The sequence below is a fragment of the Nonomuraea recticatena genome (assembly GCF_039533245.1).
Classification (GTDB): Bacteria; Actinomycetota; Actinomycetes; order Streptosporangiales; family Streptosporangiaceae; genus Nonomuraea; species Nonomuraea roseola.
This window is the reverse complement of the sequence record NZ_BAAATE010000033.1, coordinates 1-111326: the sequence shown is the minus strand read 5'-3', so window position 1 is coordinate 111326 and position 111326 is coordinate 1. Positions and strand designations below refer to the sequence as shown.

Genomic DNA, 111326 nt, shown 5'->3' with positions numbered 1-111326 from the left:
CGGCGGTCCGCAGGGTGAGCTTGTCCTGGTCGGTGAGGGTGACGGACATGGTGGTGTGCTCCTTCGGATCCGAGAATTCAGGTGAACGGACGGCTCGTGCAATGGGGTCCTGTTGGCGCCCGAGTGGGTCTCACCCGGCCGCCCTGAGGGCTCAAGCGCTGAACCGTTCATGGCGACAACGTTCGCCGACCGCTCTGATACCGGGCCGCCGCCGTCCTGACACGCCCGCTGACATAACCGCTGACCCGACACCGCATGGGCGATGGCGCGCGAGGACTGGTCGGCTGGGTCGAGGATGTCCGTGAGGGGGTGCAGTGGCGGGCTGGGGGGAGCGGCAGGAGCCGATCGCCGTCGACTGCACTGGCCTGCACTGGAACGCCCCACCCGGCACCGCGGCGACGCCGCGCGTCAAGAACGCATCGTTTTTTACCGGTTTGCCGTCGGCATGGCGTATGGATTCGTTTCTGCGGCGACGGCAGGCCCGATCATGACGCCATGCGGACAACGGACGAGGAGCTCCAGTGGCCACTGTGCTGCTGACGGACCCGGCGCAACCGTGGGTCTCCGCGGTCGTCGAGGCGTTGGCAGAGCGCGGGCACACGGTGGAAACCAAAAGGGCTGTGTGTGGCGAGGCCCGGCCTGCGTCGGGCCGTCGTCAGGCTGCGGTCGCCGTACTCAGTGCCGGCGAGGCGGGCCCGACGGCAGCGCAGATCGCCAAGCTGCGCGCTGCCACAGGGGCCTCGGTGATCGTGCTGATCGAGGCAGGGAGCTTTCTCGATCGCCTGGAGGCGTACGAGGCGGGGGCCGATGACTGCCTGAGCGAGCCGGTCAGGGCCGACCGGCTGGTGGACGCCATCGGCCCTCTGGCCGGCTGGTGTGACAGACCGGACGCCGAGGAACCCGACGACGTCGGGGCCGGCTGCCTTCCCGTCGAGCGACGGATCCTCGCGGCCCTGGTGGGCCAGGCCGGTCGGCCGGTCACCGTACAGCAGTTGATCGTCGAGGTGTGGGGTCCAGGGCGGTCCGACGAGGAGGCGGTGGCGCGGCTCTATCTCGGCTCTCTACGACGCAAGCTTGCAGCAGCCCGGCCGAACCGTTGGCGCCTACTGACCGACGCCACCGGATATCGTCTCCTCCCGGTCTCGCCCTGATCGGTATGCGCGTGTCCAGTGTCCCGCTGGCCATCACCGGGCCTGGCACAACCTCAGGCAGTGGTTCGCGGGGTTCGGCGTCGATGACCACGGACAGTGCGGTGGCTGAGACGGCCGAGGCTCGGTATCCGGCGCAGTGAGTGCTGGCTCCCACGACCCCTTCTGCCAGCGCGGGCCTCCTGTCTCGCCGCGGGTAACAGGCAGGGACGGCAGGCCGAGCTGCGCCAGTGCGCGGCCTGCGCACAGGCGTCCCGTGGTGAACTCCTCCGCCGCTTCTCCACCGCTCCCGCGATGACGACGTCCTCCTCGGGAAACAGCGCGGCACGTCCTGCGGATCGTCGAAGGCTCGGCCACCCGTGAGGGCAGAGCCTTCCCGATCATGGGCTCCCTTGACGATCGCTCTCCCGGATCCTTAGTGTCATCACGGAGAAAATGATTATCAATCCTACAGAGGCTGCATTGTGACTGATCAGTACGAGCGGTCCGCGGAGTTCATCGACGTGATGATGGCGCCGCACTGGCCGAGCCTCGGCCCTCCGCTGGCGGAGGCGTTGCGAGGAGTCGTCGGCCCGGTCGTGGACGTGGGAGCCGGGGGTGGGCACGGCACCAGGGTGATCGCGCAAGCGGTTCCTGAGGCGGACATCCTTGCGGTCGAACCGTCTCCCGCTCTCCGCTCGGTCCTGCTGGCGAGGGTGAACGAGGACCCGGCGCTGCGCGCGAGGGTGACCGTGCTCCCTGAGGGGTTGCTGGAGGCGGTGTTGCCGCACCGGCTCGGCGCGGTCGTCGCGATGAACGTCATCGGGCACTTCTCTCCCGCCGACCGGCACCGGATCTGGGCGCTGCTGGCCGAGCGGGCCGGTCGTGCGGTGCTGAACCTGCAGCCGCCGACCGAGCCCGTGGCGGTCCCGGAGTTCAGGGCGGCCGAGGTGCGGGTCGGGCGACGCACGTACGAGGGCTGGGGCCGCGCCGAGCCTGCCGGTCCTGACCGGCTCACCTGGCACATGACCTACCGCACCTACCAGGACGGCGAGCTCGTCGGCGAGCTGGAGACCAGCTACGCCTGGTGGGTGCTCACCGAGGAGCAACTGAAAGCCGAGCTCGGCGAGCACGGCCTCGAACCGGCCCGCACCGGGCCGGTGGAGCTCGGCATGCACATCATCGGCGGAGGAGACACCTGATGTACGAAGTGATCGTGGTCGGCGGCGGCCCCGCGGGCCTGAGCGCGGCCCTGGTGCTCGGACGGCAGCGCCGACGAGTCCTGGTGATCGACGCGGGGCGACCACGTAACGCGCCCGCCGCGGAGATGCACATGTACCTGGGGCGGGACGGCGGATCGCCTGCCCTGTTGCTGGCCGACGGCAGGGCCGAGCTGGCCGCGTACCCGACCGTCGAGGTGCGGCGTGGGCGGGTGGTCGCGGCCGGCGGCCAGACGGGTGCTTTCACGCTGGCGCTGGAGGACGGCGGCAGCGAGGAGGCGGCGCGGCTGGTGCTGGCCTGTGGGCTGACCGATCTGCCCGTCGACGTTCCAGGACTGCGGGAGAGGTGGGGCAGAAGCGTGTTCCACTGTCCCTTCTGCCACGGCTACGAGACCAACGGCAAGACGCTGGCGGTCATCGGCAACGGCGCCGACGCGATGCTGGCCGCCTACGTGGCCGACCGCTACAGCACCGATGTGGTGCTGTGCACGAACGGGCCCAGCACCATGCCGGAGCCGGTGGCCGCGATCATGAAGGCCGGGGACGTCACCGTGATCGAGACACCCCTGACCGCGCTCGAGGGCGAGCTGGACGCGCTGACCCTGCGCTTCGCCGACGGCGTGGAGCTGGAACGGCAGGCGGTCTACCACCGGGCCCCCACCCTGCCCAGCACCGAACTGGCCGTCCAGCTCGGCTGCGCGCTGCTGCCCGACGGATGCGTCGAGGTCGACGAGTACGGCAGGACCAGCGTGGCCGGCGTCTACGCGGCAGGGGACGCGGCTCATCTGAAGGCGGTGCCCGAGCCGGTGACGCTCGTGGGTCCGAGCGCCGCCGACGGGGTGCGGGCCGCTGTGTGGCTGGAGCAGGAGCTGTTCCGCGCGGGGTTGCCCGTCCCACTGTGAGACGGTGACCGTATGGCGGGCCGTCCCCGGCCCGCCGTACGCCTCAGATCTTCGCCGCGACGAACAGGTGCTGGGCGGGGGAGGCCAGCGGGGAGCCGGCCCGTGGCAGCTCGAGGATCGGGCGCAGACCAGCCTCGGCCAGTTCGGCGGGCAGCTCCCTGCCGGTGAAGAAGACCTTGCCGGTGCCGCCGCGCCGGTCGCCCGCCCCGAGATCGGGCTCGCCCTCCCTGGGGGAGAGCAGGAACTGCATCGTGGCCAGCACCAGGTAGTGCTCCCTGACGGCCTCGGTCACGACGAGCAGGCCGCCGGGGGCCAGCAGCTCGCGGATCCAACGCAACGAGCGTCCGGCGTTCCGCGCGCAGTGCAGGACGTTGGCGGCGATCACCACGTCCGCGCCGCCTCGCACCGCCCCCTGCTCCACGAGATCGGCGTTGATGTCGAGCAGGCCGTAGCGCAGCCGGTCACCGAACCGCTCCTTGCCCGCCATCGTGAAGAACCGGGAGATGTCGGTGAACAGGTAGTCGATCTCGGCCTCACGCAGCCCTTCGAGCGCGGCGGCCGTGCTCCCTCCTGCCCCCGCGCCCAGCTCGATCACGCGCAACGGCTGCGCGCGGGTGGCCGCCGCCCGGCCGAGGACGTGCCCCGCCGCCGCGTTCAGGTAGGTGTTGCTGACGTTGTTCTGGTCCTTGCTCAGCGAGGTGAGCAGGTCGCCGTCGGGGAACAGCAGTGACTGGGCCATGATCTCGTCCCGGAGCAGTTCGGGCAGGCGCGCGAGGGCTTCGCGGAAAAAGGTCGCCATCTCCTGGGGGTATCCCAGCGCCGCGCAGGACTGGTCCAGCCCGGCCATGGCCACGGGCCTGCTCTCACGGCCGAGCAGGTAACGGCCGTCGCCGTCGCGGCGGGCGAGTCCTTCGGCGTGCAGGACGGACAGCCACCGCCGGACGATCCAGGCGTGCCGGGGTGCCGCACCCAAGGCGCCGACGACCTGCTCGGCGGTTCGGGACGTGTCGGACCGCAGCGCTCCGGAATCGGCGATCAGCCCGCTCAACGCCGCGAGCGCGATCTCGTCGAACCGCTGGATCGCGGCGGGCAGGTGGTCGAGCGCGGAGTCGGGCACCACTGGATCTCCGCCGCCGGACGAGAGCGTCCCTGCCCTGCCAGTGACGCCGAGGGCCAGACGCCCGGCCGTGTCGGCGTCCTCGGCCTCTCGCGCGAGAGCGGGGGCGTCGTGGCCTGGCCCGCTGGGCAGCCGCGCGGTCACCTCCTCAGGGACGGGCAGCCCGGCACGGCGCAGCGCGCGGCGGGCGACCTCGACCAGGCGGGCCCGAGCGAAGGCGCCAAGGGGCTCGTGCGGCCTGCCCACCCCCGCCAGGTCGTCCACGGGACCGGCGGCGGCCGTGGCGGGTAGCGCGACCCCCAACATGGCCGGATCGTCCGGGTCGATCAGTACGACGGCGTCGCGGTCGGACAGAGCGGCTCGCAGCTCCGCACCGGAGAGCGCGTCTGGAGTGGACCTGAACAGGGCGTTGGGGATGCCGCGTACCTGGACAGGAGCGGAAGAGGACAACTGGGAGAGCTCGGCCACGTCCCACTCGCGGACGGCGGGGGCGGGCCCGGGGTCGGGGTCGACGTGCAGCACGGCGTCGAACCGGTAGCGGGTCAGCTCCGTGTCGGCCGTCAGGGTCTTGGCGAACAGGCTGACGGTCACCGGCCGGTCCGCGCTCGCGACGACGGCGGCGAGCGTCGCGGGGTCGAGCAGCAGTTCGGTGTCGGCCGCCGCACGGCGCTCGGCCGCGATGGTCAGCTCCGGCTCGGGGAGGTCGCCTTCCAGCCACCGGGCGTAGGCGTCGAGCAGTCCCGCATGGCGGATGTCCCCTACGATCACGGTGCCGCCAGGCGCCACCGCGTCGATCGCGTCGTGCAACACGGCCCTCAGGTACTCGACGCTGGGGAAGCACTGGGTGACGGAGTTGAGCAGCACGCAGTCGGGCCGCTCACCGAGCCCGGCCAGGGCCTGGCGTACCGCCGTGCCGTTGATCTCGTGGGCGGCGGCTCGCACGACCCGGACCCCGGGCAGGTCGAGGCCGTCCAGCCTGGACACGACATGCTCGGCGATGTCGGTGCCGACGTAGCCCTTCAGGTGCGGGTGCAGCCGGTGGAGCAACATCCCTGTGCCGCAGCCGAGCTCCAGCACCCGGGACGGCCGCAACCGCAGCACCAGTTCGACGGTTCTGTCCACCCATTCGGCCATGTGCTCGGCGGCCAGCGGCAGGCCCGTGTCGGTGGCCCGCCAGCCGGACAGGTCGAGCTCCTGCCGGTGTTCGCCCTGGCCGGAGCGGTAGGTCCAGTCGTAGACCTCGCCCCAGTGCTCCAGATGCTCCCGCACCAGGTCGCCGAGCACGGGTGGCCGGCCGGGGTCGCGTCTGACGGTCAGCGCGGCGGGGTCCGCTGTGACGACCAGCCCCCCTGTGGAGGTGTGGTCCACGCGCGCTATCCAGGGGTGGGCGAGCAGCACGCCGTCAATGGATGTCAACGGGTTGCCTCCGATCGTGAGAGGAGAGGTGAAGCACCCGGTCCGCGCGGGCGGCGAGCGCCTGGTCGTGGGTGGCGGCCAGTACGGCCAGCCCGGTCTCGCGCCGCAGCTCGTCGAGGAGATCGAGCACCTGGCCGGCGGTCACGGTGTCCAGCGCGGAGGTGATCTCGTCGGCCAGCAGGATCGCGGGCCCTCCCGCCAGAGCCCTGGCCAACGCCACTCGCTGGCGCTGCCCGCCTGACAGCGCGCCCGGATAGCGGCGCGCGAGGTCGGCGGGCAGTCCGACCTTGGCCAGCAGGTGGTTCGCCTCGGCGCGCGCCGCGGGTCGGGTGAGACCTCGCAGCGTCCGCAACGGCCGACACAGCGCCGCGCCGACCGTGCGGGATGGGTTCAGCGCGTCGAGCGGGTTCTGCCCGACCAGTGACAACGCGCGGAGTGCCGCGGGGGTGCGTTCGCCTACCGCCCAGGGCAGCGGGTCGCCCAGCACGGACGCCTCGCCCTTCTCGGCAGGGTGGAGGCCCGCGAGCGCGCGCAGCAGCGTGCTCTTCCCGCACCCCGACGGCCCGAGCACGACGAGCAGTTCGCCGGGGGAGAGGGTGAGATCCATCCCCTCGACGACGGGGGCACCGCCTGGCGGCTGGGCGAGCGTCAGATCACGCGTCACGAGCACGGGCGGCAGGCAGGGGTGCCGGGCGACCGGGCCTGCCATCCGGCGTTCGGCCGGAGGCTGGGCCTGGCCGAGCCGTACGACGTGGTCGGCCAGGCCGGTGACCAGCGCGGTGTCGTGCGACACGATCAGCGTCATCGAGCGGCCGTCGCCGCGGCGGCGGCGCACGAGCTCCAGCGCGGTCGCCAAGGCGTCGGCGTCCAGGGCGCTGGTGGGCTCGTCGAGGACGAGCAGCTCGGGGTCAACAGCCAGTGCCCGGGCCAGCGCGACGCGTTGCGCCTGTCCGCCGGAGAGCTGGTGCGGCAGGCGGGCGGCCAGCTCGGCGGGGTTCAGGCCCACCGCGGTGAGAGCGCGCTCTGCCCGGTGACCGCGTGCGGCGCGGGGGAGCGTCTCGCCCACCGCCGATCGCGCGTCCAGCAGGGGGTGCAGGGCGGAGGCCGGATCCTGTCCGAGAAATCCGACGTGCCGTCGTCGCCAGCGACGCGGTGCCCGTACGGGCGTGCCATGCCATTCGATCCGCCCAGCACTGAGAATCAGCCCTTCGGGCAGCGCGCCGAGCACGGCCCGCAGCACGGTCGTCTTGCCCACGCCCGAAGGGCCGGTCAGGGCCACCACCTGGCCGGGAACGATCCGCAGATCCAGCCCGTCGACGATCACCCTTCCCGCCCTGTCGGCGACGCTCAGCCCACGGACCGTCAGTCCCGGCCTCATCTGGTGTCCTCGCGCGTGGCGAGCAGGTGCGAGAGGGCGGCGACCGTGCCCGCCAGCGCCGCCAGGGCGACCGCAGGGGCGATCAGGGCGGCGGGGTTGAGGCGAAGTCCTGGCAGGTTCTCGCGAAGCATGGCGGCCCAGTCCGGCGTCGGGGGCGCGGGGCCGAAGCCGAGGACGTTGAGCGCGGCCGCCAGCTGGACGGCGAGCACCACCCGCTGCCCGAGGTCCGCGCCCACCAGCCCCGCGTGCGCCGGCAGAATCTCGCGCAGCAGCACCGTACGGCTCGACTCGCCCCTGGACAGCGCCGCCTCGACGTAGCCCGCGTGCCGTGCGGCGGTCGTGGCGTCGGCGATCACCCGGAGCGTCAGTGGAGTCCCGCCGAGGACCGTGCCGGCGATCACCGCGGCGGGACCGGGCAGGGCCGCCGCCGCCAACAGCGCCACCAACAGGAGCGGGAGCGCGAGCAGCAGATCCGCCGACCCCGCCGCGACCCGCGCGGCTCGGCCCGGGCTCCAACCGGCCCACAGCCCGCCCGCGACCCCCAGGACCGAGGCGGTCGCGGCCGCGGACAGCGACACCAGGCACAGCTCGCGGCCGCCGGCCAGAACTCTGGCGAGGACGTCCCGTCCCAGGCCGTCGGCGCCCAACGGCAGGCCCGGCGAGGCAGCGGCCCAGGGAGCCGCCACCGTCAGGGTGGGATCCGCCCCCGCCAGCGTCTCCCCGCAGAGGGCGACCACGAGCACGGCGCCGACCGCGACGGCGAGGGCTCCATGGCGATTCACAGGGACACCGCTTTCGACCCGGTCCGCGGATCCATCACCCGGGCCACCGCGTCGGCGGCGAGCAGCCCGGCCACCACCACGCCGGCCGCGAGCGACGCGACGGCCTGGATCACCGGGATGTCCCGGACCCCGATGGCCGTGACCAGCAACTCGCCCAGTCCGGCAAGGCCGAACAGCGTCTCCACGACCGCCGTGCCCGCGACGAGCCCGCCGGCGATCACTGCCAGCAGCCGCGCGGCGGGAGCCGCGATCATCGGCAGCACGTAGCGCAGCAGGACCGCGCCGGACGGCAGGCCGCGCAGCTCGGCATCACGTACGAACGGCCGGGCCGTGACATCGGCGATCGCGCCACGCAGCAGGGCGGCGCCGTACCCTGCGGTCGGCAGCGCGAGGGTCAGCACCGGCAGGACCAGTAGATCAGGCCGCTGCCAGGCAGGCTCGTCGGTGGGCAGCAGGGACACAGGAGGGACCAGACCCCAGGCGGCCGACAACAGGGCGACCAAGCCGGCGGCCACGACGACCTGCGGCCCCACCGCCCCCGCGACCACGCTCGCGGTCACCGCGGGCCGCAGCCTCCTGGGCCCGCGTACGGCGGCCCACGCCAGGGCCAGCATGAGGGGTACGGCCAGCGCCAGCGCGACCACGGCCAGCGTCAGTGTCACCGGTGCGCGCTGGGCCACCAGGTCGGCGACCGACCGCCCGGTGATCAGGGAACGCCCTGGATCGCCGGTCAGCACGCCGCCGAGCCAGTCGAGATAGCGGAAGGGCAGCGGCCGGTCGAGCCCCTCGGCGGCGCGCAGCCGGGCCAGCTGCTCGGCAGTGGCCCGTCCGCCGCCGCGAACGTCGGCCGCGTCCCCCGGCAGCGCCTCGGTGATCAGAAAGACGACCACGGAGGCGGCAAGGAGCAGCGCCGCCGCACGGATCAGACCACGCCTCACCTCAGCCGCCCAGCTTCACCTGGTCGATGAAGGCCGAGGAGAATCCGATGCCCTCAGGAAGGCCGGTCAGGCCGGGCTTGGCCAGGTCGAGCCGGTCGCTGAGCGCCCAGACGGCATAGCCGCCCTCGTCACGCAGCCGAGCCTGCAGATCGCCCAGCAGGGTACGGCGCCTGACCTCCTTCGGCTCGGCCAGAGCCTGGTCCAGGCCGGTGGACCAGGTGCGGTCCCGCCACGCGGTCTCGTTGGTGGGGGAGCCCGGCGTCAGCGTGACCCTGACCACGTCGAGGAACGGGATGCCGCCCAGGTAGCTGAGGTAGAAGGGCTTCTGGGCGTAGACGCTGGTGAAGTAGGTGTCAGGCGGCGCGAGTTCGACCTTCGCCCTGATCCCGATCTCGGCGAGCTGCTGGGCGATCAGGGTGGCCGCGGTGTCCATGCCGGGGTAGGCGGTCGTGCTGTGCAGGGTGAGGTCCACCCCCTCACCGAGTCCGGCCTCGGTCATCAGGGCCTTGGCGCGCGCCACGTCCCTGGTGCGTTGCGGCAGGTCGGTCGGGCTGGTGGCGTCCTTGGGGGTGATCAGGTCGTTGCCCAGCTCCCCGAAGCCGAGGAAGGCGACGTCGAGCAGCTGCTGCCGGTCCAGGGCCAGCCGTACGGCCTGGCGGACCCGCCTGTCGTCGAAGGGCTCGGTGTCCATGCGCATGACCAGCGGATAGAGCGTCGCGCCTGGTCGGCGGAGCACCTGGATCGCCGTGTCGTCCTTGTGCTGCTCGACCATGGCGGCCGGCACCCCGCCGGCGAGGTCGACCTGGCCGGACAGCAGCGCCTCTCCTCTGGCCTGCGGATCGGGGAGGGCGCGCACCTCGATGACCCGGCTGGGCGGCTTGGGCCCCCACCAGTCGTCGTTCCGCTCGAAAACCACGGCCTGGGCCCCGCCCCTGTCGCTCACGCGGAACGGTCCCGAGCCGGGCACCGGCTTGGAGAAGTCGGTGCTGCCCTCGGGGACGACGAAGGTCGCCCCTTCCAGGGCCTTGCCGACCTCGGCGTACGGCTTCCGTGTGACCAGCTCGAAGGTCGTGTCGTCGATCACCTTGGAGGCGCCCAGGTCGAACATCGCCATCCGGCCGAAGTTCTCCGCCGCCTTCTCTCCCATCCTGCGCAGGGAGAACAGCGCGTCGGCGGCCTTGACCGGGCGGCCGTCGGAGAACGTCGCGTCGTCGCGGAGGGCGATCCGCCACCTGGTCAGGGCGGCGTCGGGCGTCCACGCGGTCGCGAGGCGGGGCAGCGTCCTGCCGTCAGGGCCCGGCAGGGTCAGGACGTCGTAGGTCAGCGCCATCCTGACCACGTCGCTCTCGCCCGGCAGCAGACCGTGCGGGTCGGTGACGGCGTTCGAAGGGGAGCCGGGCGCCGCGTAGCGGACGGTGTCCGAGGCTGTGTCCGAGGCGGTGGCGGTGGGGGCGCCGGGGGCCGGAGCGGGCTGCGCCGTACTGGTGGAGCAGCCCGCCAGGAAGACGACCGCGGCGGTGACCGCGGCGAGTGGGGAACGCATGAGGGCCTTTCTCAGTGTCGCGCCAGCGCCCTGTCGAGCGCGGCGTTGATCAGTTGGGCCACGGTGGGCAGCACGGGCGGGTGCAGCAGGCCGTAGTGGTGGGCGTCGACTCCGGCGATGTGGAGCGGACCCGCCAGGTAGGGCCGCCAGCCGAGATCGTCCCTCCCTGGCGGGGTGCCGTCGACGCCCATCCCGATCCCGGAGTTGCGGGGGGAGGGGCGGTCGGCGCGCACCAGGAGGGTCTGCGTGTGGGAGTCCGGCAACGTGCGCGGCGTGTGGGCGGCCAGGGCGCGCAGGTGCCGGGCGAACACGCGCAGCCGCCCTGCGAGATCCTCGCCTCGGCCGAGGAGCCGGTGCTCGCGCAGCCGGTCGGCGGCGGCGGCGAGCCGCAGTTCCAGTGGCAGGCCGGTCAGCGCGTCATCGGTGTCGAGGTCGATGCCGAGGAAGGCCTCCAGCGCACGCAGATGCCTCAGGGCCACCTGCCACTCGATCTCGGCCGCGTCGTGGCCGGGCACGTTCCTGATGAGCGCCGGATCGTTGGAGTCGAGCATCACCAGCAGGGCGACCTTCTCACCGTCCGCGTGCAGCTGACGGGCCATCTCCTGAGCCACCGAGCCGCCCATCGACCAGCCGCCGAGCAGCCAGGGGCCGCAGCCGCCGACCTCCTTGAGCGCCGCCAGGTACTGCCCGGCGATCCCCGCGACCGTTTCGGGGCCGGGCCCTGCGGCTCCCGACAGTTCGGGGTCGGCCAGCGCCACGACGTCCACCCGCGGGTCGAGCAGCCTGGAAAGCTCGGCGTAGCACAGGACGTCACCGCCCGAGGGATGGGCCAGGTACAGCGTGGGGCGGGTGTCGGAGCCATGGTCGGACCGGAGGGGGAGGACGATGTCCCTCGCCTCGGCGCGACCTTCTGCCCGGGTCCAGGCGGCGGGGTCGGCCGCCAGCTCCCGCACCCGCGCGGCGTGCCCGGCGATCGCCGCCTCCAACTCGTCCGCGGGGAGCGCGCCGTCCAGCGCGTCCCACTGCAGCCGCAGCTCGCCGCCCTGCTCCAGCACCTGGTGGTCGAGCCAGGTCTGCGGGGTCTGCGACAGGGCGTACACCTGCTCCCCTGCCCATTCCAGCGCGACCTGGCCCTCCGCCAGGTCCGCCACACCCAGGGCGCCGGTGAACACCACGGGCACCGGCCGCATCTCGCCGGTGCGGGCGGCCTGCTCGGCGAGCACGTCCAGCGCGGAGAACTCCCTGTGGTCGAGGTCGTCGAACATCCGGGCCTGGGTGGCGGCGGCCCGCGCCGCGAAGGTCGAGGCGGGCGTGGCGGGAACCTCGTGCAGGAGCAGCGAGGTGAAGTCACCCACGACCCGGTTCACGTGCGGATGGATGGGCGGGCGATCGAACAGGGTCAGCGTCACGCTGAATCCGGCCGACCCGGCCCACCGGGCCAGCACATCGGTGTAGACGGTCAGCAGCACCGCCGTCGGGGTGACGCGGTGGTGGGCTGCGGCCGCTCGGAGCGCGTCCCATTCCGCCTGGCTCAGCCGTACGGCTCTGCGCACGAACCGTGGCTGGTCCACGTCCCGCACCGGAAGGCGAGGCGGTCCGGGAACGGTGTCCAGGCGATCACGCCAGTAGGCGGCGGCGCGGTCGCTGTTCCGCTCGCGCAACGCCACCGCGCAGTGCGCGGGGTGCAGGTCGACGGGCGGCAGAGTGGCGTCCGGATCCCGGTAGAGGGCGTGGAGTTCGGACTCGATGATCCACCAGCTCGCCGCGTCGCAGATGAGCACGTCGACCCCGATGAACAGCCGGATCCGGCCCTCCGGCAGCCGGGCCGCCTGGATCTGCACCAGAGGCCAGCGGTCGGGCGGACCTGGACGGGTGGAGATCCGCTCCCGCAGAGCGGCCAGCCGGCGCTCGTCCCCGGTGGTCAGGTCGTGCACCCGGATCCGGTAGCGCGGCAGGTCGTCCAGCACTCTGAACCGTCCCTCGGGGGTGGCCACGGCCCTGAGCATGGGGTGGCGGCTCACCACCTGGTTCCAGGCGCGCTCGTAGCGCTCCACGTCGAGGTCGGCGCAGTCGTACTCCAGGTAGAAATGACAGGGCAGGTCGCCCCAGCGGTAGCCGCCGTCCCGCCCCACCCAGTAGGCGTGCTGGACCCTGGTCATCGGGAAGGTGCCGTCGTCGAGCGACGGATCAGGAACCGTCGCCGTCTCCATCGCAGCCGGAGAGGTCGCCGCAGTCCGTGCCCCGTTGGCGCTGCTCGCTTCGATCAGCTTCGCGAGCCCCGCGATCGTGGGTGAGGCCAGCAGGTCGCGCAGCCCCAGCGGCACATCGAACCGGTCGCGCAGCGCGCCGAGCATCCTGACGCCGAGCAGGGAGTGCCCGCCGAGGGCGAAGAAGTCGGCGTCGGGGTCGGAGACGGAGGCGCCGAACAGCTCCGACCACAGCTCGGCCACGGCCGCCTCGACAGGGCCGAGCCGCTCGGCGTCGCCCACGCCCGTGCGCTGCCGGGGCCGTCCCGCAGCGACCATCCGCGGGTTCAGGTCGGTCGCCGCGATCACGACGGTCGGGGGCAGCGTGTCCGTGGCTCGGGCGGCCAGCAGCCGGTCCAGCACACGGGTGCCGGTGCCCGCGTCCAACGCGTCGGTGAGCGCCACCGCCTGTTCGGCGCCTCCAGCGGCCACGCGCCAGCCGTCCCACACCGCGCTGACCCAGCGAGTCGGGTCGTCACGGTGATCCGGTTCCAGCGGCCGAGCGGCCAGAGCTTCCATCGCGGCGTTGGCCGCCGCGTAGGGGCCCATCCCGACGCCGCCCACCAGGGTGGTCACCGAGGACATGAGCAGCACGGTCCTGGGACGTCGATCGAGCGGCAACCCGGCGATCGCGCCGCGCAGCGCCGCCGTACCCTCGACCTTGGCCCGCACGTGCTCGGCGACCTGCTCGGCCTCCAGCGCCCTGAGCGGATCGAGCCGCGCGCCCGCGACCACCCCGGCGGCGTGCACGACCAGCTCGACGGGGCCGTCCTGGGACAGCTCGGCGAGCAGGGCGGCGGTGGCGGCCTGGTCGGCCGCGTCGCACACGCGGATCTCGACCCCCGCCTCGGCGAGGACGGCATCGGCCCGCTCGGCGGTGCGTGAGGTGATCATCACCCGGTTCCCGAGAGCGGCCAGGTGCCTGGCGAACAGCTGCCCGACCGCGCCGAGCCCACCGGTGACCAACACGGTGCCCTCGCCGGGGTGCCGCCGCACGTCATGAGGGGGTCGCCACGAAGTCATCCGGCGCTGCCATCGACTGGATCCGCGCAGCGCGGTCTCGGCGCCGACGGCGTGACCGCTCACCAGTGCGCCCAGCTCCCGCAGCAGGGCACGGGCCTCGTGCCGTGGCTCGGCGGGCGTGCCCAGATCGACCGTGGCCCAGCGCAGGCCTGGCTGCTCCTGGCCGAGCACCCTGGGCAGCACCCGGACGGCCGCCTGAACGGGATCAGGCGGGGGGTCGGCGCCCACTCGCTCGCCGTGTCGTGTCACGAGGAGCAGGGCGGGCCGGTCCACCTGCGCCGCCGCCGCGACGGTCCCGAAGCCGAGGATCTCCTCGGACACCTCGCCGCTGCTGAAGGGATCGTCCGGTTCCTGGCCGGCCGCGCCCGGCGTGCCGGCCACGACGACCAGTCCCGCGAGCGGTCCTTCGGCGGGCATCGCAGGATCCGCGCAGCTGGACAGCTCGGCACGGAGCGCGTCCGCGAGGGGGCCCGTTCCGGCCACTGCCCATCGCCCCTCCAGAGCGAGGACGGGTTCGGCGGGCGGGACCTGGAGCCAGGTGGGAAGCTGCAGCGGCTCGTCAGCGTCGATCCTCGCCTCCAGCGGGGCGGCCGTCTCGGTGGGATCGATCCACAGGCGGCGGCGCTGGAAGGCGTAGCCGGGCGCGGCCACCCGCCGGCGGCCGGGCGCGGAGAGCGCGGCCAGGTTCACCGGGACGCCATGGGTCCACAGCGCGCCGACCGCCTGCCGCACGGTCTCCGATTCCGGATCACCCGAGACGAGGGTGGGCAGGACAGCGCGCGGCGCGAGGGAGGTGTGTCTGCGGGCGAGCGAGGAGAGTGTCGTGCCCGGTCCCACTTCGACGATCACCGACTCGCCCCCCTGATCGGGGGAGAGGGCCGCGTGCAGGGCGTCGGAGAACCGTACGGGATCGCGCAGCTGCCGGGTCCAGTGGGTGGGATCCGCCAGGCCGGTTTCGACCAGCGCGCCCGTGACGGTGCTGAACACGGGGACGGCCGGAGCGGCTCCGGTCAGGCCGGTCAGGGCCGCGGACAGGCCGGGGAGCTCCGGCTCCATCAGCCGCGAGTGCATCGCCGCGTCAACCCGCAGGCTGGTGACCGCGACGCCCGCATCCCTCAGCTCGGTGGCGAGCCGATCCACAGCGGACGCGGGGCCGGAGAGCACACACGCGCCCGGGGCGTTCACCGCGGCGAGGTCGAGCTCGCCATGGCGGGACAGCAGTTCCAGGACGCTCGCCTCGTCGAACGGCACGGCGAGCATCGCACCGCCACCCGCGGCGCGGGCCGCGGCCGTACAGCGGGCGGCGACCAGCCTGGCGGCCTCGGGCAGCGGCAGGGCGCCGCTCACCGCGGCGGCGGTGCACTCCCCGAGGCTGTGTCCCAGCAGCGCGTCAGGGCGCACGCCCCAGGAGGCGAGCAGCCGGGCGACGCCCAGCGAGACGGCGAAGAGCGAGGGCAGCCCGAAGGCCACGTCCCTGACCCGGTCAGCGGAGACCCGCGGGTTCAGCACGTCGCGGATATCGGCGCCGAGCAGCGGGCGCAGCAGCTCGGCGCACTCGTCGACGGCAGCGGCGAAGACCGGCTCGTCGCGGTACAGCTGACCGCCCATCCCCGGGTACGGGCTGCCCGCACCGGGAAAGGCGAACACGACCCGAGGGGCCGGGCTCGCCGCCCTGACAGGCACCGCCGAAGACAGCCGCGCGGCGCCCACTCCGGCGACGCGACAGGCCAGCTCGGCGCGGCCAGTGGCGAGGGTGTGGGCGAGATCGGCGGTGTGGCGGTCATCCGCGCCCGCCTGGACGGCCGAGCTCGCCACCGCGGCGGCCCCGGCGGCCGCGGCCTGCCGAGTGGCGGCGGAGACGACCAGGAGCTGAGGACGCGGGTCCTCGGTGGAAGGTGGACGTTCGGGCGCGGGGCCGAGGATCGCGTGGCAGTTGGTGCCGCCGATGCCGAAGGAGCTGACCCCCGCGTACGGAGGGGTGTCCCATGGCCTGGTCTCGTTGATCACGTCAAAGGGCGATCCGTCGAGCCCCAGGTGGGGGTTGAGCGGGTGGGCGCGCAGCGTCGCGGGCAGCACCCCGTGATGGACGGCCAGCACCGCCTTGATGAACGAGGCGATGCCCGCCGCGGAGTTGGCGTGCCCGATGTTGCCCTTCACCGAGCCGAGCCCGCACCAGGCGGGGCCGGTGTCGCCGAACACCCGGCGCAGCGCGGTCACCTCGATGGGGTCACCGAGCCTGGTCGCGGTGCCGTGCGCCTCGACCAGGCCGACCTCCCGCGCCGAGACCCCCGCCACGGCGAGCGCCTCGGCCACCACGCGGGCCTGGCCGCGGACCGAGGGCGCGGTGAAGCCCGCCTTGTCGGCGCCGTCGTTGTTCGTCGCCGAGCCGTGCAGGACGGCCAGCACCGGGTCGCCGTCGGCCAGCGCGTCGGCCAGGCGGCGCAGCACCACCGTGCCCACGCCCTGGGTGTAGACGATGCCGGTGCCCTGCTCACCGAACGGCCGGACGGTCCCGTCGGCGGAGAAGACGCCGTCGGGGACGTGCAGGTAGCCCTGGCCCTGCGGGACGATCAGGGACACCCCTCCTGCCAGCGCGGTGTCGCACTCGCCGCTCAGCAGCGACTGCGCGGCCAGGTGGACGGCGACCAGCGAGGTCGAGCAGCTGGTGGCCACCGCGACCGCGGGGCCTGTGAGGTTGAGCCGGTAGGCCGTCTGCAACGGCAGATAGTCGGCCTGCGTGGCGATGGCGGTCTGCATGCTGCCGAGAGGATCGAAGCCGCCCCCGGTCGGGTCCCACCGTCCGACGAGGTTGACCGCCAGGTAGGAGCTCTGCATGGCGCCCGCGAAGACGCCGACAGCGCCCGCGCCTCGCCCACCACCGTGCCCCGCCTGCTCCAGCGCGTGCCAGGCGCACTCCAGGAACAGCCGGTGCTGGGGGTCGAGCAGCGCGGCCTCGGCGTCGCTGAAACCGAACGGCTCGGGATCGAAGTCGGCCTGCCCCTCGATCAACCCGCCGACCGGGACGAAGCGGGGGTGTGTCCGCAACCGCGCGGGGACCGCGCGGCTCGCCAGTTCCTCGTCGGTGAACCTGCTCAGCCCCTCGCGGCCGTCACGCAGCAGCGCCCAGAACGCGTCGGCGTCAGAAGCGCCGGGGAACCTGCAGGCCAGCCCGACGACGGCGATCTTCTCCTGCATGGCGTTCATCCGGTCAGCTCGGCGGCGAGGGCCCTGGCCGCCAGCCGGGCGTCGGCAGCCCGGCTGGACGAGGTGGGATCGGGTTCAGGGCGCGAGACAGCGGGTGATCCGGGCCGCTCGTCGGCGGATGGCCGCCTGCGGCCGGTGATGAAGGTGGCGAGCTCTCTGACCGTGGGCCGGGCGAACATGTCCACCACGGTCAGGCCCTCGTCCAGTTCGGCACGCAGCGCGCGGTGCGCGAGCACGACCGTCAGCGACGAGGCCCCCAGCCGGAAGAAGGGGGTGGTGACGTCGACGGGGGCCTTGAGCAGCTCGCTGAACACCCGCGCCACCGCCCGCTCCACCTGGGGATCAGGCCCCGATGCTGCGGCCTGCGTCGCTTCCGGCGGTGCGGGGGCAGGCGCGGGAGGCGGCGGCGCGAGCGGCTGCGGCACGGGAGGCGCCGCTCCATCATCGGCCCCCTCCACCACGAGCTCCATCACCCCGTCGGCGGAGATGGTGAGGGTCAGCCGCATCCCTCGGCCCACTGTCGACGTCACGACGGGGACCCGGGACGTGGCCTCGAGCGGGGCGGAGGGCACGCTGACAGCGGGCCCCACCACGGAGGGCTCCACCACAGCGGGCTCGGCCACCGCGGGTTCGTCCATTCGCTGGTAGGGGTTGCTCAGCGCCTTGTAGTCGACCTTGCCGTTGTCGGTGATCGGGAGCGAGGCCATCGGGATGAAGCGGTTGGGCACCATGAACGGCGGCAGGCTCGCCCGCAGGGCGTCGATCAGCTCGTCGTCGGAGGGCGGCGCGGCGGGATCGGCTGGGACGAGGTAGCACACGAGCCGTGGCCGGTCGTCCGGGCCTGGCACGGCGCGGGCCACCGCCTGCCGGACCGCGGGCAGCCGGTCGAGTGTGGCCTCGATCTCGCCGAGTTCGATCCGGTGGCCGCGGATCTTGACCTGCCGATCCAGGCGGCCGAGGAACTCGATCGTCCCGTCGTGCCGCCAGCGGCCCAGGTCGCCGGTTCGGTAGAGCCGTCGGCGCAGCACCGGATGGGTGATGAATCGTTCGGCGGTCTGCGCGGGGTCGCCGACGTAGCCGCGCGCCAGCCCGTCGCCGCCGATGTGCAACTCGCCGGGCTCGCCGACCGGGCAGGGCCTGCCCTGCTCGTCGAGGATGTGGAAGGACTGCCCGCGCAGCGCTCTGCCGTACGGGATGCTCGGCCAGGCCGGGTCGACCTCGCCGATCGGGTGGCAGATCGACCAGATGGACGCCTCTGTCGCCCCGCCCAGGCTCACCACCTCGGCCGCCGGCGCCAGGGCGCGCAGCCGGTCGGGCAGCGTCACGGGGATCCAGTCCGCCGACAGGAACACCAGGCGCAGCGTGGACAGGGCCCGCCGCACCGCCTCCGGTTCCAGTTCGGCGTACTCGACCAGCATCTCCAGGAGGGCAGGAGCGGTGTTCCACACGGTGACCCCGTGCTGGGCCATGAGCTCCAGCCAGTGCCCTGGATCGCGCTGGCGGCGGGCCTGCGGCAGGACGACCGCGCCGCCCGAGCCGAGGACCGAGAAGATGTCGTAGACCGACAGGTCGAAGCTGAACGCCGACAGGGCGAGCACCCGGTCCCGCGCGGTGAGCGGGAAGCGCTCCGCCAGGTCGTCCAGGGTGGTGCGGGCCGCACGGTGCTCGATGGCCACGCCCTTCGGCTTGCCTGTCGAACCCGAGGTGAAGATCACGTAAGCGAGGTCGTCAGGGGCGGGGCGCCGGGGCTCGGCCTCCACGGCGAGGGAGAGGACGCCGTCGGTGTCCAGGCGGTGCACGGTCACACCCTCGGGCCACGCTGAGGCGTCGGCGTCCTGATCGAGGAGCGCGTGCCGTACGGCGGCCTGCTCGCACAGCGAGGCGATACGGCTCGCGGGCCAGGACGGCTCCACCGGCACGTATCCCGCCCCGCTGTCGAGGACCCCGAGCAGCGCGATGACCTGGGCGACGCCCTTGTCCGCGGCCACCGCGACCAGGTCTCCAGGGCCGAGGCCCAGACCGGCGAGCGCCCGGCCGGTACGGGCGGCTCGTGCGGCCAGCCCGGCCGAGGACACCTGTGTCGTGGCGTCGAGCAGCGCGGGCGCGTCCGGGGTCTGTCCTGCGGTGCGCAGCGGATCGTCCAGGAGGGGACCGGCTTGGCCAAAGGCTGCGCGGGGCGCCGCCTCATCGGGCAGGAACGACGGATGCCAGCCCAGGGCGGGGTCGGTCCACAGATCGGGCTCGCTCGCCAACCGGCGCAGCAGGCGGACGTGCGCGGCGAGCATGCCGTCGACGAAGCCGTCAGGGAGCGCGCCGTCCACGGCGTCCCAGGCGATGCGCAGCCTGCCGTCCTCGTCCCACACGATGTGGTCGAGCAGGACCTGTGGGGTCTGCGACACACCGAACACCTCGGTCCCGAGCCAGGAGGCGGGGGCGGGGCCCGCACCGGCGAGCCCGACGCCGCTGGTGAAGATCACGGGATGGGTGGGCACGGGCAGTCCGGTGGCCGGATCGGTCACCCTTGGGCGTTCCCCCGACTCGATGGCCGCGCGCAGCGCCTCCATGCCGGAGACGGATCGATGGTCCAGGTCGGTCCAGAACTGCCGGTTGACGGCGGCGGCGTATCCCGCGAAGCCGTACCAGCTCCCGGGATCCACGGCGGGGACCTCGACCAGGATGGTGCTCGTGAAGTCGCCGACGACGCCGTCCAGGCCGGGGGTGTCGTCACCGAGGGCGAGATCGTCGCGATCGAACAGCGTGGTGTTCAGGCAGAAGGCGTCGCGGGCGCCCCAGCGTTGCAGGACCAGCCCGAAGGCGGCCAGCAGCAGGCCGGTGGGGCTCAGCCCGTGCGCCGCCGCCTGCTTGCGCAGCTGCGCCCACTCCTCGGCCGACAGCTCCGCGCCGTGCCTGGTGAAGTGCGGGACGCCCAGCTCGGCGGGCCCGCGCGTCCAGGGCAGAGCGGGTCCGTCGGGAAGGCCGGGCGCGCGACGAGCCCAATAGGCGGTGTCAGCCTCCAGCCGCGGGTCGTTCTCACGGCGCAGGACCAGATCGGCGAAGCCCAGCGGCGGGTCGGGCAGTTCCAGCGTGGGGTCGGAGGTGAGCAGGCCCCATTCCCGCATCAGCCGCATCCAGCTCATGAGGTCGAGGGCGAGCACGTCGACGCCGACGAACAACCGGGTGCGGCCATCGGGCAGCAGCGCGGCCCGCAGGTCGAACAGCGGCCACCGGTCGGTGGGGCGCAGCTGGTGGGAGCATTCCGCCCGCAGCGCGTCGAGCGCCTCTTCCGGCGCGGTGGCCCGCAGGTCGACACGAGCGATCACATAGTCGGGCACGTCGTCGAGGATCCGCTGTCTGGCGTCGGAATCCACGACCATGCGCAACATCGGATGCCGCCTCACCAGGCGGTTCCACGCGTCCTCGAGCCTGGCCAGGTCGGCGAAGGGGTCACCGTCCGGCACGCGGTCGTACTCGAAGTAGTAGAAGGTCGCGACCCCGCCCAGAGGAAACACCGGGTCTCGGCCGACCAGGTAGGCGGCCTGGATCGGGGTGAGCGGGAAGGACGCTGCGCCGCCCTCGACGGCCTCCGGCACGATGCCGGCCGCCACCGTGCGCGCGGTCGCCGATCCGAGGAAGGCCGTCAGCGGCAGGTCCAGCTCCGTCTCCTCACGCAACCTCCGCCGCAGGCGGACGGCGGTGAAGGACTCCAGGCCGAGCGCGGTGAGGGTCGCGTCGGGATCCAGCTCTTGGGGGCGGCGCTCCAGCACGTCTGCCAGGCATGCGAGCACTTCTTCGACGGTGGCGGAACCCAACGGTGATCCCTTCCATCAACAATGTGGAAACGGTTTTCATTCCTACATGGATTTGCCCCCTATGTCTAGATCTTGAAAATGATTCTCATTCTTCCTAGTGTTCCGGTCCATGTCAGCGTTGAACGTCCTCGCGGACAGGGCAGGGCGGGCCGCGATCTCCGGGGCGGACACCTCCGGCGTGGCCGAGGCGATCGGCCGGCTGGACCGTCTCGCGCTTCTCGGGATCGCCACCGAGTTGCACCGCCGTACCCGGTTGAGGAACGGCGGCACGCACGCGCCGGACCAGCTGGCCCTGGACCTGGGCGCGGCCGAACGGCATCGCTGGATCGTGGCGCACTGGCTCGACGCCCTCCACGAGGAGGGTCTGGCGGGACGCGCCGCCGATGGCCGCTTCCACGACCTGTACGGCCCGCGCCGAGCGGAGCTGACCGCCGCGCGCACCGGCATGGAGTCCGCACGGATCGCTCTCGGCTACCCACCCGATCTGGCCACGATGCTGCTGCGCTCGCTGGGAATGCTGCCTGAGCTGCTCCGGGACGAGATCGGCGTGCAGGCGCTGCTCTATCCGGACGGGGAGCCGGGCGCGGCCGAGGCCGTCTATCGCGACAACCTCGTGAGCAGATACCTCAATGCCGCCGCCGCCGAGGTGCTCCGCGACCTGGCCGAGCAGGCCGGCCGGCCGCTGCGCATTCTGGAGCTGGGCGCCGGGATCGGCGCCACCACGGCGGACCTGCTCCCCGTGCTCGCCGGTCGTCCGGTCGAGTTCTACCTGTTCACCGACCTGTCGCCGTTCTTCCTCGACACCGCGCGCCGGCGGTTCGGCACGGGCTTCCTGCGCTACGCGCTGCTCGACATCTCCACCGACCTGCCGCGACAGCCAGGAGAGCTGGACCTGGTCGTCGCGGCGACCATGGCACACAACGCCCCCCACGTGGGGCGCCTGCTCGAACAGGCCGCCGCGCTGCTCGCGCCGGGCGGGCGGGTGCTGCTCATCGAGACCGTCCGCGAGCATCCCCAGTCGCTCACCACGATGCCGTTCGCCCTGTCCCCGCGAAAAGGAACCCGCCCACCAGAACGGCACGACGGGCGCGCCGGTACCCGTACCTACCTGCGCCGCGAGGAGTGGCTCGGCTGGCTGGAGCGGGCAGGGCTGCGCGTCGAGGTCGATCTTCCCCGCGACGCGGACCCGCTGGCCGCGATGTCCCAGCGCCTGTTCGTCGCCATCCGCCGATAAGGAGTTCACGTGAAGGAACTGGCCGCCATCTGGGCGGAGCTGCTCGACCTGCGACCCGACGAGATCCCCGAGGACGTGAGCTTCCTTCGCCTGGGCGGTGACTCGGTGCTCGCGGTCCGCATGTCCGCGCTGGTGCGCAAGCGGCTCGGCGTCGTGCTTGCGCTGTCGGACGTGCGGGTGGAGACCACCTTGGGCGGACTGGCCGACCTGGTACGGCGACGCTCGTCCGACGAGCCGATGGCCCGCGCACTGCCGATCACGGTGACCCCGCGCCGCGACCCGCATGCGGAGTTCGCCCTGCTTCCTCTGCAACAGGGCTACTTCGTCGGCCAGCAGGACGGCTGGGAGCTGTCCTACGACTCCGCCCACTACTACCTCGACTACGCGCTGACCGAGGTGGACGGTGACGAGGCGGCCGACGCGCTGATCGACGCCGTCGAGCGGCTCGCCGTACACCAGCCGACCCTGCGGGCCCGCGTCACCTCCGACGGACGCCAGCACGTGCTACCCGTCGGAGCGCCTGGCGCCGTGCCGTCCGTGCGCGTCTACGACCACCGAGAGGCTCCCGCCGAGAAGATCGCCGACGCGCTCGCCGAGGTGCGGCGGGACATGAGCACCACGGGACCTGACCCCACCAGCGGACCTGGACTGGACATCAGGCTCACCCTGCTGCCGGGAGGTGAGGGACGGCTCCATCTCGGACTCAGCCTGCTGATCTTCGACGGCTGGTCCTCCAGCGTGCTCAGCCGCGAGCTCCTCACCTTCGCCGCGGACTGGAACGCGGTCATCCCTCCGCTGGAGATCCATTTCGGTGACTACGTGACGTCGCTGGCCGATCTCCCTGGCACCGCTGCCTGGCAGGCCGACCGGGACTGGTGGTGGTCCAGGCTGGACACGCTGCCCGCCCCGCCTGCGCTCCCGCTGGCCGCCGACCCCCAGGATGTACGGCCGGTCACCATGGGCAACCGCGAGCACCGCTGGCCCGCCGACCGCTGGGCCGCGCTGCGGCTGCAGTGCACCAGCCATGGCGTCACGCCCTCGACCGCCATGCTCACGGCCTTCGGCGTGGTGCTGGCCCGCTGGGCGGGGCACCGGCGGATGCTGCTGAACTCTCTGCAGCTCAACCGGCTTCCGCTCCATCCCGACGTGCAGCGCGTCGTGGGCGCCTTCGCCAGCACCATGCTGCTGCCCCTCGACCTCGACCCCGACGCGACCTTCGCCCAGCTCGCCGCGGCCACCCAGACCGCGTCGGGCGAGCACGCCGCGCACAACCTGATCACCGGGGTGGAGGTCGGCCGCGAACTGGCGCGACGACGGGGCAGCTGGCGTCCGGTCGGGCCGGTGGTCTTCCAGAGCGTGCTGGGCGTGGACGCCGCCATGGGCGGACGCCCTCCTGAGGAGGCCGGACCCCTCGGGCGGGTCGTCGCCTCCGACTACTTCCACCAGCTGCGCACACCGCAGGTCTCCATCGAGGTGCGCTGCTTCGAGCTCGGCGACGAGATGGTCGCCGTCTTCTCCCTGGTCGACGAGCTGTTCGAAGCCGATCAGGTGACCGCGGCCTTCGCCGAGTTCGTCGAGCTGGTCGACGCTCTCGCCGACGGCCAGGGCTGGGACCGAGTCCCCGGTCTCCCCTCGTCCGCCGACCCCGTCGGCGCAGAGTCGTCGTCCGCATCGACCGTCCGGCACGCGGAGGGGCCGCCCGCCGACGATCTCGAGCAGGTCGTCGCCGACGTCTTCGAGGAGTTCCTCGAGGTGCCCGTGCTCGATCGCGGCGCCGACTTCTTCGCGCTCGGCGGAGACTCTCTGCTGGCGGTCCGCGCGGTGGTGAGGCTGGCCAAGGAGACCGGCGCGCCGGTGCCCGTGCGGGACTTCCTGGCGGATCCGACGGTGGCAGGCGTGGCGCTCGCCGTACGCTCCAGGGCCCAGCGATGATCGGGCTGCTCGGCGCCACCGGCGCGGTGGGCAGGACCGCGGCGGAGCGGATCGCGGCCTACGGTCTCGGGCCGCTGCGCCTCGGCGGCCGGGATGTGGCCTCCGCCGCCGCGGTGGCGCAGGCACTGCCCGGAGGGGCGCGGGCCGTGCGGGTGGACCTCAACGACCCGACCGAACTGGCGGCCTTCTGCGCCGGATGCCGGATCGTGGTCAACTGCGCCGGTCCCACCTATCGGGTGCTGGACACGGTGGCCCGCGCCGCCTTCGGGGCGGGCGCGGACTACGTCGACATCGGCGGTGAGCTCGCCGCCAAGGACGCGCTCACCAGCGGCGGCGCGGCGGCGCTCGGCGGCAGGACGGCGGTGTTCTCCGCAGGCGTCATGCCGGGACTGTCCGGACTGCTTCCCCGGCTGCTCGCCAAAGGGCGAGCGCCGCGCCGCCTCGACGTCTACGTCGGAGGTGCGGCCCTGTTCACCCCACTGTCAGCCGTGGACGCCCTGCTGACCAGGGGACCCAGATTCGGCACGCCGATGGCCGCCTGGCGCGACGGCCGGATCGCGCAGAACACGCTCTCCCCGTTGCACGGCGTCCGGCTGCCCGGCTTCCCTGTGGCGACGCACGCCTGGCCGTACCTCACCACCGAGGCGCAGACCCTGGCCGTGGACACCGGGGCGGAGGAGGTGCGCTCCTACAACGTCTTCGTCTCCAACCGGCTGCCCGACGCCCTCGCCGAGGCATGGGCCGAGCTCCCAGGCGCCGACCCCGACGCACTGGCCCCCCACGCCTCGCGTGTCGTACGGGCCTCCCAGCTGGACAACGCCGAACACGGGGCGTTCTACGTCATGCTGTTCACCGCTCGCACCCACCCCGGTTCGTCACCGGGCCCGACCCGGGTGCTGCTCACCGCCACGGACTCCTATGCCCTGAGCGGGGCGGTGATGGCCTTCGCCACACGAGCGGTGCTGACCGGCTCCGTGCCGCCCGGCGTTCACCTCGCGGCCGAGGTCCTGGACGCCGAGGCCGCGGCGGCGACGCTGCGTGACGACCCACTGGTCGGAGAGCTCACCGTCAGCTGAGCGCCCGCAGCGTCTCACGGGGGAGCGGCCTGACCGGCGGAGCCCGAGGCGCACGCCGTCGAGAACGCCGGGACCCGCGCCGGTGCGAGGGGTGGCTACGTCGTCGGGAGGCCGATCGCGTTGGACGCGTCGGCCTCGAAGTATTCCGTCGTGGCGAAGGGGCCGGCGTGATCCTCGAAGAAGCTCCTGACGCCGTCGATCGAGTCATGGACGATGACGTTCACCGCCTTGGTCGCGTCGGTGCTCGCCACCGCCAGCGTCCACTTGGCACCCTTGGGAAGCTGGCCGTACGCCTTCTTCAGGGAATCCCAGAAACCGTCGTTGTCAGTAATCGTGGAAACAGCCATGACGTGCATCGTGGCACCTTTCTCATTGACTTTCGGATTCACTCGGCAATTGAGGTGAAGATACTGTGCGGCGCCATTCTCGAAGTCGTAGATCGCGACGGTCTGAGGGTCCTCGAGCGGATCGTCCGAAGGCATCAAGAAGTGGGTCTCGCTGATCGGGAACAGCTCGTATTCGAGCTGTTCCGGTTTGTTGAGGAGTTGCGCCTCCATGGGGTTCAGGGTGAATCTGAGGTGGAGTTTTCCGCCTTCGGCCGCCACTTCGTAGCGGGTGCCCGGGCGCTCGTAGGAGCCTTCGTACCTGGACAGATCGAGGGCCAGGGTCGGGTCGGGCTCCGGCAGGTCGGGGATCGTGACCGTGCCGAGGTCGGCCAGGATCTCGTTGAACACCTTCCGGTAGAAGCTGTCGCGCGGCCCGGCGTTCGCCAGCATCGAGACGGCGATGTTCGACTCCGGCAGGATCCGCAGGCGGGCGCTCTGGCTGACCGCACTGCCGTCGTGGGCGTAGACGGTTTGGCCGTGCCAGTCGCACACGATGAGGCCGAGTGCCCATTCCGGCCCGAACATGTACGGGTCAGGTATGGGGACCCGCGACTCCGTCATCTCGCGGATGATGCCGGGGGAGACGATTCTGGTCCCGTTCGGCGCCTTTCCTTCGTCAAGGAAGACGTACGCCATCGTGAGCAAATCCCGGGCGGTCGTGTTGACGTTGCCTCCCGGGCCGAAGGAGCGCGGCAGGTGACCGAGCGGTGAGAGGATGGGCCCCTCTTCGAGGGATCGGATCAGGTATCCGGTCGCGGCCCGGTTCTGGTCCGCGTGCTCACGCCGGGTGGTCGTCGAGGTCAGTCCCAGGGGATCGAACAGGCGATCCTTCATGATGGCGTCCCACCTCTTGCCGTCGATCACCTCCATGATGCGGGCCAGGATCGCGTAGCCCAGGGCCGCGCTGTAGCCGTGAGTGTGGCCCAAGGGGTGAACCTGGCCCGCGCCGGCGATGTTGTCCACCATGCGCTTGTAGACGTCGTCGTCCTCGCCCGGATCTCCGTAGTTCTCCTCGATGCCGTTGGTGTGGTTGAGGAGATGGCGGGGGGTGACCTTGGCGCTGACGTCGGGGTCGGCGACCCGGAAGTCAGGCAGGTAGCTCCGCACCGGCTCGTCCAGGGCGACTTTCCCCTCGTCGACGAGCTGCATGAAGGCGAGGGCGGTCCATGTCTTGGATACGGAGCCGCACTGGTAGACGGTGTCGGTCGTCGCGGGCTCCCGCGTGGAGATGTTCTTGACGCCGACGGCGAAGTCGGTGATCTCTCCGTCGCTGAGGACGCCTATCGCGGCGCTCGGGATCCGGTACTCCGCGAGCAGCTCGGAGACGCGAGCTCGCATCCGTGGCACATCCAACGCTCTTGCCATAAGGGCTCCTCGTCCCGTTGATTCTTTCCAAGCGAGAAAAGGCTACGTTGCATTTCAACCATATTCAACAAGAGAACATCAACGATGTGCTCTCGCGCTGCGGTTTCACGCCAATCGTTGCAACAGCATTGACGATAAATGCAATTCACGCCGACCAGCCGTTGCAATGTACTGTTGGTGAACGCACCCGTGAACCCGACCGACAGGGGGCAGGCCGATGCCCGGAGGCAGGCTCACCCACGAGGATCGCCGGCAGATCGCGATCTGGCTGACCGAAGGGCTGGGATACGCCGAGATCGCCAGGCGGCTGGGCAGACCCACATCCACGATCAGCCGGGAAGTGGCACGCAACAGCGCGCGCGGCGGCTACCTGGCCGACCGCGCCCAGCAGGCCGCCGGGCAGCGCGCCCGCCGCCGCAGCCCGGTTCAGTCCGCGGAGCCACCGGCCGACGGGCGGCCGGCCGAGTCCGTGCGCGCTTTCGTGGAGCAGTTCGCGACGCTGCTGGTCGGGACCGGCCTTCCCCGGATGCCCGCTCGCGTGTTCGTCTGCCTGCTCACCTCTGACTCCGGGGGCCTGACGTCCGCCGAGCTCGTAGGCCGGCTCCAGGTCAGCCCGGCGTCGGTGTCCAAGGCCATCGGCTACCTCGAGGCGATCACGCTGGTCAGACGCGCGCAGGATTCCGGCCGCCGCGAACGGTATGTGATCGACGACGACGTCTGGCTCCAGGCGTTCAAAGCCGACACCGGGGCACACGCGAAGGTAGCGGCGGTCGCGCGGTACGGGATCGAGATCTTCGGCGCCGGCACGCCCGCCGGCACCCGGCTGGGCCAGATGGCTCAGTTCTTCACCTGGATCAGCGAGCAGATGAACGACAGCGGCCTCACCGACGCCGTCGTCCGCGACGCACTGACAGTGCTGGCCGCGCTGGTGTACGCCGCCCGGCCACTCACCGTGGACGAACTCGCCACGGCACTGGACTGGCCCGTCCAGCGGACGGCCGACGCCCTGGATGCGCTCAGCCGTCGTCCGATCCTCTCCGACCCGCTCATCGTGGAGCAGGCCGGGCGCGGCGCGTTCGCCGTCACCCCGAGGCCGGACCGCCTGAGCTCCGCACAACGCGACGCGCTGATCGGCAGTGCACGCTCGACCCGAGGGACTCGAAAAGGACACGGTGATCGCGTGGTGCGCCAGGCGTCCGCCTCATAAATAGGTTCGGCATCGGCGCGGGCCTGGGTTAGTCTGCGGCAATGCCGCGCGGGGACATTGACAAGATCGCCAAGGAAACCGGCTTCTCCGGTGTGGTCTGGATCGACCGGGGCGGCCAGATCGAGTTCGCGAAGGCCTACGGGCTGGCCAGCCGCACCTACCGAGTTGCCAACACCCTGGACACCAGATTCGGCATCGCCAGCGGCAGCAAAGGGTTCACCGCCCTCGCCGTGCTCTCGCTGGCCCAGGACGGCGTGCTGAAGCTGAGCACCACCGCCCGCTCCCTGCTCGGCAAGGATCTGCCGCTGATCGCGGACGACGTGACCGTCGAACATCTGCTCACCCACACCTCTGGCATCGGTGACTACCTGGACGAAGAGGTCGACACCGAGATCACCGACTACGTCGTCGGCGCGGCGCACGAGCTGACCACTACCGAGGCATTCCTGCCCCTGCTGGACGGGCACCCCACCAAGTTCCGGGCCGGTGAGCGGTTCGGCTACTGCAACAGTGGATTCGTGGTCCTCGCCCTGCTGGCGGAGCGGGCCGGCGGCGTCGGCTACCACGACCTGGTCCGGGAACGGGTGCTGCGCCCCGCCGGCATGACCAGAACCGACTTCCTCCGCTCCGACGAGCTGCCCGCTGACGCGGCCGTGGGTTACCTGCCGTTGAACGGGGCGGACCGCTCCAACATCTTCCACCTGCCGGTGCTGGCCACCGGCGATGGCGGCATCCACACCACCGCCGGCGACATCTCCACCTTCTGGCGCGCGTTTTTCGCCGGCGACATCGTCGACTCCGTCGAAGAGGTGGTACGGCCACGCCGCGACGTACCCAAGCAATCCATGCGCTACGGTCTCGGCTTCTGGCTGCACGAGAGCACCGACACGGCGATCCTGGTCGGGTACGACGCGGGCGCGTCGTTCAAGTCCACCCACGACCCGCACACCGGCACCACCTGGACCGTGCTCTCCAACACCTCCCCCGGCGCCTGGCCCATCGCCCGCGCTCTCACCCCTTGAGGACCGGCACGTCGTACTCGGGAATGGCGCCGTCCCGGGTGAAGAGCGATCAGGATCCGGTCAAACGTCAGTAACCGGCCAGGTCGCCGACGCTCAGCGCCCGCTGGTAGGCGCGCGTGCTGCCCTCCAGATCGCCGAGCTGCTCCAACTCGGCGGCGCTCTCGGCGAAGGCCTTCGAGGCGCGACCCGGCGCGTTCATCTGTTCGAGCTGTTCGCCTGCGCCGGCCCGTACCTCCGCGGCCGCATGCGTGCGCTTGAGCGCCCGCAGGGCGTCCGCGACCAGCAGATGGGCGTCGGCGACGAGGTTGAGCGCTGCCGGATGACGGGTGGCGAGCTCCCCGGCCTGACTCGCCGCCGCCGTAGCGTCGCCGGCCAGAAGGTCGGCGCGGGCCAGGGACAGCTGACAGTAGGCCAGGTCGATCGCGCTGGCCGCGCTGCCGGCCAGCTCGCCTTCGGCTTCGAGCAGCATCCGGCGAGCTCTGTCGTGTTCGGCGGGACAGTAGGTGAGCAGGTTCTCCGCGAGCCGCGCCCGCAGGCGGCCGGTCGAGCGGGGGTCGGTGAGTTGGGCGTGGGCGGCCAGCGCGCGATCGCCCAGCTCGGCGGCTCGCCGCGCGTCGCCGTCCATGGCCGCGACGGTCGCGCCGTTCCAGCAGGCCGCACGCAGCGCCCGCGGCGTTCCCAGCTGTTCGGCCGCCTCCAGCAGCTGGGTGGCCAGCGCCTGGCAGGTGGTCTGTTCGCCACGTTCGATGTAGGCGGCCAGCAGAGTGGCGCCGAGCTCGATGCCTCTGTCGGTCCAGCCTCCTGGCAGCTCCCGCGAGAAGGCGAGGTCGCCGATGCGCACGCTCGCCGTCAGATCGCCCACTTCGCGAAGGCATCGGCACAGCGCCAGGGCGATGGCGATCCGCTGCTCGGTCTCCTCTGGATCTTCGTAGGCCATCGGCGGGAGCTGCTCGTCCAGAGGCGCGAGGACGTTCAGCAGATGGGTCAGGCGTTCGATGGCATCGGGCAGGTCTCCGTCCGCCTCCGCCGCCAGGGCCAGGCCAAGTTCGGCCTGACGCCACAGGTCAGGGCGGCTGCCCAGCTCCGGATCGGCGACGAGAGCGGCGTACTGGGCGCGGGCCTTGGCGGACATGCCCTGGGCGAGAGCTTCGTCTGCCCCTGCGAGCTCCTGCTTGATCTCCGCGCCGCGGTCGGCAGCCAGTCCGTGCCTGAGGACCAGGGGCGGGCACTGGAGCTTGACGGCCAGTTCCCGCAGTTCTCCAGGCGTGGCGTCGACGCCGTCCTCGATCAGTATGAGTCTTCGGATCGAGAGCTGAGGACCGCTGAGCTCATCCAGCGTCAGCCTGCGCTGGTGTCGAAGCCCTCGCAGGATCACGCCCCCGTGCTGCATGTTGGTCAGCATTCCACCGCCCTGGCCCGTGACCTGTCTCGGCTGTCGATCAATGCGACTTGATCGTAGACACAACCCGGGCAGACCACCACCTCTGGGGCATATTGCCCAGATGTCCCGGCCCCAGCCGGCCTCTGCGGCGGCGCACGAGGCGACAATCGATCATGTTGTGGAGCGGCCAAGGGGCTGTCACAATCGGGGCCGGTCCGCAAGCTGCTCGACCGTGTGTCGACCCGTCAAGAAAGTAGGAGGTTCGCTGTGCGTTCCCGCCTGGGACATCGCGTCCTCGCCCTCAGCGCCCTCGTCGTCGCCGCAGTACTGGCGACCTCCACGACGACCGCCGCCGACACCGACCAGGGCCCCGCTCCGACAGTCGTGGGACCAGCGGGAAACCACTGCTGCTGAGCTGAGCTGAGCACGTCGATGGCCGGGAAGGTGATCCGCAGTTGGTCTCCGGGGTCGTCGAGGGCGGCCGGCGTCACGTGGCCGCGGGCGAATCCGTCGACGGTTCTGCGGTCGATGTCGACGACCTTTCCTCTGAACAGGATCAGGCCGTGGGTGTAGATGGTGCCGGCCAGGGCGGCGGTGAGCGCGTCGAACGGGTCCTCGTGCCGCTCGCGGGCGGTCCTGAGCGCCGCTCCGATCCGCATGCCCAGTGTCAGCGTGCCGGGTACGGCGGTGCGGCGGACGGGTCGGGCTCCTCGCCGAACTCCTGCGGGCCGGCACCGGCAACCCTCAATGATCCACACCAGCGGCCCTTGAGCCTCAGCCGGCGGCAGAGGTGATCGCTTCCCGCTCCTTGCCGAGAATGTCCATGAACAGCTTCGAATCCAGGTCGTAGTTGCTGAGGACGACACCGGCCCAGTCGTGCCCCAGATAGACGTTCCAGTTGGCGTTGCCGCCGCCCACGCCGCCACCGTGCCCGATCACGCGGAAGTCGCCCAGGATGGTGGAGTTCAGGCCGTACGCCTGGAACGCTTCACGCCGAGTCGGGCCGGGCGACGGCGCCCCCGGCGGAGGTGCGGCGGGGAACTTGGGGCCGACGTACAGGTCGGTGTAAGGGCGGGTCAGGAGTTTGTGGTTCTGCAGGGCCTGGGCGAGCCGGACGAGGTCGGGCGCGCTGGAGAAGGCGCCGACGCTGGGCAGGCCGACGAACGGTCTCGCCGGACTGGTGCCAGGTCCGCCGATGACCGCGCTGGCCTTCAGATCACGCAGGGCGTCCACTCGCGAGCCGTCGGCCTGAAGCATGTACGGGTGGGCGATGGCGGGGTCGGCCAGCCACTCGGTTCTGGTGTAGTACCGCGAGCCGGTCATCCCGGCGGCGCCGAAGATGTGCTCGTGCACGTAGTCCCAGTACGACATGCCGGTGATCTTGGTCACGATCTCGCCGAGCGCGTCGAGGCAGGCCCCGCCGTATGCGTGCTGGGTGCCGGGCGTGAACTGCAGCTCGCCCTCCCGCAGCGCCTTCCTGACGATCTCCCAGAGCTCTTCCCTGCTGTACGTGATCCGGCTGGGGTCCCAAGCCATGGTCATACCGGAGGTGTGGGTGAGCATCTGGTGCACGGTGACCTTCTCCGCGACCTCCGGACGAAAGCCCTGCAGGTACGTGCCGAGCTTGTCGTAGAACTCGATCTTGCCCTGTTCCGCCAGTTGGACGATCGCGAGCGTGGAGAACGGCTTGGAAGCCGATCCCAGGTTGAACCGCGTGTCGACACGGTTGCGCACGCCGAGTTTCTTGTCCGCCATGCCGTACGCCTCGGCTATGACGGGCCGGCCGCGATGGGCGACCATGATGACGCCGGAGAACTGATCTTTCTTGGCCAGCTCGCTGACGTACTCCCTGTACCTGCGCAACGGCTCGCTCGGCGAGCGCCTCGGCTGAGCATGCGCACTGTCCGAGGCGGCCGCCAGCCCGGAGGCCGAGAGCGGCGCGGCGGCAAGCATGCCCAGCACGGCTCTCCTGGATGCCTTCGACATGTGATCTCCCTTCGATGCTGAGCCCCAAAGGTTCCAGCCGGGGAGTTAAATCCCTGTTCGAGGTTTCCCTCGAAGATCGTGTGACGAGCCAGGAGCCGTCTGGACGTTTCGCTGCGCGTCATCCAGTACTGCTCGACTCCGGGCTGACCGCCTCAGAGCATTTAACGCAATGAGGTGAGGCGTCGCCAGCAGATGAGCGCGCAGGCCAGCTTGAGGAAGGCCTCGTGGATGTCGGCGCGGACTTCCCAACGGATGCGCAGGCGTCGAAAGGCGTGCAGCAGGGCGAATGTCGGCTCCGCCACCCAGCGGTGTGTTCCCAGGCGGGAGCCGTGTTCGGCGCTGCGGCCGGCTGGCCGGCTGCCGCCGCCTTACTGACTTCGTGGTTTGGCACAATGCGGCCGTGTCCCTTGACGCCATCGATGCGGTGGACTGGTCGGCCATACCGGCCCCGACTTGGCACGCGTGCGACGAACCCGAAGGCGTCGCTCGCGCACTGAGACTGCTGGCGGTCTCCACCACCTACAACGAGACCGCCGACGCGGCAGCCATCCTCGCCAACGGTGGCTTCATCTGCAGCCACGCCGACATGGTGTTCCCCGCGGCCCACGCGGCAACCCCGATTCTGCTGGATCTTGTGGAACACGGTCAGCGGCCGCGCATCAAGGACGCAGCCGTGGAACTGCTGTCCGAAGCCCTGGGTTGCTACCCCACCGCTGGTAACAACCGCGTGAGCACCCCCTACGGCACCGACGTCCCGCTCTGCTGCGCCATAGCGCGGCACATCCGCAGCCGTCGCCTTGCCGTGCTCGCACACGGACGTAGCGGGAAGAGTCTGCTGGCAGACGCAGATCTTCACTGGCGACTGACCATCGAGGAGACCGAGCTCCAGTCCGACGGCACTCTCACCGCCCTGGCAGTCCTCGAAGGCTTGCCTTTCAGCGCGCCGGTTGCGGCTGAGCTGCACACTCTGCCGTTCAGACGACCTGCCCCGACAGTGTGCATCGACTCCTTGGCAGCTGATGCCACGGGGGCCGCGTGCGTCCAACTCAGGTGGAGATCGCTCCAGCCCGTCCCCGAGGGCTCCACCCTCTACCCGGCCGACTGCGGCCTGCGCGAACACTGAAGAGACGGGGAAGCAGACCACCCCGAGCGCGCGGACCAGGTGGAGGACGATGCGACGAGCGAGCGCACTCCTGCAGGGTGGCCGGCACATCGCAGAACTGGCCGAACCGATCGCCCACGAGCTCCGCACTGCCGAGGTAGACGTCAACCACGCCTACTGAGGACGGGTACCCGGCGGAGCTGTGAGGGCCCCTGGAAGTGAGCGACACGCCGAGCGCTGACGTCCCGCTGTCGGCCGGCCAGGTCACATCCCTGGGTTGGCGATCTGAGCGCAGCCCGCGCCACGAAGGATGGCGGACCTGGGCGTCTGTCGTTGGAAGGGACGTCGCCGGTATCGATTGCTACGCAGTCCTCTCCTGTGGCGATGAGTATCGGGCCAATATCCTCCCAGCGCCTGGTCACCCATCCCTCTCCTTCCAGCCGGATCAGGATCGGGTGGGCGGTGTAGGTGAGGAGGCACCCGACCTGCTTACCACCGACATTCGGACGCCTGGCAGGAAGTGGGTCCAGCTGTCGTCATGGCCGAAGTTGCCGATCAGATACATGCCCGCGGTCACCAGCACCATGGTGGACGGCAGCGAGTCTCTGATCGGCACACGCTTGGCGAACATCGCGGTCGCGGGCGCGGCGATCACCGCCGCCGACGCTGAGCGGCAGCACTCGCAGGCCGATCTCCAGCGGCGTGTAGCCGAGCGTGCCGATCAGGAACAGTCGATAGGTAGGTGGTCGCCGCCAAGTGGCGCTAACGCTTCCTGGGGGCACCGGCTGGAGGGCTTGGCCGATGAGCCGGTACGGCTTGCGCCCCGTCTCGGCCAGTGCCCGCTCCAGCGGGGCGTAATGCCCCGCCGCGAGAAAGGTCGCCCGCGCGGCGACTATCTCCACGGCGTCGGCCACCCGGGGCGCGAGAGAGCATCCGGATCAGGCGAAGACGTCCTGCTGGTAGCGCCCCTCGGCCTCCAGCTCGCGCAGCCAGGCCTCCCCATCGCCGCCGGTTCGCTCGGCGTAGATCGTCGCCAGCGCCTGCCGTACAGCAGGAGCCATGCGCAGCCCGTCGCCGCAGACGTAGACGTGCGCGCCACGCTCCATCAGGTCCCAGACACGGTCCGCCTCGGCCGCCACCGCGTCCTGCACGAAGCGATGCCCGGGAAGCGTGGAGAAGGCGGTGTGCACCTGGGCGACCCCTGCCGACTGCCACGCGAGAACCTCTTCCCGGTACAGCCAGTCGTGCGAGGGGTGGCGGCAGCCGTAGAAGACCTCGGCGGTGCCGCCGGTCAGCGCGCGCTCCTCCAGGAAGCCGCGGAGCGGGGCGAAGCCCGTGCCCGGCCCGATCAGGATGACCGGGGTCTCGGGGGCGTCCGGCAGGCGGAAGGGCGAGCTTGGCACGCGGATGTAGCCGTAGAAGACGTCGCCGGGATCGAGCGAGGCCAGGTAGGCCGAGCACATGCCGCGGTAGTTGCCGCTGCCCGACCATGCCTCGCCCTCGACCAGCCCGACCGTGATCCGCACCTGGCCGGGTGAGGCGAGCGGCGAGGAGGAGATCGAGTAGTAGCGCGGCCGGATGTGCCCGGCTATCTCCAGGAAGACCGGCAGCGGCAGGGTGATCGCGGGGAAGCGCTCCAGCAGCGCGAGCACCGAGACCTGCTTGGCCAGGATCTCCTCGGCGTAGTCGGCCGCTGAGAGCTGCCCTCGGGTCCAGGGGCACGAGGTGTGCTCGGCAAGCGTGGCCAGGTCGGCTCGGGTGGCAACCTGCTGGAGCTCGGCGAACTCCGACAACAGGAGCCCGGCCGTCACGGGCGTGTCGACCGGCAGGTGGGTGTTGCCGCGGGCGCGCAGCCGCACGACCTGCTCACGCGGCACCCGCAGGGTCCGCAACGCCCACTCCACCAGATCGGGATCGTTCTTGGCGAAGACGGCCACGTGGTCGCCCGCGGCGTAAGTGACTCCCTCGGGCAGCGAGGCCACGATCGAGCGCACGCCCGGCCGGGGCGCCTCCAGCGAGAAGTCCCACAGCCCGGCCGGGTCGGCGGTCAGCTCCTCGTTGGCCACCACGGTCAGCGGCACGGCCTGCGCGGAGACGACGGCGGGCCGGACGTCGGCCTCGGTCAGGACCTCCATCTCGTAGCGCGGCCCGGCGTCGGCGGAGGTCGCGCCGTACTCCTCGGCGATGGCCGCCCACAGCTCGGCCGTCCACGCCGAGACGTCCCCGTCGAAGTCGCCGTCGGCGTCTGCTTCGCCGCGCTTGACCAGCGGCACCGCCCCCGCCCTGACCAGCTTGTCGAAGGCGCGGCGAGGAAAGTCCTGATAGGTCGGCCACTGCGTGTTGCCGACACCGAGCAGCGCCAGCCGTACTCCCTCATAACCGCTGATCTCGGCGGCGTCGAAGGCCTGCGCGTTGTCCGGGGCCTTGCCGTTGTAGGTGGAGGTGACCACGACCAGCGCGCCACCCGACGGAGCCTGAAGTTCGTCCAGGCTGGTCAATCTCACGGCGAAGCCGGACCGGCCGGCCCGCTCGGCCAGTCGCTCGGCGATGTCGGCTGAAGCGCCGAGGTTGGAGCCGTATGCCACGGTGAGCGCCACTCCCGAGACGGCGACTTCGGAGTCCTCGACCTGCTCGGTGACCTCCGGGGTGAAGACTCCTCTTTCGTACGGCTTGCGCGCGCGAACCTGGATGCTGAAGGCCTCCGGCTTGAGGGTGATCATTTGCTTGATCCGCATGCGGTAGGCGTCGCGGTCGGAGATCGCGAAGCGCCGCAGGAGCAGGGCCAGGGCCAGCCGCGCCTCGGTCAGCGCGAACTGCCGCCCGATGCAGGCCCGCTCGCCGTTGCCGAAGGGTTTGTAGGCGCTCGGGTGGTGCTCCTTCTTGCGCTCCGGCAGCCAGCGGTCGATGGCGAACTCCTCGGGCCGCTCCCAGGCCTTGGGGTGACCATGGAGCGGTTCGAGCAGGATCACCACGTTGCGGCCGGCGGGCACGTCGAACGGGCCGAGCGTGGTGTCGTGGCGGGCCTTGACGCCGAAGGCGGGAATCGGGGACCAGATCCGCAGGGTCTCGTCAAGGATGCGGGGGATCACGTCCAGCTTCATGATCGTCTCGTAGGTCGGCGCGGTGTCGCCCGGCAGCAGGCGGTCGACCTCGGCGTAGGCCTGGGCCAGCACGTGCGGGTTGCGCAGCAGGTTGTACAGCGCGAAGGAGAGCAGGCCGCTGGTGGTCTCGTGGCCGGCGATGAGGAAGGTCAGCACCTGGTTGCGGATGTTCTCATCCGACAGCCGCTCCCCGGTCTTGGGATCGGCGGCCTCCAGCATCAGGCCGAGCAGGTCGCCGCTCCCTTTGGCGCCCGATTCGCGGCGGCGGCGGATGACGTCGTCGACCAAATCCTGCATGAGCGCGATGTCGGCCCGGTAGGCCGCTTCCTGCTTCTTCTTCAGCTTGGTGATCTGCGGCAGCTGCCGGTTGCGGAGCATCGCCTCGGTCAGCGTGCGCCCCATCGCCTGCAGGAAGGGGTGAAGCTCGGGCGATTGGAAGGAGTTGAACCGGTAGTCGAACCCGGTCAGGGAGATCACGTCCAGGGTCAGCCGGGTCATGTCCTCGGCGACGTTGAGATCCTCGCCCTGCCGCCGCTCCCAGGAGGCGATCAGCTGCTCGCTGATCTCCAGCATCTGCGGGAAGTAGGCCTTCATTGAGCGCTGGCTGAAGGCGGGCATCAGGATGCGGTGCGCGTGCCCCCAGACCGGTTCGTCCTCGCGGGCGGTGAACAGGCCGTCGCCGCTGAAGTCGCGCACGATCGCCAGCACCCGTTCGATTGGCTTGTAGAAGCGGCTTTCGTCGCACGCCTCGGCGGCCAGGTCGGGGTCGGAGACGAACAGCACGGTACGGCCCAGCAGCTCCAGCTGGAAGATGCCATCGTCGTACTCCTTGGCGAGCTCGGACAGGTAGGCGTTGGGCGAGTGCTTGGGGATCTGGAGCGTGTTGCCGAAAACGGGCAGGCCCTTGGGGCCGTCAATGGTCGCTGACATGAGTTCTCCTTTGCAATTTCTGCACTCCTCCTCCGTCTCGGAGGCCTTCCTTTCGCCTCACGCGGCGAGGGACTCTCGGAGGTACTCGACGATCTCCGCCCGCGCGGCCTTGGCCTGCGGCACCGCGCCCGGCATGCTGAGGAATGCGTGGGTCGCCCCGGGGTGTTCGGTGAGTCGCGCGGGTGTTCCGGCCGCGCGCAGCCGTTCGGCGTAGCAGCGGCCGTGGTCGGCCAGCGGGTCGATGGGCGCTACCACCACGAGCGCCGGGGCCAGCCCGCTCAGGTCGTCGGCCCCCAGCGGCGACATGGCGCGCGGGACCGGGAGGTTGCGGCCGGGCAGCACCACCTCCTGCCACTGGATCGCGGCGCCGCGGTCCGGACAGCCGGTGATGACCCGTCCCAGACGGGAGGCCCGCTTGCGGTTCTCCGCCTCACGGAAGGCGATCAACTGCTCGGTCGTCATCGTCAGCCAGTCCGGCTCCTTGCCCAAAGCCTTCAGCAGCCTGATGCCCAGCGGCGGCTTCGCCGTATTTGCGCCCATGTTTCCTCCACTAGTTTCGCTACTTCAAGTATCGATACCGATGGTAGCGCAAAAGGTTAGGGTGTGGGCATGACCCGAGTGACAACTTCCGCCAGACCGCCCGGTCGTCCGCGCTCCGGCGTCAACGCCGTGGTCTTCGCCGCGACGCTGAGCACGGTCCACGAGCTCGGCTACGCGCGTGCCACCGTGGACCGCATCGCCGCCACGGCGGGCGTCGCCAAGACGACGATCTACCGGCGCTGGCCGTCGAAGGGTGTCCTGATCGTGGACTGCCTCCTTGACGCGTTCGGCCCGGTGCCACTGGAGGGCGCCAATCGAGCCGAGCTCATGACCTCGGCCATCCACTGGATCGCGGCCAAGATCGGCCAGCCCGGAGTCGGCGACGCGTTCGCCGGCGTGTTCAGTGACGCCGTCAGCGACCCGTCCCTGCGCGAGGTCCTGTCCACACGGCTGCAGGACCCGTACCGGCTCGCGCTCCAGGAAGCGCTCGGCGAGCCGGAGCACCGGGTCCTGTTCTTCATCGACGTCGTCATCGGAACCCTGCTCCACCGGATGGGCATGACCGGCGAGCCGATGGCCGACGCCGACGTCGCCGCACTGGTCGAGATGGTTCTGCCGCACTTCGCTGACGGTGCCGGTCCGGCCTAGACCTGCTGTAGAACTGGCGATCGGCGCCGACAGCGACGACTCAGGGTCGTGGACTGGTGAGCTCGCTACCAGTCCCCGACACGCCTGTCCGCAGACGGCCGTCGCCGCGACCTCGATGAGCAACTGGCATCCTTGATCGGATGAGCACGAACCCCACGCGCATCGCCGCCATCACAGGCGCCAACCGGGGCTTGGGACGCGCGATCGCGGCCGGACTGGCCGGCGGCGGGCTGCACGTGGCGATCTGCGCCCGAGACGAACGGGCCACGCAGGAGACCGCTGACGACCTTCGCCGTAACGGTTTGGCCGCCTCACCCCATCAGCTCCAGGTCACCGGCCAGCCACCCTCATCTCCAACGTCCCGCGCCGAGGCTAGACCTCCTCGGGGAGAGTGAGCATCTTGTTGAGGATCGGGACCAACTGCTCCTCCTCGTAGTCCAGGTGAGCCTCCAGTTCGGTGGCGAGCCGGTCAAGCTCCTCGCCGATCGCCGCGCCGTCGTGGTCAAGGAGCTGCCGGATCCTTTCCATGAGCCGGGCCACCACCCGGTGCTCCGAGCGGAGCCGGGTCAGGGTCTCAGCCAGTTCCGGGTGCTCGGTACCAAGATGGGGGAAGAGCGCGGTGTCCTCGCCTTCGTGGTGGGCGTGGAGGGCGTCGCAGAACGTCAGGCAATGCGTACGCAAGTCCGCTGCGCCTGCCCGCGACGACCGCAGGTCCGCCAGGTCCCTGCGGAAGCCGTCGTGCAGTTTGATCAGCTCGTCGCCCCACGCGACGATGCGCTGTTCTTCTGTCATGCCAGTTCCTTTCGCGAGAGGTTTCCGTGGACAGCCGCGAACAGGGCTGCCAGCAGGGCCGCTCCAGCCGCGACGCCGAAGGTCCACCCGGCGCCTCCGCTGGAGAGCACCGTCGCCCCCACCGCACCGGCTACGCTGCTGCCCACAACCCTGACCAGCGCGTTCACCCCGCCGGCCGCCGCGGTCTTGGCGGGCTCCACGTGCTCGACGGCCATCGTCCCGAGCGCCGCGTAGCCGAGGCCGATGCCCAGCCCCAGCAGCGTCGCGGCACCGTACAGGTCCATGCCCGAGGATCTGGACACCGCCAGCCACAGGGCAGCGGCCGTCACCAGCATCGAGCCGCCCGCCACGAGCGCGGACGCGGTGAAACGGCGCATCAGGGGACCCGCCAGCACGGAGACCACAAGCATCAGCACCGTCGTCGGCAGCAGGTAGATCCCGATCTGCAGCACCGAGGCCCCGAGCGGGCCCTGGGCCACCGCCGAAACGGTTGTGATGGAGGCGAACAGTGCGAACCCCAGCAGGAACGACGCCACGGTCGCCCCCACCGTCCCCCGGTGCAGCAGCATGGGAATCTCGATCAGCGGCGACGCGGTACGGCGGGCGGTCGCGACCCACACCGCAGCCACCGCCACCGCCACGGCGAACAGGCCCAGCGTCAGCGGCGAGATCCAGCCCCAGGCCGCGCCCTTGCTGATAGCCAGCAGCAGGCAGACGAGCCATACCGTGACCAGGACCGCCCCGGCAAGGTCCGGCCGTCCGGATCCGCGCGCCGGGGCCTCCCGCACCACGGCGGCCACTAAGACGAAACTCAGCACGGCCAGTCCGGCCAGCGCCCAGAACACCGCCCGGTGGTTCCCGTCCAGCAGCCCGGCGAGGATCATGCCGCCGCCGCTGCCCACTCCGATGGTGGCGCTGAGCACCCCGATCGCGCTGGGTAGCCGATGGCCGGGCACTACCTGCCTGACCAGGCCCATGGCCAACGGGAGCAGCGACGCGGCTGTTCCCTGCAGCACCCGGCCGACGATGAGCAGGGGCAGCGTGTCCGCCATGGCGCTGAGTGTCGAACCGGCGACGAGCAGGCCGAGTGCGACCAGCGATGTCGTGCGCCGGCCGTACATGTCGCCGAGGCGCGACAGCAGCGGGATCGAGACCGCTCCCGATAGCAGCCCCGCGGTGAGCGTCCACGAGACGGTGGTGGACGGGACCTGGAGCTGCTGTTCGAGCCCCGGCAGTAAGGGGACGACGACGGTCATCTGAAGGGTCCCCACGGCAACTGCGAATGCGAGCACCACTACGACCCACGAGTTTTTATACACGTATAGAAAGTAGCATGGCAGGATGTCGACGCGCACAGGACGACCGCCCAAGATCTCCCGGCCGGAAATTGTCGCCGCCGCCCTGCGAGTGATCGAGGAAGACGGGACGGGCGCGCTCACCATGCGCAGGCTGGCCAGAGAGGTCGGCAGCACGGCCATGGCGCTCTACCATCACGTACGCGACAAGGAGGAACTCCTCCTGCTGCTCCTCGACGACTACGCGGCCGGAATTCCCCGCCCCGCACTGCCGGACGAGCCACGCGAGCGCATGGTGGCCGCCGCCATGGCCATGCACGACGCCGTGTCCGGATGCCCATGGGCCGTGGACATCCTCAAGGCCGACGACCTGATGTCGGTGGGAGCGCTGTGGTACCCGGAGCAGATCGTCGACGCCGCCGTCCGCGCGGGGCTGACGATCGAGGAGGCGGTGGACGCGTACCGGATCATCTGGCGCTACACCGCTGGCGAGATCGGCGGCCGGGCGGCGGCTCGCAGGCGGCGGGAGGAGGGCGGACCCACCTACCGGGAGCGGGTCTTCGCCGAACTGGACGCGAAGGAGTTCCCCCGGCTGAGCACGGTGGCGAGGCGATGGGAAGACTTGACCGCCCGCGACACCTATGCCAAGGGCGTGTGCGCCCTCGTGAACGGCCTTCTCCCGTAAGCGTCGCCGCCCCGCGGGCGGTCCGTGAAACGACCAAGTCTGATGATCTAGTGGACCGAGGCGAGAGGAGGACGATCGGCGTCCCCGTTCTCACAAACGAGCCTTTGCCCCATCAAGATCAAATAGGGCCGGGCGAAAACCATCAAGAAGCTGATCGATCTCAGAACCCGTTCGCGCTCAAACCTGGCAGGAGCAGGGTTCTGCGACTTGCGTTGTGCGAAAATCTGGGTCCGTGACGCTGAGTGGCGCAACCCGATCATCGGTGGCGGCGCAAGCCCGTACGGCCCGTGGATACCGACCCCGACCTCGCTCACATTCGGCCAGAGCTGAGCGTCACGCCGGCGGCCGGGTGAGTTTGGCGGCCACGGCGTCGAGGACCCAGTCCAGGCCGGTCGCGAAGGACGCCTCGGCGTCCACCTCCGTGCTGTCGTACACAGCCTTGGTCAGCGCCGGGAAGCGGCCCGTGGCCAACATTCTCGTCACATGCGGGCCGGAGGCGCGCTGCCAGTCGCGCTTGGACAGGCCCGTGGCGCGCTCGGCACGCAGGTTCGCGATCTCGCGCCTGATCGCGCCAGTGAAGTAGGCGCTGACGGTCTCCACGGCACGCATGACGGTGTCGATGTCGGCGAGGCCGTCGAGGGCGGCCAGCGTGGCCTCGGTCACGGCGAGGCCGTTCGGGCCCAGGGTCGGACGGCCGCCGAGCAAATCGGCCAGCCATTCGTGACGGAGCGCGGTCTGCCTGGTGCTGTGGGCGAGGATGCGCAGCGCCTCCCGCCAGTCACCGGGCTGCTCCTCGGGGAGAATCTCGGCGTGGACCTCGTCCACCATGAGGTCGAACAGCTCCTCCTTGGTGGAGATGTATCCGTACAGCCACATCGGGCCGGCGTCCATTCCGAGATTACGAACGTGATCGGCTCGCGGCCGGTTCTGGCCGTATCTCGGCCGGACCCGGTTTCCAGGCCGTGACCGCCCGCGGCGCGGGCCGCGGCCGTGCGAGGAGGTCGTGGCGGCGGCCCCCCGAGGTCGCCGGCGAGCCGCGAGACCGCGCTGATCACGCACTCGGTGGGGGCAGTTGCGTTGGGTCGTCGCCGTTCAGGATCTGCGTCATTCGATGCTCGACATGCTCCGTCCATTCCGGATGCGTCAGGACGTAGAAGCGCTCCTCGCGAATGGCCTGCAACACCCGCTCGCCGACGGTTCGCGGGCTGAGGCCGAGCTTGAACGCCTGCCGGGCGGCGTCGACGGACCAGCCAGCCGGAGTCGGGCCCGCGTCGGGAAAACGGGCCGGCCGATTGCGTTGGGAATGGAAGATGTTCGTGTCGACCAGGCCGGGGCACAGCAGGGAGATTCGCGGCTTGAGACCGCCGCCGACGAGTTCGAGATGAACGGTCTCCGACAGTGAGACGACGGCCGACTTCGTCGCGCCGTACAGCGAGCCACCCGTGATCAGACCCGCCATCGACGCGGTGTTGACGATGTGCGCGTCCTCGTCCTGCTCGATCATGGTCGGCAGGAAGGCGCGGATGCCGTGGACGACGCCCATCAGGTTCACCTCGAGGATCCAGTGCCAGTCGTCGAGCGTGCTCTCCCAGCTCGGTCTGCTGCCGGTGTGGACGCCCGCGTTGTTGCACAGCACGTGTACGGCGCCGTACTTCTTGAGCGTCGATTCGGCGAGCGAGGTGACGTCCTCCGCCTTCGACACGTCGGTCACGACGGCGTGGACGTCCGCGCCACTCTCACGGAGATCGGCCGTCGTGGAATGGAGTGCGGCCTCCTCCATGTCGCTCAGCACCACGCGCATCCCCGCGTCGGCGAACGTCTCGGCCATTCCGCGGCCGATACCGCTCGCCGCGCCGGTGATGACGGCGACCTTGTTCTCCAGGTCGTGCATGTTCCCTCCCCATCGCGCCGGGTCAGGGTCACAGGTTAGGGAGCCGACAGCCGCGCGACATCGGCCTGCGGGCCGATGTTTTCCGGCTCCCGCTCGGTTACTGTGAAAATGGCGGAGGAACGCGATGCGCCTGCTGGAGGCCGTAGATCGAGGTTAGAGCGGTGGCAACTGTGGCCGAGCTACGGTCGGCGCGAACTCGCCGCTACGTGCGGGAGCGGAGGGCGCAGCTCCTTGCATATGAGAACGACCCACTGGTGCGTAAGTTTCGGGCATTCGCAGGCGGGCGGCTCGCTTGGTAGCAGGCGGAGCTGGTGACGCATCAGGCCGCGCTTGACGGTCCGTCTCCGCCAGCGTGTCTCCGCCATGGGGCGCGCTAGGTGACCTAGCGTGAGACTGATCAATTAATTACTGCGCAGGCGCGAAAGTGAAGCCAGACCATGTACATGATGCGCGAGGTCTTCCAAGCTGAACGTGGGAAGGCGCCGGAGATCGTGGCAGCGTTCAAGACCCTCACCAGTGCGTTTGAAGAGGCGGGGTACACGAATCTGCGAATCTACGTGGATTATGCGGGCCCTATGGATACGGTCGTCTGTCAATGGGAGTTCGACAGTCTGGACCAATACTTCGCCATGGAGCGCCAGGCCTTTGTGAATCCAGAAGAGAACACGCAGGCAATGATCGACACCATGAACAACAACGCAAAATCTGGCTACAAGGAGATCTATGAGGTCATCCAGTAGCGGACGAGCCCTGCAGGCGTACCGCCGCCGCGTCAATCATTCGGTGTGCTGTCTGGCTGCACGCCTACAATCACCATCGAGCACACACCGCACTCGGCGGCCACCCGCCAGTCAGCCGCGTACCTAACCTCTCAGGTCAATACACCTAGCGCATGAGCTTGATGGCCGACTGGCGGGAAATGACCCCCTTGCCCCGGGCGCCTCTCTCCGCAGGAAACGGTGGCGTCTTCGGCTCAGGCTGGTTAGCGGCCCAACGCAGCAGACGGAAAGCGCGATCGCTGACCACCGCAGGTCACGGGCGTCAGCGGTGAAGGATCTTGCCGAAGGCGGTCTGGGGCGAACCGATGCCGAACTGGCCGGGATGAAACACCTGGGTACCGCTCTCAGAGACCCCGGAAGACGATCCCCGCAGCACGACGAGCATGCCCGCGCCGCCGTTCTTGCCCGGGGCGCCCACGATGACCTCGGCCTTGCCGTCGCGGGTGACGTCCAGCACACGGACGCTCTGGCCGAAGCGGTCGCCCGCGACGGACTGCTCGCTGATCGGGTCGGCGGAGACGGCTGCGGCTCGCGCCGCGGTGAGGGACTGCGGCTCGGCGGTCGGCTTGGGGTCGAAGGTGGTCTGCGGCTCAGGGTCCCCGGTGAGGGTGGGTACGGCGGTGGGGGTGGGACTCGGCGGAGCGTTCACTGTCGGGGTCGCGGTCGGGGTGGGCGTGTTGGGGGAGGAGATGCCGTCCTGGGTGATGATCTGGGCGGCGGTGAGGACCGGGCCGCGGGGCGAGGCCTTGGAGCCGGGGATGATCGCGATTCCGCCCGCGCCCGTCTGGCCAGAAGCGGCGGCGTCGGGAGCGCCCAGGACGATCTCGGCGGCGCCGTCGCCATTGACGTCGCCCACAGCCAGGTCACTGCCGACGCCCGAGCCCGCGTCGAACCAGCCGATGTCGTGCGTGGAGAAGCCGGGGAACTGGGAGAAACCCGACGCCGAGCCGTACCAAACCTGCAGGCCGCGCAGACTGGGGGTTGCCATGACGACGTCCAGATGGCCGTCGCCGTCCACGTCACCCATCGCCAGTTGGGAGTCCTTCTTGGGGCAGCCCAGCACGTGGCGGTTCTGCGGGGTGCACAGAGCGCCCCAGGCCCACAGGCTGTCGTCGCGGGTGGTCGGCTGTGCCTTGAGGTCGTTCAGCAGCCACAGGTACGGCGACTCCTCCTGGCCGTCGGACATGTACCTGCTGACGATCAGGGCCATCTGCTGTCCGCCGGTGTTGCGGGCGTCGCCGACGGCGATCGACCTGACCCTGACCTGGTCGTCGTGGAAGTAGTTCCGAATCCACTCGTCGGTGTTGAAGCGGGCCGTCAAATGAGAGGTGGGGTAGTCCACACCGTCGAGAACGAACCCGCTGCTGTCGTCGATGCCGACGATGTCGGCGCCCGGCTGGTCGTCGAACTGCCCGACACGCAGACCCCATGCTTGGAGGCCGGGGCCACCGTAGCCTTTGGTGGTCGTGGTGCGGACCCCGTCCTGGTTCCACGAGTCGATCTGCAAGACCGGGTAGCCGCTGATGAACACCAGCTCGGCCGCGTTGTCGCCGGTGACGTCCCCCGCGGCCACCGTCTCGCCCCAGCTTCGGCACGGAGTGCCCCAGGCGGACTTGCAGCCGGCCTCGGGGCGGCGCACAGTATGGGCGTCAATCCCACCCGGTCCTCCGTAAAGGATCGTGACGGCGCCGGTGGTGCCGTTCGGGCCGGGGACGCCAGGAGTGCCGATCGCCAGGTCGTGGTAGCCGTCACCATTGAAGTCGCTGTTCACGGCGACCTGCGCCGCCGCGGCCGGCGGGGCGGGGAGGGTGAGCACGGTGGTCAGGGTCAGAACAGCAACCGGCCACGTCATCTTGTTCACGCGCATGCTGTCAGCATTGAGTGCCTGACTTGTGGCTCGGTTGGATACCGATGAGGAGATAACGGCCACGCGCCGCTGACCGGCTGAGAACCCCTAAAGGTTGTTGCAGAAGCCGCTAGTGGGCAGGTCGGGGCAGTGTTCGGTGTGGCAGTTCGTTCATGTGGCTTGGCCAGAAAGCTGGCCGGGAGCTCGCGACGAAACCGCCCCGTCGACCACGGCCACGCCAGGAGGCCCGCGATGACCGCCACGCCGACCGCCTCGGCCGCCCCGCCCGGCGAACAGGGCCAAAGTGCCGTCACCATCCAGCAACACGGCACTTCCGCTCACAGATGGCGGCTGGTGGTTCGAGCCTTACCGCACCCCCAACTTGCGCGGCCGCCCATAGCCCCAAGTCTCAAATACTTTGCGGCTGGTGGCACGGACCCGAGTGGAGGGCCTCCTAGGATCGGGCACCTCATGATCCGTTGGGTCATCCGCGTCTGGCACGCCCGAGCTCGGGCGAAATGCGCGGGCAAGAACTGTTCAGACCGTGGAGCGAACTTCCGCCGCTCCACGATCATCGAACACAGCATGAAGAAGATCGCGGTTTTCACCGTACTGCCCATGCTGTCCGCCGCTTTCGTAGTCGCGGGAGCCGCAGGCCCCGCAGGCGCCACTGTCGGCAAGGACTCCTGTCCGACGCCCACCAAGGCCGATGTGGCTCGCGCCGCCGCGGACACGATGGACAAGCCGGCCAGGGGCTCCGACGACGCCCTCAACGGAGTGCGCGTCACGTACATCCCGAAGGGCTTCCTCGCCGGTCAGGTCAGAGTGGAGCCCAAAGAGTACGCCTACCAGTGGATGGGCAAGGAGGACACCCCCGACAAGTACCGCAACCTGTGGGTGCGGATCACCTGCGACCCCTCGCTGGTGAAGCTCGCCGACTTGCGCAACCCCTCCTTCGACTCGGGCGAGTTCGTCAAGTCGAAGAAGGGGAAGGTCGGCGGGCGTTCGGTGCTCGTGCAGATCCCGGACAAAGAGTTTCGCACCTTCCGCTACGTCGCCTGGGTGGAGCGCAAGGGTGTCGTCGTCAGCGTGACAGTCTCCCAGCCGCTCTTCGCCGACCTCGACAAGGTCGTCAAGGGAATCCAGGTCAAGTAGCCCGTCAGGGGCGGCCGCGCAGGCCTCAGTCATCTCAACACCCTGCGCGGACATCTCACCCACCGACATCGGAACGGTAGATGGCTACATGCACCTCCGCCCGAGTCGGATCGCTAACGCCGCTGGCCGTTCCGTTGTCGATCACACCCCGCCGGGGATGAAGCCCTCGCGTAGTCCGCCCAGTCCGATTGTTACCCGACGGATCACTGCATCCACTCAACAGTTGGCCCGCAGCGGCCACTGGGTCGGGCCGATCCACCTCTTCCAGGCCGTCAGGGTCGCCGAAGCTGTGCAGTGAGATCGCGCGCATGGGGTCCTCTCACGTGTGTCTCGTCCGCCTGGCGACCCTGGTGGACGCCTGCGTCCGTTTCGTCGAAGTGAGAACCAACGCCTTTGCCTCACACGCCACACGCGAGCAAGCCCCTCCGCTCGGACACGCGGGAGAACCGCGATCGCGCGCTGGAGGCTGCGCGTGCGCTGTTCGCTCGCGCGGGACCTTGAGGGTCTCGAGCTGATGATCGACAGCCAGGGTGTGGGTTGGGGCATGCACATCGGCCGGGTCGAGATCAAGGACGTGGCCCTTCCCGAGACGATGAAGCGGTCCATGTCACGACAGGCCGAAGCCGAACGGGAACGGCGCTCACGCGTCATCACCGCCGAGGGTGAACTGCAAGCTTCGCAGAAGCTGGCTCAGGCCGCCGAGACGATGACCGAGCACCCGGCAGCGCTGCAACTGCGGCTGCTCCAGACTGTCGTCGAGGTCGCCGCCGAGAAGAACTGCCGGGCGAGCGCCCCTCCCGGTGGAGTTGCTCCGCTTCCTGGAACGTGCGACGCCGCCCGATGCCGCACCTGCGGCAGTCGCCCCCAGCGCGTCCACCCCGCCGTCCATCGCCGCGCGGCCGCAGGAGCCATCGGTGCCGGCAGGCCGAACCCTGCAGGACGCCCCAGCGCCTCGACCATGTCGCCTCCAGCGACGTGCTGGCGGGCCGATAGCCCTCACCGCCCCCGGCGGCAAGGGCCGGCCGGTACACGATGAGGAATCCCATCAGGGGCCAAGGAGATGGGCGAAGGCCCCACCGTCATTGGAAATCTGCTGAACCCGCCTTGACATCCACCGGCGTAGCGTCGGTGGCATGAGAGGGATGACGGCCAGGGTGGAGCCCTGAACGACAGCGGATGGACGACAGCGGATGTACATCCCCGCACCACGAAAAGGCGAGTCATGCCATGGCCGATCCACTTGCAGAACTCACTACCCGAGGAGTGTCGATCTGGCTAGACGACCTCAGCCGGGAACGGCTGGTCTCAGGCAGTCTGGCTGACCTGGTCGAGCGCAAGCATGTGGTGGGACCACCAATCCCACCATCTTCGCGATCTTCCGCGGCGACGTCGAGGCGCGCCAGTTCATCGCGTTCTGGCTCGACGGCGGGCGGGCGCTGGCCGGCATGATTTGGGACGACAACGACGCCATCCAGGATCTCGTACGTGCGGGCGCACGGGTGGACACCAGCGCGCTGAGCGATACCGAGACGCCGCTGGGCTCGCTGGTGGGCGCGTCGCCCTGAGCAGGCGGCGGATGAAGGCGCCCTGGCCATGCGGGAACTCACACGACCGTGAGGAGGCACACCATGGCAGGCAAGAGCAAGGGCAAGGTTCAGGTACGCCGGGTCTATGAGGAACCGGCGGGAGACGACGGCGCCAGGGTGCTGGTGGACCGGATCTGGCCGCGAGGGCTGACCAAAGCCAAGGCCAACCTCGACGAATGGTGCAAACAGGTCGCCCCCTCAAGAGAGCTGCGCACCTGGTATCGCCACGACCCCGAACTCTTCGCGGAGTTCGGCCGCCGCTACCGCAGCGAACTGGCAGACCCGGAACGGGCAGCCGCGATGACGCACCTGCGCGAACTCACTCAGGGCGGCGTGCTGACCTTGCTCACCGCGACCAAACAGCCGGAGATCAGCGAGGCGGCCGTGCTCGCCGAACTGCTCCAGCAGTGACCATGGCCGCTTGCACGATGGTCGTTCTCGAAGGGCCGATACGCGCGAGCACCAGCCGGACCCCGCTACGGCACCTGTCGTGCCCAGATCGTCGCCAACAGGTCGGGCGCTGTCGCGGCGCGGTTGGCGCGCGGTGGCGACAGCAAACTCTTCGATGGAAGGCCAGGAGGCCCAGCATGGGGTACAACGTCGCGCAGAAATTGATCGCCGCCCACCTCCTGTCCGGCGACATGACCGCAGGGCAGGAGATCGCGCTGCGGATCGACCAGACCCTGACCCAGGACGCGACCGGCACTGTGGTGATGCTCGAACTGGAAGCGCTCGATCTGGACCGGGCGCGCACCGAGGTGTCGGTGCAGTACGTCGACCACAACCTGTTGCAGACCGACAGCAGGAACGCCGAGGACCACACCTTTCTGCGCTCGGCCTGCCATCGATTTGGACTGTGGTACTCGAAGCCGGGCAACGGTGTCTCCCACCCGACCCACATGCAGCGCTTCGGCGTTCCTGGCAAGACGCTGGTCGGCTCCGACAGCCACACGCCGGCGGCGGGTTCGCTGGGGATGCTGGCGATCGGCCTGGGCGGCATCGAGGTGGCGATGGCGATCGCCGGTGAACCGGTGTACCTGCGCATGCCCGACATCTGGGGGGTACGGCTGACCGGCGAACTGCCGCCTTGGGTGAGCGCCAAGGATGTCATCCTCGAGATGCTGCGTCGGCACGGCGTCAAGGGCGGCGTGAACCGGATCATCGAATACCACGGCCCTGGGCTGGCGCAGCTGACCGCCATGGACCGGCATGTGATCGCGAACATGGGGGCCGAGCTCGGCGCGACCACCACGGTGTTCCCGGCCGACGATCAGGTCCGGGACTTCCTGCGAGCGGAGCGGCGCGAGCACGACTTCGTCGAACTGCTCGCCGACGCGGACGCCACCTACGACGTCACCGACGAGATCGACCTGTCGTGTCTGGAGCCGCTGATCGCGCTGCCCAGCTCACCGGGGAACGTGGTCACGGTGCGCGAGGTAGCCGGTCGGCCAGTGGACCAGGTGGTGGTCGGCTCCTCAGCCAATCCGGGACTGCGCGATTTCGCCGTCGTCGCCGCCATCGTTTCCGGGCGGCAGGCGCATCCGAGGGTGTCGTTGGACATCAACCCGAGCTCGCGACAGATCCTGCAGGACCTCACGAAGATGGGCGCCACGTTCGCGCTGATCTCGGCCGGTGCGCGGCTGCACCAGTCCGGCTGCATGGGCTGCATCGGCATGGGCCAGGCGCCGGCCAACGGGCGCAACAGCCTGCGCACCGTCCCGCGCAACTTTCCCGGCCGGTCCGGAACCCGTGAGGACTCGGTCTTTCTCTGTTCCCCCGAGACCGCCGCCGCGGCCGCTCTCACCGGCCAGATCACCGACCCCCGCGACCTGCCGCACCTGCTCGGCATCGACTACCCGCACCTGGGGTTGCCCGCCGAGTCCAGCGTGAACACCGCCATGCTGGAACCGCCGCTCTCGGCGCACGCCGATCGGCCCGAACTGGTCAAGGGAGCGAACATCTCCTCCCTGCCCGACTTCCCGCCGCTGTCTGACCGCATGGAGGCGCCGGTCGCGCTCAAGGTCGGCGATGACGTGTCCACCGATGAGATCCTGCCCGCCGGCGCCCGGGTGTTGCCTTACCGCAGCAACATCCCCAAGCTGGCCGAGTTCACCTTCGCACAGATCGATGAGGACTACGTCGGCCGGGCACACGCCAGCCGCGGCAGCGGCCACATCGTGGTCGGCGGCGCCAACTACGGACAGGGCTCATCTCGTGAACATGCTGTCATCGCCCCCCGCTATCTCGGCCTGCGCATGGTGCTGGCGGTGTCCTTCGCGCGCATCCACTGGCAGAACTTGGCCAACTTCGGCGTGCTCGCGCTGGAGTTCGCCGACCCCGACGACTACCACCGCGTCGAGCAGGGCGACGTTCTCGTGCTGGATGGCCTTCGGCACGCGATCGCCTCTGGCGGCACCGAGATCACAGTGCGCAACACCAGCCGAGACCAGCTGTACTCCACCTGGCACCGACTGTCCGACCGGCAGATCGCGATGCTGCTGGCCGGTGGGCTGATTCCCTGGCTCCGCCAGCGAAAGGGAAGCCAACGACCGCAGCCGTTCGCCTCGCGCGAGGCCAGGTGAGCAATGCTGCAGCGCACTCGCCGCCGTCACATCCGCCAGTTCGCAGCAGGCAGCAGGCCCCGCCCTGCCGGTGCATTGACACCTTCGCGCTGTGCTCGGCCGCCGGGGTCTGGAAGCTACCGCGACGGTCCGCGCGGCGGTGACCAGCGCGCCGCCCTCGTTTCGCAGCAGGCTCTCCAGCAGCACCCCCAGACTGTACGGGAGCCGCGCCGGACCGTCGATCCGCGCGATCCCGATGATGTTGCTGCTGTCATCGCCAAGTGCGCGGCGGCTGCGCGCGCCGACGCTGTCCGCCGTCATGGTCTGCTCCCCGGCTGGTCGCGGTGGTGAAGCCGGTAGCGCGCAATCCCCTGTAGGAGGCTCGCTCGTCATTCGTCGATGTCCTGGCGGAGCTGCGCGGCTGCGCGGCGGCGGGCTCGCAGCACGATCTTCACGAGTTCACCGGTCCACAGGATGGCCGAGCCGACTGCGGCGCAGACCAGCCATTGGCCGGTGGTGAGGTCGGTGGTGGCGAAGAAGTCGTGCAGGATGTCCATCTCCACGACGAGTGCCAGAAGCACCAGGACGACGGTGGTGGCGATGAAGGCCGAACGATTGTGAAGGGTCTCACGGCTGAAGATGCTGCGGAGGTCGTGCCGCACATTGAGCAGGTTGAAGACCTGGAAGAACACGAACGTGACGAAGGCCATCGTCGCGGCGACCGTGGGCTGTCCCAGCTGGGGCCGGCCTCCGGGGGCCCAGGTGAGGATCGCGAGGGTGCCGGCCGCCATCACTGCGCCGGCCAGCACGATCCGGGTGAGGCGTTGTCGGGTCAGGATGCGTTCCCCGGCGGGGCGTGGTGGCTGGCTCATGGCGTCCGGGCTGACCGGGTCGATGCCGAGGGACATGGCGGGTGGGCCGTCCATGACCAGGTTGACGAAGAGGATCTGTAGCGCGGTGAACGGGGCGCCGCCGGCGAGGCCGGTGACCGATGCGATGAGGAAGGTGAGCACGAACCCGAAGGCGGTGGACACCTGGAAGCGGGTGAACTTGACGATGTTGTCGTAGATGCCGCGGCCTTCGCGGATGGTGCCGACGACGGTGGCGAAGTTGTCGTCGGTGAGGATCATCGTCGCCGCTTCTTTGGTCACCTCCGTTCCGGTCAGGCCCATCGCGATGCCGATGTCGGCCTTGCGGAGGGCGGGGGCGTCGTTGACTCCGTCGCCGGTCATCGCGACGACGTCGCCGCGGGCCTGCAGCGCTTTCACGATCCGTATCTTGTGTGCTGGGGATACCCTGGCGATAACGCCGATGTCGTCGAGGCGTCGGGCGAGGTCGGCGTCGGGGGTGCGGTCGAGCTCGGTGCCGCTGATGGCAGCGCCGGGGATGCCGAGTTCGCTGGCGATGGCCATGGCGGTGACGGCGTGGTCGCCGGTGATCATTCGGACGCGGACGCCGGCGTCGCGGCATTGCGCGATCGCCTGCCGCGCCTCGGGGCGGGGCGGGTCCAGGATGCCGATCAAGGCGACGAGGACGACCCGGTCGAGGCGGTCCTTAAGGTCGCCGCTGGCGTCGAAGCCGTCGGCGGGGAAATCCTCGACGCCGACGGCGAGCACCCGCATGCCCTGTTCGGCCAGCGCGGTGTTGGCCCGGTCGTAGCGCCTGCGGGCGGCTTCGTCGAACGGCAGGATCGCCGCGCCGCCGAGGTAGCGGTCGGCCCGCGCCGACAGCACGTCGGGGGCCCCTTTGATGAAGCATCGGACCACGTCGCGGCCACGGTTGTCGCTCCAGCGGTGGAAGGTGGCCATGAACTTGTGGTCGGAGTCGAAAGGGATCTCCACGATGCGGGGGCGCTGTTGGCGTAGCGCCCGGACGTCGATGCCGCCCTTTTCGGCGAGGGCTACCAAAGCGCCCTCGGTGGGGTCGCCGACCACCTGCCCGTCGCGCAGTACCGCGTCGCTGCACAAGGCCACGGCGATCAGTGGATCGTCGAGCGTCGCGGGCAGCGGTGAGCCGTCCGTGGTGCGGATCCGCCCGTCGGGCGTGTAGCCCTGACCGGAGACGGTGAACCGCCGGCCGGCCAGCAGCATCTCCCGTACGGTCATCTGGTTGAGCGTCAGCGTGCCGGTCTTGTCGGTGCAAATCTGCGAGGTGCTCCCCAGAGTTTCGACCGAGGCGAGCCGTTTGACGATCGCGCCCCGGCGTGCCAGCCGACCGGCTCCCATCGCCAGAGTGAACGCGACGACCGCCGGTAGCCCTTCGGGGATGGCCGCCACGGCCAGGGAGACGGCGCTGACGAACAGCGTGCCGAAATCCTGCCCGCGTACCAGCCCCAGCACGAAGACGACGACGATGACGACCCCGGCGATGACGGCCAGCGTCCGGCCCAGGCCGTCGATCTGGCGCTGCAGCGGCGTCGGCCCGGGCCGGGCTGCGTGCAGCAGGTCGGCGATCCGGCCGATCTCGGTGTCCATGCCGGTGGCCGTGACCACTGCCTCGCCGCGGCCGCGAGTGAGCGTCGTGTTCATGAACACGACGCTCGCCCGGTCACCCAGCGGTGCCGCCTCGTCGACCTCGGCGGTGGCGGATTTGCCGACCGGGTGCGCCTCACCGGTCAGCGACGACTCCTGCACCTCCAGCGAGGCCGAGGACAGCAGCCGGCCGTCGGCGGGTATCCGATCGCCGGCTTCCACCACGATGATGTCGCCGGTCACCAACTCGGCGGCGTCCAGTCGTAGGGTGCGGCTGCCGCGACGGACCGTCGCTGTGGTGAGAAGCATCCGCCGCAGCGCCTCCAGTGAGGCTTCCGCCCGGGATTCCTGCACGAACCCGATGCTCGCATTGAGGAAGACCACCAAAACGATCACTGCTGGGGTTTCCCAGTCCTGGGTCACCATCATGCTCACCACTGCGGCGACCAGCAGGATCAGGATCAACAGGTCCTGAAACTGCCGCAGGAACATCCGCCACCGCGGTTCGCGCGGCTTCTCATCGAGCCGGTTGGCACCGTGACGCTGCAGGCGCCGGGCCGCCTCCGCCGGCGACAGTCCGAGCCGCGGATCCACCTCGAATGCGTGGGTGGCGGCTTCGGCCGCACGCGCGTGCCACGGCGTCGGCGGCGTTTCTGTGGGCCCGGCCATACGATCACCTTCTCCAACCAGCGCTGACGCTGGGCCCGCCGTTGGCGGAGTCGCCTGGAAGCGGGCTCGTTCGCCGCCGAAGAAGATGCCGGACCTTACGTCGTTCGATTACGCACCTTGCTGATACAGCCGATACACCGTTGTATTCAGTCGTAGCCATGGGTATACGCACCACTCTCCGGTGACCGAGGCGAGGGGAGGGGCGAAGTGGGCAGGTCGGGCAGGGTGGTGGGCCTGACGTCGACTCGTGTTCGAATGGGCCTTCACAGCAGTGGCGGGGTGTAGCCGCCACGGTTGTAGGCCAGACGGGCGATGGCGTGGGTCTGCTCATCGTCGTTGTCATCGACGCGGTCGAACTGCTCGGCGACCCGGCCGGCCGCGCGGTTGCAGAAGGTGGTGGCGATGTAGCGTTCCTGCCCGGACGCGGGCACGCCCTGGTCGTCGAACAGGGCGCTGGTGCGGGAGATGGTGGCGATCTGCGCGTAGATGTCGATCGCGGCATGGGCAAGGCGTTTCTGCTGGCGCTGCCTGGATTGGATGTCGGGGCCGTGGATACGCAGCAGTTTCTCGGCGGTGGCGCGGAGCTGGCCGACCTGGTCGGCGACCCGGTCGGCGTGGCGGCCAAGCGTGGGGTGGGCGGTGTCGAGCCGGTCGGGTCGTATCCGGCGCCGCAGACGCTGACCGGCGTAGTCGGCGAGGATGCCGATGCTGGCGATCGGGTCGGAGAGGTTCAGGTTGCGCAGGTCGGCGACCTCGTCGGCGACGGTTTTGAGGCCGGCGAGCGCGACAAAGGCACGCAGCACGTCGTTGGCGCCTTCGAAGATCGGGAAGACGCGGCTGTCGCGCAGTGCCTTGGCTGCCGGCGAGTCAGCCATGTACGCCTGGCCGCCGAGCAGTTGGAAGACCCTGTTGACGGCATACCAGTGAAACTCGCTGCCGGCGATCTTGGCCATGGCCGACTCGACAGAGTAGTCCGGCACGCCGGCATCGACGAGACCGGTGGTCAGATAGGCCATCGACTCGAAACCGTACAGGTAGGACACCATCCAGCTGATCTTGTCTTCGACCAGTTCGAACTCGGCCAGCGGCCGGCCGAACTGCTCGCGTCTGGTGGTGTGGTCGATGGCCAGTTCGATGAGGCGTTTGGTGGCGCCGACGACGCCGGTACCCAGCGACATGCGCCCGTTGTTGAGGGTGTGCATGGCGACCCGCAGACCGTCGCCGGGTTCGCCGAGGACGTTCTCCTTGGGCACGCGTACATCGCGGAAAGTGAGCCGGCGCAGGTCGTTGCCGCGCAGCCCCAGGGTGTCGTAGCGGTCCGGAGCGTCGAAGCCCGGCATGCCTTTCTCCACGATGAGAGCGACGTGACCGGTCTCAGCGCGGGCGAAGACGCACACGACGTCTTTGCCGCCGTTGCCGATCCACCGCTTCTCGCCGTTGAGTACGTAGGAGCCGTCTGCCTGCCGCTCGGCGAAGGCGGTGATGCCGCGCATGTCGGAGCCGGCGCCGGGCTCGGTCAACGCGAACCCGGCAAGCTTGCGGCCGGCGGCCAGATCGGGCAGGAACCGGGCCTTTTGATCGTCGGTTCCGAACAGGTGGATCGGCTTCATCCCGATCGACTGGTGCACCCCCATGACCACCGACAGGCTGCCATCGTAGCCGCCGAACTCCTCCATCACCCGGCAGTAGCCGGTCTGCGACAGGCCCTGCCCGCCGTATTCGGGCGCCACATACAGGCCGAGCAGGCCGCGTTCGCCGAGTCCGCGCACGACGTCGTCGCCCACCCATCGTTCCTGCTCGACCTTGACCGGGTCGTAGCTCGCGTCCAGGAAGTCCCGGGCGTCCCCGATCAGGGCGTCGACGCGGCGCTCCTCGTCACCGCCCAGCCGCGGATACGGCATCACCATGGCTTCCGGCAGCCGACCCGTGAACAGCGCCTTGGCGAACGACGACACCGGCGGCGCGCCTGTGCCGGCTGCATCGGCGCCGGTCCGGTCTTGTTCTGCCAGTTGTGCGGCGACGGTTGGTTGAAGCGCTGCAGGTGCGGTGCGCTTGGTGGCTACTTGCGCAGCTTCCGGCGCCTCCGACACGCCTTGCCCGGGCGGGGTCGTGCCGCCGCCATGGGCGGCCTGGGCACGGACGATGGCCACCGTGCCGGTCGCGTGGTGCAGCACGCGCTGGCTGGTGGAGCCGAGCAGCAGGCCGGTGAAGCCGCCGCGTCCGCGGGATCCCACAACGGTCAGGGCAGCACCAGCGGATTCGGCGACCAGGACAGCGGCGGACTCGCCCCGGACTGCCTTCTGCTGTACCGGGACCTCGGGGTACTGCTCGCGGTGCCTGGCAACGGCTTCGGCGAGTAGCCGGTTAGGCGATTGGTACAAATGCTCGTAGTAGCTCCCGATCCGCCACTGATAGGCGTGTACGGCGACGACGCCCAGGCCGTGCCGCGCCGCGTGCGCGAAGGCGAAGTCAACGGCGAGGTCCGACAGATCCGAGTCGTCCACGCCGACCACCACCTGACCGGTGGCCGGGTCGGCCTCGTCGTGGTCGCCGGATGGGCTGTCACGCACGACGACGACAGGGCAGGCGGCGTGCGCGGCGGTCTGGACGCCGACGGACCCGACGAGCAGTCCGGTGAACCCACCCAGGCCACGGTGACCCACCACCACCAGGACAGCCTCGCGGGAGGCGTCGATCAATGCCGCAGAGGGAGCGCAGACCGGAAGATCTGTGCTGACGTCCAGGGTGGGCGCGGCCTGGCGTGCCCGGTCGACGGCGGTACGTAGGAGCTTTTCGGCGGCCTGTTGGAGCCCGGCATCGGCCGGTCCCATCACCGGCGGTCCCAGCGGTACGCCCATGATTGGCCACAGGAACGCGTGTACGATTCGCAGTCGGCACTGCCGGGCAGCCGCTTCCCGGGCTGCCCAGTCCACTGCGGACAGGCTCTGCGGTGAGCCGTCGACTCCTACGACGATCACAGCGGCCGGGTTGGTGATCATGTTCTGGTTCCCTTCCGGGTGTGATCGACGGCGGCTTCCGCAGCTGGGTGATCTGGCCGTCGGCCGGATCACCGGGCCCTGACATGGAGACGTCGGTGCCGGGTCAGGTACGAGGGGTCGAGGAGGGACGCATTGGTGGCCTCTGTTCTGTGCGGTTGTTGACTAGTTCGCGCCGGTGCATCCCCGGCCGCGTGCTGGCCGGTCAGCCGGTCCGCTTGCGCTGGCACGGCACGCAGAACCGGGCGTGCGGCAGGATCTCCAGCCGTTGCAGCGGGATGTCGGTGGCGCAGCGTTCGCAGATCCCGTAGCTGCCGTCGGCCATGCGCCGCAACGCCTGCGCGGTGTCGGCCACCACCTGGCGGGAGGAGACGACCAGCGCTTCGAGGATGTCGTCGTCGAAGTCGCCGCGGTCGGGTTGTTGGCTGCACAAGGTTAGGTGGACGAGCTGGTCAGTGTGCCGCCGGAACTGCTCCTCCAGCGTGGTGCGCAGCTCCTCGATCGGATCGTGCACAGTACTGGTCACGTGACTGGCCCCTTTCTCAAGGTTCGGGATGCAGGCGGCGGATGACCGCGTCGCGAGTCGCAACCGAGGGGTGCGCGGATGTTGGGCGCGAGCTGATGGGATCAGGCCACGGCGGGATAGCGGCAGGCCGTCCCGGCCTGCCTCCTCGCTCGATCCGGCATCACCTTCTACTTGCCAACCTATGCCGTCACGAGTTGCAAAGCAGGGGGTCCCACCGGCCAACATGCCGGGGGCGTAGTTGCCGACCGTCGGTAACCACAGCGTTGGCCGGCGAGGACCGGACGTCGTCCCCAGAATCCTTTGCTGAGCCCGTCAACATGGTGAAGACATCGGTGATCAATGACCGTCCCCCAGGGTGGCCCGGCAGCCGCGTGCCCCGTAGACGGTACGGTCAATGCCGTCCGCCGACCTGCCTCTCGGGTCAGCCGACGGCGACGGCGCGGCGACGCTGGTCGCCTCCGTCCATCGCGGTGGGTCGTCGCAGGCGTTCCATCACCTCGGTGACGGCGTGGGCCCGCCAGCCACTCGCCATGGGTTAATGCCGCGCGCCGCGATCGAGGTTCGGAGGCTGCGGTATCGGGACAGTGCCGGACCTCGACATCGACGACGCCATGGGTGACGAACAGGGTCCACGGCCGGTGCGGCGACGACTCCGGTCACCAGCACGATGAAGACTTCCAGGGGGCCGTGGTGGGTTTCTCGGATGCGCCCTTCATGGTGATCGCGTCCCGCGGTACCGGACAGGTGCCAGGCGCACAGGCACAGACAAACTGCCGACGTCTGGCAAGGACAGGTTGGAGAAGCGGGCGCCTCGGTCACCGTCATCGGGACCCATCGCGCCTACCTGGTCGTCAACTCACTGGCCGACGGGAACACCACCTACGCCCGCCAGATGAGGGACAGGGACGCCAAGGAGTCCTCGGGCGGCGCGACCGTGCAGAAGATCTACAACATCAACATCACTGCTGCACCGACCGTCCCCACCGAGGAGCAGTTGCGTAAGCAGCTCTCCTACGCCGACACCCTCTACGAGTAACTCCCACGAGCTGGAGCTCCGGTCACCACCCTCCTGATCGGGGCTCCTCCCTTTTCCTTACTCGCCGCCGTCTCCACCGTCACCCCATCCATCGTCTCCGCCTCTCCTGCCTCCGTCGTATCCGGTACCTCCGTCGCTGCTGGCCTTGGTCGATGAGTTGTCTTTAGTTACTTCCCTCAGGAATAGGAGGATCAGGAAGATAACGAACAAGACGGACATGAGTCCGTCCGTCTCCTGGTCAAGCGCAAAAAAGAGGAGGGCAGCGGCCACCATTGCCAGGAATGCGCCCGCCATCAGCAGGAGCGTATACAAGACGACCTCCCTAGTTTTCGGGGACTTCACTCTTTCTCTCTGGAAGCAGTGAAGTCAATGCACCCATTTTTCGCCAGGCGTCGCGGGGCCTATCCGTTCAACGGCTCTTTCTCAGGAGGTCTGCCCGTGCTATTTAAGCCCACCGTCGTGCAGTTGCAGGGGGTGGACGGAAGCACCTACACCCTGACCGACGAGAGCCACACGGGCGCTGCCATCCTGCTACGCGATGGAGCCAAGAAGTTGGACGCCCCCACCTACGACGTGAAGGCCGATGAGTACCCGGCCATCGACGGAGGCTTCGTCCGCTTCACCCGCGCCACCATGCGAGAGGTCTTCCTGCCCGTGACCATCACCGGCACGACGCGCTACGAGATGCTCGCCCTCAAGCGCCGCTTCGTCGCCAAGAAGGGCCTGGTGAAGCTCCTCGCCACGGAGTACACCCTGCCCGAGGGCGGCAGCGAGCTGGTGGCTGAACCCACCCGCGCCCTCTACGCCGGAGGTATGGAAGGCGGCGAAGGCAGCTCGGATGGCACCCACTGGTCCAGCTACGGCATCGTCCTACGCGCTCCCCACCCCTACTTCCAGCACCTCTCCCGAGCCACCAGCACCCACAACACCCCCATGACCGCCTTCACGGTGAACAGCCCCGGAGAAGTCGCCTCCCAGCCCCGCCGGGAGATCGCGTCCCGTGGTTCGGGGGGCGAGGCGGGTACGGAGGTGAGCATGGCTGACAGCAGTCGGTGGCGCAGCGGACGCTCGCCGTCGGAATCCGATGCGGATGACGCCTGGCTCATCGGCGTGGCCGAGGGGGCCAGCAGAGACGCCGGTGGCGTGCCGGTGGAGCTGCTCGGGGAGTACCTGCCGCTGCTGGCCGACGCCGCCGTCCACGGAGGCCGGCCCGAGCACGCCGAACTGGAGGCGGTGGGCCTGCTCGGCCGGCGAGCCGCGGAGCAGGGGATCTCCGCCGGGCGGGTGGTGCAGCTGTATCTGTCGGCGGCGCGGCGGCTGTGGCAGGACCTGCCGATGGCGGTGCGCTCCCGCGACCGTGAGGCGGTGCGCGAAGCCGCCACTGCGGTGCTGCACGTTGTCGACGTCGCGGTCGCGACGCTGGCCGAAGGTTACGCGGACGCGCGCCGCGATCTGGTCCGCAGGGAAGAGACGCTCCGCCGCGAACTGATCGACGATCTCCTGCGCGGCGACTCCGACCTTGGCGCACTGGTGGAACGCGCTGAGCCGTTCGGGCTCGACCTGGCCCGCGTCCATCAGGTCGCCCTGGCCGCGCCAAGCCAGCGGCTGCCCGATGCCGACGCGGCGATCAGCGCCCTGGAGGCGGTCATGTTCGACCGGCTCGGGGACCGCGACGTGCTCGTCGCGACCAAGGACGGTCTCCTCGTCGTGCTGGCACCCGCTGACCCCGCCCTGGCCGGCCGGATAGCGCCCAGTGCCGATCCTGGCAATGATCTCGGGCGGCTCATGCACCGCGAACTCAGCCGCCGACCGCGCGGGCGCCCCTGGCGGGTCGCGGTCGGCCGTTCCTACCCGGGCCTGTACGGCATCGCTCGATCCTATGAAGAGGCCCGGGAGGCGCTCACCATGGCCGGCCGTCTGCACGTCGACACCCCGGTCGTCAACGCCCACGACCTGCTCATCTACCGGGTTCTGCTGCGCGACCAACCCGCCATCGTCGACCTGGTACACGCCGTGCTCAGCCCGCTGCTGCAGGCCCGCGGCGGCGCCCAGCCGCTGATGGCCACCCTGGAGGCCTACTTCGACACCGGCGGGGTGGCCACCGAATCGGCCAAGCGGCTGCACGTGTCGGTGCGCACCGTCACCTACCGACTGAACCGGGTCAAGACGCTGACCGGCTACAACCCGGCCGACCCTGCTCACCGCTTCACCCTGCAAGCGGCGGTGCTCGGCGCCAGGGTTCTCAACTGGCCGGAACAACCCTTGCCCACGCCGGCCTAGCCTGCCCGCTCTGCACCGACACGGCTGGAGTGAGCTGAACGCGACCCGCGCCGCGCCGCCGCCGGAGCCCAGCGGGTGGCTCCGGCGGCGAGGTCATCGACATCGGCAGATGTGATCTCCATGAATGACGAGGTTCAGGGGGTCAGGCGCCAACGCGGGTTCCGGCGGTGAGCTGTTCGACGGGGGTGTAGGGGTCGGGGAGGCCGAAGGCGGCGGGGCCGAAGCAGTCGAGCGCCGCGGGGGTGCGCATGATGTCGGGGGTGGAGATGGCGTAGACGGTCAGTCGCTGGCCGAAGGCCAGTGCCTCCGTGGTCACCGGTGCGCCGGTGTCGGTGTTGAGGGTGCAGATCAGGTCGGGGACGATCGCGACGACCTCGCCGTCGCGGCGGGCGACGAGGTGTTCGTTCTGGAAGGTGATCCGCAGTTGGTCTCCGGGGTCGTCGAGGGCGGCCAGCGTCACGTGGCCGCGGGCGAATCCGTCGACGGTCCTGCGGTCGATGTCGACGACCTTTCCTCTGAACAGGATCAGGCCGTGGGTGTAGATGGTGCCGGCCAGGGCGGCGGTGAGCGCGTCGAACGGGTCCTCGTGCCGCTCGCGGGCGGTCCTCAGCGCCGCTCCGATCCGCATGCCCAGTGTCAGCGTGCCGGGTACGGCGGTGCGGCGGACGGTGGCCGCGTCCATCGGGTAGTCGCAGATGTAGGCGGCGCCGCCCATCTCGACCGTCATGACGCGGGCCAGCCGTTCCATGCGGACGTTGTCGAGGGCGTCGATGATGGCGACGTCGCCGTGGTCGGAGGCGATCGACATGGGGGAGCCCGGCACGCCGTACACGGCGAACGTCTCCATCTGCAGCTCGGGGAAGGCCCTGCCCATGCCGTCGGCGTCGATGACGGGCAGTCCGAGCTGGGCGCCGAGCAGCAGCGGCATCATGCTGTTGAGGCCGCCGCACTCGATGGGCATGGTGGCGGCCGCCGTACGACCCAGGTGCTCTTCCAGGGCGCGCAGCGCCGCGACGTTGCCCCTGCCCGAGGGGGGCCGCTCGACGAAGACGGTGGGCGCGCCCATCATCGCCGACGGCAGCACGAGCGCGTCGTCGGGCAGCTCGTCGATCGGGATGATGGTCACCCTGCGGCCTTCGCGCAGCTGCCGTTCGACCAGCAGCCTGCCGATGTAGGGGTCGCCGCCGCCGCCCGTGCCCAGGACGGCGGCGCCCTCGGCCAGGTCGCGCAGCGCGGCGACGGTCAGGTCCATGCCTGTCACGCCTTTACCTCCTCGATGGTCGCGGCGCGGCCGACGCGCAGCTCGCCGACGGCTTTGACGCGGACGCGCACGGCGTTGCCCGGCAGGTAGGCCACGTGCACCTCGTCGATGTCGACCACTTCGACGGTGCCGGGATCCGCGCCTGCGGAGATCGCCCGCTCGACGGCCTCGGTGCGGGCCTGGTCGAGGACGTCCTCGCGGGTGCGGGCGGCGGTGATGGCGAACAGCCGGTCGACGTCGCCGCCGATCTGGCCGGTCGCCGCGCCGATGGCGTTGGCCACCGCGTGGTGGGCGGGACGGTGGACGGCAGGCACGCCCGGCAGGTGGTCGGGCATCAGGACGCTGCCGCCGCCGACCACGATGACCGGCAGCGGCTGGGCGGAGACACGCATCTGGTCGACGAGCTCGCCCACTCTGCCGGCCATCCAGGCCACGCCGTCCCTGACCAGGTCCTTGCTGAGGTGGCGGACGAGGGAGGGGTCGCCGATGTCGGCCATGCCGGCGGCGACCGCGAGGTCGGTGGCGGTGAGCACCTGGCCGCCGAAGACCAGGGCGTGGTCGGTCAGCTCGTAGCCGACGCTGTCGGGCCCGATCTCCAACCTCGGGGTGGTGGCGACGCGGCTGCCGCCGCCGAGCCCGATCGACAGCACGTCGGGCATGCGGAAGTTGGTGCGCACGCCGCCGATGTCGACCTCGCCGGTGGCCTGGCGGGGGTAGCCGCCGCTCAGCACGCCGACGTCGGTGGTGGTGCCGCCGATGTCGACCACGGCGCAGTCGGCCAGGTCGGCCAGGAACGCCGCGCCGCGCATGGAGTTGGTCGGCCCCGAGGCGAACGTGCGGACGGGGTAGCGCCGGGTGTACTCGGCGTCCATGAGTGTGCCGTCGTTCTGGGACAGGTACAGCGGGGCCCGGATGCCGACCGCCCGCAGAGCCTCGGCGAAGGCGTCGACGATCTCGTCGGCCAGGTCGCGCAGGCAGGCGTTGACGACGGTGGCGTTCTCCCGTTCCAGCAGCCCCACCCTGCCGATCTGATGGGACATGCTCACGTGTAGGTGTGGCAGCTCCGCGAGCAAGATGTCGGCGGCCCGCTCCTCCAACTCGGCGTTGACGGGGGAGAAGACGCTGCTGATGGCCACGGTGTCGATCTCGTGCGCGCTCAGCTCGGCCGCGATGCGCTTGAGCTGTTCCGGCTTCAGCGGTGAGATCGGCCGGCCGTCGAACTCGTGGCCTCCGTCGCACATGTGGATGCTGGGGTTGATCGCCCTGATCAGCCGGTCGGGCCAGTCGACCAGGGGCGGTAGCGCGGCGGTGGCGGGCAGCGCCAGCCGTACCACCGCGGTGCGGGCCAGTCGGCGGCCGGTGACCAGCGCGTTGGTGAAGTGGGTCGTTCCGATCATCACCGCGGTGATGTGTCCCCGCTCGGCGCCGGAGGTGGCCAGCAGTCGTTCCAGGGCGGTGACGACGCCGCTGGTCACATCGAGGGTGGTAGCGGTCTTGATCTCGGCCACGACTGTGGTCTCGGCCATCAGGACGGCATCGGTGTGGGTGCCGCCCACGTCAATCCCGACACGCACGGGTGGTGCTCCTGTCTGCGTCGAAGGAGGAGAGAGAGTCGAAGGAGGAGAGAGACGGGACCGGAGTCACGCCACTCGGGCGTTCTCGTCACGCGGCGCACCGGTCAGGCCCAGCCTGCCGGCGATCGCGTAGGCGGCGAAGGCGACCACGAGGGCGTTGAGCGCGGGGATGCCCCACGCAACGTACTTGCCGATCAGCGCGGAGGCGAGCCAGATGACGAGTGCGGCGGGCGCCCAGCCAGGAGCCGTGCCCGGGAGTGCGCCGGAGGCTCGTGAGACGTCGAGGGCCGCTCGCCATCGGCGTACGACGTAGTACTCGGCGACCATGATGCCGGCGACGGGCGGGATGGCGACGCCGAGCAGGACGAAGAAGTCGATGAGGTGGTCGAGGATGCCCGCCGCGGCCAGGCCGGTGCCGACCACGCCGAGCGCGACGGTGACGACGGCCCTGTTCGTGCGCTTGCCGAACGCGGTGTGCAGGGTGTTGGTCATGCCGAGGGAGGCGGCGTAGAGGTTCCAGTCGTTGATCTTCAAGGTGGCGGTGATCAGGACGATCGTTCCCACCACTCCCGAGGTCGTGGTGACGATCGCGATCACGTCTCCGGTGCGCAGCGCGTGGGCGAGCAGGACCCCGACCAGGGCCACGACGTACTCGCCGAGCGTGATGCCGAGCACGGTCTGCTTGACCACATCGGCGGCGCTGCGGTTCCACCGGCACATGTCGGGCGAGATGACCGCGCCGACGATGAACCCGCCCGCGACGATGGTGGCGCCCTCGGCCAGGCTCAGGGCGGGACCCGGTGGCGCCGAGGCGACCAGCGCGCCGAGCGACTGCTTCGACAGCTCGACCGTGATCGCCCAGCCGGCCAGGGCGAGGAAGGCGGGGACGGTGATCCACGCGGTCCAGGCCATGCCGGCGAAGCCGTGCACGACGATCGCGGTCACGGCCAGTCCTGCCATGATGGACCACACCCACACGGGCGGACCGCCCAGCAGCGAGGCGAGGCCCTGGGCCAGGACGGCCGACTGCACCCCGAACCAGCCGAGCAGGCAGATCGCGATGACCATGCCGACGATGCCCGCGCCGTACCTGCCGAACCCTGCCCACCTGGCCAGCACGGTCGTCGACAGGCCCTCGCGCATGCCCGCGATGCCGATGGCGATCGCGACGACCTCGAGGATGACGGCGCCGAGCGTGATGGCGAGCACGGCGTCCCAGAACGTCATACCCATGCCGAGGGTGGCGCCGAGCAGGAACTGACTGAGCGCGCTCAGCATGCCGAAGCGCTGGATCGCGACCGTCACCCAGCCGTAGCGGGCCGACTGCGGCACCCGCTGGAGCGCGTAGTCGTCGCGGGCGAGACCCTCGTCGGATAACTCGGTGGTGAGCGCCGCATCAGACATCCGATGCCCTTTCTACGAGTCGATCAGAAACGTGGAGGCGTTGGCAGCGACGCTAGATTCCCCGGCGATCATTGGGAAGAGGCGTGCGGACGAACTGTCGATCGACGCGTCCCTCGTCCAGCCGCGGCCGGCGCGTCTGACTACGTTCTCCACCTTTGGTGAGATCTTGTGTTGCCTTGAGCGTCCGAACCGTGCTAGACGATCTACGGTGAACAAGGACGCCGACGGGAGTACGGCACACGACGCCTTGCAGCATGCGCTCGAACGCCTGCGCGCCGCCGGAGGCGACGGCCGGGCCCTCGGCCATGACCACCTCGCGGTGATCCGCCACCACGCCGTGGCCCGTATGCGCCAGGGCAGCCGCCCAGCCGATCTGGCCGCGGAGTACGGGTTGGCGCGGGCCACTCTCTACCGGTGGCGGGAGCGTGGGAGGGCCGGCGACCACGAACTTGAGGCCCGCCCCGGGGGCCGCGCGCCGTACAAGATGCTGCCCGAGGCGCGGCGGGTGCTGCGCGAGGCCCTCCTGACCGACCCCCGCAGGCTCGGGCTCGGCCGGCCCCTGTGGAGCCGCACCCTCGTCGCCCGCTACCTGCGCGAGCAGGCGAGGGTCGTCCTCTCCGGCAAGCACCTCCGGGTCCTGCTGCGTCAACTGGGTCTGTGGCCCGCCAGCGGCCTGCCCACCTACGCCGAACAGTGCGCGAAGGTCCCTGAGTGGTTAGCGGAGGAGTTCGGTCGGGTCCGTGCCCGTGCCGAGGCCCAGGCCGCACCCCTGTTCTTCCTGCAGATCATGCCGCTGCCCGGCGAGCTCCAGCTGATGTCGATCGTGCGCACCAACGGAACCCAGCGCTCATTCGCCGTGCTGCCTGCCGACAACGCCCTGGACGATGTCCACGGCGAATTCCTCGACCGGGTCCTCGCCACCCGTACGGGCCCGATCTTCCTGATCACCGACCCGTTGATCGCGCCTTCGACGCGGGCGGTGGCCGCTGCGGCCCGCCGGCGCAGCAGCCGCCTGACGCTGGTGCACCTGCCCGCACCCCGTGACGCCGGAGTCCGTACGGCCCTGCGGCAGTCGGCGCTGACCGAGCACCGGGCCGTGCACGCCCGACTCAGGGCGGCCGTTGACGCGGTCTGCGAGGAGAGCTCGGCCCTCGCGCAGGACAGACCGCTTCTCGGCCGGCCGGTGCGCTCGGCCCTCCTCGACGCCGTCCGCCTGCGCCGGCAGGCACAGGCCCTCCGCGAGAGGTGCAGCGCGCTGCGCAAAGCGGCTGAGGCCGTCACGGCGCAGAGCAGGCAGACCGCCAAACAGGTCAGGGCCGAGCTCAACCAGCTCATCGCCGCCTCCCACCGCAGCGACAGCAAGATCGGCATCACGGAGCTCGCAGCGGCCACAGGCATGACCCGTAACGCGATCAACCTCGTCGTCCGGCGCACCACCGAACTGCCGCCGCAGTACCCCATGTCCGCGCCCGAAGTGATCAGCCGGGTTTCCCGTACGGCGGAGCAATGGCGTGAGCTGTGTGCCCAGCATGAGAGCGACCTTCGGCTGGTCGCCCTCGCCGGCGACGTGTTCGACAAGGCCGCCGCCGTCGAGCGGCAGATCGCGGCCGATCGCGATCAGGCCGTCATCGCCTGCCACCAGGCCGGCACGTCCGTACGCGACCTCGCCAGGGACGCCGGAGTCAGCGAGAACCTGATCTACGCGCTGATCGGACCGATCACACCCGGCCGCCACAGCTCGGATCCGCTGCTGGCCCGCCTGGGGGAGGTGGCCGCGCGATGGCGCTCCGCCAGGGACCAGACGGGCACGGCCCGCAGACGGCGTGCCGAGCAGGAGGAGCTCCGCCGCCAGGCGATCGCGACGGAGACGTCGTGCCGCGCGCGCCGCAACCGGCTCATCGAGCTCTGCGCCTCCTCCGGCTACACGATGACGGAGATCGCGGCATGGTCGGGCATGGACCTCGCGACAGCCGCCGGGTCACTGTCGGCACGACGACGTCAGGTGACATCCGAAGAAGGACGGCAGGCGCTCCAAGAGCTGCGTACGGCGGTCGAGCAGGCGCAGGAGGCCCGCTGGGAGGTGGACCGCCAGCGGCTGCTGTGCGAACGGCTGGAGGCCGACCGGCGCCGCCACGCCCAAGCCGAAGACGCGGTTCGCCGCGAACGTGATCGGGTGCTGCTGCAGTGCCGCGGTGCGGGCGCCACCATCGCCACGCTGGCCGCCTGTGTACAGGTCGACGCCCACACCATCCGAGAGGCGTTGCGCGCGGCGGCCGCAGGCGACGCGGCGGAGGAGGAAGCCCTGGCCACCTCGCGTTGACCAGGCGACACCCGTTGCCGTCTACGGGGCGTGGGCCACGTCTCGAAAGGTGCCGGTGGCCTGACTCCAGGCGTGTTCGTCGGCCATGCGTGCAGTGTCTCGTCACGCGGGGGAGTCGACCGCGGCGATGACGTGCGCCCCGGCGCGGGAGGCGAGTCGCACGGCGTAGCGTCCCACACCGCCCGAGGCGCCGGTCACCAGCACGCGCTTGTCGGGGGCGATCCCCGCGCTGCGCAGCGAGCGGAGCGCGGCCAGGCCCGCGGTCGGCAGCGCCGCCGCCTCGGCCAGGCCGACACCGTCAGGGACTTCGGCCCGCCGACACGTCCACGGCCACCCGCTCGGCGAACGCGCCGTCCTCGAAGATGGTCCCGTGCGGGGGCGGGCGGTCCCGGCGGCGGGACCGCCCGCACCACGTCACCCCGTCCGCGGTCAGCCCGCTGCCAGAGCCTTCACGTCCGCGGTGGTCAGGGGCTTCCCCCCGATGCCCCAGTCACCGCTCTTGACCTCCTCGACGACGACCCAGGTCACCGAGCGCATGTTCTCGCCCTCGATGCTGACCATGGCGTCGGTCAGTTTCGTGACCATCTCGGCCTTCTGGGCCTCGGTGAAGACGTCCTCGATGATCTTGACGTTGATGAGTGGCATGATTCCTCCCCGTTGTTCTGCACGACATGGTGAGGGGAGCGTGTGACCCGTCAGCCGAACCTTATGGTGGCGCTGTGCTCCACGTCGACCAGGAACACCACGCGCTCCTCATCCCGCGGATACGGCCGGCCTGTGTACTTCGCCGACATCCTGCGTATATGGCCAGTCTCACACGAGAATGACTGGATGCCACGTACTGCGACACCATGGGGCATGTCGGACCCCGCGCGACTCCTGGCGCCGCACGCCGTAGGGTCGGCAGCGTGGACCTGCTCATCCGCGACGCGACCCTGCGAGCCCGTCCTGGCCGCTGGATGCTCACCGCCGACGCCGGCGTCCTGACCGCGGTGACCCCTGAGGGCCGTGACGCGCCTGGCGATGCCGTCCGGGTGATCGACGCCGAAGGGCACCTGGTCACCGAGCCGTTCGTCGACGCCCACCTGCACCTGTGCAAGGTCCACACGCTCGACCTGGCGGGCTCGCATGCGCTCGAGGCCTACACCGAGGGCACGATGGGCGCGGCGATGGACGCGATCGAGATCGCCGCCGCCGTCAAGCGCGAGCAGACCACCGCCGCCGTCCTCGATCGCGCCAGGCGGGCGCTGACCGAGTCGGTACGGCACGGCGTCCGCGTCGTCCAGGCGTTCGCCGACGTGGACCCCGACGCCGGACTCACCGGGGTGGAGGCGCTGCTGGAGCTGCGCGAGGAGTTCCGTGACCTGGTCGAGGTGCGCGTCGTCGCCTTCCCCCAGGACGGCCTGCTGCGCCGTCCTGGCACCGAGGAACTGATCGCCGAGGCGGTACGGCTGGGCGCCGACGTCGTGGGCGGCATCCCGTGGATCGAGTACACCGACGCCGACGCGGCCGAGCACGTGCGCCGTATGGTCGAACTCGCCCGCCGTACGGGAAGGCGGGTGGCGATGCTGGTCGACGACGCGGGCGATCCCGGCCTGCGCACCACCGAGATGCTCGCCTGCGCGCTGCTGGCCAGCGGTGTGCGCGGCAGCGCCCAGCATGCCCGCGCGATGGCGCTCTACCCCGAGCCCTACCTTCGCAGGCTGATCGGGCTGTGCCGTAGGGCGGGCCTGGGGTTCGTCAGCGACCCGCACACGGGCCCGCTGCACCTGCCGGTCTTCGCCCTCGCCGACGCCGGGCTGCCTGTGGCGCTCGGGCAGGACGACATCGAGGACGCCTACTACCCTTTCGGCCGCCACAACCTGCTGGAGGTGGCGTTCCTGGCGGCGCACCTGCTGGAGGCGCGCGCCGACGCCCACCTCGACCGGCTGTTCGACATGGTGACGGTGGACGCGGCCCGGGTGGTCGGCCGCCCGGCGCGCCGCCTCGTCCCCGGCGCGCCGGCCGATCTGGTGGTCCTCGAAGGGCGGACGGTCAGGGAGGCCCTCACCCTGCACGCCGCGCCGCGCCACGTCGTCGTCGGCGGTCGGGTGGTCGCGAGCACGAGCACGAGGACGGAGTTCGGGCCGCCGAGCCGTTGACCGGCCCACGACCAAGCGCATGCTTCTTTCAGTGACGGGCGGCCAGACGGCGGATCCAACGTCAGTCCGGCCGGCAGCCATCGCACGCTGCGACACCCCGCCTTGAGGCGCTCGTGCCGCCTGGTTCGCGACCAGCACGGCGTGTCCTCACCGACCACGACCGCGTTCCAGGCGCGGGCCGGGTCGTTCATGGCCTCGCACCTCCTCGTGAACCGCGCTCAGAAGGTGGCGATCGGGTTGACCGGGCTGCCGGACGTACCGGCGAAGCGGACCGGCGCGACCGCGAGGTGGAAGTCCCACTGGCCGAGCTCGGCGGCCGTCGTCGCGCACGCCTCCAGGTCGCAGTTGTCGAGCATCCACAGACCCATCGCGACGAGGCTCACGGCGTGAACCGGCATCAACACGTCTTCGTACCCCGACGGCTGAACGTCCTGGGGGGTGTCAGCGCCGATCAGCGCGACCTCCCGTTCATGCAGCCACGGCAGGCAGGACGCGTGCCAGCCGGCCTGCGTGAAACCGCCGGCCGCACCGGCCTCGTGCCGGACGCGGCCATAGCCGGTCCGCAGGAGTACCGCATCGCCGGATCGCACCCGCACACCCTGGCGACGCTCGGCCTCCTCGAGATCGTCGGGAAACACACCCTGCCCCGGTTCCAACCACGGCACATCGCGGACCTTCGCGATGTCCAGCAGGACACCACGCGTGATGATCCCGTTCGCCGCCGCCGTGACGGCCGCCCACGCCGATCCCGTTGCGGCGTCGACCAGCGAGTGCGACCGCCCGTTGTACATCGTGCCGTCCCAGAAGATGTGGCACGGCGAGTCGACGTGGGTGAGGGTGTTGCCGTGGAAGGTGACGCCGAGCCGCTCGGAGGAAAAGCCCCAGCGCCGGTCGTTGCGGAACCCGGGCGCCGGCATGTCCTCGGCGCCCGGCATGTCGGCGGCGCACGGGCACGTCGTCGTCGACCGCTCCATGTCCTCCGGTACGGCTACCTCCCATGCGCACGACACGCTCCTGCCGTGGCGCACGGCCCGCGCCGCCGCCAGCCTGACGTCGTCGGTGATGTGGTTCAGAGTGCCGAGCTCGTCGTCGTCGCCCCACCGTCCCCAGTTCGACAGCGTGTCGAAGTACCCGAGCACGTCGTCCTGTGTGGGCATCGGTCGCCCTGCCGTCATCCCAGCATCGACTCCTCCCGCAGGCAGGCTATCCCGCCCTCTCCTTCGATATGACCTCGCCGGGGCCGGAGAGACGGTGCGAGCAACCCCGATCCAACCAGGACAACGATCCGGCTGTCAGACGGTCACGTGATCGTCTCGGGCAGAACCTAGGCCAGGCCCAGTGACCTGACCAGGTCGAGCATTTCGGCGCGGTGCAGGGCGGCCGGGTTGCCCGCGACGGGGTGGATGTGGCCGTCGATCTCCAGGGCCACCAGGCCGTGCATCCGGCCCCAGACGCGCAGCGCGAGCGCCGCTGCGGCGGGCGGCACGTTCGGGAGGTCTGCCTGGATCTTCGCGACGTGGTCCGGGTGAAGGTCGGACCAGGAGGCGTCCTCGGGCTGGTGGTGCCGGGCGTGGGGCCATGCGGCGGCCACCAGGCGGGTGAGCTCGCGGCACGCCCGGCGTGCCGTCTGGTCCACCGGCCCGTCCTCGGGCGTTGCTGGCGGTCTCCACCGCCTCTGCGAGCGAGAACTCCCGGCTTCGTCCCGAAGGAAACGGTCTAGCCGAGGGCGCGGTCCAGGTTGAAGGCGGCGCTGATCAGGGCCAGGTGGGTGAATGCCTGGGGGAAGTTGCCGCACTGCTCACCGGCCTGGCCGATCTCCTCGGCGAAGAGGCCGACGTGGTTGGCGTAGGTGAGCATCTTCTCGAAGGCCAGGCGAGCCTCGTCGAGCCGTCCGGCGCGGGCGAGCGCTTCGACGTACCAGAACGAGCAGATCGAGAACGTGCCCTCCACGCCCCGCAGACCGTCCGGGCTCGCTGCGGGGTCGTAGCGGTAGACCAGCGAGTCGGACACCAGGCGGTCGCCGAGCGCCGTGAGGGTGGACAGCCACTTCGGGTCGGTGGGCGAGATGAACTTCGCCAGCGGCATCATCAGTACCGAGGCGTCGAGGACGTCGCCTCCGAGGTACTGGACGAACGCCTGGTGCTCGGCCGACCAGCCGCGTTGCATGATCTGCCGGTAGATCGTGTCGCGCGTGCGCTGCCACCTCGCCGTGTCGGCGGGCAGGCCGCGGTGGGCCGCCATGCGGATGGCGCGTTCGATGGCCACCCAGCACATGAGCCGGGAGTACAGGAAGTCCTTGCGTCCGCCGCGGGTCTCCCAGATGCCCTCGTCGGGCTGGTCCCAGTTGTCGCAGACCCAGTCGACCAGGCCGCTGACGTAGTCCCAGTCGCCGCTGGAGATCGGCTTGCCCCATTTGTCGTAGAGGTAGACGGCGTCGATCAGCGCGCCGTAGATGTCGAGCTGCAGTTGGCCGACGGCGGCGTTCCCTACCCTGACCGGCCAGGAGCCCTGGTAGCCCTCGAGGTGGTCCAGCTGGCGTTCGGGCAGGTCGCTGCGTCCGTCGATGCCGTACATGATCTGCAGGGGACCCGAGTCGCCGGGCGGGCAGGTGCACACGTTCGCCGTCAGGAAGCGCATGAACGCCTCGGCCTCCTGGGTGAAGCCCAGCCTGAGCAGGGCGTAGACGCAGAAGGCGGCGTCGCGGACCCACACGTAGCGGTAGTCCCAGTTGCGCTCGCCGCCGACCTCCTCCGGCAGACTGGTCGTCGGCGCGGCCACGATGCCGCCGGTCGGTGCGTAGGTGAGCAGCTTCAGGACCAGCGCGGAACGGTGGACCGTCTCGCGCCACCTGCCGCGGTAGCGCGACGCGGACAGCCATCGTCGCCAGAACGCCACGGTGGCGGTGAACTCCTCTTCGGCCTCGGCGATCGGGCACGAGCGGAGGGCGACGCCGTCGCCGACCCGGTCGAGAGCGAAAACGGCATGTTCACCCTCATGGAGTTTGAACTCCGCCCACATGTCCACACCGTCGGCTTCCATCGGCACGGTGGCGGTCAACGCGAGAGAGAGGGAGGGCGACTCGAAGACCGCCTGGCCCTCGGTCAGGCGGAGCGTGTGCGGCTGGGTCCCGTAGTCGAACCGCGGCGCCACCCGCGCGCGGAACGGGAGCGATCCGCGGACGCAGGACACCCGCCGGATCAGCCGATGACGGCCGGGCTCGGGCGACTCATCGGCGATGGGCATGAAGTCCTGGATCTCACCTACGCCGTCGTTGGCGTAGAACCGGGTGATCAGGACGTTCGTGTCGGGAAAGTAGAACTGCTTCGTCGTCGCCCGCACCTCGGCGGCCAGCTCGAACGACCCGCCCTTGTCGCTGTCCAGAAGGGCGGCGAAGACGCTGGGCGAGTCGAATCTCGGGCAGCAGTACCAGTCGATCGTGCCGTTCGCGCCCACGAGCGCCGTCGTACGCAGGTCTCCGATCAAGCCGTGGTCGGCGATCGGTAGGTACTGGGCGTTCGAGACATCCGCGGAGATTCCAGTGCTCACCTCGGCCTCCTCGCCGTGACGACTGGCCCGATGGCCAAAGCCTAGGTAAGCCAACCGCTGGCCGGGGTCTGGCCTTCGCCAAGACTCGACCGGGTTTCGCGGGCCCGCCGTGAAGTAGAAGGACGCGGGCCCGCGCTCAACCGGAGATCAGCCGGCCACGACGCGAACGATCTCGCGGGGCCGTACCTCGCGCTCGTCGTAGGCCAGATCGACCTCCGCCGCCTGCACCGCGACCAGCGACGCGGCGCACGCCTCTTCCGATTCCCACTGCACGATCGAGATCACCGCGTCGTCGGACAGCCAGCATTCGGCCGACAGGCACCCTGGTGCGCCCAGGAACACCTCGGCGACCTGGTGCACCCGTGCGATGAACTCCTCCCTGTGGGAGGCGTGCGGATAGTGGCTTGCGATCATTCCGACCTTCATGATGCTCTCCTCTGCCAGCCGCGTCCGATGAGTCGAACCAGTGCCGGGTCCACGACCAGGTGGCGGAAGGGCCTGATCGCGGCCATGTATGCCCTGCCGAACAGCCCGTTCGGCTTGACCAGCACGGCCATCTGCCCGTGGTGGCCGCCGGAGGGGCCGGGCACCCAGCCGATGTGCATGACGGTGTGCACGGTCTTGTTGGCCATCTCCGCCGCCCACTCGGTGTCGGTCAGATAGACCGAGGTGAACGGCACGGCGGCGAGGTCAGGCCCGGAAGGGCCGTCACGCAGGTCGGCGGGCAGCCGGTTGCGCAGCGTCTCCACCCGCGCGCCGACGCCGGTCTCGGGCCGGTCCCAGCCGAACAGCTCGCCGAGCTTCCAGCGCAACGCGAACAGCGCCCTGGTGGCACCGGAGAAGCGGCCCTCGCCGGTGGACATCTGACGCACGAGCCGTTCCAGGTCCTCGGGACCGCCGGGCGTGGGCAGCTCCCATACGTCCTCGAGCCGGAAGTCTGGTGCCAGGGTGTGAATCCGCCAGGGGCGTGTGGTGTGAGCGGTGTCGGGAAGTCTCATGAGCGGGTGGCCTGCCATTCGGCCATCAGGGCGAACAGTGCGAACCTATCGATCTCGGGCTGTCCAGGGTGGATCTCCCTGTAGCGCTGGTAGACGTTGACCACGACCCGCTCGGCGTCCAGCCAGCCGGCGTATTCGGCCAGGTCGACCGCGAACATCGCCTCCCGCAGGTCCAGGCCCTTGGCGAGGGCGGCGTCCGCCTGCTCGACGACGTGGGCGAGGTAGTCGCGCACGGCACGGATCCCGTCGGGATCGGTCACCGGCCCGTGGCCGGGCACGACGGTCGGCGCGTCCAGGCCGATCATCGTGTCGCAGGCGGCGATCCAGTGGGCGATGGGGCCGCTCCACACGATCGGCGTGCATCCGACGAACAGCAGATCGCCGGCGAAGAGCACGCCCGCGTCGGGCACGTGCACCACCGTGTCGGCCTCGGTGTGGGCGGGTCCGAGGTTGAGCAGGCGCACCTCGCGGCCGCCCACGTCGAGGGTGAGCCGCCGGTCGAAGGTGTGGTCGGGCTCCCGCAGGCGGATGCCGCCGAAGTCGAAGCCGCCGAAACGGTCGCGCAGGTACCGCGTGAGCACCGGCCCGAGGTCCATCACCTGCAGAGCCGTCGTCAGCTCCGGGGCCATCTCGGCGCGCATCTCGTGCGCGGTCGCCTCGGCGGCGACGACGCGCACCGAGCCGGGCAGCAGCTGGCCGCCATGGGTGTGGTCGCCGTTGGCGTGGGTGAGCACGGCGTGGCTCAGCGGGTGCAGGTCGGTGATCGGCCGCATGCCGGCGAGCATCTCGGCGGTGAGCGGCAGGTCGTAGAGCGTGTCGACCAGCAGGGACGCGCCGTCGCCCGCGACCAGCCCCGCGTTGCTCCTGCCGTACCCGCCGTCGGGCAGCAGCCACGCCCAGACGCCGGCTCCCACCTGGTGCAACCCCCTGGTGTACGGCACGGCGGAGCGGGCCGGGTTGCGGCGGGGCGGCCTGACCACGGCGGCGGGGTCGGCCCTGGGGGCCAGCGGGTGCGGAGCGGCGCTCGCCCGCACCGTCTGACGCACCTCGCCCAGCCCCTCGGCGCTCAGCCGCACCACGTCGCCGTCCTTGAGCCAGCCACGGAAGGCGGCCAGGTCGCCGAAGTCGAGATGCTCGATCAGGCAGCAGCCGGGCACGGTGCCTGAGCCGAAGACGTCTCCAGGCTGGAGTTCGACGCCCCGGGAGGCGTAGGAGACGACCTCGCCGAAGGACCAGTCCATCGCGTCGGTGCGACCCTGCCCGACGAGGGCGCCGTTGATTTCGGCGCGCACGTGGAGGGCGAGCCTGCCGTCCGGGCCGAAGGGCAGTTCGTCGGGGGTGACCAGCCACGGTCCCAGCGTGGTCGCCCCGTCCTTGCCCTTGGCCTGGCCGATCTTGAGCTGGCTCTCCAGGCCCTGCAGGTCGCGGGCGCTCCAGTCGCACATCAGGGTGTAGCCGGCGATGTGCTCCACGGCCTGCTCAGGGGTCAGGTCGCGACCCGCGGCGCCGATCACCGCGCCGATCTCCAGCTCGAAGTCGAACCAGGCGCTGCCGGGGGAGATGGGCACGTCGTCGTGGGGTCCGATGACGGTGGCGGGGTTGGCGAAGTAGAAGGCCGGGATCTGGTACCAGGTCGTCTCCAGGACTCCCGGCGCCCCGGTGGCCTTCAGGCAGCCGCGCATGTGGTCGAGGAAGCACAGGCAGTCCCTGATGGACGGGGGTCTGGGGATGGGGGCCTTGAGCCTGACGTCGGCCAGCGCCACGACCTCGTCCGGCTCGGCGAGCGCCCGCTCACCTGCCTGCCGGAGTTCGGGGCCGAGCTGCCCGAGCAGGGTGGTGCCGGGCGGCAGGGCGTGGACGAACTCACCGTTGAGGACTCCGGCGCGGTCACCGCCAGCGGTGCCATAGGTCACGAATCGCATGGCCCTCTCCTGTGTTGGTCAACATAGATTATGATTGTTAGCACAGAGGAGGTGGCGTGACAACACGACGAGAGCAGACCAGTAACGAGAGCCGCGAGCTGATCCTCGCCGCCGCGGCGGAGCTGTTCGCCGAGAAGGGCTACCGACAGACGACCTTCGTCGACGTGGCCGAACGCTCGGGGATCAGCAGAGGCTCCATCCCGTGGCACTTCGGCAGCAAGGAGGGCCTGCTGCTGGCCGTGCTCGAGCGTTCGGTGGCGATGGTCCGCGACAGTCTCGCCGAGAAGCCGGGAGAGGAGGCGAGTCTCGAGCAGCTGAGCCGGGGCGCCGGCATGATGTTCGCACTCCCGACCACGAAGCTCTTCGTCACGCTCCTGGTCGAGGCGCAGGAGCCGGATTCACCCATCCGCGGCCGCTACGTCGAGATTCACAACACTCTGCGGGAGCACTGCAGGCGCTGGCTTGAACGGCTGCCGCTGCCGCAGGGCCTGTCGGCCGAGGCGCTGGCCGTCACGATCATCGGCGCGGGTATCGGCGTCCACCAGCAGTGGCTGCTGGCGCCCGAGCGGGTCGACCCCGAGCAGGCGCTGGCCGCGCTGCGCGCACTGGTGGCCGGCATCCTGCCGGCGGGGGAGGGCGCCGCCTCGCACGGGGAGTGAGCGGCGCCAGGGGCTACGGCTTCTCGACGGCGTAGCCGCCGAGCGCGGGCTCCAGCAGGTCGAAGGCGCGCCCGGCCGACTCCTCCAGCGCGGCGGCGATGACGTCGGCGTCCTGGCCCGCCAGCGTGCGCCGCATCAGGTCGGCGAACAGCACCCTGTGCACCCCGGCCAGCTGGGCGGCGGCCACCTTGGCCGTCAGGTCGCCGCCCAGCTCGGCGGCCAGTGCGTCCTCCCGCTGCTCGTGGAGGTCACGCAGGCGCGCCACCAGCGTGGGGCTGTCGGCGATCATGCGGGCGAACGGCGCCGGCGCGAACCCGATCACGGGGTCACGCCGCCGTACCGCGTCCACGAAGGCCCGTCGCAGCGCCGCCAGCGCGGATTCACCGCTCCGCCGCTCGCGCACGGTGAGCGCCAGCGAGGCCACGAACGCCTCGTGGTGGTCGAACGCCATGTCCTCCTTGCGGGGGAAGTAGTTGGTGACGGTCATCTTGGCGACCCTCGCCGCGGTGGCGATGTCGGAAATCGTGGTCCGCTCGAAGCCGCGCTCCACGAACAGGCGGGTAGCGTGGTCAGAGATGGACTGCCTGGTCTCTCGCTTCTTCTGTTCACGCAAACCCACGGTCTCGATGCTCATGGGCCTCACCCTCTCACAAAATTTTAGGTTCGACATCATTTTAGGTTGACGCCAGGGGCGCTCGACCCTAAAGTTATGTCCGTCCCAAGTTTGGAAAGGATCGAATGACGGCCACCTTGGATCTCGACGACGTCCGCGTCGCCACCCGCGACACGGTCAAGGACTACCTCAAGCAGATCGGCAAGGTCCCGCTGCTCACCGCCGAGCAGGAGATCGAGCTGGCGAAGAGGATCGAGGCAGGGCTGTTCGCCCGCGAGCGGCTCGACAGTGAGCCGCTCCTGTCCGCCGAGCTCCGCGCCGACCTGGAGTGGATCGCGGAGGACGGCGAGCTGGCCAAGCAGCGCATGCTGGAGGCCAACCTGCGTCTCGTGGTCTCCATCGCCAAGCGCTACACCGGCCGCGGCATGCTCTTCCTCGACCTCATCCAGGAGGGCAACCTCGGGCTGATCCGCACCATCGAGAAGTTCGACTACACCCTCGGCTTCAAGTTCTCGACCTACGCCACCTGGTGGATCAAGCAGGCGATCTCCAGGGCGATGGCCGACCAGTCGAGGACCATCCGCATCCCCGTCCACATGGTCGAGCTCATCAACAAGGTGGCCTCGGCGCAGCGGCGGCTGGTCTCCGACCTCGGGCGCGAGCCCACCCCCGAGGAGATCGCCGTCGAGGTGGAGCTCCCTCCCGCCAGGGTGGTGGAGGTGCAGCGCTACTCCCGCGAGCCCATCTCCCTGCACACGCCGCTGGGGCAGGAGGGTGACAGCGAGCTCGGCGACCTCATCGAGGACTCCGAGGCGCCCTCGCCCGCCGAGCAGGTCTCCTTCACGCTCATGCGCCGCCAGCTGCTCGAGATCCTCGACAGCCTGTCCGACAGGGAGGCGGGCGTCATCTCCATGAGGTACGGCCTGACCGACGGCAAGCCGATGACGCTCGACGAGATCGGCAAGGTCTACGGCGTGACCAGGGAGCGCATCAGGCAGATCGAGGCCAAGACGATGTCCAAGCTGCGCCACCCCTCCAGGGCCGAGGCGCTGCGCGACTATCTGAACTAGGAGTTCTCCCTACAATTGCCCCAGTGAGAGACATCGCGCTGCTGCCGAAGGCCCACCTGCACGTTCACCTGGAGAGCACGGTTCGCCCTGCCACCTTGCGGGAGCTGGGGGTTCATTCGCGGCGGCCTGAGGTCTTCACCGGCTTCAAGCAGTTCGCCGACCACAACGCGCAGGTGCGCGCCGCGTTGCGCACCCCCGAGCACTTCCGCAGGATCGCCCGCGAGTTCTGCGCCGACGAGGCCGCCCAGGGCACCCGTTACGCCGAGGTCACCTTCACCGCGGCCGCCCACGGCGAGCGTCTCGGCGACCTGGAGATGCCGCTGCTCGCGGTCCTCGAAGGGCTGGCCGAAGGAGAGGCCGAGCACGGCATCCGCTGCGCCCTCATCCTCGACCACTCGCGCCGCAGGCCCGCCGACCGCCTGCTGCGGACGGTGAAGCTCGCCGCCGCCCACGAGCAGGTGATCGCCGTCGGTCTCGCGGGAGACGAGAGCCACCCGCTGGCGCCCTTCGCCGACGTGCTGAAGCTCGCCAGGGACGAGGGGCTGCACATGGTCCACCACGCAGGCGAGAGCGCGGGCCCTGCCAGCGTCCGCGAGGCGCTCGACCTCGGCCACGCCGAGCGCATCGGCCACGGCATCCGCGTGCTGGAGGACCCCGACCTGGTCGCCGAGCTGCGCGAGAGGCGCGTGCCGCTGGAGGTGTGCCCCTTCTCCAACGTGCTGCTGGGCCTCGTGCCCTCCTATGCAGAGCACCCGCTGCCCCGCCTGCGCGAGGAGGGTCTGCTCGTCACGCTCAACACCGACGGGGAGACCTCCCTGCTCAGCGAGTACGGCCAGGCGAGGCGCGGCGACGAGATGCTGGCCGAGCTGGCCGCCGCCTCGGTGACGGCCTCGTTCGCCCCCGAGCGGCTCAAGGCCGAACTCCTGCGCGGCATCGACGAATGGCTCGCCATGCCCGTCTGACAGGTGGTGTCAAAGACGCCTGAGATGGGCACGGGATGAATCATGACAACACCCCCCACCCAGGTGTCGCTGAAGCGCGCCATCGGACCAAAGCTGCTCATCTTGTTCATCGTCGGCGACATTCTCGGCACGGGCGTCTACGCGCTCACCGGGTCGGTCGCGGGCAGGATCGGCGGGGCCCTCTGGATCCCGTTCCTCGTCGGCTTCGTCATCGCCGCCCTCACCGCGATGTCCTACGTGGAGCTGGTCACCAAGTACCCGAGGGCGGCGGGGGCCGCCCTCTACACCCAGCTCGCCTTCAGGAAGCCGTTCCTCACCTTCATGGTCGCCTTCGCGGTCATGTGCTCGGGTCTGACCTCGGCCAGCGCGGCGGCCCGCGCCATCGGCGGCAGGTACCTGCAGGAGTTCGTCACGATCCCGACGGTCGTGGTCGGCATCATCTTCATCATCGCCGTGGCCGCGCTGAACTACAGGGGCGTCTCGGAGTCGGTCAAGACGAACATCGTCTTCACCCTGATCGAGCTGACCGGCCTGCTGGTGATCATCCTGATCGGCGTCTACGCGGTCGCGACGGGGGCGGGAGAACCGTCGCGCCTGCTGGAGATCAGAGCCGACGAGTCGGGAGGGCTGCTGCTGGCGCTGCTGGGCAGCACGGCGCTGGCCTTCTTCGCCTTCGTCGGCTTCGAGGACTCCGTCAACATGGCCGAGGAGACCAAGGACCCCTCGCGCAACTTCCCCCGGGCGATCTTCATGGGTGTGGCGATCACCAGCACCGTCTACATTCTGGTCGCGCTCACCTCCTCGTTGCTGGTCGACTACCGGGTCCTGCAGGACTCCGACGGGCCGCTGCTCGAGGTGGTCAAGGCCGGAGGGCTCGCCTTCCCCCCGCAGCTGTTCGCGGCGATCGCGATGTTCGCGGTGGCCAACTCGGCTCTGATCAACATGATGATGGCCTCCCGCCTGGTGTACGGCCTGGCCAACGAGCGCGTCGTGCCGAAGGCGCTCGGCATGGTCGACCCGCGCCGCCGTACCCCGGTGGTCGGCATCCTGTTCACCACCGCGCTGGCGATCGGGCTGATCTCCAGCACCGAGATCGCCGGACTCGGTGAGACCACCGCCTTCCTGCTGCTGTGCGTCTTCGCCGTGGTCAACATCGCGGTGCTCGTGCTGCGCAGGGAGGAGGTCGACCACGCCCACTACCGGGCGCCCACGGCGCTGCCGGCCATCGGCGCGGTCATGGCGCTGGTGCTGGCCAGCCCGTTGACCGGGCGGCCAGGCAACGTCTATGTCATCGCGGGCGTGCTGCTGGGCATCGGCGTGCTGCTGTGGCTGGTCAACTGGGCCTTCACCCGCCGCCAGCGCCATGAGGAGGAGACCGTCTGACGGGCGGGGCCGTGCCGTCCCTCCTCAGCCAGGGACGGCACGGCCGGCTATCCAGGGACGGCACGGCCGGTCAGCCAGCCGGCACGGCCGGTCAGTCAGGGACGGCACGGCCCCGGTCAGCGGCTCAGCCGCCGGTAGGCCCGCGCCGACAGCGGCAGGAACACCAGGGTGATCGCCACCGGCCAGGCGACGGCGAGCAGCATCGCGTGCTCCGACGCCCACGAATCACCCACCCAGCCCTTGTTGCCGAACAGCTGCCTGCAGGCGGCGACGGTGGCCGACAGTGGGTTCCACTCGGCCGGCACCGCCATCCAGCCAGGCATCTGGGAGGGTGAGACGAACGTGTTGGCGACCATGGTCAGCGGCAGCAGCAGCATCCAGGAGGCGCCCGCCGCCTCGGGGGTGAGCTTGAGCCCGGCGAAGATGCCGACCCAGATCAGCGAGAAGCGCAGGAGCAGCAGCAGGCCGATCGCGGCCAGCGCGTTGAGCGGCCCGTTGTGCCAGCTCCAGCCGACCGCCAGGCCGGCCGCGATGAGAATGGCCAGCTCGAGCACCGAGTTGATCATGTCGGAGATCGCCCTGCCGAGCACCACGCCCGCCTGGGAGACCGGCATCGAGCGGTAGCGGTCGGTGACCCCGTAGGAGGCCTGGGTGGTGACGACGACGAGGGTGGAGGTGATGCCGACGGCCATGGTCTGACCGAACATGCCGGGCATCAGGTAGTCGCGGTAGTCGTCGGCGCCGGCCACGGCCATCGCGCTGCCGAAGACGTAACCGAACAGCAGCACCATCACCACCGGGTACAGCAGGCCCGAGGCGATGGCGGTGGGATTGCGCCGCCAGTGCACCAGGTTGGTCCTGGCGATCGTCCAGCTGTCATAGAGCACGTAGGTCATGCGGTCACCTTCAGGAACACCTCGTCGAGAGTGGGGCGGCGCATCGAGATGTCCTCGACCTCGATCCCCTTGGCCTCCATCGCGCGCATCACGTGGCTGAGGGCGCTCATGCGGTCGGTCACGGAGACCGTCAGCCTGCGGGTGTCGGGGTCGACCGCCGGCCGTCCGAAGGCCGCCAGGATGCCGCCCGCCTCGGGCAGGTCGCGGGCGTCTCGTAGCACCAGATCGAGGCGGTCACCGCCGATCATGGACTTGAGCCGGTCGGGGGTGCCCTCCACGATCACCCTGCCTTCGCGCAGTACCGCGATCTGGTCGGCGAGCTGGTCGGCCTCGTCCAGGTACTGGGTGGTCAGCAGCACCGTGCTGCCGGCCGCCACCAGGGTGCGGATGGCCTGCCACGCGTCGTTACGGTTGCGGGGGTCGAGGCCGGTGGTCGGCTCGTCGAGGAAGAGCACCCTGGGGGCCTGGATGAAGGTGGCGGCCAGGTCGAGGCGGCGGCGCATCCCGCCGGAGTAGTGCTTGATCCGCTTGTTGCCCGCCTCGGCGAGCCCGAACTGCTCCAGCAGCTCCTGCGCCCTCGACCTGGCCTGCTTGGCGCTCAGGTGGTAGAGCCTGCCCCACATCTCCAGGTTCTCCCTGCCGGTGAGGATCTCGTCCACCGCGGGTTCCTGCGTGGCCAGCCCGATACGCCGCCGGACCTCGGCGGCCTGGGTGGCCACGTCGAGGCCCGCGACCGTGGCCCTGCCCCCGTCCGCGCGCAGCAGCGTGGAGAGGATGCGCACCGCGGTGGTCTTGCCGGCGCCGTTGGGGCCGAGCAGCCCGCAGACCGTTCCCTCCCGCACCGCCAGGTCGAAGCCGTCGAGTGCGTGGGTCTCGCCGAAGCGCTTGCGCAGCCCCTCGGCGACGAGTGAATAGGAGTTCATCGCTTCAGAATGGGACATCAATGTCCCAAAAGCAAATCATGGTGTTACACTCTGGGAGTGAGCAGTTCCACTTCAGAGTCCGGTACCCGTCACCGCACGCGCCGCGCCATCCTGGCCGCCGCCGCCTCCACGCTCGCCCGCGACCGCAAGGCCACGCTGGCCGACATCGCCGAGGCCGCGCAGGTGGGGCGCAGCACGGTGCACCGCTACTTCCCCGACAGGAAGGAGCTCATGGAGGCGGCCATCGTCGACGCCTTCCAGGCGGTCGAAGACTCCACCCGCGAGGCCGTGATCGACCAGGGTCCCGCGCTGGAGGCCATGCGCCGCCTCATCTCGGCCCTGGTCGACGTCGGCGACCAGCTGGCGTTCCTGTTCGGCGACCCACGCCTGCTCGAGGAGTACACCGCCGCCTTCGAACCCGACATGACGGTCCCCACCACGATCGGACTGATCGAGCGGGGCCAGGCCGAGGGCGTCTTCGACCCTTCACTGTCGCCCGAGTGGATCCAGCACGTGCTCTGGGCGCTCACCTACACGGGATGGGAGGCGGCGGAGAAGGGGGAACTGCCGCGCCACGGCGTCACCGCCGTGGTGATCCGCACCTTCGAGAAGGGAGTGGTGACATGAAGATCCTGGTCACGGGCGCCAGGGGGAACGTCGGCAGGCTCGTGCTGAAGGGGCTGGCCGGGCACGAGGTGCTGGCGCTGACCCGCTCGGCGCCGTCCGCGCCCGGTGAGGTCCTGGGCGATCTGGCCGAGCCCGGCACCCTGCCGCTGTCGGGCGTGGAGGCGATGTTCCTGTTCCCCGTGCCCGAGAGCGCCGAGGAGGTGGTACGGCTGGCCGTGAGAGCGGGGGTGCGGCGGATCGTCACGCTGTCGTCGGGCGCGGTCACCTTCGGCGAGGACGACTCCTTCCACCTGCCGGTCGAGCGGGCGGTCGAGGCCTCGGGCGTGGAGTGGACGCATGTGCGGCCGGGCGAGTTCATGCTCAACAAGCTGGAGCTGTGGGGCCCGTCGATCCGCGCCGAGGGCGTCGTGCGCGACCCCTTCCCCGACCAGGCCTGGTACCCCGTCCACGAGGCCGACATCGCCGACGTCGCGGTGGCCGCGCTGACCGAGGACGGGCACGCGGGCCGCGCCCACACCCTCAACGGGCCCGAACTGATCTCCCATCGCGACCAGGTGGCGGCCATCTCCGCGGCGATCGGGCGCGAGCTCCGCTTCGAGCAGGTCACCCGCGCCCGAGCCCGCGAGCTCTACCTGGCGCAGGGCGGGTTCGCCGCGGCCTCAGCCGACTTCCTTCTCGGCTACGAGGACTACTCGGGCGGCGAGAGCACCGAGGAGTGGGCGCCCGACCCCTCGATCGAGATGACCACCATGAAGGACGTCACGGGCAGGCCTGCCCGTACCTTCGCGCAGTGGGCCAGCGACCACGCTCACGACTTCCTGCGGCAGGTGTAGGCCCCGTAGAGCCGCCGATCGTAGGCCACGTCGAGGATCTCGAACCCCGCCGCCGCGAGCATCGGCTCCAGCAGCCATCGGAACGTGCTGTGCTCGGTGCGCACGTGCTCGGCGTAGTCGTCGGCGGTGTAGCCGAGCGCGGGGTCGGCCGAGGCGTCGCGCATCCAGCCCTCGAAGATCTCCTCGGCCTCCTCGGGCCCGAAGTCGTAGATCAGGTCCCGCAGGCGCAGGATCCCGCCCAGCCGCAGCATCTTCGCGATCCTGGCGAGCGCGATCGCCTTGAAGAAGTCGGGCACCTGGTGCAGGGCGTTGCGGGTGAAGACCGCGTCGACGGGCGGGCCCGCGTACTCCCAGGTCAGCAGCCCGCCGCCGACCACCTCCAGGTTGGCGAGCCCCTGCTCGGCCGCCCTGGCTCTCAGGTGGTCGAGCATCGCGGGGGAGATGTCCACCGCCGTGACCCTGTCGAAGCGCAGGGCGGCGGCCAGCGCGAACTGGCCGGTGCCCGCGGCCAGGTCGACCACGGTGGCCACTTCGTGCCCGGCGAGGATGTCCAGATCCTCGCCGGGGTCGGGATGGCCCTGCTTGCGGTCATATCCCGCGACGAAGGCCGGGTCGAGGTGCTCGGGGCCCGCGTGGGCGCTCTCGTCGAGCATCCAGGCTCTGATCATGACCGTCTCCAGGTTGCTAGAGGTTGCGCAGGTTCGTGCGGGCCAGCTTCCACGCCTCGCTGACACCGCCCTTGAGGACGATCTTGCCCATGGACAGCGCGAAACCTCGCGCCTCCTCCAGCGTGAGGTGCGAGGGCACCTCGAGGGCGTCGGCGGTGGTGACGACGTCGAGCAGGGCGGGCCCGTCGTGGGCCAGCACCTGCCCGACCGCCTCGCGCAGGTCGGCCGGCTCGGTGACCCTCCTGGTGAAGAAGCCCGCGCCTGCCGCGATCGCCGCGTAGTCGACCATGTCATGGTCGGTCTCGAAGGGCGGATCGCCCGCCACCATCATCTCCAGCCGCACCATGGCGAGGCTGGAGTTGTTGAAGACGACGACCTTGACCGGCAGCCTGTGGGTCTTCACGGTCAGCAGCTCGCCCATCAGCATCGCCAGGCCGCCGTCGCCCGACAGGGAGACCACCTGCCTGCCCGGCTGGGCGATCTGCGCGCCGACCGCCATCGGCAGCGCGTTGGCCATCGAGCCGTGCACGAACGAGCCGAGCAGCCTGCGCCGTCCGTTGGGCGTGAGGTATCTGGCCGCCCACGTGCAGCACATGCCGGTGTCGGCGGTGAAGATCGCGTCGTCGTCCGCCAGCTCGTCGACGAGGGCCGCGACGTACTCGGGGTGGATGGGCACCAGATGGTCCACGTCGTGGGTGTAGGCCTCGAGGCCGGTGCCGATCGCGTGCTCGTGCTCGCGCAGCATCTCGTCGAGGAAGGATCTGTCCTTCTTCTCGCGCAGCAACGGCAGCAGCGCCCTGATCGTGTGGCCGACGTCGGCGGCGATGCCCTGGCTGATGGGCGCCCTGCGGCCGAGCCTGGCGGGATCGATGTCGACCTGCACGTTGTGGCGGGTCGGCAGGAAGTCGTTGTAGGGGAAGTCGGTGCCCAGCAGCAGCACCAGGTCCGCCTCGTGCAGCGCCTTGTAGCAGGCGCCGTAGCCGAGCAGTCCGGTCATGCCCACGTCGTAGGGGTTGTCGTACTGCAGGACGTCCTTGCCGCGCAGGGTGTGCCCGACCGGCGCCTCCAGCCACGCGGCCAGCTGCAGGACCTCCTGCCTCGACTCCGCGCAGCCGATGCCGCCGAAGATCGTCACCTTGCCCGCGGCGTTGATCCGCTCGGCGAGCTCGGCCACCGCCGCCTCGTCGGGCACCGGCTTGGGGCGGGAGGCGACCAGCGCGCTGGCCGGCGGGCTGCCGGCGGAGTCGGCGCCCAGGACGTCGCCGGGCAGCACCAGGACGGCGGCGCCGCCCTTGCCGACGGCGTTCTGGATGGCCGCCCTGGCCGTACGGGCCAGCTGGGCGGGCTGGGAGACCAGCTCGCAGTAATGGCTGGCCTGCGCGAACAGGACCTCGGGCTTGGTCTCCTGGAAGAAGCTCGTGCCGATCTGGGTGGAGGTGATGTGCGAGGCGAGCGCCAGGACGGGCGCGCCCGAGCGGTGCGCGTCCATCACGCCCTGGAGGAGATGCGTGTTGCCGGGGCCGCAGCTTCCCGCGCACACGGCCAGCCTGCCGGTGAGCTGGGCCTCTGCCGAGGCGGCGAACGCGGCGCCCTCCTCGTGGTGCACGTGGACCCACTCCAGCGTGCCGCTGCGCCGTACGGCGTCGCTGAAGGCGTTGAGGCTGTCGCCCACCAGCCCGTAGACACGCGTCACACCCGCTTGGACCAGCACTTCAACAAGATCATCTGCTACGGTGCGGCTCATTGGCCTTGCCTTTCTCTCGGCTCTGCACCTCACCTACCCAGCCCGGCGGGGTGGGTGTGGCGGCGGCGGCCACGTCTTCCACCCCGAGGGGTGACCCGGCCCCTCCCGCAGGAGGGGCCGGGCGCGACGGAAATGTCGACGTAGTCCCTGATCGTCGCGGGGCCGTAGTCGACCACTGCGACGCCGAGCCTGGCGACGGGGGCCGCGCCGGCGAGGAAAACTGTCGCACCGCGGTCGTACGCTGAGGCCGTCCCGACTGCTCCAGGAGGTCACGTGAAGACCGACACGCTGGAAGTGCCAGGCGCCCGCCTCTACTACGAGGCCAGGGGATCAGGGCCGGTGCTGCTGCTCATCCCAGGGGGGCCGACCGACGCGGGCGTCTTCGCCGGCCTCGCCGCGGCCCTGGCCGACCGCCACACCGTGGTCGCCTACGATCCGAGGGGCAACTCCCGCAGCACGCTGTCCGAGCTGCCGGGCGACGACCTGCTCGACCTCCACGCCGACGACGCCGCAGCCCTGCTCGCCCTGTTCGGCGACGAGCCCGCCGACGTGATGGGCAGCAGCGGGGGTGCCCTGATGGGGCTCACGCTGGCCGCCAGGCACCCCAAGAGGGTACGCATGCTCGTGGCGCACGAGCCGCCCGTCGTCGAGCTGCTTCCCGAGGCGGCGAGGCAGCGCGAGATCTCGGCGGAGATCTACGACACCTACGTCCGGCACGGCGTCGGTCCCGCCATGCGGCGCTTCATGGAGGTCTCAGGGCTCGGTGGCACGGCCGAGGCCATACCTGCCCCTCCCCCCGAGGCGCAGGAGGTGATGGCGCGCAACCTCGACTTCTTCCTCGCGCACACCTGGCGCGCCTTCGACGGCTTCACCCCCGACTTCGACGCGCTGCGCTCGGGCGGCGCCAGGGTGGTCGTGGGCGTGGGGGAGGGCTCCGAAGGCCAGCTCGCCCACCGCGCCGCGCTCGCCCTCGCGGCGCGTCTCGGCGCGCCGCCCGTCGTCTTCCCCGCCGACCACGGCGGGTTCGACGAGCGGCCCGAGGAGTTCGCCGACCTCCTCCACCAGGTCCTGCGAGGGTCCTGACCCGCTGAGGGGGCCGGTGCGCCCACCGTTCGAGCGTGCGGTAGTGTCCCTCTCCAGTAGCGGACCGATCGAGGAGGTGAGACCCATTTCGCCAGATCAGGCTGGGTGCTCCCTCCTCACAGCCACACGGCTCACCCCGCGCGGGTGACCGCGGGAGCGCCCACAGGCATTTCCGGAAGGCGCTCATGTCACCATCCCCTCGCTCGACCATCATCACCAGGCTCAGGGCCGCAGGCTGCGTTTTCGCCGAGGACGAGGCCCGGCTGCTCCTCTCCACCGCCCCCACCTCGGCCGATCTCGAGGCCATGGTGGAACGGCGCGTCGCAGGTCTGCCCCTCGAGCACGTCCTCGGCTGGGCGCAGTTCCGTGGCCTGCGCGTCGCCGTCGACCCTGGTGTCTTCGTGCCGCGCCGCCGCACCGAGTTCCTCGTCGGCGAGGCGGTCGCCCTCGCCAGGCCCGGCGGCGTCGTGGTCGACCTGTGCTGCGGCACCGGCGCGGCGGGCGCGGCGCTGATGCCCGCCCTCGACGGGCTGGAGGTCCACGCCGCCGACATCGACCCCGCCGCCGTGGCGTGCGCCCGCCGCAACCTGCCGGACGCGCGGGTGTACGAAGGCGACCTGTTCGAGCCGTTGCCCGCCACGCTGAGGGGCCGTGTCGACATCCTGGTAGCCAACGTGCCCTACGTCCCGACAGGGGAGGTGGAGCTGCTGCCCGCCGAGGCTCGCGTCCATGAGGCGCGGGTGGCGCTCGACGGCGGGGCCGACGGGCTCGACGTCCTGCGCAGGGTGGCCCTGCAGGCGCCTGGCTGGCTGGCGCCCGGCGGCCACCTGCTGGTCGAGACCAGCGAACGGCAGGCGGCGGGCGCCGTCGAGGCGTTCGTCTCCAGCGGGCTCGTCCCGAGGGTCGCCGTGTCCGACGAGTGGTACGCCACCGTCGTCATCGGCACCAGGCCGGAGGCGGACTCCAGCGGCTGACCTCGGTGGCGCTGGTGGTGCCGAGGGGGCGATGGGGACGGATGATGTCAGGCGGGGGATAACGGTGGTTTTGCGTCATGTCATGATGGCTGCTGACCGCCTTGCCGTCCGGATGGAGCGATTGTGCCGCTTGACCAGCCCTACACGGTCTCGCTGAGCCTGGGTCTCCAGGGCAAATGCTTGATCGCGAGGCTGTCGGGAGAGCTCGACTTCAACGGCACGCCGATGGTGAGAGATCGCATCGCGCGTGCCATCGAGGCCGCGGACCCGCCGCTGCTGATCATCGACATGGCCGACGTCACCCTGTGCGACTCCGCCGGGCTCTCGCTGTTCGTGAGCGTCCACCGGTCGATCAAGGTGCTGGGCGGCAGGCTGGTGGTCACCGGGCTCCAGGGCAGGTGCCTCGACGTGTTCACGATCACCGGGATGACCAAGTTGCTGGACGTCAGGCCCACGGCCGAGATGGCCATCGACGAGCTCAACCCCTGACGCGCGGACCTGCGCCCCCGTGGTCTACGGTCTGACCGTGCCAAGCTCAACCATCGCCACCTCGCAGCGGGTCCCGCTCCACTCCTCCACCGGCGTCGCGACGGCCCGGCCATGACGCGTCGCTTCCAGAGCGGGCTGCACCATCCGGCGCAGTTCGTGGCCACCGGATTCGGGGCCGCGGTCCTGATCGGCGCCGCGCTGCTGACCATGCCGATCGCCACCACCTCGGGCGAGTCGGCGGGCTGGCTGACCGCGCTGTTCACCGCGACCTCCGCCGTGTGCGTGACGGGCCTGGTGGTGGTCGACACCGCCGCGCACTGGTCGGTGTTCGGCGAGGTGGTCATCGCCTGCCTGTTCCAGATCGGCGGCCTCGGCATCATGACCATGGCCACGCTCTTCACCGCGCTGCTGGCGGGCAGGGTCGGGCTGCGCGCCAGGATCGCGGTGGCGACGGAGACGAAGGCGGTGAGCGTCACCGACGTGCGCCGCCTGGTGCGCAACGTGGTGCTCTTCAGCCTCGCCTGCGAGGCGGTCACCGCGGTGGTGCTGACCGCCCGTTTCATGATCGGGTACGGCGAGCCGCTCGGCCAGGCGCTCTACCTGGGCGGCTTCCACGCGGTCTCGGCGTTCAACAACGCGGGCTTCGCCCTCTGGCCGGACAACCTCATGCGGTTCGTGGCCGACCCGTGGATCTGCCTGCCCATCGCGGTGGCCGTGATCGTGGGAGGCATGGGCTTCCCCGTGGTGTTCGAGCTGGCCAGGTCGTGGCGGCACCCGAGCCGCTGGTCGATCCTCACCAGGATCACGATCGTCGTCAGCGTCATCCTGCTGGCCGTCGGCACGCTGTTCTTCCTGGCCGCCGAGTGGCACAACCCGCGCACCATGGGCGCGCTCGACGACTCGGCCAAGCCGCTGGCCGCCTTCTTCGCCGCCGTGATGCCGCGCTCGGGCGGCTTCAACACCCTGGACATCTCCCAGATGAACCCCTCCAGCTGGCTGTTCACCGACCTGCTGATGTTCATCGGCGGCGGCAGCGCGAGCACCGCGGGCGGCATCAAGGTGACCACGTTCGGCCTGCTGGCCTTCATCATCTGGGCGGAGCTGCGCGGCGAGCCCCGCGTCAACGTGGGCCACCGCCGCCTGCCCGAGTCCACCCAGCGGCAGGCCATGACGATCACGCTGATGGGCGTGGTCCTGGTGGCGATCTCGACCTACGCGCTGATGCTGCTCACGCCGTACAGCCTGGACAGGGTGCTGTTCGAGGTCATCTCGGCCTTCGCCACCAACGGCCTGTCGACGGGGATCACCGCCGACACCTCCGTGGCCGGGCACGTGCTGCTCAGCCTGCTGATGTTCGTCGGCAGGATCGGGCCGCTGACGCTGGGCTCCGCGCTGGCGCTGAAGGAGCGGACGCGCCGCTACGAGCTGCCCGAGGAGCGCGTGATCGTGGGCTGAGCGCCGTGTGCTCTCATGGGAAGGGGGCGACCAGGGGGGACGTCATGATCGTGGTCGGGGTCGATGGTTCGCGGGCGGGGCTGGAGGCGGTCGCCTGGGCCGCCAAGGAGGCACGCCTGCGCGACGTGCCGCTCCGTGTGGCCTACGCCATGCCCAGATGGGCGTGTGAAAACCAGGGCGGCAGATACGCGAGCGTCGCCACGTGGATGCGCGAGGGCGCGGCCACGGTGGTGGCGGCGGGGCTCGACAGGGCCCGCAGGGAGGAGCCGGAGGTGGTGGCCGACTCGGCGCTGCTGCCTGGCGACCCGCGCGCGGCCCTGATCGCCGCCGCCGAGCAGGCGGAGCTGCTCGTCGTCGGCAACCACGAGATGGGCAGGCTGCGCGGCATGCTCGTCGGCTCCGTGGCGTACGGCGTGGCGGGGCACGCCAGGTGCGACGTGGTCGTGGTGCGTGAGGCGCCCCCCATGACGCTGGGGGAGGTGGTCGTCGGCGTCGACGGCGCGGGCACCGGCGAGAACGTGCTCAGGTTCGCCTTCACCGAGGCGCGCCTGCGCGGGGTGCGGCTGCGCGTCGTCCACGCCTTCGGAACGGGTCCCCGCGAGTTCGCCGAGGACAGGCCCGAGCTCGAGCGCTTGAGGGAGCTGCTGACCCGGTGGCGAGAGCGGCACCAAGACGTCGAGGTCGCGGAGGACCTGGTGAAGGGCCACCCGGCCGAGGTGCTGAGGCAGGCGGGCGAACGGGCCGACCTGCTGGTGGTCGGCTCGCGCGGCAGGGGCGGGTTCGCGGGCCTCGTGCTCGGCTCGATCAGCCAGGCCATGCTCCACCAGGCGCCGTGCCCGCTGGTCGTCGTCCGCACCTCCCCCGGCACACCTCACCGTGGATGAGCCTTCGCTCCGTCATCCTCGTCCCGCCCGTCCGACCGGGGCGCGGAAGCCGTACGTCTCGTGGGTGCGGACGAACCCCAGCGACGCGTACAGCGCGTGGGCGGCGGTGTTCTCGGCGTTGTGGTTGACGGTCACCGTGCTCAGCCCGAGGTCGCGCATCCGCCGCATGGCCTCGAGCATGACCGCCCTGCCCAGACCTCGCCGCTGGAAGTCGCGATGGGTGCCGACGGGCTCGAAGTGCCCGACGCCGTTCAGCTCGTCGACCCAGTAGACGGCGAAGGCGGCGATCCGCCCGTCGGGCGCCTCGGCGACGATCTCCCTGGCAGGGTCGTAGCCGGGCTTGTCCATCACCTCCGACCGGTACTGCTCGCCCGTCCAGTCCTCCTCGAAGGAGTGGTTGCGCGCCACGGCGAGCCGGTCGGCGTCCTCCAGGCGGGCCGAGCGCACGCGGAAGCCCTCGGGGAGGGCGGGGGAGGGGAGGGGCAGGCCGAGGTCGCGGTCGTTGACGTGGTCCCAGGTGCGGAAGCGCTCGAACCCGAGCTGCTCGAGCAGGCCGATCCTGGTCGTGTCGCAGTCGAACAGGTCGGTCAGCACGTACGGCTCGGCGGGGTCCATCGCCGCGGCCGTGCTCTCGTAGGCGGCGCGCAGCATCCGCAGCTCGGCGGGGGAGCCGCGCAGGCTGGGTGCGGCGAAGACGTCGAAGGCCGAGCCGAAGCGCAGGTTGACGGCCAGCCCGACGATGCGGGAGGCGTCCTCCCAGAGGTGGACCAGCGAGCCGACGGGACGCCTGCCGCGCAGGTTCTCGTAGATGCGGTGGGGAAGCTCGCCGACGTGGTCGTAGCCGCACCGCCCCGCCTCGGCGATCCAGCGGGCGAAGGTGTCCTGCAGGACGGGCAGGTCGGCGTCGGAGTAGGGGCGCATCGTCAACGTCACCGGGACATCATGCCGAGCGCGCCATGGGCGGCGCATCGCTATTTTTCTCGCGGCCCTTTCTCGCGGGCGGATGTCCTGTCCGTGTCGGCGGCTCCGACGTCTCCCGTGAATGGCACCGTGGAGGTGCCGAGGGAGAAGGAGCGACAATGAAGTACATGATCATGCTCTACGGCTCGCAGCAGGACTACGACGTCCTGTCGGGCAAGCCGGGCGACCAGCAGCCCTGGAGGGACGAGGACGTCGCGGCGATGCACGCGTTCATGGAGAAGTGGAACAACGACCTGGTCGAGTCGGGGGAGTTCGTCGACGCGCAGGGCCTGTCCGCTCCCGTCCACGCCAGGCGGATCGAGCTGCGCGACGGCGTTCCCGTGGTGACCGACGGGCCCTACCCCGAGACGCAGGAGGTGCTCGCCGGCTACACGATCGTCGAGTGCGACAGCTTCGACAGGGCCACCGAGATCGCGGCACGGCTGGCCGGCACCCCTCATCCCAAGGACACCGAGCTCGCCCACGAGTGGTACGTGGACGTGCGGCCGATCATGGAGGGCTACGGCGACCTGGAAGCGTAGCCACCGTGCCGAACGACGACGTCGAGAACCTGCTGCGCGACCTCGCGCCGCAGGTCCTCGGCGCGCTGGTGCGGCGGTTCGGGCACTTCGCCACCGCGGAGGACGCCGTGCAGGAGGCCCTTCTAGCGGCAGCCGTCCAGTGGCCGGAGGAGGGCGTGCCCGGCAACCCGCGCGGCTGGCTGATCACGGTCGGCTCGCGCAGGCTGACCGACCTGCTGCGCGCGGAGCAGGCCCGCCGGCGCCGCGAGGACACCGTCATCCAGTGGACGCCGCCCGACCAGTGGCTGGCGCCCGCCGCCGACCGCCCCGCCGAGCGGTCCGACGACACGCTCATCCTGCTGTTCATGTGCTGCCACCCCGCCCTGTCGCCCGCCTCGCAGATCGCGCTCACCCTGCGGGCGGTCGGCGGCCTGACGACCGCCGAGATCGCCAGGGCGTTCCTCGTGCCCGAGCCGACCATGACCCGGCGCATCAGCAGGGCCAAGCAGCGGGTGAAGGACAGCGGCATCCCGTTCGGCCTGCCGCCCGCCGCCGAAAGGGCCGCACGGCTCGGCGCGGTCCTGCACGTGCTCTACCTGATCTTCAACGAGGGCTACGCCAGCACGTCGGGCCCGCACCTGCACCGCGCCGAGCTGTCGTCGGAGGCGATCAGGCTGACCCGCATGGTCCGTCGCCTGCTGCCCGAGGACGGCGAGGTCGCAGGCCTGCTCGCGCTCATGCTGCTCACCGATGCGCGCCGTCCCGCCCGCACGGGCCCCGACGGCGCGCTGGTCCCGATGGCCGAGCAGGACCGCGCCCTCTGGAACGCCGCCTCCATCGCCGAGGGCGTGGCGCTCATCTCCGAGGCGCTGCCCAGGGGCGCGACCGGCCCCTACCAGATCCAGGCGGCGATCGCCGCGGTCCACGACGAGGCGCCGAGTGCCGAGGCGACCGACTGGCCGCAGATCGAGGCGCTGTACGAGGTGCTGATGCGGATCTCGGACAACCCCGTGGTGGCGCTGAACCACGCGGTCGCCGTGGCCATGGTCCGGGGCCCGGGCGCCGGGCTCGACCTGCTCGGCGAGCTGGAGTCCGACGAGCGGGTCGCGGCGGGTCATCGCCTGCACGCCGTCCGCGCGCACCTGCTGGAGATGGCCGGTGACCCGGTGGCGGCGCGCGCGGGCTACCTGGAGGCGGCTCGCCGCACCACCAGCCTCCCGCAACAGCGCTACCTGCACGCCAGGGCGGCCCGCCTGGGTTAGCCCGCGAAGTTGTCCAGGGCGGCGAGGATCTCCTCGCGCATCGTGTCGCTGCCGGTGTGCCCGGAGTCGTCCACCACGACGAGCCGCGAGTCGGGCCAGGCCTGGGCCAGCTGCCAGGCGGTCTCCAGCGGCCCGCCCAGGTCGAAGCGGCCGTGAATGAGCACGCCTGGGATGCCCGCCAGCCGGTGCGCCTCGCGCAGCAGCACCCCCTCCTCCAGCCACGCGCCGTTGGAGAAGTAGTGCGCGCAGATCCTGGAGAAGGCCAGCAGCGAGGCCGGCGGCCTGTCGCTGTAGGCGTTCGGCTTGCCGTTGACCTCCAGGGAGATCACCGCGTCCTCCCAGGTGGTCCAGTCCTGGGCGGCCTTGGCGCGGACGGCGGGGTCGGGGTCGGACATCAGCCGCGCGTAGGCGGCCAGCAGGTCGCCGTCGCGCTCGGCCTCGGGAACGCCCTCACGGAAGCGCTGCCACTGCTCGGGGAAGAATCGGCCGACGCCCCGGTAGAGCCAGTCGATCTCGGAGCGGCGGGTCATGGTCACGCTGACGATGACCATCTCCGAGACGCGCTCGGGGTGGGCCTCGGCGTAGGCGAGCATCAGCGTGGAGCCCCACGACCCGCCGTAGAGCAGCCACCTGTCGATGCCGAGGTGCTCGCGCAGCCGTTCCATGTCGGCGATGAGGTGCTGGGTGGTGTTGGTCGACAGGTCCGTGGCGGGGTCACTGGCGTGCGGCAGGCTCCTGCCGCAGTTGCGCTGGTCGAACAGGACGATGCGGTAGCGCTCGGGGTCGAAACTGCGGCGCTGGCCAGGGGTGCAGCCCGATCCGGGGCCGCCGTGGACGACGAGCGCCGGCTTGCCCTCGGGGTTGCCGCAGACCTCCCAGTAGACGAGATTGCCGTCACCGGTGTCGAGGTGCCCGTGGTCGTAAGGTTCGATCGCTGGATACATCGCTCCAAAATACAACAGCGCTGTCATATTCGCGACGTGACGGTGTCACCTGCCGAACGAGCGCCGGTAGGCGGCGGGCGTGGTGCGCAGCGCGCGATGGAAGCGCCGGCGCAGATTGGCCGCCGACGACAGCCCCACCCTGGTGGCGATCGTCTCGACGGGCAGGTCGGTCTCCTCCAGCAGGGCGCGCGCCGCCGCCACCCGCTGGGCGAGCAGCCACCTGCCGGGGCTGACACCGAGCTGGTCGGCGAACCTGCGGGCGAGCGTGCGGGCCGAGACTCCCGCCCGGACGGCGAGAGCGTCGAGGTCGAGACGCTCGTGGAGCCGTTCGGCCGCCCAGTCCAGGACGGGCGCCAGCGACTCGGAAGGCCGCTCCGAGGCGGGCGGCACCGCGTACTGCAACTGCCCGCCCTCCCTGTGCGGCGGCATGACCATGTGCCTGGCGACCTGGGCCGCGTAGGAGGCCCCGTGATCGGCGCGGACCAGGTGCAGGCACAGGTCGATGCCGGCGGCGGTGCCCGCGCTGGTGGCCAGGTCGCCCAGATCGACGTACAGGACGTCGAGGTCCACCTCGACCTCGGGAAAGCGCGCCGCCAGGTCGGCGGCCATGCGCCAGTGCGTGGTCGCCCTGCGCCCGTCGAGCAGTCCGGTCTGGGCCAGCAGGAAGGCGCCCGAGCAGATCGCGACGAGGCGGGCGCCGCGCTCGTGCGCCCGCCGCAGCGCGGCGATCACCTCGGGTGAGGCGGCCTCCTCCGGCCGCTGCCAGCCGGGGATCACGACCGTGTCGGCCGTCTCCAGCGCCTCCAGCCCCTCGCCCACGGTCATGTCATAACCGGCGAGCGTGGGCACCGGGCCCGGCCGCTCGGCGCACACCCCGAAGGCGTAGCGGGACGGCAGGCCGGGGCGGCCCACCCCGAAGACCTCGGCGGCGCACGCCAGCTCGAAGGAGGACTGCGGCGGCAGGACCAGGGCGACGACGCGATGAGCGGGCATGGCAGGAAAGTACCTGACAACGTCATGCAAGACACTCGAGGCCGGAGGCCCGCTCGGCCAGGATGAAGCCATGACGGAACACGGCGACATCCAGATGCTGCAGGTCGACGAGGTGGAAGCGGTGGAGGTGGCCCCCGGGATCGTCCGGAGAGGGCTGCCCGTCACCGAGTGGGCCCGCGGGTGGATGTACGACTTCGCGCCAGGGGCCGAATGGCCCGAGGTGGACGTGCACGAGGGGGAGGAGCGCTACTACGTCGTGTCGGGCGAGTTCATCGACAACGGCAGGCGGCTGGGGCCGGGCAGCTACGTGGTCTTCGCGCCAGGCAGCGCCCATCGCCCTCGGACGGAGACGGGCGCACGCATGCTCGGCATCAGCATCCTGCCCAGGTGAAGGCGGGATTCACGACAGTCGTGCGGTCAGCCCCGCCGTGCCGGCGCCGCTGAGATCGGGCAGGGCCGCAGGGCGCCCGCCTACCAGCAGCAGCAGCGCCTGGATGGATCCGCGCACCACCTCTCCTTCGCCGACCGACCAGTCCACGTCGGTGGCGACCAGGCGCAGTCCCCGGAAGCGCCGCTGAGCGAAGAAGGGGAAGCCGCGGTGCCAGATGTGGTCGGCGGCGGCGCGGGCAGGTTCGAGCGGCATGACGCGCTCGATGCCCAGCGGCACGGCGATGTCCTGGCCGTGCACGAGCGCGTCGAACAGCGGGTCGAGCGGCTTGGTGGAGGGCGCGAGCCGGCGCGAGACAGCCGACGCGCGGATCTGCTCGACGATCTCGGCGGTCGGCCGCCGGGCGTGCCGTACGGCGGTGTCGTGGATCATGCGGTCGAAGCTGCCGCGCGCCCTGACCAGCTCGACGAGCGCCCGGCCGGTCGAGACGCTCGTGGCGAGCGCGAGGTGGGCGGCCACGTCGCGCACCCGCCAGCCCGCGCACAGGGAGGGTCGCTCCCAGTCGCCGGGTGACAGTGCGCCGAGCAGGTCGGCAAGGCCGTGGCGCTCGGTTTCGACGGCCGCCCAGATCTCTTCCCTGTTCATCGTGAATCTCCTTGTTAAGGTAACCTGAATATAATGCTGCCTTAGCAATGGGAGAAGTACTTGGCCGCGACTCATCCGCCGCACATCGTGGCCCTGCTGTACGAGGCCTACCTGCGCCTGTCCGACGTCGTCTTCCAGGCGGGCAAGGCCATCGACCCGCGCATCAGGCCCGCCCACTCCGCGGTCTTCTTCCACATGGAGCACGACGGCATCCGGCTGAGCAGGCTCGCGGAGAAGGCGCAGATGACACCGCAGGCGATGGGCGAGCTGGTCGACGACCTGGAGAAGCTGGGCTACCTGCGCAGAGTGGCCGACCCCGCCGACCGCAGGGCCAAGCTCATCGTCTTCACCGACCGCGGCGACGACGCGCTGAGGGCGGGGTACGCCGCGATCGACGACGTCGAACGCCGTCTCGCGGTCCTGCTGGGCGAGGACGGCCGCAGCGGCCTGCACGCCGCCCTCACCCGCGTCATCACCGACTTCTGAGACTCATACGATCACGGACACCATGGAGAGGGCGAAGAGGGCACGCGGCGCCACCGGCCGGGCGTCGGCCGCCTCGCCCCAGGTGAGCGCGTCGGGCCCGGTCGTAGATCTGACCCTCGTGCTCCTTGCCTGTCAGCGCGGCGACTCACCGGGGTTCTGGCACCCAGCACGCCGTACCCACTGATCAGCCGAGTGGCGGCTCGCCGCAGCTCCAGGAGTTCCGGGGCATCTCCACGGGATGCCGCCACCGCACGCCTGACGGAGCGGCCGTCAGGCGGCGAAGACGGTGCGTATGACGGACTCGTCGCCGTCGATCTCGACCAGTCCGAGGGCGCGGGCGTCGCTGAGGGTGAGGGCGCCGGCAGCGAGGCCGAGGATGGAGGCGGGGTCGGCGCGGACGGTGGCGTCGAGGTCGCGGCCGTCATGCGGGCCGACCTCGAAGCCGGAGCGCGTCGCGCGGAGCTGGAAGGGCGGGCCGCCGATCTCGAGGCCGACCGTCGCCGAGGGGCGGACCTTGACCCGGGTGTCGAGTAGAGCGGGCAGGGCGAGGGCGAGCCACTCCGGGCGAAAGGCGTCGCCGTCGCGGCCGCGGACCATCAACGGGGTGGACCAGCGGATCAGGCTCTCGATCGGCTGGCGCAGCTCGGCACCCCACGGCGTAAGGGCGTACTCGACCACGCTGCCCTCGCCGGCCAGGCGCCGCTCGACCACGCCCGCGGCCTCGAGATCGCGGAGCCGGTCGGCGAGCAGGTTGGTCGCGATGCCGGGCAGGCCGTCGATCAGGTCCCGGTAGCGGGCGGGGGAGATGAGGAGTTGGCGGACGATGAGCAGGTTCCACCTGTCGCCGACGACTTCGAGGGATCGGGCGAGCCCGCAGTACTGGCCGTAGCTACGCATTACACCCCTCTACTTGACCATCTCAAGTGCACTTGACAAACTCAAGTCTACCGCACGACCGAGCCGAGGAGGGGGCCGCCATGGCCGAGGCCATCGAGAGAACGCGGCCCGCCTGGGTCGACGACGACCTGTTCCCCTTCGAGAGCCGCTTCGTCGACATCGCCGGGCACACCGTGCATTACCTCGACGAGGGGTCAGGTCCCACACTGCTGCTCCTGCACGGCAACCCGACCTGGTCGTTCCTCTGGCGCGACGTGATCCGCGCGCTGCGCGACGACTTCCGGTGCATCGCCCTCGACTACCCGGGCTTCGGGCTGTCGACGCCGAGGCCCGGCTACCGTTACCTGCCCGAGGAGCACGCAGACGTGGTCACCGGGTTTGTCGACGCGCTCGGCCTCAACGGGGTCACTCTGGTCGGGCAGGACTGGGGCGGCCCGATCGGCCTGGCAGCCGCGCAGCGGCGGCCAGGCGTCTTCGACCGGCTGGTACTCGCCAACGCCTGGGCCTGGCCCGTCAACGGCGACCTCTACTTCGAGGCCTTCGCTCGCATCGCCGGCGGACCCCCGATCCGTTTCCTGGCTCGGCGGCTCAACCTCGTCGTCAACGCGTTCATCCCCATGGGCCACCGGAAGCGGAAGCCGACCGCAGCCGAGATGACCCACTACCGCCGCGCGCTGGACACACCCGAGCGGCGACAGGCCTCCGCCGTACTCCCCGGCCAGATCATCGCCAGCCGGGCCTTCTTCGCCGAGGTCGAGGCCGGCCTTGCCGACCTCGACCACCTGCCGACGCTGATCGTGTGGGGTGACGCCCAAATCGGCTTCCGTCCCCAGGAGCGCGAACGCCAAGAAGCGATCTTCCCCGACCACAAGACCGTGATCATCGAGGGCGCCGGCCTCTACGTGGAGTCCGACGCGCCCGAGGAGTTCGTCGCCGCGATCCGCGACTGGGCAGCGACGCAGTAAGGGCGAGAGGGACCCAGCGCACAACCCCCCACCGTGATCGGCCTGATACAGCTTCACCCGGGGTCGTTGCGATGGGACCAAGCCGTTGCCGCACCCGGCGGTACCCCACTCGCCATCACCGATAGCGCTCGGATCGCCGCACTATGGTGTCCCCCTGCGTGTGCTGGCGCTACTGGGGAGTCGCACCCGGTGTGGGGGTCACGCGCTCGAGCTTGGTCCAGCCCGTCCAGCCTCGCTGCTTCAGCAGTTCGATCAGCCGACGCGCCGGTGGCACCGTGGCGAACGCCAGCGCGTCCATCAGCTTGACGAGCGGTGGCTCCATATCAGTGTCGTCGACATAGTCCTCTCCCTGCTCGTCGGCCATTCGCGTGATGTAGGCGGCCAGCCTGTCGGCCAACTCCACCAGCCGCGGGTCGTCGTCGGCTCGGTCGAGAGCCTGGCTCAGGGTGAGATAGAAGTCGACGAGCTGCGGGTCGGCGATCTGCTCCCGCTTGCGTGCCATCCACTCCGGGACCCGCTCGGGTGAGTGCGCCGCCAGTGGGATCCAGCCGTCGCGCTCGGCCTGGACGATCCGCTCATCGACCCCGAGCGCCCGCAGCCGGTCGAGATACTCGACCACCTCCGGGGGCAGCACCAGGTGTTCCCCGGCGGCGAGGCGGGCGATCCGCTCGCGATGCCGCTGCCGCTCGCGGATCTCCGCCCGAAGCCTCCTGTCGATGTCCGCGATCGCCGCGGCGAACTCCTCCTCGCCGGCCCGCAGCAGATCTCGCACCCGCGCCAGCGGGATCCCCGCCTCGGCGAGGGTCCGGATCTTGATCAGCTCGACCACGGCGCCGGCATCGTATCTGCGGTAGCCGGAGTGGTCCCGCTCGGGCTCCAGTAGCAGCCCCTTGGCGTGGTAGTGCCGCACCGCGCGGACCGTCACTCCGGCGTACGACGCCAGCTCGCCGATGGTCAGCATCAGACCAGTCTCCAGGAGTTGCTCAAGAGGTGTCGCGGATGATCTGGGCGACGTCCGGGGCATGCGTGAAGACCAGCTGGTGATCGGCTTCGAGCCAGGTGGTGGCGATGTGCGGGTGCTCGCGGACAAGCCGCTCGACGCCCGCACGCCAGTTCTGGTTGAACCGAGGCGCGGGTCCTTCACCGCTGTCGCCGGCCATCGAGGTCGACATGATCATGGTGATGGGCCGGTCAATCTTGCTGTACCGGTCGAGGATCCCGGACCGGATCACATCGATCTCGAGGTTCAGGTCGAGAATCTCCTGGGCGGTGAGCAGCACCTGACGCGCGGTGCCCCGCTTGGCGTCCTGCTGCGTCGCCATGTCCTCCCACATGGCGTGGAACTCCGGCAGGACGTCCTCGGTGAGGAACGGTTCGGGCACCGGGTTCGCCCCGTCGATGAGAACAAGCCCAGCGACGGCGTCAGGATGCTCGGAGGCATAGTGCACGGCCAGGTCGGCGCCCAACGAGTAACCCACCAGCACAGGCGCCGCAGGCAGGTCACGGTTTCCCAGCTCCGCCATCACCGCGTCCAGATCGCTGAGGAAGGCCTCGAAGGAGTACCGGTCGGCGGCCGAGGCGAGGCCATGGCCCCGCAGGTCGAAGGTCACCACGTCGTGGTCGCGTCTCAGCAGCTCGGTCAGCTCGCGCAGGTCGGCCTGGGTCGAGTTCAGGCCAGGGCACAGGACCAGCGGTCGTCCCCGGCCCTCGTGAGACACCGGGATCGTGACGCCGTCGTGGTGGATGGTGAAGTGCCGGATCGTCCTGTCGCCTCTCTCCGCTCGCTCTCCCTCATTGTTGTGCTCGTCGAACAGCCCTGCGACCTCGATCGCACTGGTTTCCTTGGTCATGCCACCATGCTGAAAGCTTGACCCAGCGTCAGGGTCAAGCGGCGACATGACGTCCATCCCTGCGGTCGCCGATCTCTGGGCCACGCCTGCGAGAGGCGTCGAGTCCTCCTTGGCGCCGAACCCGCCGGCCTCACCGGAGCGCTCGTCGGCTACGCCCGAGTCTCCACCCGCGATCAGCGCCTGGACCGGCAGACCCGCGCGCTTGAGAGCGCCGGCTGCATCCGCATCTTCTCCGACAGCTGAGCGGCAGGACACCGACCGGGAAGAGCGCACCAAGGCCCTGGACTACCTGCGGCCCGGCGACGCCCTCGTCGTCCCCCCGCTCGACCGGCTCGCTCGCTCCCTGCAGGACCTCATCACGATCGTTTCCGATCTGCGCCGCAGCAGCGTCGGCCCTTCAAGCGCGTTCTCGGGGTCAGGCCGAGCGATCACCGCGCCGCCGGCAGGTGGCAGAGCATGTCCGACCGGCGGAGAGCGAGCTGACAAAGGCGACACCTTCGCCCGGCCCGATGCGGAAACGGGACAGGAGGAGCGCGGGGAGAGAAGATGGGACGGCGAGCGTCGAGATCAGAGGAGCGTCGGGATGGATTCGTTCGGGCCGTACGACAGCGAGGCGCAGACCAGGCGAGAGCCGCTCGCGACCGAGATCCGCGCGCTCCACGAGTCGGGGCAGCTGAGATCGGGCGACCCCGACAGGCTCGTCGACGCCGTCCAGAAGAAGCACCTGCTCGACTTCTGCGAGCAGGCGGGCATCGACCTGGGCGTCTACGACGTGCGCGTGCTCGCCTGGCTGGCGGGGCGGGACCCGAGCGCGGTCCAGGTGGTGCTGGGCCTCATCTCGAGGGCGTACGAGGCGGGCAGGAAGGCCGACACGGTCGCGGGAGCCGCCCCATGACCTCAGGCGAAGCCGCCGTTGCTCATCAGGAGCTGGCCGTTGACCCACTGGCCCTGCGGTGAGCAGAGGAAGTCCACGAGGTGGGCGGTGTCCTGAGGCGTGCCCAGGCGGCCGAGCGGTGTTCTGCTGACGCAGGCGGCCCGCAGCTCGTCCGACATCCAGCCCGTGTCCACCGGCCCGGGGTTGATGACGTTGGCGGTGACGCCCAGGTGGGCGAGCTCACGGGCGGCGGCCAGCGTGATGCGGTCGAGTGCGCCCTTGCTCGCGCCGTAGGGCAGGTTGCCGACGGTGTGGTCGCTGGTCAGGCTGATGATCCTGCCGCTTCCGTGGGCGAGGGCGAAGCGGGTGCCGTACTCCCTGATCAGCAGCCAGGTGGCGCGCGCGTTGACGGCGAAGTGCCGATCGAAGCTCTCGACGGTGGTGTCGAGCAGCCCTGAGTCGACCGACTCGCAGTGGCACATCACCAGGGCGGTGACGGGGCCGAGCAGCCGTTCGGCCTCGTCGAAGACGCGCGCAGGGGCTTCGGGGTCGGCGAGGTCGGCCTCGATCGCCGCGCCGGCCGCTCCGTGCTCGGCGAGGGCGGCGGCGGTCGCCTCAGCCGCCCCCTGCTCGACGCCCCATGCCATGCGCTCGTCGTAGGGGGTCCAGTAGGTGTAGGCGATGTCCCAGCCCGACGCCGCCAGCCGGCGGGCGATGCCCGCCCCGATGCCGACGGTACGGCCCACGCCCGTGATCAGCGCGAGAGGACGGGAGGCGGCGGGGAGGCGCTCGGTGGTCATGCTCACGGGAGGGAATCGTCGAGGATCGGCGCGACCCGGGGCAACCGCTTTGTTCGCGCCGCCGTCGTGGGAGGGGAGTCCTGAGTCCTCCCGAAGCGCCGCCCTGTCAGCAGGGACGGCAGGCAGATGGCGCCGACGTGGATGGCGACGACCAGGCCGGAAGGGCGTCAGCCTGCTGATCCCGCGCCAGGTCATAGCGGCCCTGAACGAGTGCACAGCGGTCGCGCCCAGGTGTGATCCTCGGGCTCCTCTCCCGCTTCGACGCGCAGCCGCTGGAGATCCCTTGGCCTTCACGCGGATGGTGCGTGAAGGCCAAGGGAAGTGGGCCACATCTTGTGGCGCGACGTAGAGCCGCCCTGGTCTCCTGATCGCGGGGCCGGCGCTCCCTCACCTGGCCTGGGTGGCGTGGGTGAAGGAGAAGGCCGCGATGCCGAACACCGGAGCGCTCGATCGCCTGCTCACCCCTGCACACCGCGCCTCCCAGGCCGACGCTGGTCGAGATGGCCCTCACTACTCAGTAGACCTCGTTCTTGTTGTTGACGATCTCGTCGAGCAGGGTGGTGGCGTCGGAGTACCGCTGAGCCGTCGAGCTGTCGACCGGCAGGGCCAGGGTGGCGAAGCCGTACCGGACGGCTTCTCCGACCGTGCGCGTCCCGAGCGTGCGGGTGAGCTTGCTGTCGATCTGCGTGGAAGCGTTGATCTGCCGTGCGGCAAGGTCGAACAAGGTCGCCAGCAGCTGGAACCTGGCGGGACCCGGCTGCGGCCCGCTCGCCGAGAGCACGGCCCCGGCCTCGGAGTTGTCCAGCGTCCCGTTTCCCGAGCTGTCGAACTGCTGGTAGGTGGCCTGAACCCGGGCCAGGAACTCGGCTGTGCGTGCCTCAGGGTGGGTCTTCCAGTAGCCGTGCGAGCGCGGGTCTCGGGTCGGCGTGACCTCGGTGATCGTCGTGGTGGCCGTCGCGGTCACCGGCTCGTAGGTGCAGCCGTTGGCGTTGCCGTACGTCACAGCGGCTCGGTCGGTCAGCTTGGCCCCGGCGGTGAACAGCAGGCTGGGCCTGGCCGTGAACCGCACGGACCGGTCGGCGTTCGCGGCCATGTCGCCCAGCGACCACATCAGCGTCGTCGTCCCGTCGGCGTTGCGGGTGACCTTGGTCGGCTGGGGGCCTGCGCCCTGGTCGAGGGCCTGGCTGTAGTAGACCTCCTTCGGGAGCGTGTCGGTCAGGACGACGCCCGTGGCCTTGGCTCCGCCGACGTTGGCGATCTTCAGATCGACCGTGAGCGCCTCACCGGCGTTGACCGTGGCGGTCGCCCGCTTCTCGAGGGTGAGCTTGGGCGCGCGGACCTTGGTCTCGGCGGTCGCGGTGTTGTTGGCCGTGTCGGCCTCGGCTCCGCCGGCGAGATCCTTCGCACTCACCTCGGCCTTGTTGGTCAGCACGGCGGCGTCCTCGGTATCGCAGGGGATCACGTAGGTGAATGTCTCGGTGGTCGCACCACCTGCGCCCAGCCGTCCGACCTGACGCGTCTGAGCGTCACCCGTCGGCGGGGTGTCCTTCACAACGATCGCGGTGGCCGGGCCAGTGCCGATGTTGTCCAGTTTGACCTGGTAGGTGAGGGTGTCGCCGGGCTCGGCGTCGGCCTTGTCGACAGTCTTCTTGGTGGCGATGTCGGGGTCGTAGAAGGCGAAGAAGGACATCTCCTGCCGGATCGTGGTGTCGAAGGCCAGTTCCTTCTCCACGCCGCCACCGGCCCCCGCACAGGTGGGCGCGGCCGCGGGCCAGCTGCTGCAGGCCCAGCCGAGGCGGTCGGGGGACTGCGCCCTGAACCTGATCGCGGGCCAGTCGTCGTGGTCCCTGAGAGTGGTCAGGCCGTTCTCGGCGTTGATGTCCACCATCACGTTGTTCGTGTCGATGATCGGGATATTGGTGCCGACGGTGCGGTTGTCGTTCCAGTTGAGCGACCCGTTGCCGGCACCCGCCCGGAGTGGACGGAATCCGCTACCCGGGTTGGCGACGTTGTCGGTCCACCAGAACGTCCAGTCCGTGCCGTCGCTGATGCCTGTCGACTCGTTCAGCCCTCCTTCGTTCAGCTGGGGCAGCTTTCCGTTGGACAGGCCCAGGCGAACCGCGCCCACCTTCCAGTCGCGTAGTTGGTTGACCAACAGCGGCGGCGCGCTGTTGGGGATGCCAGTCTGGAAGAAGTAGTTCATGACGCTGATGTAGTTGGGCTTGTAGTTGTCGTTGGTGTCGCCGCCATGACGCAGAGCCAGGGCGTGGAAGAGCTCGTGCAGGATGGTTCCTGCCTGGTCCTGGTCGGTTCCGACCTTGGCGTCGACCTCACCCGTTCCCTGGCTGAGCACCTGCACGTCTGTCGAATGGGCGCTGGTCGTGTCGCACCTGCGGTTGTCACCGACGTGGATCTGCGTTCCGCTGGTGACGTCGTCGCCGGCCGCGGTTGTCTGCAGGGTGTCGTCGCCGCCGTAGTCGCGGGTGAAGTCGACCACGCACATGGTCCGCCACGAGCCGAGGGTGACGATGAAGTCCTTGTTGTTGTCCCGGTTGGGCTCGCAGCACTGGCCAGAGGTGCCGGGGGCGCTCTGGAGGTCGTGGCCGAAGATCCCGTAGTGGGCGTAGCGAGCCAGCTCCGCCGGGAAGTTGGTGTTTCGCGCGTTCCGGTAGTCATTGCTGTTCAGGCCCATTTGGGCCTGTTCTGCCAGTTGCGCGCCTTGCAGGTAGATGAAGTCGATGCCGTCGCGGTGGGTCCCCGGATAAGGACAGGGGTTGGCGGCTGGGAGCGGAGCGGCATCCAGCATGTTCCTGGCGAGGGTGATCGCGCCTGGCTTGGGCTGGTGCGAGTGCCTGGTGGCGGCGTTGTCGTCGACCATGAAGTCGAGCTGCAGGATGATCGTCTTGCGGCACGGGTCGGCGCCCAGCGCGGGCAGGTCGGCGATGACGCCGCCGTCGCGGTTCCTGATGCCGGACAACTCGATGAGGTCCGGGATGCCGTCGAGGTCGGTGTCGGGCATCTCGGCGGTGGCGGTGATGCCGATCCTGGTGATCCGGCCGTCGTTGTTCCTGGGGAAGCCGTGGTCGCCGTCGCCCTCGACGCAGGTCTCACCCTTGGCGGTCTGGCCGTCGGACTTGATGCAGGGGGTCCCGAAGACGATCTTGTCACCTGAGAGCGTGCCCGAGCGGAGGTCGTAGACGAGGTTCAGTTCCAGGTCCTGGTCGTTGGGGCTGATGTCCATCCGGTCCTCGTTGGTGTTGAGGCCGTCATCCCAGTCCCACAACGTGACCGTGATGTCCACGGTGGGCTTGTCACCCGGAAGGTTCTCGTGGGTGAAGGTCCAGCCGTTGGGCGCCTCGGGCAGGCCGAAGGGTTCGAACTCGTCGTCCTCGATGCGGGGCCCGTCTGCAGCGGGCCGTCGGCGATTCGGACCTTGGGGAAATAGTCGCCGTCGCCCACGCCTCCGCTGTCCGGGTCCTCGATCTGGCGGAGATACTCGATCTTGAAGGTGACTTTGACGCCAGGGGCTGCTGCGGCCGCGGGGGTGGCAAGGGCCGGGATGGAGGCCAGGAGCAGCGCCAGGATCACGGCTAATGCCAGAGATGTTCTCGATTCACGCCGGACGCGACTACGACGCCTGAAGCCCATGGTGCCCTCCCTGGAGTGTTGCCAGAGGGCATCGTCCGCCATGGGCGGGGTCCGGCGCCTGAGTACCCCGTACTTACGACCGCGTCGACCTCCTTTACCTGGACCTATGCCGACCTCGCGACTATGCCGAGCACCGAGCCGCAGGAGCCGCCTGAGCAGGGACGCCGCCCCCCGCGGCTCGGCATGGTCACAGACTTTCGAGAAACGCGAGGACCTGGTCGGTGGGTGGTAGCGGCCTGTTGCCTCCTGGGGCGTGGTGAGGGCGAGGGCCTTCTCCTTGATGCTCATGTCGGCATGGAGGTAGGCGTCGGTGGAGCGGATACCGGCGTGGCCGAGCCAGAGGGCGAGCACGGAGGTGTCGACGCCGGCCTGGAGCAGGGACTTGGCGCAGGTATGGCGCAGGACATGCGGGTGCAGCCGCTTCCAGCGACGGGCAGCGCGACGCAGCGGTTGCGGCGTGGGTCACCTCGGGCGGTGACCGCTGACGCGCTGGCCGCCCGCGACCAGGCGTGGCCTGCCCAAGCCTCGGCCGCCGTGGCAGCCGCCGAGACCCGGCTCCAGCTCACCCGCGAAGACCTGCAGCGTCCGCGCCCGTGTCGGCTCGGTCAGCACGAGGTGTTGAAACCATCCGGCTGAAACCGAATGTAAACGCTCGTTCCCCAGGTCAAGGCCTTGATCGCTCTCAATGGCCTTGCCGCAGTAATCCCCGGATTTACTGCGGCAAGGATATGCCTACCTGCGGGAACGTGCGCAACAGGCAAGATCAGCTCTACGCGTATCCTGCGGTAGAGCCTCTTGACGTCCAGCTCCAGCCGGATGGTCCCAGCACCCCAGTCGTGCCGACACGCGTCACTAGGCGTGTGACAAGGCGATAGGTCCAGGGGCCACGGCGAATTCGGTAGGCAGGGGATAGGACGATCCGCTATATAGGATCATTCATCCCCGAGCTGGAGTCCTGATGTCGGAAACCGATTCTCCCGAAGTGCGATCGCGGCGGCCTAGCCGAGGTGCGCGCCTGGTTGCCATAGGCGTGGCAGTGGCCTGTCTCGCCGTGGGGGCGGTGGCGGTGGTCGGGGTGAGCAAGTGGTGGAATGTGCGGGGCATTTCCTCGGCCCGGGAGCTCGCGCTGCGCGGCGTGGCAGCCAGGGGCGATGATCGGACCTCTGCGGTGGTGCTGGGCGCGGCGGCGGTGGCGGCCCACCCGGACAAGCTCAACCGATCGGCTTTGAGGGAGACCCTACTGTCCGGGCGCCGTGGCGTCGCCGCGCCGGCCGGGGCCATACGGGCGATGGCGTTGAGCGACGACGGTCGGACAGCCCTGATGTCGATCATCGACCAGGGCGTCACCTGGCGGAGCCTGGATTCTCCCATCCAGGAGGAGGTCCCCCTGAAGCTTGGTCTTGATGAGGAGGCGCTGGAGGCCTCCATCGAAGAGGAGGGCCGGAAGCGGAAGGCCCCGTTCGTGGCGAGCATCCCCTTGGAGGGCGAGGCCAGTGCCACCGCACTGGAGGTGTCGTCCGACGGACGACAGGCGGTCATCGGGGCTCTTGACGGGTCGCTCGGCCTGTGGCAATTGGATGACTCCGCCAGGCCGGTGCGGGTGGCCAAGGTGCCGGGCCAGAACTCCTTCATGGTCGCGAGCGTGGCGCTCGCTGCGGACGGCAGGACCGTCCTGGCAGGCTACGAGCGTGGCAGCGTGCTCTTGTGGGATCTGTCCAGCGGGAAACAGCTGGCCACGCTCCCGGGGCACAGCTCGTGGATCGGCGGGGTGGCCTTGAGCGACGACGGACGGGTCGCGGTCACGATCAGCCGAGGCAGCGGATTTATCTGGAATCTGGCCGATCGGAGGAGTCCGGTCCGGGCCGGCGCCATCCCGCGGGCAGGAGTCGACGGGGAGGGGCTCGACCTCAGTGCGGACGGCCGGACGGCCATGATCGGTGGCCAGCTCTGGAACCTCTCGGACCCGGCCCGGCCCAAGCTGGTGAATCCCGTGGTCAAGGAGGTGGATGGCGTCTCGCTCTCCTCGGACGGGCAAGTCGCTCTGACCACAGACGGCGCCGGGAGCGCGACGCTGTGGCGGATCGCGGACCCGGCGCGGCCCGTCAAGGTCGCCGAAGTCGCCGGGGTGGGGGAACTGGACTTGGACTACCTCACGATGTACGACGTCAAGGAATCGCCAGGATCAGCGATGGTGAGCGGGGACGGCGGGACGGTGCTGGCGGTGAGCGCCGAAGGCGGGGCGCTGTTCATGGACGTCGCGGGGCTCAGCGGCGATCCGCTCCGGGATGCCTGCGCGGAGATCGCGGAGGATTCGATGGCTGGTTTGGTCGGCATGAGGGAGCGACTGGCCGGCGGGAGCTTCGTCGAGCCGTGCGACGGTGGGTGAGCGCTTACGGCCGGTTGTTCGGCAGGCGTCAGTGGGCGGCGGCTCGTAACATCACCTCGCTACTGGCGACCCTCCGCGAGCTCCAGGCCGAGGACGTGCGCGAGCTGGGGCGGCAGTACGCCCATCAGGACAACTGGGGCGTCGGTGCCGTACAGGTGGAGCATGGTCCGCGGCGGGCAGGTCAAGCTCAATCGGATCACCGGCATCCTCGACGAGGTCATGGAGGCCGGGGCGCACGCCGAGGTGTGGACGGCCCTGGCGCAGGCGGTGCCGCTGCTGCTGCCCGGGCCAGGAGAGAAGGCCAGGGTGGGGCTGGGCGAGCTGCTCAAGGTCGCCGCGCGGGCGGCGGTGCGCGCTGGTGCGCGGGGCGACATACCGGGGCTGGCGGAGCTGGCCGCACGCAAGGGCTCGAGCCTGCTGATCCATGAGGCGCGGCGGCTGTCCGAGGTGATCTCCGCCTGAGACGCCGCCGCCGCTCTGGCGAGTTCGCCGAGACGCTGTCGGGCGCGCGCGGGCTGCACGCGAGCCGCGGCGTGGCAGTGGCCCGAGGACCGCCGAGCCTCAGCAGGTGGTCGATGTGTCTCGGTCTGCCCGAGCTGGACGGTGATGTGGCGGCGCACTTGTGAGAGAGCCGTCCCCGCCGCACCGACGCCCGGGCCATCCCCATGATCAGCAGGATGGCCAGGGATCCTCGAGTGCTCCCGCTAGGCATCCAGCAGGTCAGAGGGGGCGGTCTCGAAAATGATCGCGTTCGCCCGCGACCCGGCCTGCCGCAGTGCCTTGAGCTCACGGTAGTCAGGCGAGTCGTACCACCGGTGCGCGGTCTGCAGATCAGGGAACTCGATCAGCACCGGATACCCCAGCATCGCCGTCCCCTCGAGCACGTCCACCTGCCCCCCGACCGCCCGGTAGGCGCCGCCGTAACTCTCCACAACAGCGCGCACGCGCGAGGCGTACTCGGCCAGCTTGTCCGGGTCGGAGACCTCGATGTTGTCGAACAACGCATATGCAGCCATGGCAGACTCCTCAGCTATATAATCATCCCGCTCGGGACAGTCCCGACATTACTACCGATCGGGACAATCCCGCAATGAGTGATTTGTTCGCCGACCCCCGCTGGGAGTCGTACGGCATGCTGCGCGAGGCCTACCTGGCCGTGACCAGGCGTATCGATGCCGACGTCAGTCCGGAGGGTGACCTCGACGCGGCGATCTCCGACATCCTGTTCCGGCTAGCCCGCACCCCGGGCCACTGCCTCCGTACGGTGGACATCACCCGCGCGCTGGCGACCAGCACCACACGCACGACCCGGTTGCTGGACGCGACGCAGGCGCGCGGCCTGGTGGAACGCGGACCGCACCCCACGGACCGCCGCGCGATCATGGTCACCCTGACCGAGGAAGGCCTGGCGGAAGCGCGCAGAAGGGGAGAGCTCGCGCTGGCCTCGGCGCAGCGCCACATCTACGACTCGCTCACGGCGGACGAGGTGAGCACGATGATCGCGCTCCTGCGCAAACTCCGAGACGCCAACCAGTAGGTGGCTTGGTTGTGCCCCGACCGCATGATGGATGATCCGGGGCAACTGGCAGGATCGCGACGACGCCGGCCTCGTGCGGCGGTGTCCACACCGCCGTTCGCGTCCCGCTTCGATCTGATCGCCGACTTCACCTGCGAGTTCTTCACGCCATACGCCGTCTCGTTCGACTACGGACGCATGCGCATGTCCGTCGGCCGCGACGTCGAACGGTAGGCCGGTCCCGGACGCGGTGTTGGCACGAAACCCGCGATAATCGGTGGTCCGGCCACTGTTCAACGGAGCGCGGCGTCGCCAGACTGCTTTCCATGACCGACGCACCCACCGGCCGTACGGCCGCCTTCCATATCCTCGCCACCGGCTACACCACCTCCACTGGACCCGGCGTGGCCGCGACCGTCTCCTACGTCACCGAGGGCGACCTCAGGATCGTGGTGGATCCCGGCATGGTCGCGAGCCAGTCGGTGATCACCGACGCGCTCGCCGACCTCGGCCTCAAGACGGACGACATCACCGACGTGGTGCTCAGCCACCACCATCCCGACAACATCCTCAACGTCG

At 70.2% G+C, this 111326-nt stretch carries 95 protein-coding genes and 3 pseudogenes; 47 read left to right on the top strand and 51 right to left on the bottom strand.

Annotated elements, in window-relative coordinates:
• The first annotated feature begins 521 nt into the window (after positions 1–521).
• Complete coding sequence (locus ABFX50_RS40805; RefSeq protein ID WP_346154371.1) at positions 522–1151, top strand: winged helix-turn-helix domain-containing protein; 630 nt, start codon at positions 522–524, stop codon at positions 1149–1151.
• A gap of 33 nt (positions 1152–1184) precedes the next feature.
• Here ABFX50_RS40805 and ABFX50_RS51545 read toward each other — a convergent pair whose 3' ends face one another.
• Positions 1185–1532, bottom strand: a complete 348-nt coding sequence (locus ABFX50_RS51545) for a hypothetical protein (RefSeq protein ID WP_379506259.1) — start codon at positions 1530–1532, stop codon at positions 1185–1187.
• 80 nt (positions 1533–1612) lie between these two features.
• Here ABFX50_RS51545 and ABFX50_RS40800 point away from each other — a divergent pair, with 80 nt between their 5' ends.
• Both ABFX50_RS40800 and ABFX50_RS40795 read left to right on the top strand, forming a co-directional pair.
• The gene (locus tag ABFX50_RS40800; RefSeq protein ID WP_346154369.1) at positions 1613–2329 is read left to right on the top strand and encodes a methyltransferase domain-containing protein; all 717 of its coding nucleotides are present in this window, start codon (positions 1613–1615) and stop codon (positions 2327–2329) included.
• A complete protein-coding gene (locus tag ABFX50_RS40795; protein ID WP_346154367.1) occupies positions 2329–3249 on the top strand; it encodes an NAD(P)/FAD-dependent oxidoreductase in 921 nt (306 codons plus the stop codon). The genes ABFX50_RS40800 and ABFX50_RS40795 overlap by 1 nt, the downstream gene beginning before the upstream one ends.
• Positions 3250–3292: 43 nt before the next feature.
• On the opposite strand, the gene ABFX50_RS40790 is transcribed toward ABFX50_RS40795, so the two are convergent.
• From ABFX50_RS40790 to ABFX50_RS40760, 7 genes are read right to left on the bottom strand one after another with little or no spacing between them, the layout of a single operon-like run.
• Entirely contained in the window at positions 3293–5782 is a 2490-nt protein-coding gene (locus tag ABFX50_RS40790; RefSeq protein WP_346154365.1) for a class I SAM-dependent methyltransferase, read from the bottom strand.
• Positions 5769–7160: an ABC transporter ATP-binding protein gene (locus ABFX50_RS40785; RefSeq protein ID WP_346154363.1), complete on the bottom strand. Its 1392-nt coding sequence runs from the start codon at positions 7158–7160 to the stop codon at positions 5769–5771. The genes ABFX50_RS40790 and ABFX50_RS40785 overlap by 14 nt, the downstream gene beginning before the upstream one ends.
• Positions 7157–7942, bottom strand: a complete 786-nt coding sequence (locus ABFX50_RS40780) for an ABC transporter permease subunit (protein ID WP_346154361.1) — start codon at positions 7940–7942, stop codon at positions 7157–7159. The genes ABFX50_RS40785 and ABFX50_RS40780 overlap by 4 nt, the downstream gene beginning before the upstream one ends.
• Complete coding sequence (locus tag ABFX50_RS40775; protein WP_346154359.1) at positions 7939–8880, bottom strand: ABC transporter permease; 942 nt, start codon at positions 8878–8880, stop codon at positions 7939–7941. Before ABFX50_RS40775 ends, ABFX50_RS40780 begins: the two co-directional genes overlap by 4 nt.
• Position 8881: 1 nt before the next feature.
• The gene (locus tag ABFX50_RS40770; protein ID WP_346154357.1) at positions 8882–10423 is read right to left on the bottom strand and encodes an ABC transporter substrate-binding protein; all 1542 of its coding nucleotides are present in this window, start codon (positions 10421–10423) and stop codon (positions 8882–8884) included.
• Between the two features lie 11 nt (positions 10424–10434).
• Positions 10435–16896 (bottom strand): SDR family NAD(P)-dependent oxidoreductase, encoded by a 6462-nt coding sequence (locus ABFX50_RS40765; protein WP_346154355.1) that lies wholly within the window; start codon positions 16894–16896, stop codon positions 10435–10437.
• The gene (locus ABFX50_RS40760) at positions 16893–20705 is read right to left on the bottom strand and encodes a non-ribosomal peptide synthetase (RefSeq protein ID WP_346154354.1); all 3813 of its coding nucleotides are present in this window, start codon (positions 20703–20705) and stop codon (positions 16893–16895) included. Before ABFX50_RS40760 ends, ABFX50_RS40765 begins: the two co-directional genes overlap by 4 nt.
• 109 nt (positions 20706–20814) lie before the next feature.
• Between ABFX50_RS40760 and ABFX50_RS40755 the strand changes: the two genes are divergently transcribed.
• From ABFX50_RS40755 to ABFX50_RS40745, 3 genes are read left to right on the top strand one after another with little or no spacing between them, the layout of a single operon-like run.
• A complete protein-coding gene (locus ABFX50_RS40755; RefSeq protein WP_346154352.1) occupies positions 20815–21939 on the top strand; it encodes a class I SAM-dependent methyltransferase in 1125 nt (374 codons plus the stop codon).
• Positions 21940–21948: 9 nt separating this feature from the next.
• Entirely contained in the window at positions 21949–23871 is a 1923-nt protein-coding gene (locus tag ABFX50_RS40750; RefSeq protein WP_346154350.1) for a phosphopantetheine-binding protein, read from the top strand.
• Entirely contained in the window at positions 23868–24947 is a 1080-nt protein-coding gene (locus ABFX50_RS40745) for a saccharopine dehydrogenase NADP-binding domain-containing protein (RefSeq protein ID WP_346154348.1), read from the top strand. Before ABFX50_RS40750 ends, ABFX50_RS40745 begins: the two co-directional genes overlap by 4 nt.
• Positions 24948–25042: 95 nt before the next feature.
• Here ABFX50_RS40745 and ABFX50_RS40740 read toward each other — a convergent pair whose 3' ends face one another.
• Positions 25043–26671, bottom strand: coding sequence for a serine hydrolase (locus tag ABFX50_RS40740; RefSeq protein ID WP_346154385.1), 1629 nt, complete (start codon positions 26669–26671; stop codon positions 25043–25045).
• 244 nt (positions 26672–26915) lie between these two features.
• Between ABFX50_RS40740 and ABFX50_RS40735 the strand changes: the two genes are divergently transcribed.
• Complete coding sequence (locus ABFX50_RS40735) at positions 26916–27905, top strand: helix-turn-helix domain-containing protein (RefSeq protein WP_346154346.1); 990 nt, start codon at positions 26916–26918, stop codon at positions 27903–27905.
• A gap of 41 nt (positions 27906–27946) precedes the next feature.
• Entirely contained in the window at positions 27947–28927 is a 981-nt protein-coding gene (locus tag ABFX50_RS40730) for a serine hydrolase domain-containing protein (protein ID WP_346154344.1), read from the top strand.
• Between the two features lie 67 nt (positions 28928–28994).
• On the opposite strand, the gene ABFX50_RS40725 is transcribed toward ABFX50_RS40730, so the two are convergent.
• The 4 genes and pseudogenes from ABFX50_RS40725 to ABFX50_RS40710 form a co-directional block, all read right to left on the bottom strand.
• Positions 28995–30329: a hypothetical protein gene (locus tag ABFX50_RS40725; protein ID WP_346154342.1), complete on the bottom strand. Its 1335-nt coding sequence runs from the start codon at positions 30327–30329 to the stop codon at positions 28995–28997.
• Positions 30330–30553: 224 nt separating this feature from the next.
• On the bottom strand, positions 30554–31066 hold the full coding sequence (locus ABFX50_RS40720; RefSeq protein WP_346154340.1) for an S-methyl thiohydantoin desulfurase domain-containing protein: 513 nt from the start codon (positions 31064–31066) through the stop codon (positions 30554–30556).
• Positions 31067–31082: 16 nt separating this feature from the next.
• Positions 31083–32294: a serine hydrolase domain-containing protein gene (locus ABFX50_RS40715; RefSeq protein ID WP_346154338.1), complete on the bottom strand. Its 1212-nt coding sequence runs from the start codon at positions 32292–32294 to the stop codon at positions 31083–31085.
• Positions 32295–32455: 161 nt separating this feature from the next.
• Positions 32456–32644, bottom strand: a pseudogene (locus ABFX50_RS40710) (transposase); the annotation flags it as partial.
• Between the two features lie 50 nt (positions 32645–32694).
• On the opposite strand from ABFX50_RS40710, the gene ABFX50_RS40705 reads away from it, so the two are divergent.
• The gene (locus ABFX50_RS40705; RefSeq protein ID WP_346154337.1) at positions 32695–33417 is read left to right on the top strand and encodes a hypothetical protein; all 723 of its coding nucleotides are present in this window, start codon (positions 32695–32697) and stop codon (positions 33415–33417) included.
• 424 nt (positions 33418–33841) lie between these two features.
• On the opposite strand, the gene ABFX50_RS40700 is transcribed toward ABFX50_RS40705, so the two are convergent.
• The 3 genes from ABFX50_RS40700 to ABFX50_RS40690 form a co-directional block, all read right to left on the bottom strand.
• The gene (locus ABFX50_RS40700; RefSeq protein WP_346154335.1) at positions 33842–34051 is read right to left on the bottom strand and encodes a hypothetical protein; all 210 of its coding nucleotides are present in this window, start codon (positions 34049–34051) and stop codon (positions 33842–33844) included.
• A 283-nt stretch (positions 34052–34334) separates the two neighbouring features.
• Complete coding sequence (locus tag ABFX50_RS40695; protein WP_346154333.1) at positions 34335–37427, bottom strand: bifunctional cytochrome P450/NADPH--P450 reductase; 3093 nt, start codon at positions 37425–37427, stop codon at positions 34335–34337.
• A gap of 57 nt (positions 37428–37484) precedes the next feature.
• The gene (locus ABFX50_RS40690) at positions 37485–37967 is read right to left on the bottom strand and encodes an alpha/beta hydrolase (protein ID WP_346154331.1); all 483 of its coding nucleotides are present in this window, start codon (positions 37965–37967) and stop codon (positions 37485–37487) included.
• A 69-nt stretch (positions 37968–38036) separates the two neighbouring features.
• Here ABFX50_RS40690 and ABFX50_RS40685 point away from each other — a divergent pair, with 69 nt between their 5' ends.
• Positions 38037–38615: a TetR/AcrR family transcriptional regulator gene (locus ABFX50_RS40685; RefSeq protein ID WP_346154329.1), complete on the top strand. Its 579-nt coding sequence runs from the start codon at positions 38037–38039 to the stop codon at positions 38613–38615.
• Between the two features lie 140 nt (positions 38616–38755).
• The gene (locus ABFX50_RS40680; RefSeq protein ID WP_346154327.1) at positions 38756–39010 is read left to right on the top strand and encodes an SDR family NAD(P)-dependent oxidoreductase; all 255 of its coding nucleotides are present in this window, start codon (positions 38756–38758) and stop codon (positions 39008–39010) included.
• Here the strand turns inward: ABFX50_RS40680 and ABFX50_RS40675 are convergent.
• Complete coding sequence (locus ABFX50_RS40675) at positions 38988–39407, bottom strand: hemerythrin domain-containing protein (protein WP_346154326.1); 420 nt, start codon at positions 39405–39407, stop codon at positions 38988–38990. The two genes, ABFX50_RS40680 and ABFX50_RS40675, sit on opposite strands and share 23 nt — an antisense overlap.
• The gene (locus tag ABFX50_RS40670) at positions 39404–40699 is read right to left on the bottom strand and encodes an MFS transporter (protein WP_346154383.1); all 1296 of its coding nucleotides are present in this window, start codon (positions 40697–40699) and stop codon (positions 39404–39406) included. The genes ABFX50_RS40675 and ABFX50_RS40670 overlap by 4 nt, the downstream gene beginning before the upstream one ends.
• Before the next feature lie 49 nt (positions 40700–40748).
• Between ABFX50_RS40670 and ABFX50_RS40665 the strand changes: the two genes are divergently transcribed.
• Positions 40749–41387 (top strand): TetR/AcrR family transcriptional regulator, encoded by a 639-nt coding sequence (locus ABFX50_RS40665; RefSeq protein WP_346154324.1) that lies wholly within the window; start codon positions 40749–40751, stop codon positions 41385–41387.
• A 333-nt stretch (positions 41388–41720) separates the two neighbouring features.
• On the opposite strand, the gene ABFX50_RS40660 is transcribed toward ABFX50_RS40665, so the two are convergent.
• Positions 41721–42278, bottom strand: coding sequence for a TetR/AcrR family transcriptional regulator C-terminal domain-containing protein (locus tag ABFX50_RS40660; RefSeq protein ID WP_346154322.1), 558 nt, complete (start codon positions 42276–42278; stop codon positions 41721–41723).
• Between the two features lie 160 nt (positions 42279–42438).
• A complete protein-coding gene (locus tag ABFX50_RS40655; RefSeq protein ID WP_346154321.1) occupies positions 42439–43278 on the bottom strand; it encodes an SDR family NAD(P)-dependent oxidoreductase in 840 nt (279 codons plus the stop codon).
• Positions 43279–43721: 443 nt separating this feature from the next.
• Between ABFX50_RS40655 and ABFX50_RS40650 the strand changes: the two genes are divergently transcribed.
• The gene (locus tag ABFX50_RS40650) at positions 43722–44018 is read left to right on the top strand and encodes a hypothetical protein (protein WP_346154319.1); all 297 of its coding nucleotides are present in this window, start codon (positions 43722–43724) and stop codon (positions 44016–44018) included.
• A gap of 301 nt (positions 44019–44319) precedes the next feature.
• On the opposite strand, the gene ABFX50_RS40645 is transcribed toward ABFX50_RS40650, so the two are convergent.
• Complete coding sequence (locus ABFX50_RS40645; RefSeq protein ID WP_346154318.1) at positions 44320–45924, bottom strand: FG-GAP-like repeat-containing protein; 1605 nt, start codon at positions 45922–45924, stop codon at positions 44320–44322.
• Positions 45925–46488: 564 nt separating this feature from the next.
• Here ABFX50_RS40645 and ABFX50_RS40640 point away from each other — a divergent pair.
• The 5 genes from ABFX50_RS40640 (at position 46489) to ABFX50_RS40620 (ending at position 51226) form a co-directional block, all read left to right on the top strand.
• The gene (locus tag ABFX50_RS40640; protein ID WP_346154316.1) at positions 46489–47058 is read left to right on the top strand and encodes a hypothetical protein; all 570 of its coding nucleotides are present in this window, start codon (positions 46489–46491) and stop codon (positions 47056–47058) included.
• Positions 47059–47530: 472 nt separating this feature from the next.
• Entirely contained in the window at positions 47531–48094 is a 564-nt protein-coding gene (locus ABFX50_RS40635) for an SPFH domain-containing protein (RefSeq protein ID WP_346154315.1), read from the top strand.
• Between the two features lie 328 nt (positions 48095–48422).
• Positions 48423–48623, top strand: a complete 201-nt coding sequence (locus tag ABFX50_RS40630; RefSeq protein ID WP_346154382.1) for an oxidoreductase C-terminal domain-containing protein — start codon at positions 48423–48425, stop codon at positions 48621–48623.
• Between the two features lie 63 nt (positions 48624–48686).
• On the top strand, positions 48687–49055 hold the full coding sequence (locus ABFX50_RS40625) for a DUF488 domain-containing protein (RefSeq protein WP_346154313.1): 369 nt from the start codon (positions 48687–48689) through the stop codon (positions 49053–49055).
• A 176-nt stretch (positions 49056–49231) separates the two neighbouring features.
• A complete protein-coding gene (locus ABFX50_RS40620) occupies positions 49232–51226 on the top strand; it encodes an aconitate hydratase (RefSeq protein WP_346154311.1) in 1995 nt (664 codons plus the stop codon).
• Positions 51227–51594: 368 nt separating this feature from the next.
• On the opposite strand, the gene ABFX50_RS40615 is transcribed toward ABFX50_RS40620, so the two are convergent.
• From ABFX50_RS40615 to ABFX50_RS40605, 3 genes are all read right to left on the bottom strand, one after another.
• Positions 51595–54345, bottom strand: coding sequence for a cation-translocating P-type ATPase (locus tag ABFX50_RS40615; protein WP_346154309.1), 2751 nt, complete (start codon positions 54343–54345; stop codon positions 51595–51597).
• Positions 54346–54608: 263 nt separating this feature from the next.
• Positions 54609–57344, bottom strand: coding sequence for a universal stress protein (locus tag ABFX50_RS40610; protein ID WP_346154307.1), 2736 nt, complete (start codon positions 57342–57344; stop codon positions 54609–54611).
• A 202-nt stretch (positions 57345–57546) separates the two neighbouring features.
• Positions 57547–57867, bottom strand: coding sequence for a TraR/DksA family transcriptional regulator (locus ABFX50_RS40605; protein WP_346154305.1), 321 nt, complete (start codon positions 57865–57867; stop codon positions 57547–57549).
• An 892-nt stretch (positions 57868–58759) separates the two neighbouring features.
• On the opposite strand from ABFX50_RS40605, the gene ABFX50_RS40600 reads away from it, so the two are divergent.
• Positions 58760–58903, top strand: coding sequence for a hypothetical protein (locus ABFX50_RS40600; RefSeq protein WP_346154303.1), 144 nt, complete (start codon positions 58760–58762; stop codon positions 58901–58903).
• 57 nt (positions 58904–58960) lie between these two features.
• On the opposite strand, the gene ABFX50_RS40595 is transcribed toward ABFX50_RS40600, so the two are convergent.
• Positions 58961–59245, bottom strand: a complete 285-nt coding sequence (locus tag ABFX50_RS40595; RefSeq protein WP_346154301.1) for a hypothetical protein — start codon at positions 59243–59245, stop codon at positions 58961–58963.
• Positions 59246–59272: 27 nt separating this feature from the next.
• On the opposite strand from ABFX50_RS40595, the gene ABFX50_RS40590 reads away from it, so the two are divergent.
• A complete protein-coding gene (locus ABFX50_RS40590; protein ID WP_346154300.1) occupies positions 59273–61183 on the top strand; it encodes a PucR family transcriptional regulator in 1911 nt (636 codons plus the stop codon).
• A 142-nt stretch (positions 61184–61325) separates the two neighbouring features.
• Here ABFX50_RS40590 and ABFX50_RS40585 read toward each other — a convergent pair whose 3' ends face one another.
• The 3 genes from ABFX50_RS40585 to ABFX50_RS40575 form a co-directional block, all read right to left on the bottom strand.
• Positions 61326–62435: an S-methyl thiohydantoin desulfurase family protein gene (locus tag ABFX50_RS40585; protein ID WP_346154380.1), complete on the bottom strand. Its 1110-nt coding sequence runs from the start codon at positions 62433–62435 to the stop codon at positions 61326–61328.
• Positions 62436–62440: 5 nt separating this feature from the next.
• Positions 62441–64018 carry a hydantoinase/oxoprolinase N-terminal domain-containing protein gene (locus tag ABFX50_RS40580; protein WP_346154298.1) on the bottom strand — a complete coding sequence of 526 codons (1578 nt, stop codon included), beginning with the start codon at positions 64016–64018 and terminating at the stop codon, positions 62441–62443.
• A 66-nt stretch (positions 64019–64084) separates the two neighbouring features.
• Complete coding sequence (locus ABFX50_RS40575; protein ID WP_346154296.1) at positions 64085–65422, bottom strand: purine-cytosine permease family protein; 1338 nt, start codon at positions 65420–65422, stop codon at positions 64085–64087.
• Positions 65423–65630: 208 nt separating this feature from the next.
• Between ABFX50_RS40575 and ABFX50_RS40570 the strand changes: the two genes are divergently transcribed.
• Entirely contained in the window at positions 65631–67742 is a 2112-nt protein-coding gene (locus ABFX50_RS40570) for a hypothetical protein (RefSeq protein ID WP_346154294.1), read from the top strand.
• A 429-nt stretch (positions 67743–68171) separates the two neighbouring features.
• Here ABFX50_RS40570 and ABFX50_RS40565 read toward each other — a convergent pair whose 3' ends face one another.
• Positions 68172–68387, bottom strand: coding sequence for a tautomerase family protein (locus ABFX50_RS40565; RefSeq protein ID WP_346154292.1), 216 nt, complete (start codon positions 68385–68387; stop codon positions 68172–68174).
• Between the two features lie 263 nt (positions 68388–68650).
• Here ABFX50_RS40565 and ABFX50_RS40560 point away from each other — a divergent pair, with 263 nt between their 5' ends.
• The gene (locus tag ABFX50_RS40560; protein WP_346154291.1) at positions 68651–69883 is read left to right on the top strand and encodes an amidohydrolase family protein; all 1233 of its coding nucleotides are present in this window, start codon (positions 68651–68653) and stop codon (positions 69881–69883) included.
• Between the two features lie 218 nt (positions 69884–70101).
• On the opposite strand, the gene ABFX50_RS40555 is transcribed toward ABFX50_RS40560, so the two are convergent.
• The 6 genes from ABFX50_RS40555 to ABFX50_RS40530 form a co-directional block, all read right to left on the bottom strand.
• Positions 70102–71022: a cyclase family protein gene (locus ABFX50_RS40555; RefSeq protein ID WP_346154290.1), complete on the bottom strand. Its 921-nt coding sequence runs from the start codon at positions 71020–71022 to the stop codon at positions 70102–70104.
• A gap of 185 nt (positions 71023–71207) precedes the next feature.
• Positions 71208–71678: a WHG domain-containing protein gene (locus ABFX50_RS40550; protein WP_346154289.1), complete on the bottom strand. Its 471-nt coding sequence runs from the start codon at positions 71676–71678 to the stop codon at positions 71208–71210.
• A complete protein-coding gene (locus ABFX50_RS40545) occupies positions 71600–73429 on the bottom strand; it encodes a glycoside hydrolase family 15 protein (protein ID WP_346154287.1) in 1830 nt (609 codons plus the stop codon). The genes ABFX50_RS40550 and ABFX50_RS40545 overlap by 79 nt, the downstream gene beginning before the upstream one ends.
• A 147-nt stretch (positions 73430–73576) precedes the next feature.
• Complete coding sequence (locus tag ABFX50_RS40540; RefSeq protein ID WP_346154285.1) at positions 73577–73855, bottom strand: antibiotic biosynthesis monooxygenase family protein; 279 nt, start codon at positions 73853–73855, stop codon at positions 73577–73579.
• Positions 73852–74427 carry a DUF2867 domain-containing protein gene (locus tag ABFX50_RS40535; protein WP_346154283.1) on the bottom strand — a complete coding sequence of 192 codons (576 nt, stop codon included), beginning with the start codon at positions 74425–74427 and terminating at the stop codon, positions 73852–73854. Before ABFX50_RS40535 ends, ABFX50_RS40540 begins: the two co-directional genes overlap by 4 nt.
• Positions 74424–76349: a fumarylacetoacetate hydrolase family protein gene (locus ABFX50_RS40530; protein WP_346154281.1), complete on the bottom strand. Its 1926-nt coding sequence runs from the start codon at positions 76347–76349 to the stop codon at positions 74424–74426. Before ABFX50_RS40530 ends, ABFX50_RS40535 begins: the two co-directional genes overlap by 4 nt.
• A gap of 56 nt (positions 76350–76405) precedes the next feature.
• Here ABFX50_RS40530 and ABFX50_RS40525 point away from each other — a divergent pair, with 56 nt between their 5' ends.
• The gene (locus tag ABFX50_RS40525; RefSeq protein WP_346154280.1) at positions 76406–77008 is read left to right on the top strand and encodes a TetR/AcrR family transcriptional regulator; all 603 of its coding nucleotides are present in this window, start codon (positions 76406–76408) and stop codon (positions 77006–77008) included.
• A gap of 13 nt (positions 77009–77021) precedes the next feature.
• Here the strand turns inward: ABFX50_RS40525 and ABFX50_RS40520 are convergent, their stop codons facing one another.
• Positions 77022–77642, bottom strand: coding sequence for a TetR/AcrR family transcriptional regulator (locus tag ABFX50_RS40520; RefSeq protein ID WP_346154278.1), 621 nt, complete (start codon positions 77640–77642; stop codon positions 77022–77024).
• Positions 77643–77782: 140 nt separating this feature from the next.
• Between ABFX50_RS40520 and ABFX50_RS40515 the strand changes: the two are divergent.
• The 3 genes and pseudogenes from ABFX50_RS40515 to ABFX50_RS40505 all read left to right on the top strand — a co-directional run.
• A pseudogene (locus ABFX50_RS40515) lies at positions 77783–78691 on the top strand (RNA polymerase sigma factor); the annotation flags it as partial.
• 23 nt (positions 78692–78714) lie between these two features.
• Entirely contained in the window at positions 78715–79653 is a 939-nt protein-coding gene (add, locus tag ABFX50_RS40510) for an adenosine deaminase (protein WP_346154276.1), read from the top strand.
• A gap of 42 nt (positions 79654–79695) precedes the next feature.
• Positions 79696–81036, top strand: a complete 1341-nt coding sequence (locus ABFX50_RS40505; RefSeq protein WP_346154274.1) for an APC family permease — start codon at positions 79696–79698, stop codon at positions 81034–81036.
• A gap of 116 nt (positions 81037–81152) precedes the next feature.
• On the opposite strand, the gene ABFX50_RS40500 is transcribed toward ABFX50_RS40505, so the two are convergent.
• Positions 81153–81932: an ABC transporter permease gene (locus ABFX50_RS40500; RefSeq protein ID WP_346154272.1), complete on the bottom strand. Its 780-nt coding sequence runs from the start codon at positions 81930–81932 to the stop codon at positions 81153–81155.
• Positions 81929–82873, bottom strand: coding sequence for an ATP-binding cassette domain-containing protein (locus ABFX50_RS40495; protein WP_346154270.1), 945 nt, complete (start codon positions 82871–82873; stop codon positions 81929–81931). Before ABFX50_RS40495 ends, ABFX50_RS40500 begins: the two co-directional genes overlap by 4 nt.
• Positions 82874–82912: 39 nt before the next feature.
• Here ABFX50_RS40495 and ABFX50_RS40490 point away from each other — a divergent pair, with 39 nt between their 5' ends.
• Positions 82913–83482, top strand: coding sequence for a TetR/AcrR family transcriptional regulator (locus ABFX50_RS40490; RefSeq protein WP_312895289.1), 570 nt, complete (start codon positions 82913–82915; stop codon positions 83480–83482).
• On the top strand, positions 83479–84315 hold the full coding sequence (locus ABFX50_RS40485) for an NAD(P)H-binding protein (RefSeq protein WP_346154268.1): 837 nt from the start codon (positions 83479–83481) through the stop codon (positions 84313–84315). Before ABFX50_RS40490 ends, ABFX50_RS40485 begins: the two co-directional genes overlap by 4 nt.
• On the opposite strand, the gene ABFX50_RS40480 is transcribed toward ABFX50_RS40485, so the two are convergent.
• On the bottom strand, positions 84291–84983 hold the full coding sequence (locus ABFX50_RS40480; RefSeq protein ID WP_346154266.1) for a class I SAM-dependent methyltransferase: 693 nt from the start codon (positions 84981–84983) through the stop codon (positions 84291–84293). The genes ABFX50_RS40485 and ABFX50_RS40480 overlap by 25 nt on opposite strands.
• A gap of 16 nt (positions 84984–84999) precedes the next feature.
• Positions 85000–86727: a thiamine pyrophosphate-dependent enzyme gene (locus ABFX50_RS40475; protein ID WP_346154264.1), complete on the bottom strand. Its 1728-nt coding sequence runs from the start codon at positions 86725–86727 to the stop codon at positions 85000–85002.
• Between the two features lie 273 nt (positions 86728–87000).
• Here ABFX50_RS40475 and ABFX50_RS40470 point away from each other — a divergent pair, with 273 nt between their 5' ends.
• The 5 genes from ABFX50_RS40470 (at position 87001) to ABFX50_RS40450 (ending at position 91612) form a co-directional block, all read left to right on the top strand.
• Entirely contained in the window at positions 87001–87810 is an 810-nt protein-coding gene (locus tag ABFX50_RS40470; RefSeq protein WP_346154262.1) for an alpha/beta fold hydrolase, read from the top strand.
• Between the two features lie 185 nt (positions 87811–87995).
• The gene (locus tag ABFX50_RS40465) at positions 87996–88784 is read left to right on the top strand and encodes a putative protein N(5)-glutamine methyltransferase (RefSeq protein ID WP_346154260.1); all 789 of its coding nucleotides are present in this window, start codon (positions 87996–87998) and stop codon (positions 88782–88784) included.
• 123 nt (positions 88785–88907) lie between these two features.
• Complete coding sequence (locus ABFX50_RS40460; protein WP_346119800.1) at positions 88908–89273, top strand: STAS domain-containing protein; 366 nt, start codon at positions 88908–88910, stop codon at positions 89271–89273.
• 111 nt (positions 89274–89384) lie between these two features.
• On the top strand, positions 89385–90728 hold the full coding sequence (locus ABFX50_RS40455; protein WP_346154258.1) for a TrkH family potassium uptake protein: 1344 nt from the start codon (positions 89385–89387) through the stop codon (positions 90726–90728).
• A gap of 44 nt (positions 90729–90772) precedes the next feature.
• Positions 90773–91612 (top strand): universal stress protein, encoded by an 840-nt coding sequence (locus tag ABFX50_RS40450; RefSeq protein ID WP_346154256.1) that lies wholly within the window; start codon positions 90773–90775, stop codon positions 91610–91612.
• 12 nt (positions 91613–91624) lie between these two features.
• Here ABFX50_RS40450 and ABFX50_RS40445 read toward each other — a convergent pair whose 3' ends face one another.
• Positions 91625–92545 carry a GNAT family N-acetyltransferase gene (locus ABFX50_RS40445; protein ID WP_346154254.1) on the bottom strand — a complete coding sequence of 307 codons (921 nt, stop codon included), beginning with the start codon at positions 92543–92545 and terminating at the stop codon, positions 91625–91627.
• 146 nt (positions 92546–92691) lie between these two features.
• On the opposite strand from ABFX50_RS40445, the gene ABFX50_RS40440 reads away from it, so the two are divergent.
• A complete protein-coding gene (locus ABFX50_RS40440; protein ID WP_346154253.1) occupies positions 92692–93114 on the top strand; it encodes a YciI family protein in 423 nt (140 codons plus the stop codon).
• A 5-nt stretch (positions 93115–93119) separates the two neighbouring features.
• The gene (locus ABFX50_RS40435; RefSeq protein ID WP_346154251.1) at positions 93120–94355 is read left to right on the top strand and encodes an RNA polymerase sigma factor; all 1236 of its coding nucleotides are present in this window, start codon (positions 93120–93122) and stop codon (positions 94353–94355) included.
• On the opposite strand, the gene pip is transcribed toward ABFX50_RS40435, so the two are convergent.
• On the bottom strand, positions 94352–95299 hold the full coding sequence (gene pip, locus ABFX50_RS40430; protein ID WP_346154249.1) for a prolyl aminopeptidase: 948 nt from the start codon (positions 95297–95299) through the stop codon (positions 94352–94354). The genes ABFX50_RS40435 and pip overlap by 4 nt on opposite strands.
• A 45-nt stretch (positions 95300–95344) precedes the next feature.
• Positions 95345–96292, bottom strand: a complete 948-nt coding sequence (locus ABFX50_RS40425; protein WP_346154247.1) for a helix-turn-helix domain-containing protein — start codon at positions 96290–96292, stop codon at positions 95345–95347.
• A gap of 70 nt (positions 96293–96362) precedes the next feature.
• On the opposite strand from ABFX50_RS40425, the gene ABFX50_RS40420 reads away from it, so the two are divergent.
• Entirely contained in the window at positions 96363–96683 is a 321-nt protein-coding gene (locus ABFX50_RS40420; RefSeq protein WP_346154245.1) for a cupin domain-containing protein, read from the top strand.
• A gap of 9 nt (positions 96684–96692) precedes the next feature.
• Here the strand turns inward: ABFX50_RS40420 and ABFX50_RS40415 are convergent, their stop codons facing one another.
• Positions 96693–97325, bottom strand: a complete 633-nt coding sequence (locus ABFX50_RS40415; RefSeq protein ID WP_346154243.1) for a maleylpyruvate isomerase family mycothiol-dependent enzyme — start codon at positions 97323–97325, stop codon at positions 96693–96695.
• Between the two features lie 60 nt (positions 97326–97385).
• On the opposite strand from ABFX50_RS40415, the gene ABFX50_RS40410 reads away from it, so the two are divergent.
• Complete coding sequence (locus tag ABFX50_RS40410) at positions 97386–97811, top strand: MarR family winged helix-turn-helix transcriptional regulator (protein ID WP_346154242.1); 426 nt, start codon at positions 97386–97388, stop codon at positions 97809–97811.
• A 270-nt stretch (positions 97812–98081) separates the two neighbouring features.
• Here ABFX50_RS40410 and ABFX50_RS40405 read toward each other — a convergent pair whose 3' ends face one another.
• On the bottom strand, positions 98082–98708 hold the full coding sequence (locus ABFX50_RS40405; protein ID WP_346154240.1) for a winged helix-turn-helix transcriptional regulator: 627 nt from the start codon (positions 98706–98708) through the stop codon (positions 98082–98084).
• 80 nt (positions 98709–98788) lie between these two features.
• Here ABFX50_RS40405 and ABFX50_RS40400 point away from each other — a divergent pair, with 80 nt between their 5' ends.
• Entirely contained in the window at positions 98789–99673 is an 885-nt protein-coding gene (locus ABFX50_RS40400; protein ID WP_346154238.1) for an alpha/beta fold hydrolase, read from the top strand.
• Positions 99674–99842: 169 nt separating this feature from the next.
• Here the strand turns inward: ABFX50_RS40400 and ABFX50_RS40395 are convergent, their stop codons facing one another.
• Complete coding sequence (locus ABFX50_RS40395; protein ID WP_346154235.1) at positions 99843–100634, bottom strand: MerR family transcriptional regulator; 792 nt, start codon at positions 100632–100634, stop codon at positions 99843–99845.
• A 22-nt stretch (positions 100635–100656) separates the two neighbouring features.
• Positions 100657–101523 carry an alpha/beta fold hydrolase gene (locus tag ABFX50_RS40390; protein ID WP_346154233.1) on the bottom strand — a complete coding sequence of 289 codons (867 nt, stop codon included), beginning with the start codon at positions 101521–101523 and terminating at the stop codon, positions 100657–100659.
• 75 nt (positions 101524–101598) lie between these two features.
• Here ABFX50_RS40390 and ABFX50_RS40385 point away from each other — a divergent pair, with 75 nt between their 5' ends.
• From ABFX50_RS40385 to ABFX50_RS40375, 3 genes and pseudogenes are all read left to right on the top strand, one after another.
• The gene (locus ABFX50_RS40385; RefSeq protein ID WP_346154377.1) at positions 101599–101766 is read left to right on the top strand and encodes a recombinase family protein; all 168 of its coding nucleotides are present in this window, start codon (positions 101599–101601) and stop codon (positions 101764–101766) included.
• A pseudogene (locus tag ABFX50_RS40380) lies at positions 101726–101902 on the top strand (recombinase family protein); the annotation flags it as partial. The gene ABFX50_RS40385 and the pseudogene ABFX50_RS40380, both read left to right, overlap by 41 nt.
• Positions 101903–102106: 204 nt before the next feature.
• Entirely contained in the window at positions 102107–102418 is a 312-nt protein-coding gene (locus ABFX50_RS40375; protein WP_183641829.1) for a hypothetical protein, read from the top strand.
• A 2-nt stretch (positions 102419–102420) separates the two neighbouring features.
• Here the strand turns inward: ABFX50_RS40375 and ABFX50_RS40370 are convergent, their stop codons facing one another.
• The 3 genes from ABFX50_RS40370 to ABFX50_RS40360 form a co-directional block, all read right to left on the bottom strand.
• Positions 102421–103197, bottom strand: coding sequence for an SDR family oxidoreductase (locus tag ABFX50_RS40370; protein ID WP_346154375.1), 777 nt, complete (start codon positions 103195–103197; stop codon positions 102421–102423).
• A 514-nt stretch (positions 103198–103711) separates the two neighbouring features.
• The gene (locus ABFX50_RS40365) at positions 103712–106498 is read right to left on the bottom strand and encodes a CARDB domain-containing protein (protein ID WP_346154231.1); all 2787 of its coding nucleotides are present in this window, start codon (positions 106496–106498) and stop codon (positions 103712–103714) included.
• Positions 106402–107262 (bottom strand): tyrosine-type recombinase/integrase, encoded by an 861-nt coding sequence (locus tag ABFX50_RS40360; protein WP_428834724.1) that lies wholly within the window; start codon positions 107260–107262, stop codon positions 106402–106404. The genes ABFX50_RS40365 and ABFX50_RS40360 overlap by 97 nt, the downstream gene beginning before the upstream one ends.
• A gap of 57 nt (positions 107263–107319) precedes the next feature.
• Here ABFX50_RS40360 and ABFX50_RS40355 point away from each other — a divergent pair, with 57 nt between their 5' ends.
• The 3 genes from ABFX50_RS40355 (at position 107320) to ABFX50_RS40345 (ending at position 109693) form a co-directional block, all read left to right on the top strand.
• A complete protein-coding gene (locus tag ABFX50_RS40355) occupies positions 107320–107481 on the top strand; it encodes a hypothetical protein (protein ID WP_346154229.1) in 162 nt (53 codons plus the stop codon).
• Positions 107482–107803: 322 nt separating this feature from the next.
• Positions 107804–109231 (top strand): WD40 repeat domain-containing protein, encoded by a 1428-nt coding sequence (locus tag ABFX50_RS40350; protein ID WP_346154227.1) that lies wholly within the window; start codon positions 107804–107806, stop codon positions 109229–109231.
• Positions 109232–109375: 144 nt separating this feature from the next.
• Positions 109376–109693 carry a hypothetical protein gene (locus ABFX50_RS40345; protein WP_346154225.1) on the top strand — a complete coding sequence of 106 codons (318 nt, stop codon included), beginning with the start codon at positions 109376–109378 and terminating at the stop codon, positions 109691–109693.
• 242 nt (positions 109694–109935) lie between these two features.
• On the opposite strand, the gene ABFX50_RS40340 is transcribed toward ABFX50_RS40345, so the two are convergent.
• The gene (locus ABFX50_RS40340) at positions 109936–110247 is read right to left on the bottom strand and encodes a DUF1330 domain-containing protein (RefSeq protein WP_346154223.1); all 312 of its coding nucleotides are present in this window, start codon (positions 110245–110247) and stop codon (positions 109936–109938) included.
• Positions 110248–110321: 74 nt separating this feature from the next.
• Here ABFX50_RS40340 and ABFX50_RS40335 point away from each other — a divergent pair, with 74 nt between their 5' ends.
• The 3 genes from ABFX50_RS40335 to ABFX50_RS40325 all read left to right on the top strand — a co-directional run.
• Complete coding sequence (locus ABFX50_RS40335; protein WP_346154221.1) at positions 110322–110768, top strand: MarR family winged helix-turn-helix transcriptional regulator; 447 nt, start codon at positions 110322–110324, stop codon at positions 110766–110768.
• 81 nt (positions 110769–110849) lie between these two features.
• Positions 110850–110981 carry a hypothetical protein gene (locus ABFX50_RS40330; protein WP_346154219.1) on the top strand — a complete coding sequence of 44 codons (132 nt, stop codon included), beginning with the start codon at positions 110850–110852 and terminating at the stop codon, positions 110979–110981.
• Positions 110982–111073: 92 nt separating this feature from the next.
• Positions 111074–111326: MBL fold metallo-hydrolase (locus ABFX50_RS40325; protein ID WP_346154217.1), on the top strand; the 253-nt coding region annotated here is incomplete at its 3' end.

Coding starts and splice junctions, on each gene's coding strand:
- ABFX50_RS51545 (WP_379506259.1), bottom strand. CDS start 1,532: ATGATCGGGAAGGCTCTGCCCTCACGGGTGGCCGAGCCTTCGACGATC.
- ABFX50_RS40795 (WP_346154367.1), top strand. CDS start 2,329: ATGTACGAAGTGATCGTGGTCGGCGGCGGCCCCGCGGGCCTGAGCGCG.
- ABFX50_RS40785 (WP_346154363.1), bottom strand. CDS start 7,160: ATGAGGCCGGGACTGACGGTCCGTGGGCTGAGCGTCGCCGACAGGGCG.
- ABFX50_RS40770 (WP_346154357.1), bottom strand. CDS start 10,423: ATGCGTTCCCCACTCGCCGCGGTCACCGCCGCGGTCGTCTTCCTGGCG.
- ABFX50_RS40765 (WP_346154355.1), bottom strand. CDS start 16,896: ATGAACGCCATGCAGGAGAAGATCGCCGTCGTCGGGCTGGCCTGCAGG.
- ABFX50_RS40755 (WP_346154352.1), top strand. CDS start 20,815: ATGTCAGCGTTGAACGTCCTCGCGGACAGGGCAGGGCGGGCCGCGATC.
- ABFX50_RS40745 (WP_346154348.1), top strand. CDS start 23,868: ATGATCGGGCTGCTCGGCGCCACCGGCGCGGTGGGCAGGACCGCGGCG.
- ABFX50_RS40740 (WP_346154385.1), bottom strand. CDS start 26,671: ATGCGAGCTCGCGTCTCCGAGCTGCTCGCGGAGTACCGGATCCCGAGC.
- ABFX50_RS40735 (WP_346154346.1), top strand. CDS start 26,916: ATGCCCGGAGGCAGGCTCACCCACGAGGATCGCCGGCAGATCGCGATC.
- ABFX50_RS40730 (WP_346154344.1), top strand. CDS start 27,947: ATGCCGCGCGGGGACATTGACAAGATCGCCAAGGAAACCGGCTTCTCC.
- ABFX50_RS40725 (WP_346154342.1), bottom strand. CDS start 30,329: ATGCTGACCAACATGCAGCACGGGGGCGTGATCCTGCGAGGGCTTCGA.
- ABFX50_RS40715 (WP_346154338.1), bottom strand. CDS start 32,294: ATGTCGAAGGCATCCAGGAGAGCCGTGCTGGGCATGCTTGCCGCCGCG.
- ABFX50_RS40695 (WP_346154333.1), bottom strand. CDS start 37,427: ATGTCAGCGACCATTGACGGCCCCAAGGGCCTGCCCGTTTTCGGCAAC.
- ABFX50_RS40690 (WP_346154331.1), bottom strand. CDS start 37,967: ATGGGCGCAAATACGGCGAAGCCGCCGCTGGGCATCAGGCTGCTGAAG.
- ABFX50_RS40685 (WP_346154329.1), top strand. CDS start 38,037: ATGACCCGAGTGACAACTTCCGCCAGACCGCCCGGTCGTCCGCGCTCC.
- ABFX50_RS40680 (WP_346154327.1), top strand. CDS start 38,756: ATGAGCACGAACCCCACGCGCATCGCCGCCATCACAGGCGCCAACCGG.
- ABFX50_RS40675 (WP_346154326.1), bottom strand. CDS start 39,407: ATGACAGAAGAACAGCGCATCGTCGCGTGGGGCGACGAGCTGATCAAA.
- ABFX50_RS40665 (WP_346154324.1), top strand. CDS start 40,749: ATGTCGACGCGCACAGGACGACCGCCCAAGATCTCCCGGCCGGAAATT.
- ABFX50_RS40660 (WP_346154322.1), bottom strand. CDS start 42,278: ATGGACGCCGGCCCGATGTGGCTGTACGGATACATCTCCACCAAGGAG.
- ABFX50_RS40655 (WP_346154321.1), bottom strand. CDS start 43,278: ATGCACGACCTGGAGAACAAGGTCGCCGTCATCACCGGCGCGGCGAGC.
- ABFX50_RS40650 (WP_346154319.1), top strand. CDS start 43,722: ATGATGCGCGAGGTCTTCCAAGCTGAACGTGGGAAGGCGCCGGAGATC.
- ABFX50_RS40645 (WP_346154318.1), bottom strand. CDS start 45,924: ATGCGCGTGAACAAGATGACGTGGCCGGTTGCTGTTCTGACCCTGACC.
- ABFX50_RS40640 (WP_346154316.1), top strand. CDS start 46,489: ATGAAGAAGATCGCGGTTTTCACCGTACTGCCCATGCTGTCCGCCGCT.
- ABFX50_RS40625 (WP_346154313.1), top strand. CDS start 48,687: ATGGCAGGCAAGAGCAAGGGCAAGGTTCAGGTACGCCGGGTCTATGAG.
- ABFX50_RS40620 (WP_346154311.1), top strand. CDS start 49,232: ATGGGGTACAACGTCGCGCAGAAATTGATCGCCGCCCACCTCCTGTCC.
- ABFX50_RS40615 (WP_346154309.1), bottom strand. CDS start 54,345: ATGGCCGGGCCCACAGAAACGCCGCCGACGCCGTGGCACGCGCGTGCG.
- ABFX50_RS40610 (WP_346154307.1), bottom strand. CDS start 57,344: ATGATCACCAACCCGGCCGCTGTGATCGTCGTAGGAGTCGACGGCTCA.
- ABFX50_RS40600 (WP_346154303.1), top strand. CDS start 58,760: ATGAGGGACAGGGACGCCAAGGAGTCCTCGGGCGGCGCGACCGTGCAG.
- ABFX50_RS40590 (WP_346154300.1), top strand. CDS start 59,273: ATGCACCCATTTTTCGCCAGGCGTCGCGGGGCCTATCCGTTCAACGGC.
- ABFX50_RS40585 (WP_346154380.1), bottom strand. CDS start 62,435: ATGGACCTGACCGTCGCCGCGCTGCGCGACCTGGCCGAGGGCGCCGCC.
- ABFX50_RS40575 (WP_346154296.1), bottom strand. CDS start 65,422: ATGTCTGATGCGGCGCTCACCACCGAGTTATCCGACGAGGGTCTCGCC.
- ABFX50_RS40565 (WP_346154292.1), bottom strand. CDS start 68,387: ATGCCACTCATCAACGTCAAGATCATCGAGGACGTCTTCACCGAGGCC.
- ABFX50_RS40540 (WP_346154285.1), bottom strand. CDS start 73,855: ATGAAGGTCGGAATGATCGCAAGCCACTATCCGCACGCCTCCCACAGG.
- ABFX50_RS40535 (WP_346154283.1), bottom strand. CDS start 74,427: ATGAGACTTCCCGACACCGCTCACACCACACGCCCCTGGCGGATTCAC.
- ABFX50_RS40530 (WP_346154281.1), bottom strand. CDS start 76,349: ATGCGATTCGTGACCTATGGCACCGCTGGCGGTGACCGCGCCGGAGTC.
- ABFX50_RS40520 (WP_346154278.1), bottom strand. CDS start 77,642: ATGAGCATCGAGACCGTGGGTTTGCGTGAACAGAAGAAGCGAGAGACC.
- ABFX50_RS40505 (WP_346154274.1), top strand. CDS start 79,696: ATGACAACACCCCCCACCCAGGTGTCGCTGAAGCGCGCCATCGGACCA.
- ABFX50_RS40500 (WP_346154272.1), bottom strand. CDS start 81,932: ATGACCTACGTGCTCTATGACAGCTGGACGATCGCCAGGACCAACCTG.
- ABFX50_RS40495 (WP_346154270.1), bottom strand. CDS start 82,873: ATGTCCCATTCTGAAGCGATGAACTCCTATTCACTCGTCGCCGAGGGG.
- ABFX50_RS40485 (WP_346154268.1), top strand. CDS start 83,479: ATGAAGATCCTGGTCACGGGCGCCAGGGGGAACGTCGGCAGGCTCGTG.
- ABFX50_RS40480 (WP_346154266.1), bottom strand. CDS start 84,983: ATGATCAGAGCCTGGATGCTCGACGAGAGCGCCCACGCGGGCCCCGAG.
- ABFX50_RS40475 (WP_346154264.1), bottom strand. CDS start 86,727: ATGAGCCGCACCGTAGCAGATGATCTTGTTGAAGTGCTGGTCCAAGCG.
- ABFX50_RS40465 (WP_346154260.1), top strand. CDS start 87,996: ATGTCACCATCCCCTCGCTCGACCATCATCACCAGGCTCAGGGCCGCA.
- ABFX50_RS40455 (WP_346154258.1), top strand. CDS start 89,385: ATGACGCGTCGCTTCCAGAGCGGGCTGCACCATCCGGCGCAGTTCGTG.
- ABFX50_RS40450 (WP_346154256.1), top strand. CDS start 90,773: ATGATCGTGGTCGGGGTCGATGGTTCGCGGGCGGGGCTGGAGGCGGTC.
- ABFX50_RS40440 (WP_346154253.1), top strand. CDS start 92,692: ATGAAGTACATGATCATGCTCTACGGCTCGCAGCAGGACTACGACGTC.
- pip (WP_346154249.1), bottom strand. CDS start 95,299: ATGTATCCAGCGATCGAACCTTACGACCACGGGCACCTCGACACCGGT.
- ABFX50_RS40425 (WP_346154247.1), bottom strand. CDS start 96,292: ATGCCCGCTCATCGCGTCGTCGCCCTGGTCCTGCCGCCGCAGTCCTCC.
- ABFX50_RS40420 (WP_346154245.1), top strand. CDS start 96,363: ATGACGGAACACGGCGACATCCAGATGCTGCAGGTCGACGAGGTGGAA.
- ABFX50_RS40415 (WP_346154243.1), bottom strand. CDS start 97,325: ATGAACAGGGAAGAGATCTGGGCGGCCGTCGAAACCGAGCGCCACGGC.
- ABFX50_RS40405 (WP_346154240.1), bottom strand. CDS start 98,708: ATGCGTAGCTACGGCCAGTACTGCGGGCTCGCCCGATCCCTCGAAGTC.
- ABFX50_RS40400 (WP_346154238.1), top strand. CDS start 98,789: ATGGCCGAGGCCATCGAGAGAACGCGGCCCGCCTGGGTCGACGACGAC.
- ABFX50_RS40395 (WP_346154235.1), bottom strand. CDS start 100,634: ATGCTGACCATCGGCGAGCTGGCGTCGTACGCCGGAGTGACGGTCCGC.
- ABFX50_RS40390 (WP_346154233.1), bottom strand. CDS start 101,523: ATGACCAAGGAAACCAGTGCGATCGAGGTCGCAGGGCTGTTCGACGAG.
- ABFX50_RS40375 (WP_183641829.1), top strand. CDS start 102,107: ATGGATTCGTTCGGGCCGTACGACAGCGAGGCGCAGACCAGGCGAGAG.
- ABFX50_RS40370 (WP_346154375.1), bottom strand. CDS start 103,197: ATGACCACCGAGCGCCTCCCCGCCGCCTCCCGTCCTCTCGCGCTGATC.
- ABFX50_RS40350 (WP_346154227.1), top strand. CDS start 107,804: ATGTCGGAAACCGATTCTCCCGAAGTGCGATCGCGGCGGCCTAGCCGA.
- ABFX50_RS40340 (WP_346154223.1), bottom strand. CDS start 110,247: ATGGCTGCATATGCGTTGTTCGACAACATCGAGGTCTCCGACCCGGAC.
- ABFX50_RS40335 (WP_346154221.1), top strand. CDS start 110,322: ATGAGTGATTTGTTCGCCGACCCCCGCTGGGAGTCGTACGGCATGCTG.